The sequence below is a fragment of the Candidatus Soleaferrea massiliensis AP7 genome, assembly GCF_000820765.1.
In the GTDB taxonomy this organism is placed as follows: Bacteria; Bacillota; Clostridia; order Oscillospirales; family Ruminococcaceae; genus Soleaferrea; species Soleaferrea massiliensis.
This window is the reverse complement of record NZ_CCYH01000012.1, coordinates 1-94958: the sequence shown is the minus strand read 5'-3', so window position 1 is coordinate 94958 and position 94958 is coordinate 1. Positions and strand designations below refer to the sequence as shown.

Below are 94958 nucleotides of genomic sequence, written 5' to 3'. Positions count from 1 at the left end.
AAAATCCCCTCTGATATCCCTTTTTCCGCTTCGGCCGCCTGCGGGCGGCGTTTTGCTTTTGGCTGGGTGGTTGGGCATACCTAGCAGCGCACGCTTCCCCGGTTACAGGTTGCTTTCATGGTACCCCAATAACTTGGCTGGTACGTAGACTGACATTGACTCTTGCGGATTTACATCGATCACGAATATATCACGATTTTTCGATCAAGCATCTTACTGATAATTCTACAGGGACTCAAGATTCTTAGACAGGCACGTCGGGCAACCACCCTGTTTATTTAGAGTACAAAACGAAACCTTTACCACACAGCATAGTGCAGATCAATTGTTCCTATGGATTCGGAATACAGGGCGAGCAGAGATATAAATATACCTGTCGATACAGCGGGCGTTCGAACCCAGCGAACGCTGTGCTTCCTTGCCCCGCTGAGAAGCGGACGGGCAGAGGGGGTTTCCAAAGGGGGAATGACGTCCATTCTCACTGTACCGAAGCGGCATGCCCCCTTTGGCGGCCTTTCTTGGTTACTTCTTTGGCCCGAACAAAGAAGTAACTGCCACTTTGCCAAGTGGTTCTTGGCAAACAAAAGAAGACCGCTGAGACACAGCGAAATAATATTCATTCAACACAAATAAACTTAATTCTCTGCATTTTTCTCTTTTGGCATGTGTTCCAGTGCAAAATTAATGCATTGATTGATAAATTCACTACGACTCATATCATACTCATTTGCTAATTGCTCAACTCTCCTTAATTTCTCTATATCTATACGAAAGGTTATCGGTTCTTTTTTATATGGTTTTGGTATAAACTGTGCCATTTTTTATCACCTCTTGTATAAGTGTAATTGATATTGTATTCTATATATAGATTCTATTTTGTATTTTATTATATATACTTTTTAGAATACTTATTCACATACAAAAGGTGGTAATAACATGAACGAAAAAGTATGCTGTTTTACAGGACACAGAGAACTTCCAGATGATCAGACCGACTATATTAAAAAACGCTTGGAGACGGAAATCTTAGTTCTGGCCAAACAGGGCGTGACCTGTTTTCTGTCCGGCGGCGCGCTGGGCTTTGATCTGCTGGCCGCACAGACCGTTATAAGCCTGCGCCGCGGCCATCCCAAGCTTCGGTTGATTTTGGTGCTCCCCTGCCCGCAGCAGGCAGAATATTGGAACGCATCCGACAGGCAGGTCTATGAGGATATCAAAGCGCAGGCTGATTGGGTGCATTACGTCTCCCAACGCTATTTCAAAGGCTGTATGCATAAGCGCAACCGCTATCTTGCTGATCACAGCGGATACTGTATCTGTTATCTGACCCGACTGAACAGCGGCACCGGCTACACCGTAGCCCTATGCCGCACAAGAAATATACCTGTGGTTAACCTTGCAGACTCAACGAAATAAAAGCATAAAAAAGGATTGTGCGGTCCGGCTGCCGGCATCGCACAATCCTTGCTAAACTTATTCCTCTGTATGAACCGTGAGAACCGTCTTGTTCGGCATGCAGACCGCCGTCTGCATATCCGACCCGATAAAGCCGGTGTTCTCACAGATTTTATCCGGACACTGTACCTCGATGAACCGGATTTTGTGATCTTTCACCTCAAATTTGACCGGTACGCCTTCGTCATACAGGCTGAGCGTATATGGCTGGCGTTCCTCAGACAGATTCACCCGCAGCGCCTCTTCCCCATCGACGGTTACAACCGCGTAGGTCTGCCCGCTTCCTCTTCCGGTCAAGGAAAAGATCAGGATGCCCGCAAGGCCGGCGATCAGAAACGCCGCAATGATCAGGATATCCGTGCGCTTAAAAAAACCGCGTTTCTGCATCTCAGCGCTTGGAACCCAGGAAGAAGATCGCGACGGTGCCTGGGCCGGAATGGGAGCCGATGGCCGGACCGATGAAGTGGATGGTGAAGTCGCTGATGCCGAACCGTTCTTTCACCTGTGACGCGACATACTCGGCATCCTTGATGCAGTCCCCGTGGCTGATGAATACCGGCTGCTTGCCGTATGCCTCGTACCGCTCACCCATATAGTCGACCAACGCGTTCAGCGACTGCCTGCGGCCGCGCACCTTGGAGATCGGAACCAGCCTGCCCTCGTCGTCGACATGTAGGATCGGCTTGATGCCCAGCACCGAACCGACAATGGCCGACGCCTTGGACACCCTGCCGCCGCGGTGCAGGTATTTGAGGTCCTCCACGGTGAATCCATGGCAGAGATGCAGCCGGATTTCCTTCAGGTAATCGGCCGTCTCATCGATGGACAGGCCTTCCTTGCGCTTCCATGCCGCATAGCAGACGAACAGCGCCTCTCCCATCGAAGCGCACAGGGAATCGATCACGATGATCTTCTGTTCCGGATATTTTTCCCGCAGCTCCTCGGCAGCCATCTTCATGCTGTTGTAGGTGCCGCTGAGCGCGGAGGAAAAGGTCAGGTGCAGGATATCCCTGCCCTCTTTGAGCAGCTCCTCAAAGAAATTCAGCGCCTGCTCCGGCGTGACCTGCGAAGTCTGCGGCGTACTGCCCTCACGCATCTTTTGATAAAACTCCGGATCGGTCAGTTTTTTATGGTCAGCGCCCAGATAGTTCACATCATCTACCCGATAGGTGATGTTTGCCACGGCGATTTGATGTTCCTTCAAAAGATGATCGGGGATGTCCGCCGTACTGTCGGTACTCAGTATAAATTCATTCATGATGGTCCACACTTCCTAACAGTTTTCGTGAAAGACTGACTTCACGTTTTATTCATTATAATATATATATCCGCACAAAGCAATGCGATATACCGCTTTTTTCTCCCAGGATTTAAATTCTTTTTTCATCGGCCGCTATCCTGCTTGGAGAGATTCTGTCTCTGCAGACATCCTGTACCCTTTTGCAAAAGAGAATTCCCTGAAAACGCTTACCGCTTTCATCATGGTTCGTCTCCCCCATTGGATTTGCTGCACCTGCATATGGATATATCCCGCCCGCTTCCGGGTATGCCCGCCAGCATGCAAATTTTCTCCGCCAACCTGCCCATATACATTTCCAACTTCCGGATACGCTCCGCTACTCCCAAACACACTCCGCCACTTTCGAATACGCTTTGCCACTCCCGAATACGCTCTGCCATTCCCAAATACGCTTCGCCAACCCCGGATATATCCCGCCAGCCTGCACATCAGATGCAGTTTTTTGTCTTTACCTGCAAGAAATCCACGGTACGATCGTCTGAATGGTTGAATTTCCGACAAAAATATGGTATGCTAAGTCAGTACAACAATTGTAAACGGCGAACGGTATCTGTCCGGCGCCGGTTCAAGGATTTTCCTGCATCCCATGGGATGGGCGGGAGAATTTTTTATTCTATAAACTCATATAAAAGGATGAAGCTTCATGGATACTAACAGGCTGGCCGAGCTGTTGTTCGGCGACATCACCGAAACCCCGCAGCAGATCGAGGAACGATACCCGCCCCGGCAGCTTCCTGAAGGCGCACGGGTCACCCGTATGGCCCCCAGCCCGACCGGATTCATGCATCTGGGCAACCTGTTCGGCGCAATTGTGGACGAGCGGCTGGCTCATCAAAGCGGCGGCGTGTTCTATCTGCGCATCGAGGACACCGATTTAAAACGCGCGGTCGAAGGCGGCGTGGAGATGATCATCGATGTGTTCCAGCGGTTTGGCCTGGACTTCGACGAGGGTGCGACGGTCGAAGGCGACAACGGAAATTACGGCCCGTACCGGCAGCGGGAGCGCGCAGACATCTACAAGGTGTTCGCCAAAAAGCTTGTGCAGGACGGCCGCGCTTACCCGTGCTTCTGCACTGAAGAGGATCTGGAGGAGATGCGCCGCCAGCAGGAGGCACAGAAGGAAAACTTCGGCTATTACGGCAGATGGGCTGTCCACCGCGACGCGGCGCTCGAGGAGATCGAGCAGAATCTCCGGGAAGGAAAGCCCTATGTACTGCGTCTTCGTTCCGAAGGGGACGGCCAGCGGCGGTTCCAGCTCAAGGATGCGGTCAAGGGAAAGCTCGACATGCCGTGGAACGACCAGGATGTGGTGCTGCTCAAATCCGACGGCATCCCGACCTATCACTTCGCGCATGTCGTGGACGACCATTTAATGCGCACGACCCATGTTGTGCGCGGCGAGGAATGGCTTGCAACCCTGCCGATCCATGTCGAGCTGTTCAAGGCGCTCGGATGGAAAGCGCCGAACTATGTGCACACCGCCCAGCTTATGAAGATGGACGGCAGCTCCAAACGCAAGCTTTCGAAGCGCAAAGATCCGGAGCTGGCGCTGGACTTCTACCACAAAGAGGGCTATCCGGTCGAATGCCTGATGGAATATCTGATGACGCTGCTGAACTCGAACTACGAGGAATGGCGGATGCAGAATCCGGATAAAGACTATAAGGAATTTGCGTTCACGACGAACAAGATGAGTACCTCCGGCGCGCTGTTCGATCTCGACAAGCTGCAGGATGTCAGCAAAAACACGATGAGCCGCATGCCGGCCGCGCAGGTCTATGAACTGGCGCTTGACTGGTCGAAGCAGTACGACGCCGAGCTGCACGCACTGCTCAGCGGCGACCGCGATTACGCGGTATCGATCCTGAACATCGGACGCGGCGGCAAAAAGCCGCGCAAGGACTTCGCGGTACTCGGCGATGTGAAGGGATATCTCGACTTCTTCTACGACGAGCTGTTCCAGCCGGTCTATGAATACCCGGAGAATGTATCGAAGGAAGACTGCATCGAAATCCTCACGCGGTACCAGGATATCTACAATGAGGACGACGACCAGAACGACTGGTTCAATAAAATCACAGAGCTTGGCGTTTCGCTTGGATATGCGGCGAAGCCGAAGGAATACAAGAACAACCCGGACCAGTACAAGGGACATGTCGGCGATATCAGCATGGTGCTGCGCGTCGCGGTATCCGGCCGGCAGAATTCCCCGGACATGTACGAGGTCATGAAAATCATTGGAAAAGAGCGGGTCCTCAGCAGGCTGAGGGACGCCGCAGCAAGGATAGAAGGAGCGAATGAGTAAATGGCGGAAGGCAATGCGAACTTTATACACGATATCATCGACCGGGATTTGGAGAACGGGTTTTCGGACAGAATCCACACCCGTTTCCCGCCCGAACCGAACGGCTACCTGCACATCGGCAGCGCCAAGGCGATTCTGATCAACTACATGGCCGCGCAGAAGTACGGCGGCCTGTTCAACCTGCGGTACGACGACACCAACCCGGCCAAAGAGGACGACGAGTACGTCAAGTCGATCTATGAGGACATCTGCTGGCTGGGCGCCGAACCGAACGGCGGCATCTTCTACGGTTCGGACTACTTTGATCAGTGCTACGAATACGCGGTCAAGCTGATCAAAGACGGCAAGGCATACGTCTGCGACCTGAACCAGGAGGAGATGCGCGCATACCGCGGCACGCTGACCACGCCGGGCAAAAACAGCCCGTACCGCGACCGCAGCATCGAGGAGAACCTCGAGCTGTTCGAACGCATGAAGAACGGCGCGTTCCCGGACGGCTTCTGCACCCTGCGCGCAAAGATCGACATGGCGTCGCCGAACATGAACATGCGCGATCCGGCGATCTACCGCATTTCCCGCAAGGAGCACCACCGGCAGGGAAACAAGTGGTGCATCTATCCGCTGTATGACTTCGCGCATCCGATCCAGGACGCGATCGAGGGCATCACCCATTCCTGCTGTTCGCTGGAATTTGAGAATCACCGCCCGCTTTATGACTGGGTGGTAAACAATATCGATTTTGAGAAGAAGCCGCATCAGTATGAATTCGCGCGGCTCAACATGTCCTATACCGTCATGAGCAAGCGCTATCTCCGCCAGCTGGTCGAAACAAACATCGTCGACGGCTGGGACGACCCGCGCATGCCGACATTGAGCGGCCTTCGCCGCCGCGGCTACACGCCGTCTTCCATCCGCAATTTCGTCACCATGGCCGGCATCTCGAAGGCCTACAACCTTGTGGACATCGGCCTGCTCGAGCACTGCATCCGCGACGAGCTGAACACAGCCGCGCCGCGCCGCATCGCGGTCATGGACCCTTTGAAGGTGACCATCACGAACTATCCGGAAGGCAAGGTCGAGTACTTTACGCTGCCAAACCATCCGAACGACGAATCGATGGGCAGCCGCGAGGTTCCGTTCTCCCGCGAAATCTACATTGAGAAGACCGACTTCTTGGAAAACCCGCCCTCCAAGTTCTTCCGGCTCAAGCCCGGCGGCGAGGTGCGGCTGATGGGAAGCTACGTCGTCAAATGCGAGGATTTCGTCAAGGATGAAAACGGCGAGGTCATCGAAGTGAAATGCACCTATGATCCCGAAACGAAGGGCCAGAATCCGCCGGACGGCCGCAAGATCAAGGGAACCATCCACTGGGTCAGCGCCGCGCAGGCGTTCGATGCCACCATCCACATGTACGACAAGCTGTTTACCATTGAGAATGTGAACGCCATCCCGGAAGACAAGACCTACGACGACTATCTGAATCCGGAATCCAAAAAGGTCTATGCGAACTGCAAGATGGAACCGTCGCTGAAGGACGCAAAGCCGGGAGAACGCTTCCAGTTTGTACGCATCGGCTACTTCTGCAAGGATACTAAATATGACAACGTCTTCGGCAGCATCGTCAACCTGAAAGACAGCTACGCGAAGAAAAAATAAGATCAAAAGGCCCGACACATCTTCGATGACGGAGATGTGCCGGGCCTTTTGTAATGCTCTGTTGAGCATATGCGCACAACAGAGCATCTGTCAAGATGGCCCTTCCAATAGCACATGCTATGTTCTGAACAGAGTGAATGAGCTGGACTAACATATCTGTCTTTCTGTCAAACCGCAAAAGATACAGAAACGCTGCATCAAACACGATGCAGCGTTCTTTCTTCAAACGTATTATTTTGTCCCCGTCTTGTTGCCGTGCAGCACCTGGCGGGTGTGTTTGACCTGGTTGTAAGATGTGGACAGCACCTCTTCGGTATCGCGCAGCACCTGCTGGGCATATTCATTGGCGCCCTGGCGCACCTCGCGCGCCTTCACAGCGGCCTGATTGAGTAGCTCGTTCGCCTTGGTGTTGGCCTGCTTGAGGATATCCTCCTGGTTGACCAGCTTGGCCGCCTTGTCCTTCGCGCGGGAGACGATGCCCTGCGCTTCCTCCCTTGCCATCTCCACAATCTCATTGCGGTCCTTGACAATCGCCTTCGCCTGCTTGACCTCCAGCGGCAGGTTCAGCCGGATTTCCTCCAGCAGGTTTCTGGCCTCCTCCACATCGACCGCGCACTTTCCGCCGGTCAGCGGCAGGTTCCACGCTTTGTCGAACAGATCATCCATTGCGTCCAGTAAATCATCGATCTTTGTCAATATTGGCATCTCCCTTCTCTATCACATACAGAAACATCAAATATCCGTTTCCGCATCCCCACACTTCATGTTATTTCTCAGCCGGAAACAGGCGGTCTTCAACATCCTTCAAAATGGCGGGCGGAATGAAATCTGAGATATCCGCCCGGAAGGATGCAAGCTGCTTAACCAGGCTGGAGCTCAAAAACATATTTTCCGCCGAACAGGTCAGGAATACCGTTTCCAGCTCGTCGTCTATCTTTTTATTGGCAAGCGCCATCTGGAATTCATACTCGAAATCCGACACCGCGCGCAGTCCCTTGACAATCGCCCGGATGCCGTGCTGTTTTGCGTAATCCGCCAACAGCCCGTCCGATGAATCCACCACGATGTTCCCGATGCCTTCCACCGACCGCCGGATCAGATCAACCCGCTCATCCGTTGTAAAGGATACCTGTTTGCTTGGATTCGTCGAAACCAGCACCACCACCCGGTCAAACAGCTTGGCTGTGCGGCGGATGATGTTCAGATGTCCGTTTGTGATCGGATCAAAGCTGCCGGGACAGACCGCAATCACAACACTTCCCCTTTTCGGTAAGAGGTCAGCTTAATTTTTCCGTGGCGGCGTTCGCGGAACTTTACAAAATCGCCGGCCGTCTCAGGAAGGTCCTCACGCCTGTCGGTTTCACAGAAGATCACGCCGCCGTCGTTCATCTTCTGGGCCACCAGCGGCAGCGCCTTAACCACCAGGCCCTGTTCATACGGCGGGTCGAGCAGAACAATGTCGAACTGTTCGTTGGTGGACTGCAGGAATGCGAAGGCATCCATCGCGGCGATGCGCGCTTTCTGCGCCAATCCGGTCGCGGCCACATTCTGCTTGATGATGTTCTGGCACTCGCGGCTGCTGTCCACAAAGATGCAGAACGCCGCGCCGCGGCTGAGCGCCTCGATGCCCAGCTGGCCGGAACCCGCAAACAGATCCAGCACCCGCGCCTGCTCGGTTTCAAACTGGATACTGTTAAAGATCGCCTCTTTGATCATATCAGCGGTCGGCCGGGTGGAAAGCCCCTGCGGAGCCGTCAGCTTCCTGCCTCTTGCTGATCCTGTAATCACTCTCATGATGTTTCCCCTTTATTTCGTAATCATGTTATCCCTATTATTCTATACAAAAGGGCGATTGTCAATACAATTGCCCGAAAAAATGTCGATTGTGTCAATTTGGAAAGAAACCTTGCAGATTCTTCATCCTGTTTTCCGGAAGCACCCGGCATAGGACGTTCGTGAAGGTTGCATCTTTGTGAAAGGTCGGTTGCCCTGCTTCACCGTTTCCAGCTGTCTTGCTGAATCCTGTCCATATTGTCAATACCATTACCCGAAAAGATGCCCAATTGTTTCAATTTGGAAAGGAATCTTACAGTTGCTGCATTCTGTTTACCGGAAGCACCCAGCATCCAGATGTGCAGTGCGTGAAGGTCACGGCTCTATTGCAAACTGATATCCCCCGCTTTTTGCGGGTTTGGGCTGTTTGTGGCCGTGCTGCTGCCCGTCCTGTATGACACCGAAACCTCCGTTCCTGCGGTCTGCCGGCCCGCAGAGACTTTCAAATCCATCCACCCTGATCTTTTTGCCTATTGATCGTCTTCTTCATGGTAATGCCGGTACACCGCTTCGGCTGCGGTTTTGCTGATGGATGGCGCTTCCTGCAGCGCCGCGACATCCGCCTCCCGGATCGCCTTGAGGGTTTTAAACTGCTTCAGCAGCGCCTTGGCGCGCGCAGGACCGATGCCCTCAATCTGCGTCAGGGAGGATTCCAAAGAGCTTTTGGTGTGCTTTTTGCTGCTGTACGCAAAGGTGTAACGGTGCACCTCGTCCTGAATCTGGCTGACCAGCGTAAAGGCGCGGCGGTGGGAATTGATCGCGATCTCCCCGCCGTCCACCGCAATGGCGCGGGTGCGGTGCTTGTCGTCCTTGACCATGCCGTACACGGGAATCGAAAGCCCGCTTTGCTGTATCACCGGCAGAATGGTCGATACATGTCCCTTTCCGCCATCCAGCAGAATGAGGTCGGGCAGCCGCGAAAAAGCCGCGTCATGGTCGTTTTCATCGAGATAACGCGCAATCCGGCGCTGGATGGTTTCCCGCATGGCGCTGTAGTCGTCCGGCTGGGAAAGCGACTTGATGTTGAACTTGCGGTAATTGGACTTGAGCGGGCGCGCGTCCTCAAACACCACCATGCCGGACACGATGACCGACGAACCGATGTTTGAAATGTCGTAGGCCTCTATGTAAGCGGGCGGCTCCTTGAGTCCCAGCAGGCGGGCAAGCTCATCGAGCGCGGACAGCTCCTTGCCGGTCCGCGCGCTGCCCAGGGACAGCATCTCGGCCGCGTTGGTCTTTGCCATCTCGGTCAGCTTATGCTGCTCGCCGCGCTGCGGCACCGTGATGTACACCTTTCTGCCGGCCTTCTCTCGGATATACTGCAGGATCAATTCGGCGTCCTCATATTCCCCGTCGATCATGATCTGGCGCGGAATGTCGGATTCATTCATATAATAACGGCTTAAAAACGCGCTGCGGGCGGATTCCAGGCTTTCGATCTCGCCGATCATGAAATCCTTCTTGTCCACCAGGCGCCCCTCCCGGAATTTGAACAGCACAATACAGGCTTTCTTGCCGTTCTGCGCGACCGCGATGACATCCTGCTCCTTCAGCTTGGAGTTGATGACCTTCTGATGCTGCGTAATCTTCTGGATGGACCTGATGCGGTCGCGGTATCTGGCGGCTTTCTCAAAGTCCAGCGCCTCGGCCGCCTCATTCATCTGCGCGGTCAGCTGCGTCACGGTGGACTGGCTTCCCTTTTTGAGGAACCGGATGGCCTCCTCCTTGATTTCCTCATACTGCGCCGGGGTGATCCTGCCGCGGCAGGGCGCGATGCACTGCTTGATGTGAAAATTCAGGCACGGCCTTCCCTTCCCAATGTCCTGCGGGAACCTGCGGCTGCAGGTCGGCAGCATAAAGACCTTGTTCGCCTCCTCGACCGCGTTCCGGACGGCATAGGAGCTGGTGTAGGGGCCCAGATAATCCGCGCCGTCGCTGAGCTTCTGCTTGACCCACTGGATCTTGCCGAATTCCCCGGTCTCAATGCGGATGTAGTGGTATCCCTTGTCATCCTTCAACAGGATGTTGTATTTTGGGCAGTGGCGCTTGATCAGGCTGCATTCCAGCACCAGCGCCTCGAACTCACTGTCGGTCACAATGTAGTCGAAGTCGTGCACATGCATGACCATCCGGTACACCTTTTCGGTATGCTTGTCGATCGACCGGAAATAGCTGCTGACGCGGTTCTTGAGCGCCTTCGCCTTGCCGATGTAGATGATCTCGCCGGACTTGTCCTTCATGATGTACACGCCGGGCGAAAACGGCAGCTGCAGCACCTTCTGCCGCAGATAATCCAAACGATTGTTTTCCATAGATAAAACTTCCCCTAAATAGTAAAACAGCGCCGCCAATCACAACGTGTGGCGACGCATCATTCACTGCTCGGATATCTCCGATTACTGTTCCGTAAATCCGCTCTCAACAAGCTTTACCAATCCGTCTACCGCCTGCTCCTCATCGGCGCCGTCAGCGATAATCCTGATGGAGGTACCTCCTACAATTCCCAAAGACAGAACACCCAACAGGCTCTTTGCATTGACGCGGCGCTCTTCTTTCTCGATCCAGATAGAAGATTTGTATTCATTGGCCTTTTGGATAAAAAATGTTGCCGGACGGGCATGCAGTCCCACTTGGTTTTGTACTGTAACATCTTTCACAAACATAATCCAAACTCTCCTAAAATTAAGATTTAATGATGTCGATCGGCTGTCAGCCGAAAAGGTTTCCTCCGCAGCTCTGCAGAGAACTTGTTTACAGACAGAAAATCTGCCTTTTCTCATCAATATCCATCCGATAAAAAAACCGCTATCCGCTTTCTCGGCAGGGATAACAGAACGGAGGACATTCCACTTACCATAAGAAACGACTTTGAACTTTATATTACTTCAAACACATAACATACAAATACAGTCGTCAACAGACACGTTTGTCCATAGATTTAATTATACCACATCATCGAATTTCGTCAACTCAAAACCGGACAACTTTTCGATAAATCCGATAAATTCTCCCAGATTTCTAATCTGCCAGCATTTCGCAGATTATTATTTAGACATTATTACTAGATCGCTTTCAACATATCCGGCAGAATGTATATAAATGGAAGGACACATCCGGATAATCTTTTCGTTCCTTCCAATCTGAGAAACTCTGTATGCGGCTGTCACTGCCAGGAAAAATGCGCTGTCAAGTGGGGGAATCTACCTATAGTTTCAATCGATTTCCTGAAAATATGCGGATGATCCGTCAATTTAAACAATTCAGCCAAATTTGCCATGTCAAATCCGGCCTGCTTCTGCCATGTTAACAAAAATAAAGGGTTACGGTTTCTCCGATCACGTCAACATGGATCGATTCAAAAACAGTCCGGCGCTGCCGGCTGTGCTTTCGATTTTATGAACGCGGCAGTATCGATTTCATCCATTGTCTGTTATGCCGGTTGGCAGGACAGAACAGGGGCCTGCCAACCGGCAATTTATGATATGTTCTCCGTTTCCGATATTTATGATGTATATCTACTGATAATAAAAAAACAGATCAGATTTCAATTGTCTTCCGCTCACTCATTGAGATCGGTTCCTCATCCGCCGTTTCATTCATGATCCCGCGAAAACAAACATCCCGCCTGGTTATGATGCTAAAGCCCTGCATCGCGGACACCGGGCCCGCCGCTTTATGTGCGCGCTGGAACACCTCGTGAGTCTCTTCAGCCGGGTTCGCCCTCTTCCTCCCGGATGCTTTCGGCCCGCTCCATCTCTTTCTGCCTGAGATGTTCCAGAAAACAGCTTTCCTCATCGGTCAGCAGAAGCTGCTCCAGCAGGTCCCTGCGCTTATAAAATGTACGTTTTAACGCCTGTTCGTGCCGCCAGGCCTCTATATTGGCATGATGTCCGGACAATAACACTTCCGGCGCCTTTTTTCCGTTCCATTCGGCGGGACGGGTATACTGCGGGAATTCCAGCAGCCCGTTATAATGGCTATCCGATGTGAAGCACTCCTCATCCGAGAGGACGCCCTCGCACAGCCGCGCAATCGTGTCGATGGTCACCAGCGCCGGCAGCTCGCCGCCGGTCAGCACATAGTCCCCGATGGACAGCTCCTCATCCACGATCTCTTCGATAATCCGCTCATCCACGCCTTCATAATGTCCGCACAACATCATTATATGCTTTTTTTTCGAAAGTTCCACTGCCCGCTGCTGGGTCAGCACCTTTCCCTGCGGGGACATGTAGACGACATACGGCCGGCTCCGGGACATTTCGCAGATTGCCTGCCAGCACCGATAGATCGGGTCGGCCTGCATCACCACGCCTTTTCCGCCGCCATACGGGTAATCGTCCACCCGCTTCTGCTTATCCAGGGTGTAGTCGCGGATGTTGTGGGAATGGATATCCAGGAACCCGGCTGTTCTGGCCCGGCCAATGATGCTTTCTCCCAGATACGCTTCGCACATCTCGGGGAACAGCGTCGCAAGATCAATCCGCATCGTCAAACAACCCCCTGAGCGGCCGGATCAGCATCCGGTTTTCTTCGATGTCGATCTCCTTTACAACATCCTTGATGGCGGGGATCAGCTTGACACAGCCGTCCTCAAACCGGATGTGGTAGACGTCGTTCGCCCCGGTCTCGGTGACATCGCAGATTTCGCCGTACCGCCTGCCGTCGTCGGCGTCCAGCACCTCGACGCCGATCAGGTCCTGCATGAAGAAGCCGCCTTCCTCCAGTTCCACGTCGTCCCGGTTGAGATACAGCACCTGTCCGCGCAGCTTGACGGCGTCCTCAACGGTGTCGCAGCCGCGAATTTTTAAGAGCACCATATTTTTTTGTATGCGGGCGTTTTCTATTTCAATCGGCTTTTGACCCTTCTGCAGATACAGCGTGTCAAAATCGAGCAAAAATTCAGGGGTATCACACCAGGGCATCACCTTGAGCTCTCCCTTGATGCCGTGAGTGGTCACAATCTTTCCGGTTTCCAAAAACTGTTTTTTCATGGTACCTTCCTTTTTATATTCCTCTATCCCGTACAAGGATATGAAATTTTTACAGCAATCATGATTGGTTCGGCCTTTTTCCCTGACCGAAAAAGATGGGGCGGACCATAATAAAAATAAGCGTTACTTTTATTATGGTGCAGCCCCATCCTTAAAAAACCTGCCATTAGTCGATTTCCACAGAAATCTTCTGTTCCGCCTTGCTGGCCGCAGCGCGCATCACCGTGCGGATGGCCTTGGCAATCCGGCCCTGTTTGCCGATTACCCTGCCCATATCCTCGCTGGCGACATGAAGATGGTAGACAATGATGCCCTCTTCATTCGGCTCGTCCACCGTCACGCTGACCGACGACTTGTCGTCGACCAGGCCGGAGGCGATCACTTTTAATAATTGTTCCATCTCTGAAACCATCCTTTCCCCGGAAAGGTGCCCGTCTTACAGGATGCTCTTCTTTTTCAGAAGGGCTTTCACTGTATCGGTCGGCTGTGCACCGTTGGCGATCCATGCTTTCACCTTATCGGCATCCACGTTGAAGACGGTCGGGTTCTTGGTCGGATCATAGACACCGATCTCCTCGATGAATCTTCCGTCACGCGGATATCTGGAATCAGCAACTACTATACGATAGAACGGCGCTTTCTTGGCACCCATACGACGTAATCTAATTTTGACAGCCATTGTACTGTCACCTCCCATTATCAATTAAATATATATTTCATCCCCAAGGGGTAGAAATCCTCAGTTCATCGGCGGCATCATCGGGGGCATCAGGCTGCGTTTCCGCTTGCCCTTCTTGCCGAATGCGCCGAGCTGCTTCATCATCTTCTGCATCTGCTCGAACTGCCTCAGCAGCCGGTTGACATCCTCAACCCTGGTGCCGGAGCCTGCCGCGATGCGTTTCTTGCGGCTCGGATTGATGATCGACGGCTTCGCGCGCTCCGCGGCGGTCATGGAATTGATCATCGATTCGATCTTCTGCAGTTCCTTTTCGCCCTTTTCGGCGTCGTCCTCTTTGAGCTTGCCGCCCATGCCGGGCATCATATTGACGATCTGCTGCAGCGGGCCCATCTTGCGGATCTGCCGCATCTGATCGAGCAGGTCGTTGAGGTCGAAGGCGTTTTCCTGCATCTTCTTCATCATTTCCTTGGTCTGCTTCTCGTCAATCTGAACCTGCGCCTTCTCAATCAGCGTCAGCACATCGCCCATGCCAAGGATACGGGACGCCATACGGTCCGGATAAAACGCTTCAAGGTCCCCGATCTTCTCACCGACGCCGGTGAACTTGATCGGCTTGCCGGTCACCGCGCGGACCGAGAGCGCCGCGCCGCCGCGGGTGTCGCCGTCCAGCTTGGTCAGCAGCACGCCGTCGATGCCCAGGTTCTCGTTGAAGGAGGAAGCCACATTGACCGCGTCCTGACCGGTCATCGCGTCGATGACAAGCAGGATTTCGTTCGGCTCGACCTCTTTCTTGATATCCCGCAGCTCGCCCATCAGGGTTTCATCGATGTGCAGGCGTCCGGCGGTATCCAGAATCACCAGGTCATGGCCATAGTCCTTCGCGTGGGCCAGCGCCTTCTTCGCGATCTTGACCGGATTGCCCTGTCCCATCTCGAAAACCGGCACATGCGCCTTTTCACCGACCACCTGCAGCTGTGTGATCGCCGCCGGGCGGTAGACGTCCAGCGCGACGAGTAGCGGACGTTTGCCCATCCCCTTAAAATAGTGCGCCAGCTTGGCACAATGGGTGGTTTTACCGCTTCCCTGCAGGCCGCACATCATGATGACGCAGGGGCCTTTGGACGGGAAATTGACCCGCGCCTGCTTCTCGCCCATCAGGTTTATCAATTCCTCATGCACGATCTTGATGACGTTCTGCGCAGGCGTCAGACTGTCCAGAACCTGCGAACCGACGCAGCGTTCGGTGAGGCTCTTGACGAAATCCTTTGCAACCTTGTAGTTGACGTCCGCCTCAAGAAGCGCAAGACGCACCTCGCGCATCGCTTCCTTGACATCCTTCTCGGACAGCTTGCCGCGGTTTTTCAGCCGCTTAAAGGTGGCGGACAGTTTATCGGAAAGGCTTTCAAATGCCATGTAACGTTCAACTCTTTTCTTTATCGAAGTCATCTATAAAAACGCTTACCAGTTCCTGATCCCCTCGGCGACGCCGGTTATTCGTCCGATCAGCGTTTTCGCCTCCTCAGACGCCAGAACTTCCGGCAGCTTTGCGAGCGCATCCAGATCGGAAAGCAGCAGGTCGATCTGCGCCTGATGCCCTTTATCCCGCTCAATCAGTCCAAGCTTCTCCTCCATCCCGGCCAAAAGATGCTCGGCGCGCTTTAAGTTGTCGCGCACGCCCTGCCGGGTCATGCCGTGTGTCTCGGCGATCTCAGACAGCGACAGATCATCGCAGTAATAGAGCTCCATGATGTTCTTCTGCTTCTCGCTGAGCATTTCGCCGTAGAAGTCCAGCAGATAGGACATCTGCAGATTTTTTTCCAAGTTCCTCATCCTCTGCTGTAAAGCAACCCGCTTTACAGTTACTTGTTCCAGTATATCCATTAACCGCCCATTTGTCAAGCAAATTGCTTTACAGCCCTGTAAAATTTAAGAATCGTTCAAAAACAATGATTTTCCTTTGAAAAACCGCGATTACATAGATGCCTTTATATAGAAATATGGACTCTGGTATTCATGCTTGGAACCGTGTACTCTATATATGTAGATGTATCCCAAAAGCCGTATCAGCATACACGCACGGTACCGCATATGGAAGGATGCGGCGGAGAACCTTCCGACTGCCAAAATTATGCCTTCCATATTGCAGCCAATTCACTGGTATGATATACTAAAGCGAATGGACAATCATAGGAGGGAGTTTGATGTCTGAAAAGAAAAAGGCCCTGAAAGCGGCGTTTCCGCACACGATACCGGTGCTGACCGGCTACCTGTTCATCGGCATCGCATTCGGCGTGCTGCTGCAGGACAAGGGCTATCACTTCGGCTGGGCCATTTTGATGAGCGCCTGCATCTTCGCGGGTTCGATGCAGTTTGTGGCAATCAGCCTGCTGACCGGCGGCTTCAACCTGCTGAACACCGTCGTCATGACACTGATGGTCAACGCGCGGCATATCTTCTACGGACTGGCCATGCTGGACAAGTTCAAAGGCATGGGCAAGAAGAAGCCGTATATGATCTTCTCTTTGTCCGACGAAACCTTTTCCCTGCTGTGCAGCGCAAAACCGCCGGAAGGCGTGCATGAAAAGTGGTTCCAGTTCTTCATCGCGCTGCTCGACCAGCTTTACTGGATCGCCGGTTCCGCGCTTGGCGGACTGCTCGGAGCCGCCATGCATTTCAACACCAAGGGAATCGATTTTGTCATGACCGCACTGTTCGTCGTCATCTTCCTCGACCAGTGGAAGGCGGCGGACAACCATCTTCCCGCGCTGGTCGGTTTTTTTGGCTCCGCTCTCTGCCTGCTTCTCTTCGGCCCGCAGAATTTCATCATTCCATCGATGATTCTGATCGTCCTGATCCTGACGGTCTTTCGCAGACCGATGGAAAAGGAGGAACGGCCATGACTCTGACCGCTTCGGAATCGATGATCATCATCCTGACAATCGCCGCAGTCACCTTTCTGACCAGGGCGCTGCCGTTCCTGCTGTTTCCGGATCATCGGGAAACGCCCAAATATATCGCCTATCTGGGCAAAGTCCTGCCATATGCCATCATCGGCATGCTGGTCGTCTACTGTTTGAAGGAGACGACACTGACCGTCATGCCGTTCGGCATCCCGGAGCTGATTGCCGTCACCGCCGTGGTGCTGCTGCACACCTGGAAGCACAACACGCTCTTGAGCATTGCAGGCGGCACCCTACTGTATATGCTGATGGTGCAGTTTGTCTTTGTATGACCTCATTTTAATGCATAGGTTCCATATATCATTTTCATCAGCAAACAGCCCGGCCATACCAGGAATGGTATGGCCGGGCTGTTTTTGCAGGAAAGGAACTATCTACATATTGTATGCTATGCTTTAGAGCATCAATACCAGGCTAAGGCGCCCCATACCTTATAGCTCAAATTCGTCGAGCGTGTCAGCTTTACTCTATAGGTCCCATATGTATTTGGAATGAAATGGAGAAGCTCTGCTGAGCTGGTCGGGATGGCTGATCGCCCTTGTTCTGAGCCATTGGGTTTGTAAACATACATGTTGACATCAATGTAGGGGGCAACCACCGTTCCAATGACATTATGGCTGTTTTTTGGATAGTTGGTTCTTGTCCATGCGTAGGCGATGCGTATCACCTCATCTGCTGATGTGATGTTGATATTCTTCGTGATCTCCCTGACATTGGGTTCGAAATGGAACGCCGCATACCGGCCCGCCGTAAGTACTGTCATCGACTTTCTGGCATTGATGACGCCAGCACCCTGTATCGCTGTCAGACCGCCCATAGATTCGCCCGGCACCTTGCGGTCACAGCCTGCGGTCAGCACCGCTTTCACAATTCTAGTGTTTGATTTGAGCGCGGGCCTGCACTCCTGCATCTGCGCAATGACACCAGTCACCACAGGCGCAGCATAACTGGTTCCAGAATCTCCATAAACATTACCGGGAGCCATGACGTCAGGTTTCGCGCAACCGGCTGTTCCGCCATTGTTATAGCTTGAACCTGGATCAAGGAAATCATCCGAAGAAACATTTCCCGTATCATTATCATTGATAGCACCTACTGTGATAACATTGTATGCCAGACCAATCACATCGATGTTACTATGCGTATAACCTGCATTTCCAGCTGCAACAACAACCGTCACTTCATGTACTGAACAGATATGGTCAAGCCACTCTTCCAATGCCGCATACCAGCTAGTTGTTCCACTCTTTCGTTGCAATCCCCAGCTAATATTGATGATCGATACATCATAGGCCAGTAATACCTCTATTTTTTCTATGATCTGCGTGATGGAACTATCTTTTATGCCCGTTGCATAGATATGGGCACCAGGCGCGGTATTCAAAATGGTACAGGCCACATTAAGCGCGTGATGGCTGCTGGATTCTCGTCCACCCGCCACATGTGTCACCTTACCGCTCGTGATGTGGTAGTTTTTTGAAGGAAGGTATTCTTCAACCATACCGATTTTAACACCTGAACCGTCATATCCCATCGTGTTTTTGGTATAATCCGCTTCCACCGATTGGACTACAGACCCACTGCTGGAATCACTCCCCTCCTGTTCCACATAAAGACGGACCCTTTCCACACCGCGATTTTTACATATCGCTTCAATCTGGCCTTTCTTTAAACGAACAATTATCATGGGAGAATATTTGCTGGCATATAGAATATCTTCCTGTGGAAAGGCTAGTTTTTTAACCATATTGTTATTTTTTTCCGCATACTTGTTTTGCGCAATATCTCTTCTGTTGGTGATATATCGGTCCATTCGTTCCTGTTCCTTGAAACGTTGTGCTTTTGTATCTTTGCTGTTCTGAACAAGCATTGCATCCATTTCCTGTTCATCATCCAGTTGTCGTATTTTATCCGAAATTGGCTGATACTCTTCCTGCAAGGCCGCGCGGGATAAACCAGTTTCTTCCTCAACCTCCCGTTCAACCTGATCATAGTCTATATCTGTCGTCCACACATAGACTGGAATTTTCTCGTCCTCTTCTGCTGTTTCCATCACCTGCAGAAGGTCTTCAGAAATTTTGTCCCGCCAGTTTACATCTTCCCCCATTACACTTCCTGCCCCTTGAACCAACAAGCAGGTGGATAACAGCGCTATGATCAACAACAAAGAAACCCCTATCTTTGTGTATTTCCATTTAATCATCATTCATTCTCCTTTTCTGCTTCATGCGATAGAGTCGCTTCCCTGTAATCCTCCCTCTCTGTGTCGTCCGATATATTCACTTCCCTCTGGTCTACCTGGAATGACTGGACGCCCTTTACATCCTCCTGATCCAACTCCAACGCGATCGAATAGCACGAGTTGCCTATATCCCTTCCCTTATGGACATATCCCAGATCAATATCCAAGTTCAATACACCGTTTTGCACATTTACATTTGTCACCGTGTGCCATTTATACTCTGGTACAGCATAGTCTCTATCAAAGTGCAAAAGCACCGCTTTTTCCTCGAAGAATTCCTTACTCTTCTGGGGATATTTTGTCTGTCTGCTTCGAGCCTTGATCGCTTCCAGCGCTTTTTGGTAATCCTCGTAGTTGTCTATGAGGATGTTCGCGCTCTGCTCATCCTCAGCATACTGTAAACCTTCTACCTCCGGAATATAGCTGGTGTTGAGCAGCAGATCACTGAAGTATTCCTCATATGGGATGCCGTTATCCGCTTCCCTGACCGACTTGGTACCGATGCACACCTCCACCTCTGTGTCCTCGTCGAAGTAACCCTTCTCCACCTCCGCGAAAATCAGGACAATCCGGTCCGCTTTGACATCATCCTCCCGTTCCTCATAGATTTTGGCGACGATATCCCCGTATTCCTTCTTCTCCAGTGTTTCCAGGTGCACCGGGTTCATCCCGCTGTAGATGCTCAGCACCAGCAGGGATTGTTCCGCAAAGAACGCTTCGTCATACCGCGCTGTGTCCAGCTGGCCCTTCGTAAAATTATCCCCATAGCTGTCATATTTCTCCCATTTCTCCCCCATTGCCGCTTCCAATTCCGCTGTGCTTGTGATCTTGACCGCGTACTGCCAGAAGTCTCCGTGCTCCTCAAAATCGTATTTGTTGTCGTAGGCATTGTCTCCCTCCACCTTGCGCAGATAATTCAGATCGCCGTTCTGCTCCTTGCTGTACAACACCATGCTTTCCAGACCGCTTTCTTCCTGCCGCACCGTACTGCTGTCCGGATTCTCTGAATTTCCGGCCACGCTGTTGCTGCATCCGGACAGTGTCAGCGGCACGCACAGCAATAGGGATGCCAATGTAAGGCCCTCCTGTTTCTTCCATTCTTTTTTCATGATAGTACCTCCTTCAATATATTTTAATTGAATAATTTTCATCCTGTTTATCTATATTTTACCTGATATCGCACACCGTGTCAACACTATTTTCAAATTATAACCGCAAATATATTAAAGTTTATTCATTTTAATTAAATAAAGACGGCGCACAGAGAATTACCTCCATGCGCCGTAAAATTGTTTTTTCTATCAATATGCCTTATCAGGAAATCTGCTCGAGCAGGGCGATCTGGTCAGCGATCTCCTTAAAAACCGGCCCGCTGATATCCCCGCCTGACTGGCCGTTTTCGGCCAGCACGACAATCGCATACTTTGGATTCTGCGCCGGATAGAAGCCGGTAAACCAGGCGTGTACAATCTCCACATCGTCTTCATTGTAAACGCCGGTCTGCGCAGAGCCTGTCTTGCCGCCGGCCGAACCGACCTTGGGTTTCGCTTCCTTGCCCGACCCGTTCTCGACGACATTGATCATGAATTCCTTGATCATATCGGCCGTCTTTGTGCTGATGATCTGCTGCGGGGCAATCTGGTCGGTTGCGGACGCGATCGTTTTTCCCGTATCGTCGGTTGTGCCCGCGACCAGGCGCGGCGTCACGGCATATCCGCCGTTTGCAAACAGGCTGACCAGCTGCGCCAGCTGTACCGGCGTCGCCAGCAGCTTGCCCTGTCCGAAACCGAAGTTCGCGACATCCCCGGGATTCTGCAAATCCTCCATATCCGGCAGATAGCCCGCCGCACTGACAAGCGAATCGGCCAGCTCGGTTTCCCTGCCGAAACCCAATTTATCCGCCAGCTCGACGACCGGATAGGCGCCGAGCTTTGCGATCAGCTGCATAAAATATGGGTTGCAGGATATCTGGATGGCGCCCTTCATATCCAGCACACCGTGACCCTCCCGCTTGTGGCAGTGGAACTCGATGTCCCCGATCTTTACACTGCCGGTGCATTCGAAGGTCTGGGATGCCGGGATGCCGCTTTCCAGCGCTGCCGCGGCAATCAGCAGCTTGAACGGGGAACCGACGTTATAGGCGGACAGCGCACGGTTGACCAGCGGGCCGTTTGCATCCTGCAGGCTGTCCGCCACATTGTTCGGATTGAAGGATGGACAGCTGACCGCCGCCTTGATGTCCCCGTTTGAAACATCCATGACGACAACCGCGCCTTCCTTGATATATTTTTTGGCCGCATTCTGCGCAATCTGCTGGATTTGACGGTCGAGCGTCAGCACAACGCCTTTCTTATCCTGATAGTTCTCTTGTGTCACCTCAGGCTGCTTCTGCGTCAGGATGCTTCCGGTCGCATCGATGGAATAGGAGATCTGCAGCTTTCCCGCGCCTTCCTTCAGCAGCTCATTGAAGCTCTTCTCAATACCGGAAACACCGTTTTCCTTGGTTGCGTCCAGGTATCCGATCAGGTGCTCCGCCAACGGATCATCACCGTACCGCAGGTCGGTTTTGAACAGACGGACGCCCTTTCCATAGACATTTTCAGCCGACAGGTTCTGCAGAAACGGCTTGTTCTGCGCATTGAGCGTCAAAAAGTTGTTCCGCTCGCTGCCCTCCAGCAGCGGCGCGATCGTGCTGAGCGCATCGTTGGACGGCAGCACGGCCGCTTTATACTGCGGCTGCAGATAGACCAGCGGCTGCATTGAACAGTCGTAGATATATCCGCGCGTCTGGTCGACGGTCAGCGTGTAGGAGGACTGCTTTTGAGCCGCGCTGGCCAGCTCTTCCCCGGTGGAGAGAAAATACAGCCTTACAAACAGCCCGCCCATCAGCAGCAGGAACAGACAGAAAATCGAAACCACCCGTTTTGTGGACAACATGCATTCACCCGCTTTTTTCAAATCTTTTTTCTATTCTGCCCGAAAGGAAAATGATTCATACAGACAAACGCAAGAGAAGCGCCGCTTTGAAACGGCGCTTCTTTGAAAGAGATTAAGACTTTATTAAATTGATGCAAATATCAGTTGTCAGGATTTTAAAATCGTCGTTGTATCCTGTCCTTTCCGTTTGACATACCACACAATGGACATTCGTATAAGCTACGCGCGGTCTCCAGAGAAAAAGTGCTGCCGCCTGATGATACCCGAACGTTTTGACTTTTGAAGCTTTTGTGATGTAAACGGTACAGCAGCACCGTCATTCAGATGCCCCATCATATATTTGCTCATTTCAATCTCCCCTGCGGCTCATGCATCTGTACAACAAACAGGGGAAGCGCCGTATGAATACGACGCTTCCCCCGGAGTTGTATAGGATTCTATAAAAAAGATGTGGATATCGTTTAGGAATTCAGAATCATAAACTTCACAGCAACGAGGTCAAAGATGTTGACAATGCCGTCGCCGTTGACATCCGCCGCATACTGCTGTGCTTTGCCGAATTCAACGCGGGTCAGGATGTAGGACTTCATCTGCAGAAGATCCATAACGCCCAGCGCGCCGTCGCAGTCGGTATCGCCCATGACGGCGATCTCGGTTTCATTTGCAAAGATGCCCTGTGTGAAGAGCTGAATCCTGTCGCCGGTCTTGACGATGCTGTCGTCGCTGAGTTCCGCGCCGTTTGCATCCACGAATTTGAGATCGCCTGCATCGTTCTGCAGCTTCTCTTTGATCGAGGCAACGGTTTCGCCGACGTTGATACCGGTCAGGACGCCGTCCTTGACTTCGCCTTCGGTCGGCAGAAGCTTCACATTTTCGTCCAGAGTCGGATCATACAAGGTGGCTGCGACCCAGGAGACATTTCCGCCGTTCGCTTTCTCCAGAGAGTAGCGCACACGCAGGTTGCATTCCTCTTCCGCTTTCAGCTTGATCGTAACGGTGCGGTAGAAGTTGGTATTCAGATTTCCAAATTCATAGACCTGATTTTCGGTCACGCCGGACTCATCATAGACGGTCAGCTTGCCTTCGCCCTTCCAGCCGCCGAGATAGAGCGTCAGGATCCTCTCCTGCGGTCCCGCCTTGACGGTTGTGGTGAAGTCGCTTCCCACCTTGCTCTGCTGCAGGCCGGTGGTCAGGTTGCTGGCGGACTTATCCGGGGAACCGTCGTTCCAGCTGAACGCGGTGCGGTGGTCGCCGAAGCCAACCAGATTGGAGGTATAGGTGAGATTCATTGCCTCATCCACATTGCCCTTGCGGTTGATGTTGGAAATCTGCGCCTGTCCCAGATGGATCCAGTCCACATTTCCTTCTTCGGTCAGGTTGCGTTTTTCGGGATACCAGTCGGTGACGTTCACCTCACGGGTGACGACGCCCTTGGCTTCTTCCTGGATGCTCGGGTCGCGCAGCGCAGCCGCCGCGAAGGTGATGTTGCTGCCGCTGACCTTGGTGTACTTGACCACCAGGTCGGTGCCGGTAGCGGAACTCAGGTCAATCGTGACCTTGCGGTAGTAGGATTTATCCGCGTCGCCGAAGGTGTAGGTGTCGATTTTGGTATCCGCCGATTTGTCGAAGATCTCAAGCTTGCCTTCACTCTTCCAGCCGCCGATAAACAGGACCAACTGCTTGGTCTGTTCAGATGCCGGTACCGAGAAGATAAAGCCGGCGTTGTTCTCATAGACCACCGCTCCATTCCTGGTCTCGGTCGCGTTCTTCAGCGGCAGACCGTCGTTGTAGGAGAAGCTGGTCGTATAGTCATAAAACGCGCCACAGGAACGCGCATAGTCTTTCAGGTAGGTGATCTGCGGATGTGCGGTATTCTTTCTGGTCAGGTTGCGGCTGTCGGTCAATGCCGGATGTACCCAGTCGAGGTTGCCCAGCGAGCTCAGGTTGACGACATACGGCAGTTCTTCGCTGACGTCGATGGTGCGTTCCACCGGCTCCCTGTAATCCTCATTGACGATTTTCTCATCATAATTGTCTTCCGGAACAGACGGGTCTGCCGGATTCTCAAACTCCGCAATCAGCTGAACAGCGTTGTAGACGTTGCCGGAAACGGTCACTTCGTAGACCGTGCCGTCAGCCGCGCCGCCGGAAATGGCGAACGGCATGGCGTTTTCGTCCTGGTCAACCGCTGTGAACGCCAGCGTCTGTCCATCGGCGGTGGTCACGCTCTGCAGCGCGCCCCAGCCCTCAGGCTGATGGATGCGGACGGTCCATTCACGGTCGGTGAATGCGCGCTCGCCCTCAAAGCTGCCGTTTGCCGCACCGATATCGATGATGGTCTTTCCATGATCAAAACGGGTGGAGAGTTCGGTTGTGCGGAACTGGCCTTCCTTGTACTTGACCGACTCGGTGTCGTCTTCATACAGGGTGGTGCTGTCGCTGTAACGGGTGGACGGATAGACATCCAGTGTCAGATGGCTCCAGTCCTTCTCCTTGGTGGTCAGCATCTCGTCTGCCAGCGGCAGGATGGCGCCCTTCTTGACAAAGATCGGGGTTTCGCGGACCGGTACGGATACTTCGATCGTCTGCGGTCCATAGATGGTTTCGCCGCTGAAGGTGTCGATCCATTCGCCTTCCGGAATCCAGACGAATCTGGTGTTGAGCTTGTCTTGGTCTGTGACATAACGGAGTCCGCAGATGGCGTCGTTTTCCCCGTCATAATATTCAAACCGGATGTCGTAGGTTTCGCCGGCTTTCAGCGTGCCTTCCGACGTCACAGCGGTTGCTTCCTGTGGTCTCCAGGAATCGATGAACAGCTCGTCGTTGATGTAGACGCGCGCGCCGTCGTCGCTGTAGGTCTGAAGCTTGACGTCCTCGTCCCCGATGGTGATGGTGCCGGTGAACCGGACGCTGAAGTTATCCTTGTTGACGCCGCTGGTCGGCTCGTTTCTGCCCCAGTCGAAGTCGATGTTGGAGACAGTCTTGGTGACAACCGGTTCGCCTTCCAGGTTGACATTGTTGAAGAACTCCGCCTTGAGTCCGTTTCCGCCGTACGGCGTGTTCAGCCATGCGGATGGAACCGCGGTGTCGCCGTTGTCCGTGATGGTCGGCGCGATCAGGATGTCGTCGCCCAGCAGGTATTCGTCATTGCGTGCCGCGCCCGCATAATCCGGATAGTAGAAGTCGAGCCTGCGAAGCAGCGGCATGCCGGTTTCGTAATTTTCATGAGAAAGATTATAATAAGTAGGAAGCAGGCGGTAACGGAGATTCACATAGTCGCGGATGATGTTCAGGGCTTCTTCACCCTTCATCCACGGCATACGGCCGTTTTCACTGCCAAACTTGGTGTTGTGCGGACGGTAGATCGGAGAAAGCGTTCCGAACTGCATCCATTTGACATACTCATCCGCGGAAAGCGCGCTGGTCGGCGTCTGATGGCTGCCGACGTCGGTGCTGATATACGGAAGTCCCGCGTTTGCGCCATACTGCACGGCAAATTCCACCTCGCGCTGCAGGGTTTCCTGACGGCCGCCGGTATCGCCGGTCCAGGTGATGCCGTAGCGGTGCTGCGCCAGGTCCGGCGCACCAATGTCGCCGCCATTCGAGCTTCCGTCGACGTTGCTCATCATGACAAGGCGTCTGTCCGGATATACGGCCCTCTGTGCATCCGCATAGATAGCGCCGCCGATTGCTTCATGGGTGAAGCCTTCCGGCGCGAGAATCGTTGTGGACCAGTTGCGGTCATACCACCAGGAATCCACGCCCAGTTCCAGAATGCCGGTCAGCTTCTCAAAGCGGTAATTGACCTCGGTTGGATTTATAGCGCTCAGCTGTTTGCCGTTTTCATCTTTTCTCGGTTCCGGATGGTCATTGAAGATGATGTTGACATTCTGTTCATGCGCGTCCTCCAAAAAGCCCTTCATATCCGGGAACAGCTTGGTGTTGACGTCATAGCCGATTCCGCCGGTGCCGGCGCTTCTCCAGTCGGTGTCGATGACCAGGTTGTCCAGCGGCACGTTGTAGGTTTCATGATAATCCTTGATCTGCTGCATCGCAGTTTCATCGCTGTATTCGTGATAGCGGCTGTCCCATGCGCCGAAGGTGGCGAGGGAAAGCATGTCGGTCTGACCGGTCAGCTTGACCAGATCACGGCGCAGCTGTACGCTGTCGCCCGCCGGCAGGAAGACAAACATATCCGGCGCGTCGTTGCTCTGGTCAAATCCGTTGGTATCGCGGTTCTCGGTGTTCTCATCCGGCTGCGGCGCAAAGCCCCAGTCCGGCATGGTCATACGCGGGGAATCGCTGATCTCCCAGGCGTTCACCTTTTCGCCCGGATCCGGCAGATAAACCTTGCTGCCCGGAAGTCCTTTGTATTTCCAGATCATTCTGCCCTGGTTGTCGTTGATGATGATGCCGGTGATGTCGGAAGCCCCTGCCGGTACGATGACCTGGTAGGTGCTGGTGGTCAGGATGACCGTCCCGTCCCCTTCGGTGCGGAAAACTTCGGTGCCTTCCCAATCGTCGCGGTTCGAGATGTGGAAGGTCTTGCGGTCCTCAAATCCCTTCGGGCCCCTCTGCTCCAAACGCACAAGCGTCGGGGACAGGATCTGGACGCGGACGTCGCCGATCTCTTCGGAGACGAAACCGTTCGCATTTTTTTCGACGATAACGGGTTCGCTTTTGCCCTCATTCGCCGACGCGAAGGTTGCCGGCGCAAGGGTGGATACCACACAGGCCGCGCACAGGACCAGGCTTAGAATCCTATTCTTAGTCTTCATTTTTCGATTTTCCTCCTCTTTGTCAATAGAGAACGCTAAAACTAGAAACGTTTTCACATAATATTGCGGTACTCTTTTTCTCTTTTTTAACGCGGGATATTGATTCTTTTCTCTTTTTTGGCACTGCGCCCGGACAAAGCGCCGCGCCGCTTTTCTGCAAGGTGGCAAGGCTTTGGGTACGGGCAGCTTATCCGCCCGAATATCAACCTCCTTTATCTATGGAACGCGGAAAGAAACGTTTTCATATCCTTATAAACAAAAACGCGGACATCCTTTCCTTATTTCTGCTGGATTCATCCGTTCTTCCGGCCCGCCCTATTCTCCCGGCGCAATCACAAAGAAACACCGGGGATCGATTTGTGGATCTGTGAATGAAGTGATAACGAAATTGAAATCAATTCAAGTATATCCGACAACATTCACAGTGTCAATACAAAATGAGGGATCCCATAAATATTTGGTCATATATCCAATTCTCGATCTGCATATTTGTACAGTTTCACCTAAAATTTGGACACTTTTACAACTCCACTGTTATCATGACAGCGTTTTTATAAAAAATTTCACCTCAGCGTTCCGCTATCCATTTGAATCCTTACTATCGTCTGCATCACGCTGATTCCTTTCCGCCTTCGTGAAGCTGCCGGGTGAGACGATTTAAACCTATATTGAAAAAAGGAAGCAAACCGGCTGATTCCCACGTACTGTACATGAATATCACATGATCCACTATCGGGCGGAACATCCTTTGCATGCAATGAAAAAGCTGCACATTCCAGGAATGAAATGTGCAGCGCTATTGTTGAGCTATTCAGGTTGGTTACGGCGCAGTAAAATAAAGGCTGCCGGTCTCCGCGTCTATGCGGCAGCTCTGTCCTCCCAGAAGCGCCGCGAATTCATCGATATCCACATTTGCTGTGACAAACTCTCCCTGATCCAGGATTTCAAGTTCATCCACCTGCACGCCGTCCCGGTAAAGCAGCAGCGCCGTCCGCTGTGTATTCGGCCGGACGCAGTATTCCGCGGAATCCAATGTCCAGTGCAGGAACCCATCCTTATCATAAGAATGGGAACAGCCCAGCTGATCCAGAATGGGAACAAAATTTGTATGCCCCATCACCGACACAGATGTGCGGAGAAGGTCGTCGATCTGGATATCATAACGGCCGTCTTCAGGATTTCTAAAAAATTGGGCCCTTTCGTTGATAGAATTATGGACAAGCGTTTCATTCACATAAACATTGCGGTAGGATTCGGGCGTGACCGATTCCAGCGCGCCATCCGGAAGATCATTGGGGAACTTTGAATCTCTTACCATATCGGTATACGCGGTATTCACCGCTTCGTAGATTTCATCATAGGTCTGCTCATTGTGGTTTTTCTGGATTGGAAAATCCACCCGCAGCAATGACCATCCACCACACTTCACCTCAATCGCCGGTTCGGCAAGACGCACCTGACCGTCCCTTCGAATTGGGATGACGCCGACCACATCAAACAAATTGACAATCAGCTCTGAAACAGGTTTAACATCGTCATAACTGTCAATCAGCAGGAGAACCGGCGTACGCGAATCGTCAAAGGCCAGATGGTACTCCAAACCGCTGGCTTCACAAAGGATGGACATCCCGGCGGCATTGTGCTTCAAAAATGCTTCTGTATAATTACAGGAATTGCTTGGAGCGGATCCAAATTTTGCTCCGTCTATATTGATGTCATGATATTCAGAAATCAGCTGGAATTCCACACCGTTTTCATCCACAAAGTTGTAGACCTTCCTGTCGTCCGACAGCCGGTGTCCCTGAGGGCCATCCTTGACTCCGACCGACAATGAATTTCTGAGGTCCGTCAGCGCAGCTCCGTGTGACATCAGGCAGCCTGAACAAAACAGCAGCATGACTGCACATACTATGACCATGCATCTTCTTTGTTTCATGATAACCCTCTTCTTTCAAATCAGAAAGCGGCTGTTTTTTATTCCATTCTATCATTTCTATGTGTTACTTTGACATCAAAATACTGCTGACCGTTCTTGTATCCAACCGATTCATCCATCATCTTGTTTGATAATGAACCTGTTCCTTTATGGTACAGGCTCGATTCCCAGCAGTACGGGAACAAAACCGCCGCGGCCATCGATTACAGCCGCGCCGTTTCCCATTCATGCACAAGTTCTTTCAGTCCCAGTCAATCCTTCAAACCGGATGCCGTTTCGTTCTTCTGTTTTCTCCCGTTCAAAATTCTCCACCAGACAGCAAGCTTGAATGACAAAATCCCGATGAAAACAAGCAGGCGCAGCACCTTCCTGCCCCTGCTCTCAGAATTCGGCCTGCTTGCCACAAAGATGGCGGTCGGACCGTCCGCGCCGCCGATGATGCAGACATTTCTGTCCTTACACATGCTCATTCCTCCTCTTCAGTCAAGTACCATCTTATCAGTATCTGTATTTATTTTTTACCCGTATAATAATGAAATATTGCTAAGTCTGTAAACGAATTTGGCGCCATACAAGAACTCGGCAGATATCCGTGGCATCCTCTCAGTATGATTCCAGTACCGTTACCGTTTATTGATAAACACAAGGCCTGCGATACACAGCAGAATGCCGATGCACTGGTTGAGCGTGATGCTTTCCTTATACAGAAGCAGCCCGACCGGCACCAGGATGACCGCCAGCAGGATGTTCGCAACCAGGCTGCCGACGCTGATATTCCAGCCCGCTCGATAGGCCGTGATGTAGCCGAACTCCAGCCCGACGATGGTCAGCCCGAGCACCGCGCCGGTCCAGTTGACACCGTGGAACATCGAGGACAGGCTCTTGTGCGGGCTTTGGAAGAACATCAGGATGCCGGCGACCAGCGCGGCGGAAAGATAGGTCAAAAACAGGCTTGCAAACGGGTTTGCATCCGACGGGGTCGACTTGGTTACAATATTATAGAAGACGTTTGATACGACGATGATCACAATGGGAAGCACGTAGCCCAGCATGGCATTCCATCCTTGTCCGTTTATTTTGATTGGCCGTTTTTATTTATCATAGTACATCCCCGCCGGTTTGTCAATGCGGGGCGGATTTTATTCAAAACCGGTGCAAAGTGAAGAATGGCCGCGAAAACATCCGGATTTCGAAGCAAAACCGGGAACAAACCGGTCTGAATACAGAAAATCGGACACATTTTGCTAAAAAGCTTGACTTTTTCCTGAAAAAACACTATAGTTAAACTTGTCTTTTTATGCATCTGGCCGTGTACGCATATCCCTGCCCGCCTAAAGACGTTGGCTGCTTTGAAGAAAAGCCTTTTGCGGGGGCGGCAAACCGGATATGTGGCCTTTTGTCCCGTTTTCCTGCCAAAATAGAATGTCTTCACCCCACGCCCGGTCTCCCGGACGGCGGGGTCTTCTTGAGTGCATGGAAAAAATGGGCTTCCGAAAGGACAGAATAACAATCCGCAAAGGGGGATGCAGGATGGAAAACATCATCCGTTTAAGAAATCTGGTCGCGGAGTACGACGGGGAACGTGTACTGAACGACATCAGTCTGGATATCCGGGACAAGGAATTCGTCACGCTGCTTGGCCCGTCCGGCTGCGGCAAAACGACGACGCTGCGCATCATCGGCGGCTTTCTGCAGCCGAAACAGGGGGATGTGCTGTTCGAGGGCAAGCGCATCAACGCGCTGCCGCCCTATAAACGGCAGGTCAACACGGTGTTCCAGCGGTACGCGCTGTTCCCGCACCTGAACGTGTTCGAAAACATCGCGTTCGGGCTGCGCATCAAGAAGCTGCCTGAAAAGGAAATCATCCGGCTCGTCGGCGAGATGCTCGCACTTGTGGGCCTGAATGGATATGAAAAGCGGAACGTGGGACATCTGTCCGGCGGGCAGCAGCAGCGCGTCGCGATCGCCCGCGCGCTGGTCAACCATCCGAAGGTGCTGCTGCTGGACGAGCCGCTCGGCGCTTTGGACCTCAAGCTGCGCAAAGGGATGCAGGTGGAGCTCAAGCGCATTCAGCAGAGCATGGAGATCACCTTCATCTACGTCACGCACGACCAGGAGGAGGCGCTCACCATGTCGGACACCGTCGTGGTCATGAAGGACGGCAACATCCAGCAGATCGGCACGCCGCAGGACATCTACAACGAGCCGACCAACGCGTTTGTCGCCGATTTCATCGGCGAAAGCAACATCATCGACGGCATCATGCACGAGGATTTCCTCGTCGAGTTCGCCGGTCAGAAGTTCGAATGCGTCGACAAGGGCTTCGGTAAGATGCAGCTGGTCGACGTGGTCATCCGGCCGGAGGATATCCGGCTGCTGCCGCCACAGGAGGGCGACATCTCGGGCGTTGTGGAATCGGTCATCTTCAAGGGCGTGCACTACGAGATGATCATCGACGCCTGCGGCTACAAGTGGACCGTGCATTCCACGCTGTGCGAGGAGCCGGGCGCGATTGTCGGCATGCATGTCAAGCCGTTCGACATCCACATCATGCACAGGATGGAGGAGGAATGATATGAAATCCAAGATGATCTCCCTGCCCTACCTGATCTGGATGCTGGTCTTCACGATTGTGCCGCTCGGCCTTGTCGTGTTCTTCGCGTTCACGACGCCGGAAGGCCAGTTCACACTGGACAACCTGACGAACGCCGGCCAGTACATTTCGGTGCTGCTGCGCTCGATCTGGCTGGCGCTGATCGCCACGGCTATCTGCCTGCTGATCGCCTACCCGCTTTCCTACATCCTGTCGCGGATGCATGTGAACCGGCAGCGCACCTTCATCATGCTGGTCATGCTGCCGATGTGGATCAACTTTCTGCTGCGCACCTATGCGTGGATGACACTGCTCGAAAACAATGGACTCATCAACCGGTTCTTCGGCCTGTTCGGGCTAGGTCCGTTCAACCTGATCAACACCGAGGGCGCGGTCGTGCTGGGCATGGTGTACAACTACCTGCCGTTCATGATCCTGCCGCTCTACTCGATCCTTACCAAGATCGACAACAGCCTGATTGAGGCCGCGCAGGACCTCGGCGCGCCGTCGCGGAAGGTGTTCGCGAAGGTGGTCATCCCGATGAGCATGCCGGGCATCACAACCGGCATCACGATGGTGTTTGTGCCGGCCATCAGCACCTTCATCATCTCGCGGATGCTCGGCGGCGGCTCGAACCTGCTGATCGGCGACCTGATCGACCTGCAGTTTTTGGGCAACGCGTACAATCCGAACCTCGGCGCGGCCATCTCCCTGGTGCTGATGGTGCTGATTTTATTGTTTATGAGCATCGTCAACCAGTTCGACGATGAGAGAACGGAGGGGATGCTGTTATGAGGAAAAGAAAACATCTCTCCCGCGCCTATGTGGGGCTGGTCATGGCGTTCCTGTACCTGCCGATCGTTATCCTGATCGTCTATTCGTTCAACGCCTCCAAAAGCCGCAGCCTGTGGACCGGCTTTACGCTGGACTGGTATAAAAAACTGTTTTCAAATGAAATGATTGTGGGCTCCCTGCTGGTCACGCTGGCCGTCGCAGTCATCGCCTCGGTGGTGGCCACGGTCATCGGCACATTGGCCGCCATCGGCATCAGCAATATGAAGAAGCGCACCCGCTCGGTGGTCATGAACATGACCTATGTGCCGATCCTGAACCCGGAGATCGTGACCGGCGTCGCGCTGATGCTGCTGTTCGTCTTCTTTAAAAACTTTCTGCACTTCGAATTCGGCCTGGTCACGCTCGCGCTCGCGCACATCACCTTCTGTACGCCGTATGTGATCCTGAATGTGATGCCGAAGCTGCGGCAGATGGACAAATACCAGCTCGAAGCGGCCGCGGACCTCGGCTGCAATCCCCGGCAGACCTTCTTCAAGGTGGTCATTCCAGAGATCATGCCGGGCATCATCGCGGGTTTTCTGATGGCGTTCACCTATTCGCTGGACGACTTCATCATCAGCTATTTCACAAGCGGCCCGACCACCCAGCCCTTAAGCGTCACGATTTTCTCGATGACCCGCCGAAAGGTCAGCCCGGAGATCAACGCGCTTTCAACCATCATCTTTGTTGTGGTGCTGCTGGTGCTTCTCATCATGAACATCCGCGACGCCCGCAAGGAGCAGCAGGAAAAGAAGAAGCGGAGGGAACTGAAATGCGAAGATTTCTGAGTCTGTTCCTGGCATTCCTCTGCCTGTTTTCTTTCCTGCCGCTGACGCTCGGTTCGGCCGAAATCCCGGTGGACGACGCCGGCTACTACCAGAAATTCAAGGGGCAGAACGTCTCGATCAACGTCTACAACTGGGGAGAATACATGTCGGTCAACGACCCGGATGTGCTCGACGTCAAGAAGGAATTTGAAGCCCTGACCGGCATCCAGGTCAACTATTCGACCTTCGCGTCGAACGAGGAGCTGTACGCCAAGATGAAGAGCGGCGCGGCCGACTACGACATCATCATCCCATCCGACTACATGATCGCGCGCATGATTGAGGAGGATATGATCGAGCCGCTGGACTTCTCTCTGATCCCGAACACCAAATACATTGACGAAGATTTTCTCAACATGGATTATGACCCGGACAACGCCTACAGCGTGCCGTACACCTGGGGTGTCGTCGGCATCGTGTACAACAGGACGATGGTGGACGAAAACGACCCCATCGACAGCTGGGAGATCCTCTGGGATGAAAAATATCTCGGACAGATCCTGATGTTCGACAACTCCCGCGACGCGTTCGCCATCGCGATGAAGAAGCTCGGCTATTCCCTGAACACCACCGATGAAAAGGAGATCCGCGAAGCGACCGAGGAGCTCAAGAAGCAGAAGCCGGTCGTACAGGCCTATGTCATGGATGAAATCTTTGACAAGATGGGCGGCGGAGAGGCCGTGTTCGCCCCGTACTATGCGGGCGACGCCCTGACCATGATGTCAGAGAACGAGGATCTCGCGTTCTCGATCCCAAAGGAGGGCACCAACCGGTTTGTGGACGCGATCTGCATCCCGAAGGGAGCCAAGAACCGGGAAGCCGCGCACATGTTCATCAATTTCCTGCAGGAGCCGCAAATCGCGCTCGCGAACTGCGAATACATCGGCTATTCGACGCCGAACACCGGCGCGTTCGCGCTGCTCGACGATGAGACAAGGAACAACCCGGTCGCCTATCCGCCGGCCGATGTCCTTGCCAAGACCGAAAGCTTCAAGAATCTGCCGAAGGCCGCCAACAAGCTGATGGACGAATGCTGGACGCAGATCAAATCGGTCGGCGCGCAGGTCAACCCATGGATGATGCCGGCCCTGCTGCTCGGATGCATCGCGCTGTCAGCCGCCATCACGATTTACCGGCGCATCCGGCGGGGGCGTGACGGGATGTTTTAATCCATGGGAATTTAAAGACTGAACACTGCCCCAGACAGTAAGCTCCGCACCGATCTGCTGTGATCTGCCGCGCAAGGCCATATCGTTCAAATATAGGGACAAGAGCCGCTTCGACAGGGTGATCGAAGCGGCTCTTGTCTTTTTTGGGGCTCTTGCTGTGGGTAAAAAGGCAGGTACTGTTGCAGGCTGCATCGGAGAGTATTGGTGCCGCCTGCCTATAGGATATATCAGCTTTTGGGATGCTGACAATTAGAACGCAACATTCGCTTTATACGCTTCTCTCAAAAAGTCAGCGGACAGTCTTTTATCCATGATATTGTTGAAATGTTATCGAGCTGTACAAAAGCTCCTCTACATTGGTATCCACTGAAATATGCTCCGGTATGTAGACAATCATGTCTGGATAATACTGCATCTCTTTTAGAATACTGCGCATAATCTTCTTTCTGTCCAGAGAGAAAATCCCAAAGGTGCGCTGAACCCAGACACTTGCCTCACCTGATTTCGGGTAAGTGATATCCAGGTTGGTTTCATTGAAGGTATCATCGGTATAGATATCAATATAGATGTTATCGCTTCCCTCTGCCTGCCGATAGAGAATATCCGCTCCACAGCCATCTTCTACATTGAAATGGAGCGTGTAAACCGAATCCAATGTAATACGGCGCGGCAGGATGCGGTCACTCTCAAACGCTGTGCTAAATTCCTGAACCGTATCGTTGATTCCCAGCGGCAGACAGATCAGAAGACCCAGAAAACTGATGGCCAGCGTGATGGAGAGAACCATGCTGAGTTTTTTAATCATCGCGTATACACCTCTTTTGCAACTGTTTTCTGAAAGTGATTTTTATACTGCGCCTTGCCGAACCGAATCAAACGGCGGGAGCAGCAGTATATAAAAATACCAAGCAGTCCGCCCAGGCAGATCAACGCAATGCACAGGAAAAAGACTGCGAAGGAAAAGTACAGGGATACAAATCCAAGGGTTGCCGCAGCCGCAATCATGCCGCCAAGTCCGCCGAGTATAAATGCCGCCGCCGTAACTGCAAGAAATCCAAACAGGCAGACAAGAAAAAATGTCAGGATAGCCAGCAGCCCAATCAGCAGCACATATCCACATGCTTTCAGCAGGGATTTCAGAATCCGTTTGAGCCGCTGGATCGGATGGAACTTCCACTCCTTCTTCTTCAGGGCATCCACGCCCTCGGAGATTCCATGAATCCCCCTGCCGATGCCGTCCGCGGCGGCATGCGCGCCCTTTGCCACCGTCTTGGCTCCCTTTTGGGCTGTTCGTTTGACTGCCTCGATTTCCATGGTGTTGCGAAAGGCCTTTGTCTTCTTCTCTTCCCGGTATTCCTCAAGGAACTGTTCGGCAATGACCTGCGGGTCCCCCAGCTTCGCCGAGATCTCCAGATCCGTTTTATTCCGGCGCCTGCCATCCTCAAAATACTCACCGTAATCCCGCAGGATGTCGTCCACCTCTTCGCGGGAGAGCTGTTTTTTCAGATAAGCTTCCAGCTTCAGCAGATACTCTTCTTTATTCATTCCGCTCTTCCTTTCTCTTCATGTTCCCCATTCAGAATATCGTTGACCATCATCGAGAACGCCTTCCAGTCCTCTTTGAGCGATCCCAGATAGCCCTGTCCCCTTTCGGTGATGTGATAATATTTGCGGGCCGGGCCGATGGTGCTTTCCTTCAAATAGGTGACAACATATTCCTCCTTGGTCAGCCTTCTCAGAATCGGGTAGACCGTCCCCTCATTGATGTCGGTATAGGAGGCGATATTCTGTACGATCTCATATCCATACATATCCTGACGGGAGATCAGCGCCAGGACGCACATCTCAATGACGCCTTTCCGAAATTGTGTGTTCATGCCATCCCTCCTTGATGTATCTATTATAGCACACTATTATGCATTGCACAATACCTAATATAAAATAATACTGTTTTTTATTTGCATCTGGATTGTTCTTTCTTGATCATTTTAATTATATAAGCAAAGTGCCGTACCGCGACATTCCATGTGGTACAGCACTTTTTTATTTCTATCTGTTCTTTTCCCATTCTGTATATGTTTCCTCATATCGTTTCAGGACCTTCTGCCGCGCCTTTTGGAGCACCGCTTCGTCAATGTCCAGATAAATGCAGGTCTGACAACGCCCCTGAACATCCAACAGGACTTCATCTAAGGTACAGCTCTTTTCTAATGTCCAATAAACGCAAACATGATTTTCACACTGTATATAGATTGTCCTCTCGCTTCAGTCATCTTTGGGATAATATTGCCCTGCACTATATGCTATTATAAAAAAGCATACTGATCTCTGAACGAAAGGGCAATCGTATGAAGCTTTATGATTATCATGGTGTATTCAATCGTTCTGGAAAACGCATTCGTCTTGCAAGAAAAAGGCTGAATTGGTCACAGGAACTGCTGGCCGCAAGAATACAATTAAATGGTCTGAATATCGATCAAAATGCCGTCAGCCGTGCTGAAAACGGTAAGCGTTGCATTCCCGACTTTGAGCTGCCGTTCTATGCGGATGCACTGGGTGTCAGCATTCTGTGGCTGCTTGACTTGGAAGACTGACTCCATCATGCGGATGCAAGACCGATGTTATCCAATGAGAACAGCCGACAAAAAGGCACAGAGCAATCTGCTCTGTGCCTTTTGAAACGTATGGTTTTATTTACTGCTGAGCGCCGCCGGCGTTTCTGCCGCAGCACTGTTTGTACTTCTTGCCGCTGCCGCACGGGCACGGATCGTTGCGTCCGATCTTTTTGCCCTTCTTGACCGTCTTGTTTTCCGGCTCCGCATCGTCGCCGTGGGACGCCACGGTCGGCTTCGCAACCTGTTCGCGCTGCGGCTCCTCTTCCTTGCGGAGCTGTACGGTCAGCAGCATCTTGACGGTGTCCTCGCGGATCGACGCAACCATCTGGTCGAACATCTCGAAGCCTTCGAGACGGTACTCAACCACCGGGTCGCGCTGTGCATAGGAGCGCAGGTAGATGCCCTTGCGCAGCTCATCCATGGCGTCGATGTGGTCCATCCACTTGGAATCGACGTTCCGAAGCAGGATGACACGCTCAAGCTCGCGCATGACCTGAGCGCCGAAGCTCTCTTCCCGCGTCTCATAAAGCTCCATCGCGCGGTCAAGCAGCATCTGCTTGATGTCGTCCTTCGACGCGTCGGCAAGCTCCTGTGTGGTGTAGACAAGATCCTCGTCGGTGGTCAGCCAGCCCAGGAAATGCGCCTTGAGTCCGGCCAGGTTCCAGTCGTCGTGGATCTCGGTATCCGCGACATACTGGTCCACCGTAGCGGTGATGTACTCCTTGATCATCTGGACGATGTTGTCCTTGATGTCGTCGCCGTCCAGCACCTTGCCGCGCTGTCCGTAGATGATCTCACGCTGGCGGTTCATGACGTCGTCGAACTGCAGGACATTTTTACGGATGCCGAAGTTGCGGCCCTCGACCTTGCGCTGCGCGCTTTCGATCGAATTGGACAGCATCTTGTTTTCAATCGGGGTATCCTCTTCGACGCCCAGCGTTTCCATCATGTTCTGCAGGCGTTCGCCGCCGAACAGGCGCATCAGGTCGTCTTCGAGCGAGAGGTAGAAACGGGTTGCACCCGGGTCTCCCTGACGGCCGGCACGTCCGCGCAGCTGGTTGTCGATACGGCGGGACTCATGCCGCTCGGTGCCCAGGATAAACAGTCCGCCCGCTTCCCGGACCTTTTCGGCCTCATCCTTGATCTCTTCTTTATATTCATCGTTGTATTTCTTGAAGGTTTCACGCGCATTCAGGATCTCCTCATCGTCGGTCTCGGAGAAGCCGGTCGCCTCGCCGATCAGATAATCCTCAAAGCCCTCCTTGCGCATCCGGGCCTTTGCCAAAAATTCCGCGTTTCCGCCGAGCATGATGTCAGTACCGCGTCCGGCCATATTCGTCGCGATGGTGACCGCGCCGAATTTACCTGCCTGCGCGATGATCTCGGCCTCTTTTTCATGGTACTTCGCGTTCAGGATTTCATGCCTGATGCCGCGTTTCTTGAGCATTGAGCCGAGCAGCTCGGACTTCTCAATCGAAATCGTACCGACCAGAACCGGCTGGCCCTTTTCATGGCACTCCTCAATCTGCTCGATGACGTTCAAGAATTTGCCCTTCTCGGATTTAAAGACGGCATCCGGATAGTCCGCCCTCTGAATCGGCCGGTTGGTCGGAATCTCAATGACATCCAGTTTATAGATTTCACGGAACTCGCCCTCCTCGGTCAATGCCGTACCGGTCATACCGGAGAGCTTGTCGTACATTCTGAAGTAGTTCTGGAAGGTGATGGTCGCCAGCGTTTTGGATTCGCGCTCGACCTTGACGTTCTCCTTCGCCTCGATGGCCTGATGCAGGCCCTCGTTGTAGCGGCGGCCGAGCATCAGTCGTCCGGTGAACTCATCGACGATGATGACCTCGCCGTCCTTGACGACATAGTCGATATCCTTCTTCATGATGCCGTGCGCCTTGATCGCCTGGTTGATGTGGTGCTGTAAGGTGATGTTGTCCGCATCGGACAGGTTTTCAACGCCGAAGTATTCCTCAGCCTTCTTGACGCCGGCCTTGGTCAGCGTTGCGGTTTTGGCCTTCTCATCGACGATGTAGTCGCCCTCGTACTGCTCGTCGTTGTCCTCCTTGTCGTTGAGCTCCTTGACCTTGACGAGCTTCAGGGTAGACGCGAAATGGTCCGCAACTTTGTAGAGGTCGGTGGACTTGTCGCCCTGTCCGGAGATGATCAGCGGAGTTCTGGCCTCGTCGACCAGAATCGAGTCAACCTCGTCGACGATGGCGTAACGGAAGCCGCGCTGCACTTTGTCCTTTTTATAGATGACCATGTTGTCTCTCAGATAATCGAAGCCAAATTCGTTGTTGGTGCCGTAGGTGATGTCCGCGTTGTAGCTTTCACGGCGCTGGTTGTTGTCAAGGCCGTGGACGATCAGTCCGACATTCAGTCCCAGATAGCGGTAGACCTTGCCCATCCATTCGGAGTCGCGGCGGGCCAGATAGTCGTTGACCGTGACGATATGTACGCCGCGGCCCTCCAATGCGTTCAGGTAGGCCGGCAGGGTCGCCACGAGGGTTTTACCTTCACCGGTTTTCATCTCTGCGATACGTCCCTGATGCAGGACGATGCCGCCGATGATCTGAACCGGGAAGTGCTTCATGCCCAGCACCCTCCATGCTGCCTCACGGCAGGTGGCGAACGCATCGGGCAGGATGTCATCCAGCGTTTCTCCGTTTGCGAGCCGCTCCTTGAGCTTTGCGGTCATCGAACGCAGCTCGCTTTCGGACATCTTATCGTATTCGGCCTCTTTATCCAGCACCTTCTGCACGATGGGCTGGATTCTCTTCAGTTCCTTTTTGGAATAGGAGCCGAATATCTTTTCTAACATTCCCATTTGTAGTCACCTCAAGAAAATTCAAGATTTATGTTAAATATCCTCTGTACTTAATTGCGCCGCTAGTTTTCATTGGCACAGCCCAAAGCTGAACCCGCAAGTGGATACGCAATCGCTTTTCAACAGCACGCCGCAGATTGGGGCGAACCGTTTTCGCTACAAGCAATATTTCGCATGCTACTATTCTACTAGAAACACAGAAACTTGTCAAACAATTGCGCCAACTTTATTGGATTTTTTTTATGAATTCTGGAAATCCCCCCTGTCTTGAGTTTGGTTACAACGCACAAAAACATTGGGACAGGACGGCACACCGTCATTTCATTTTCATCCCTTCCGCCGGATTTCATCCGCACTGCCGCTTTCGAAGTGTCATTCTCCTGAGGTGCCGAAAATCATTCCCATCAACACGCATCCGTTTTCAAAGCACAGTCATTCCAAGTACAGAGCATCATTTTTAATCACCACGTATCCACCTTCGAAGCACTGTCATTTCAGGCGCTGAGCATGATTCCAATCGCCGTGCCCGCTTTCGAATCACAGTCATTCCAAGTACAGAGCATCATTTTAATCACCATGTATCCGCCTTCGAAGCACGCCATTTCAGGAGCTGGGCATGATTCCAATCGCCGCGCCCGCTTTCGAATCACAGTCACCCCAGGAGCCAAGCATTAACCTGAGCACCGTGCGCCCGCTTTCAAAACATAACCCTCTTAGGAAATCAGGAATTATTTTAATTACGATGCTTCCAATTCTCTGTCTCCGAAGGCTTGGTACACCGGCTAACTCCGTCCGTACTTGTTGGTGAACGCTTTATCGAAGAACGTGACCTCCTTCCAAAACTGAGACACAAAACAGCCCGGGCGGCAGCAATACCGCCCGGGGCCGTTTAACCATCCATCAGATCGTTTGATTTTTATATATCGTTTTCACGCGGGATTCATACGCTTGACCGTTCCATGACTCTCTACCGCTCGTAGAGGGTGCGTCCCTCTTTATCGGTCCTGAGAATCTTGATCTGCCTGATCTCATCGGGATGCACCTTGAGCGGATTGCGGTCCAGAAATACAAGATCCGCGAGCTTACCCGCTTTCAGGGAGCCTTTGCGGCCCTCCTCAAAATACTGGTATGCCGCGTTGATCGTGACGGCTTTCAGCGCTTCCAATGGCGAAATCTTCTCCTGCTCTCCCAGAATCACGCCGCCCCGGGTTACGCGGTTGACCGCACACCAGATGGTCATCAGCATATCCGGCGGCAGAACCGGGGAATCCTGATGGAAGGTGAAAAGCTCGCCGTCCCTGACGGCGCTTGCGGCCGGACTGATCTTCGACGCGCGCTTCAGGCCGAAATTCTTGATGTGGACATCTCCCCAGTAGTAGACGTGCGCGACAAAAAAGGATGCGATGATCTTCAGCCGGCGCATTTCGGGCAGCTGATCCGGCTGTGCAAGCTGCGCATGGATCATCACCGGACGGATATCCTTCTGTTCCCCGCTTTCCTCCATTGCGGCGCGGTAGGAATCGATCATCTGTGCGGCTGCCGCGTCGCCGTTGCAGTGTACGAGGATCTGTTTGCCCTCGCTCAGCGCGGTCTTCATGAAATCTCTGACCTGCGCGTCCTGATGCACCGGGTAGCCCTTGTAATCCCCTTCCCCCAGATACGGCGTCTGCATCCATGCGGTGCAGCCCTGCGGTGAACCGTCCAGGAAGATCTTATACCCGCCGATCCGCAGATGGTTTCGATAATTCCGATAGTCCGGATGATCCTCCACCACCTGCCGGCTGTCCACAAGGTCTGCGTAACAGACCGTGTCCAGCACCAAATCTCCTTCGTCGGACATCCGTTTGAGCATCTCCCAGTTATGCGTTTTGGTCAATCCATCCTGCACGGTTGCAATGCCGTAGCTCAGATAGATCTCCTGCGCCTCCTTCAGCTGTTTGACGGCCTGTTCATCGGGACAGGGCGGTATTTTCGCCACACAGGAGGTAAACGCGTTTTCCTCCAGATATCCGTTCGGCTCATCCGAGCCTTCACACCGGCCGATCACGCCGCCCTGCGGATCCTCTGTTTCGGCGGTGACGTCCAGCTTCTCGAGCGCCTTGGAATTCGCAACCCCCATATGCCCTGAAGCATGCGTGACGACAAGCGGATGATCCGGGCAGGCTTCATCCAGCAAGGCCTTGGTCGGATGTTCGCGCTCCTCCAAAAATTCCGGATCATATCCAAACGCCGTGATCCACTGCCCCTCGGGGATCTTGTGCTCCTCTTTGAACTGCTGCACACGCTCCTTGATCTCATCGAAGCTGCCGGCTCCGTTCAGGTTGACCGAACCGAGCGTGCTCGCCATCCCGGTGAGATGGCTGTGCGCATCGATAAACGCGGGAAGCAGGGTTTTGCCTTTCAGGTCGACCGTCTTGGCATAAGGGCCTGCGGCCCTCTGCACCTCTTCGAGCGTGCCGGTCCGCTTGATGACGGAACCCTCCACCAGCATCGCTTCCGCATAGAGCGGCTCCTCCATTGTGATGATATCTCCGCCATAATAAATGGTAGACGACAAAGTAATCTCCTCCTTTTGAGATGATCTCCTATCCTTATTATATTGTGATTTCAGCGGAAATAACAGCCCGTGTGTAAAATAGGATTGGATTTTTTCTCAAAATGGTGTAAACTGAAAGAAAAAACAAACGGAGGTATTCATTTGCGTAAGACCATCGGGATTCTGGCCCATGTGGACGCGGGCAAAACCACCCTGTCCGAACAGGTCCTGTTCCATGCTCATGCGATCCGCACGCGAGGCCGCGTGGACCATCAGGACGCGTTTCTGGATACGGACGGCATTGAAAAGCGCCGCGGCATCACCATCTTCTCGAATCAGGCGGTGTTTACCCGCGGCGGCGATACCTTTTACTGGGTGGATACGCCGGGCCACGTCGATTTCAGCGCCGAGATGGAACGCGCCGTCGGCATCATGGACGCGGCCGTGCTGGTCGTCAGCAGCGTCGAGGGCATTCAGGGCCACACCGCGGCGGTCTGGAAGCTGCTGCTCGAGCATCGGGTTCCTACCTTTCTGTTCCTCAACAAAACCGACCGTGCCGGCGCCGCCCCCGAACGGGTCCTCAGCGATCTGCAAACCCGCTTTTCCGCTGAGGTCGTACCGTTCTCACCGCTCGACCAGCCGGACTCCATAACAACGGCGCTTGCCGAATCGATTGCCGAACGCGACGAGAGGCTGTTTGAGCTTTATTTAAAGGAAGGCTACCGCCCGGACATCTGGCTTGAAACCGCGCGGGAGATGGTTCGGGAGGGCCGCCTGTTCCCGTGCTTCTCCGGCTCGGCCCTGAACGACGAAGGCGTCCGGGAATTTCTGGACTGGCTGTGCGCGCTCACCACATGGGAAGCCCATGCGGAATCCGAAGGCGTACCGTTCGCCGGGCAGGTTTACAAAATCCGGCACGACAGGCAGGGCAGCCGGCTGACCTTTCTCAAGGTGCTGCGCGGCGGATTCCGAGTAAAGGACACCCTGCGCGTGTCGGGCAGGGATGGCGGCGAAACGGCGGAGAAGGTCAACGAAATCCGCATCTACAACGGGGCGCAGTATACACAGACCGATAGGGCCATGCCCGGAGACCTGTGCGCGGTGACCGGCCTGTCACATCCATTGCCCGGAGATTTTATCGGGGAAACCCTGTCGCGCGGCAGTTTTGCGTGCCATCCGGCCCTGACGGCGCGGGTCCTCTTCCCCGAAGATGTTCCGGCCCGCACGGTGCTCGGTTATTTCCGCATCTTGGAGGATGAGGACCCGATGCTGCATGTGGGCTTCGAGGAAGCGCTCTCTCAGATCACCATACAGGTTATGGGGGACATCCAGCTTGAGGTGCTCGCGGAGATCGTCCGCGAGCGGTTCGGCCTGCCCGTCTCGTTTGGTGAATGTGAGATCTTATATAAAGAAACCATCGCGGCCCCGGTCGTCGGCTACGGCCACTTCGAACCGCTGCGCCATTACGCCGAGGCGCATCTGCTGCTGGAACCGGCCCAGCGCGGCAGCGGCGTCACCTTCGCGTCCGCCTGTCCGACCGACCTGCTGGACCGGCAGTACCAAAACCTGATACGAACCCATGTGCTGGAGAAGGAACACAAAGGCGTGCTGACCGGGTCGGCGCTGACCGATGTGAAGATCACCCTGCTGACCGGGCGGGCGCATCTCAAGCACACCGAGGGCGGGGATTTCCGGCAGGCGGTTTACCGCGCCGTCCGCCAGGGGCTGATGCGCGCCCAGAGCCTGCTGCTCGAACCGTACTACGCATTCCGCATCGAAGCCGAAAGCGGGCATGCCGGCCGCATCCTGTCGGATATCCAGCAGCTGCACGGCAGCTTCGACCCGCCTCAAATCCTGGAGGACCGCGCCGTGATCTGCGGACGCGCGCCGGCCTCGACCATGATGAGCTACAGCCGGACCTTCAGCGCGTTCACGCGTGGAAAGGGCGTGCTGAACCTCAGCTTCGACGGCTACGAGCCCTGCCACAACCAGAACGAGGTTGTCTCGATGACCGGCTACGACTGCCTGGGCGACACGGAGAACACGCCGGATTCGGTCTTCTGCGCCAAGGGCGCCGGCTATCTTGTCAAATGGGACGAGGTGGAAAAGCACGTGCACTGCGACAAGGTATATCCGGGATAAAAAGGGAAGCTGCGATACATCGTCCGGCAAACAAGCTTGACAGCTGCTGCGGTTCTTCCCGCGCGCCGTGCGGCTGCATATATTTCAGAAACGCCAAAAAACAAAGAACCCCCGCCCGTATCCCTGTATACAGGAATACGGGCGGGGGTTTCCCGATGGTAGTCGGATATACTTCTTACAGAGCGGTTACGATGCCGGCAGTTCCAGATCTTCCAACAACGTGATGGATGGAAAATCGTACGCTTCACCGTCTTCGGTTGGAATCCACAGAATCTGATAAACCAGCAGACGGCTGCCGCATACGGAGAAGCACAGCTGATCGATTTTGCCCATTATCCGTCCATCCAGATTTACCAGAACCTCAGGTTCGCTGTCATCCTGACGGTCAAGCAGAACCTCCTGGCTGTCCCCGTCATAGATCAGCACCCTTCCTTCATGAACGCCGACGATTCTCTGGCGCGGGGCGGTGATGCGGATTCTGTTTTCCAGCACCTGATCCTGCATAAGCAGTTCGGTCAGGCAGTCCCCCGCATGCTGTCCCATCGGAAGTGATGACGTCCAGCTGCAGGAATTGTAGACCCAGTTCGACTGCAGCAGAAGGCCGCCCTCCAGCGATAGAAAGGTCGGATACCGGTCCTCTTCAAAGTCCACGGAGAAGTTTTCCAGCGCCTTGCCGTCCGGCGGCAGGGCCATGATCTTCATGTCGTCCTCCAGCGTCAGGAAGTAAACCGTATCGTCTTTCACGTCCAGGATGCGGTCGTATTCGCGGTATTCATAGAAACAGGGAACCTTCCATTCGCTGTTGTAAACATCGACAAAATATTCATATGGATCTTCTCCATCCGAAACGGATAATGCTTCAAACAAGCTGCCGGGTTCTTCCTCCCAGTCGTCCTCTTTCGGCGAGCGGGAGAATAAAAACGCCCAGTCACCGTCGGAAACCAGCGCATACTCCTGCGGCACATAATCCCAATCCCCGGCAAAGGACGACAGGTTTTTCTGATACTTGAGCTTTTGCGCCATCTCTCTGGCAGAATAAAACCTGTTATCGGACAGCTTGTTCAGATAAAGCTGCGGATAATCCGAATCCCTGTAGCTTTCCTCATAGACCAGCAGATAGTCGTCGTCCGCTTTCATGCAGGTCACATCGGGAATGGGATAGACGTCGGAGGGCTTGCCATCCTTGTCAAACCGCGCGACATCCGATTGGGTGGCGACAAAGATGGAATCCGAATTTACCGCAATCGCGTAGATCTGTTCATGCAGCTCCCGGATGACCTCGCCATTCCGATAAATCGCGCCCGGGCATCCATAATTGTTGATATAGTAAACGTCCTTGCCGTCATAGGCGCTGAGATGGTCGGTGATCTCGACATGCAGACCATCGCCGGCGGCCTCCTCGATGGGAACACAGCCGGTCAGGCCCAGCAGCAGCACCGCCGACAGCAGAACGGGCAGTATCTGTTTGTACAATGGAACCTCCTCCTCATCTCTGCAGAGCAAAGGAAACAACCTTTCCATCGGATGCACGGATGCGAAGCTGAGGGCCGCCGCCCGCAGTATCCTCGGAAAGGGAATAGGACACGATCCACTCGTCCCCCTCCTGCAAAGCCGTCACCTGATAGCCTTCAAAGGTGCTCTTGCAGTTTTCCAGCACATAGGCATGTGCAATTTCCAATGCCTGTTCTTTATTTTCAACCGGTTCGGCAGCACTGGCCGCAGATGCAGTCTGAGACTGCCCGTCTGTTTCCGGCCGGGAGCTCGTCTCGCCTTCGCTGCATCCGGACAGCGGCAGGCAAACGCTGAGCAGCACCGCACACAGGAAGAACGATTTCTTATGATCTTTCATAGAACATATCCCCTTTCTGTACCGCATGATCGTCACATGGCAGGTTCTTCACATCAATCCTTTGCTCTTTACAATATGAACGATGTTAAACCAATTTTACTACAATATTTGAAGGATTGCAATGGAAACTTCGGTTTTCCACGGATTATAAAGAGAACATAGGGGAAACACCATTCATCTTCCATTGCGTGACCGCAACCACAGCAGGGCGCACACGTACTACCTCATATTGAGAAATAACGGTTCCGTTATCTATATTTTAAAAAGACCAGATTTTTTGATGATCCGCAGACATGATCAGAAAACGGTGCAGGGTAAATTGTAAACCATATTTTTATAAATGGGTTGACAATACGCTTTTTCATCCTGTATAATGGAAACAAGAAATAGGAGGGGAAATTGCCATGAAAACGAGAAATTTGATTCTGATCGCGCTGTTTGCGGCCATCACAGCGGTTTTTGCCCAGATTGTCATCCCATTGCCGTTCACGCCGGTTCCGTTCACAATGTCGTTGTTTGCGGTCTTCCTGACCGGCGTGGTACTCGAAAAGAAAGCGGCGTTTGCCGTTCAGGCTGTTTATCTGCTGCTGGGACTTGTCGGCGTGCCTGTCTTCGGTGGATTTACCGGCGGTCCCGGCATCCTGTTCGGCGTCACCGGCGGATATCTGATCGCTTATCCGCTGATGTCCTTTTTGACCGCCTGGATTCCAGAGCTGCTGCACCGCAAAAACTTCGGCACCTACATCCTCGGCATGCTCGCGGGACTACTGGTCTGCTATGTACTGGGCACCATCTGGCTGGCAGTCGCTGCAAAAACAGGACTGTGGCAGGCGGTGCTGACCGGTGTGGCGCCGTTTGTGCTGTTAGATCTGGTCAAGGTCGCGTGCAGCGCGGGGCTTGGGCTTGCTTTGCAGAAGGCGCTGAAGGCGGCGAAGCTGGCATGATCCGTCTGCGCCACCACCATCTGATGTGTATGCACACCTATTCCGGCACCGGCTACAGCGGGGAATTCTGCCGCAACATGGAACGCATCCTGCAAACGCTCCGGCAGAATCCGGATACGGCGGTCATGCTGTCGGCAGCGTGCGACGACATCTGCGGCGCCTGCCCGAACCGCATCGGCGGCCGGTGTAGGGAGGAAGCGTCCATCCAAAAACGGGATGCGAAGGTTGCCGCCTTTTTTAACTGCGGCGGCGATATCCAAACGACCTATCGCCAGCTGCTGGATAAAATCGGCCCTGCATTTTCGAAGCTGACCGATGTGTCACAGGTCTGTCATCGATGTGAATTTTATGAGCTCTGCAACGCGGTTCTGCCAAAAAAGCTTCTGTAACTCGCACGGCGGAATGGGAAGCCGGAACCGTTCAAGCTTCAAAATTCTGATAAAAAACGCGTCTCCATAAAACATCAAATTGATCCGTTGAAATTGTTACGATATTCAACATTGTTTTTGTCAAAAGTTCTTCCACAGAATTTCGATGGCCGCACAAATTGGCTGTATAAACGTCCACCATTTTACAGATACTACAGTTAGAGAAAAATGAACTCTAAATATATCAATCTTCAAATTCTGTAAATATGGAGGAACTCGAAATATGAAGGCCACAGGAATAGTCAGACGCATCGATGATCTGGGCCGCGTTGTGATTCCGAAAGAGATCCGGCGTACCATGAGAATCCGAGAAGGCGACCCATTGGAGATATATACCGACAACGACGGCGAAGTGATTTTTAAAAAGTATTCCCCGATTGGGGAGCTTGCATCCTTCGCCTCCCTTTATGCCGATGTGCTTTACAAGACCGGCGGGCATCCGGTGGTTGTCTGCGACAACGACAATGTCATATCGGTCGCCGGACTGCCGAAAAAAGAACTGATCGAACGCAGGGTATCCACCCATCTCGAAGAGCTGATGGAATCCCGGCGCAACTACATCTACACCGCCGAAGAGCAGGTTCGCCTGCAGCCGGTGGAGGGTGTCGAGCGGTACGCGACCGTGGCCGTCCCGATTGTGGCGGCCGGCGATGTCTGCGGCTCCGTCATGTTCCTGGAAAGCGAATCCGGCGGCTACGCGGCCGAAAGCGAAATCAAGCTGATTCAGGCCGCGGCCGCGTTTCTCGGCAAACAGATGGAGGAGTAATCCTCCCTGTGATATGCGGTATCCATGCAAAATGCCTCCTGACAGCGAATCTAAAAGACTCGTGTTCAGAAGGCATTTTTGCATGAAAAAAAATTTATAATTTGTTGAGTTGTCTATATTTACAAGCTGCATCGTTTATGCTATACTAACAACTGTGCGTTGACCATATACCTGGCCTGGGGTTTAAGCCCGGTTCCCTTTTTAGGGGAACAAACGGGAGTTTTGCCTGTCCCCTTGCTAAGTTTACGGACATCCATCAATTTTTTAAAGAGGTGAAGGCATTATGATGCTGAAAGAACAGAAGACAGCTGTTATCGAAAACAACAGACTGCATGAGAACGACACAGGTTCTCCGGAAGTACAGATCGCAATCCTGACCAAAAGAATCAATGATCTGACCGAGCATCTGAAGGTTCACAAGAAGGACCATCATTCCAGACGCGGACTGCTTAAAATGGTTGGCCGCAGAAGAAACCTGCTCAACTATGTCGCGAAGAATGACATCGAGCGCTATCGTGCGATCATTGCAAAGTTAGGACTGCGTAAATAATTCAAGTCGGAAAAGCTGTGTCGAAGAGAACTTGACAGGAGTACCCGGTTCTTTTTGATACAGCTCTTTGCACATCATACAGTAATTGTGGTGTTTAGCAGTGAATCGGGCGCTGGAAGCTCCAGCATCGGATTCATCGCTAAACCGCAACTACTGATATGGTAAACAAAGAGTGAAATCAATCTTTTACCAAATTATCAGGAGGTAGCATACCAATATGTTTGAGAACTTCAAAACCTTTGAAACAACCTATGCAGGAAAAAAGCTGGTCATCGAGACCGGCAAGATGTGTGAACTCGCAGGCGGTTCCTGCCTGGTCCGTTATGGAGAAACCACCGTGCTGTGCAACGCGACCGCATCCGCGAAGCCGCGTGACGGCATCGACTTCTTCCCACTCTCAGTCGACTACGAAGAGAAGCTCTATGCGGTCGGCAAGATTCCGGGATCCTTCTTAAAAAGAGAAGGCCGCCCGAGCGAAAAGGCCGTCCTGACCTCGCGTCTCGTCGACCGTCCGATCCGCCCGCTGTTCCCGAAGGATATGCGCAACGACGTTTCGGTCGTCATGACCGTCATGGCTGTTGACCCGGATCATTCGCCGGAAATCACCGGCATGATCGGCGCGTCGATCGCCCTGTCCATCTCCGATATTCCGTGGAGCGGACCGATCGGCGGCATCAACGTGGGCTATGTCGATGGACAAATTGTCTTCAACCCGGACGCCGAACAGCGCGAGAAATCCCGCATGACCGTGACCGTAGCGGCCACCAAGCAGAAGATCGTCATGGTGGAAGCCGGCGCGGATGAGATCCCGGAAGACGTGATGCTCAACGCGATCGTCAAAGCACACGAGGAGATCAAGCCGCTCATCACCTTCATCGAGGGCATCCAGAAGGAGATCGGCAAAGAGAAGTTCACCTTCGAATCCGTGGTCGTCAGCGACGAGATGTTCGAGGCGGTCAAGGAATTCGCCATTGATAAAGTCAAATACGCATTGGACACCAACGATAAAAACGAGCGCGACGCACGCCTGCAGCCGATCTATGAGGAGGTCTATGCGCACTTCGCAGAGACCTATCCGGAGCAGACCGCCCAGCTCGACGAATGCATGTACAAGCTGCAGAAGTTCATCGTCCGCCGCTGGCTGCTCGACGAGGGCAAGCGCGTTGACGGCAGACAGATGGATGAAATCCGCCCGCTCGACGCTGAGGTCGGCATTCTGCCGCGCGTACACGGCAGCGGCATGTTCACCCGCGGACAGACGCAGGTTCTGACCGTCGCAACGCTGGGTGCCATCCGCGACGCGCAGATCCTCGACGGCATCGACAACGAGGATTCCAAGCGCTATATGCATCATTACAACTTCCCATCCTATTCGGTCGGTGAAACCCGTCCGAGCCGCGGCCCTGGCCGCCGTGAAATCGGTCACGGCGCGCTGGCGGAGCGTGCGCTTGAGCCGGTCATCCCCTCCGAGGAGGAATTCCCGTATGCACTCCGTCTCGTTTCCGAGGTGCTTTCCTCGAACGGTTCAACCTCGCAGGCATCCATCTGCGGTTCCACGCTGGCACTGATGGACGCGGGCGTTCCGATCAAAGCGCCGGTTGCAGGCATCTCCTGCGGACTCATCACCGAGGGCGAGCGCTGGATGACCATGGTGGACATCCAGGGACTCGAGGACTTCTTCGGCGACATGGACTTCAAGGTCGGCGGAACCCACAAAGGCATTACCGCTATCCAGGTCGATATCAAGAACGACGGCCTGACCCCGGAGATCATCAAGGAAGCGTTTGAGAAAACCCGCAAGGCAAGACTCCATATCCTGGACGACATTATGCTGAAAGCCATCGCCAAGCCGCGTGAGGAGCTTTCCAAGTACGCGCCGAAGATGCTGATCACCCAGGTTCCTGTCGACAAGATCCGTGAGGTCATCGGTTCCGGCGGCAAGGTCGTACAGAAGATCTGTGCGGAATGCGACGTCAAGGTTGACATCGAGGAGGATGGAAAGGTCTATGTTTCCGCCGTCGATATCGACAACGCAAGACGCGCGCTGATGATGATCGAGACCATCGCGAAGGATCCGGAGGTCGGCGCGATCTACAAGGGCAAGGTCACCAGAATCATGGCGTTCGGCGCATTTGTCGAAATCGCACCGGGCAAGGAAGGTCTTGTGCACATTTCCAAGCTGGATAACCACCGTGTCGGCAAGGTTGAAGACGTCGTTTCCATCGGTGATGAAATCGTCGTCAAGGTCACGGAGATTGACAGCCAGGGAAGAATCAATCTTTCCAGAAAAGACGCCATCGCCGCGATGCAGGCGAAGAAAAACTAATTTTTGTTTGTGATCAAAGCCCGGCAGTCAAATTTGACTGCCGGGCTTTTTAGTTTGCCAAAAAGCCACTGAATAACAAGCGGGCAGCCTTTGTTTTGTCCGATGAATATTAGCTCCACAGTTATTGTTTCGCTGCAGCGCAGCGGCATTCTTATGTTTGCCAAGAACCACTTGGCAAAGTGGTAGTTACTTCTTTGTTCGGGCCAAAGAAGTAACCAAGAAAGGCCGCCAAAGGGGGAATGCCGCTTCGGTACAGTCAGTATGGACGTCATTCCCCCTTTGGAAACCCCCTCTGCCCGTCCGCTTCTCAGCGGGGCAAGGAAGCTCAGCGTTCGCTGGGTTCGAACGTCCGCTATATAAGCGATTGTATCTATATCTCTGCTCGCTCTATATTCCGAATCCATCAGCATAGTGATCTTATCCTATACTGTTGTGGCAAAGGTTTTGTTTTGTGCTCTAAATAAACAGGGTGGTTACCCGACGTGCCTGTCTTAGAAACTTGAATCCCTGTGGAATTATTCGTGAGGTGCTTTTTCGAAGCTTGCGGGGTATTATCAGTGATTGATGGCTCACCACACAGACTCATATCAGACTACGAACCAGCTGAGGTATTGGGGTACCATATACACAACTTGTAACCGGGGATGCGTCCGCTGCTAGCTATGCCCAACCACCCTGCCAAAAGCAATACGCCGCCCGCAAGCGGCCGAAATAGATATCCTTATATCAGAGGGGATTTTCAAGGGGGCCATCTGGCCCTAAGCGGCACTCTGTATGGCCCCCTTGAACGGCCTTTCTTGGTTACTTCTTTGGCCGCGCAAAGAAGTAACTACCACCTTGCCAAGATACCTTGGCAAGCAAAGAAAAGCCGCTGTGCCACAGCGGAGTAACGACCAGATTGCCAAGATCACTTGGCAAACCAAGTGATACCGCTGTACCACAGCGTCACATAGCTACTTTTCCAAATATCACTTGGTATGCACGGCAAAACCGCTGTGCCGCAGCGGAGCAGCGACCACATTGCCAAGGTCACTTGGCAGACTGAACAAAGGCGGCTCCAAAAAGGAAGCCGCCTTTGCATATCGGGTGGTGTATCAAATGACCGTGTTATTCTTCATCCTGTAAAGCGTCGTAGCCCTCTTCCCCGGTACGAACCTTGATGACGTTCTCGATATCGTAGACAAAGATCTTGCCATCTCCGTAGCTGCCGGTGTACAGGACCTTCTTGGCCGCTTCGACGACCGTCTTAACCGGCACCTTGCAGACCACAAGCTCCACCTTGACCTTCGGCAGAAGCGTCACATCGACCGGAACGCCGCGGTAATAGTCGGTACTGCCCTTCTGCATGCCGAAGCCGAGGACGTTGGTCACCGTCATGCCGGTGATGCCGATTTCGGTCATCGCCGTCTTGAGCTCCTCAAACTTGCTCTGCTTGATGACCATGACAATCTTGGTCATCTTGACGTCGGACGCCGCCGATTCGCCGGCCCTGTGCTCGACCGTCACAGCCTCGTGAACCGGAACGGTGCCGGTGGAAGGCTGACCCGCATCCGACGCTTTGGATGCCTCGCCCAGCGATTTATGCGGCATGATCATGAAGTCCGCATAGCTGCTCTTGAGTCCATGCTCTTCGATATCCAGACCGGCGATCTCCTCTTCCTTGGAGACACGCAGGCCAATGGTATGCTTGATGATCAGGAATACGATGCTGATGGTCACGGCCACCCAGGCGATGACCGAAACGACGCCGAGCGCCTGCACGCCGAGGAATCTCAATCCGCCGCCGTACGCGAGACCGCCGTCCAGCGCCAGAACGCCGGTCATGATGGTGCCCGTCGCGCCGCACATGCCGTGGACGCCGACCGCGCCGACCGGATCGTCAATCCTGCAGACCTTGTCGATGAACTCGATGCCGAAGACGATGACAAACGCCGCGATGACGCCGATGATCGCCGCGCCGAGCGGGGAAACCATGTCACATCCGGCTGTGATGGCCACAAGTCCGCCCAAAGCGCCGTTGAGCGTCATTGAAACGTCCGGTTTCTTGTACTTGATCCAGGTGATGATCATCGTGACAACCGCCGCGACCGCCGCCGCCAGGTTGGTGTTGACAAAGATGGTGCCCATCGAGGTCAGCGTTCTGTCGCCGGTTGCGCCGAGCGTCGAGCATCCGTTGAAGCCGAACCAGCAGAACCACAGGATGAAGACGCCGAGTGCGCCGAGGGTCAGGGAATGTCCAAGGATGGCTCTTGGACGGCCGTCCTTATGATACTTTCCGATACGCGGGCCTAAAAACTTCGCGCCGATGAGCGCCGCAACGCCGCCGACCATATGTACCGCCGTGGAACCGGCGAAATCGTGGAAGCCCATCTGTGCAAGCCATCCGCCGCCCCAGATCCAGTGTCCGGAGATCGGATAGATAAACGCGCTGATCGCGATGCTGTAGATACAATATGCCGAGAATTTCGTTCTCTCTGCCATGGCGCCGGATACAATGGTTGCTGCCGTCGCACAGAAAACGGTCTGAAAGATCAGGAACACCGGGGTCGGAACCGTCAGTCCCAGGAAGGAATAGTCCGCTTGGACCATCGGGTCCAATCCGCCGATCAGGCCGTTCGTTCCATAGAACATCAATCCGAAGCCCAAAAGCCAGAACACCGGCGTGCCCAACGCAAAGTCCATCAGGTTTTTCATGACGATGTTTCCGGCGTTCTTCGCCCTCGTAAAGCCGGATTCCACCATTGCGAAGCCCGCCTGCATAAAGAACACCAAGGCCGCGCCCAACAGTACCCATATGGTGTCAACGGATGAAAATACTTGTGCTGTCATATGTTTCTTCCTCCTGACATGAAATGTGGCGTGCACTTCGGAAGGATGACATCTTCCGAAATACACGCCGTTGTGTATGGTCTATATGAAGTGTAAGGGGTTAAACACTGTAAAGCAGTTCTCCGTAGGTGGGATACGGCCAGTACTTCTCTCCCACCAGCATCTCGATCTCATCGGCGACCGCGCGCAGCTCCTGCATGGCGACGAAGACCACATCATCGTAGAAATTCGCCTGTTCGCGGACATCGCCGATGTCCCTGATTTCGAACATCTTGGCTTCCAGATGCTCCATCTTCCTGTAAAGGCAGTCCGACAGTGCGGACAGCTTGGTCAGCAGCTTCTCCTCCATCTCGGCCCGGATGCCGGCATCAAGCTGCTTTTTCGCCAGCGCCGTACCGCTTAAATCCTTCATGTAGGAACTCACGGCCGGGATGATCTCCTTTTTGGTCATCTCCAGCATGGTCAGCGCTTCGATCGACAGCGTCTTGCAGTAGTTCTCGAGCATGATATCGCATCTGGAGGTGATTTCGGACGCTGTGAAAATCCTGTGCTTTGTGAACAACGCGATGTTTTTGTCAGCGGTAAAATACGGCAGGGCTTCGGCGGTGGATTTGAGGTTTAAAAGTCCCCGCTTCTCCGCTTCCCGGACCCATTCCCCTGTGTAGTTGTTGCCGTTGAAGATAATGCGCTTGTGCTGCTTAACCGTCCGTCTGATCAGTTCTTGCAGCGCGCAGGAGAAATCGTCGGCCTCCTCCAGCTCGGTCGCGAACTGATCGAGTTCTTCGGCCACAATCGTGTTCAGCACGATGTTCGGGCCGGAGATCGACAGGCTCGAGCCCAGCATCCGGAACTCAAACTTGTTGCCGGTGAAGGCGAACGGGGAGGTCCGGTTCCGGTCGGTGGTGTCCTTGATAAACCGTGGCAGCACATGCACGCCGACCTTCATCTCCTCCTTCTGCCTGCCGCCATACTCGCTGTCATACTCGATGGCCTCGAGTACCTCGGTCAGCTCATCCCCCAAAAAGATCGAGATGATCGCCGGCGGCGCCTCGTTCGCACCCAGGCGGTGGTCGTTTCCTGCCGTCGCGACCGACAGCCTGAGCAGGTCCTGATAATCGTCCACCGCTTTGATGACCGCGCTCAGGAACAGCAGGAACTGCGCGTTCTCCTTTGGGGAATCGCCCGGCTCCAGCAGATTGACGCCGTCGTCGGTGTTGATCGACCAGTTGTTGTGCTTGCCGCTCCCGTTGATGCCGGCAAACGGCTTCTCATGCAGCAGGCAGGCAAGGCCGTGCCGCTGGGCGACCTTCTTCATCAGCTCCATGGTGAGCTGGTTGTGGTCGGTCGCCGTGTTGGTATTGCAGTAGACCGGCGCCAGCTCGTGCTGAGCGGGCGCGACCTCGTTGTGTTCGGTTCTGGCCAGGATGCCAAGCTTCCAAAGCTCCTCGTCGAGATCCCGCATGTATGCCTTGACCCGTGTCTTGATCGTGCCGAAGTAGTGGTCCTCCAGCTCCTGTCCCTTCGGCGGCTTTGCGCCGAACAGCGTCCTGCCGCAGTACATCAGGTCCCTGCGCCGGTCATACTGTTCACGGTCGATCAGGAAATATTCCTGCTCCGGCCCGACGCTGGTCTCCACACGGGCGGCCGTCGTATTTCCGAACAGTCTCAGGATTCGCATCGCCTGCCGGTTGATCGCCTCCGACGAGCGCATCAGCGGGGTCTTTTCGTCGAGCACCTCGCCGCTGTAGGAATAAAACACGGTCGGGATGCAGAGTGTCTCGTCCTTGATAAAGGCGTAGGCCGTCGGGTCCCAGGCCGTGTAGCCGCGCGCCTCAAAGGTCGCGCGAAGCCCGCCGGATGGGAAGCTGGACGCGTCCGGCTCCCCCTTGATCAGTTCTTTGCCGGAGAACTCCATGATCACGCCGCCGTCGTCGGTCGGGGTGATAAAGCTGTCGTGCTTCTCGGCCGTGATGCCGGTCATCGGCTGGAACCAGTGCGTGAAATGGGTGACCCCCTTTTCAATCGCCCAGTCCTTCATGGCGTTGGCCACGACGTCCGCGATCGACGGGTCCAGCTTTCTGCCGTTCTCCATCGTTCTCTTCAACGCTTTGTAGGTCTCCTTCGGCAGGCGTTCCTTCATGACATGATCGCCAAACACCATACTGCCGAACAATTCCGGTACATGTCTCATATGCATTCTCCCCTCTTACCAAGTCCTGTTCCTTTACAGCAGTTCCACGCCGGCCTTTTCACAGGCCGCGATGGTATCCTGATCCCAGATGGACACCTGAACCTCGCCGATATGTGCCTTTCCCAGCAGCAGCATGCAGATTCTGGACTGTCCGATTCCGCCGCCCATTGTCAGCGGCAAGCTTCCCTCCAGCAGCAGCTTGTGGAACGGCAATTTCCGGCGCTCGTCACAGCCCGCTTTGGCCAGCTGCTCATCCAGCGCCTTCGAGTCGACCCGGATGCCCATCGAGGACACCTCGAACGCACAGCCAAGCACATCGTTCCAGAACACGATGTCGCCGTTCAGCGACCAGTCGTCGTAGTCCGGCGCGCGGCCGTCGTGCCGAAGCCCCGATTGCAGCTTATCGCCGATCTGCATGATGAAGCAGGTCCGGTGCTCCTTCACAAACAACTGCTCACGCTCCTTCGGCGCAAGGTGTGGATACAGATCCTCCAGCTCCTGCGTGGTCACGAAGGTGATATCCCTGGACAGTGAAACCGGCAGTTCGGGGTGCTGTTCCCTGATCCTGTCCAGGGTGTCGCAGATAGCGTCCACAATGCGCTGCACGGTTTCCTTTAAATAGGTGCGCGTGCGGTCCTGTTTTGTGATGACCTTCTCCCAGTCCCACTGGTCGACGTAGATCGAGTGGAGATTATCCATCTCCTCGTCGCGGCGGATTGCGTTCATGTCGGTGATAAGCCCCTCGCCGGGCTGAAAGCCGTAGCGGTACAGCGCCATCCGCTTCCATTTGGCCAGGGAATGCACCACCTGCGCGTCGGTTCCGGTCTCCTTGATGTCAAAGCTGACCGCCCGTTCCACACCGTTCAGATCGTCGTTGAGCCCGGTCTTCGGATCGACGAACAGCGGCGCGGACACCCTTTTGAGATTCAGCGCCTGTTCCAGCGCCTGTTCAAACGCCCTGTGAATGAAGCCGATGGCCGTCTGCGTTTCATAAAGATCTAAATACGAATGGTAATCCTTTGGCAATAAGGTCCTGCTCATAAGATACATCCCTTTCCAAATCAGTTTATAAAGGCACAAAAAAAGACGCCGCAGGTCTTACAACCTACAGCGCCTTTGCTGTCTGTGCCCCTATTATAGCCCGTCACGCGTCAGATGTCAACCCCTTTTTTCACATTTCCCCGCATGTTGTCAGGTCCGCTCCAAGCCGCCGCGGGGAGTTGATATTTTTTGTAAATTTTGTTCAATCTGCAGGATGTATAAAAAATCCTGCAAAACGGTTGACAAACCGCGTTGAAGCGTCTATAATATTTGGTACTGAACAACGGCGTTCATGAAACATCCGGCAGCTGACTGGGCGTTTCATGAACGCCGTTTTCTTTATTTTATAGACCGTACAATCAGGTACATCGTCTAAAGGAGGTCATCATCATGCTCAGAGAGGGACAGGTGAGAATCCCATCGGGATGCGCGATCTCCGGGCTGTTCTCCCGCTCCGGCAGAAAGCTGCGCGGCGGCACGATCGTCAAATCCATCGCCGCCATGCACGACCGCAGCAATGGATTGGGCGGCGGTTTTGCCGGTTACGGCATCTACCCGGAATACAGGGACCTGTACGCATTTCACATCTTTTACGACAGCGCCGAGGCGCGGGAAGCCTGCGAACGGTTTCTCGACCGGCATTTCGACGTTGTGAACCTTTCCAAGATTCCGACGAAAAAGACGCCGAAGATCACCGGCGAACCGCTGATCTGGCGCTACTTCGTCAATCCGCTGCCGACAAAGCTGGCGGACAGCCAGCTCGATGAGGACGAGTACACAGCCCGCTGCGTGATCCGCATCAATACCCGGATCGAGGGCGCGTACATCTTCTCGAGCGGCAAAAATATGGGGGTGTTCAAGGCGGTCGGCTTCCCCGAGGATGTCGGCGAATTTTACCGTCTGGACGAATATGAGGGTTACTGCTGGACCGCGCACGGCCGCTATCCGACCAACACGCCGGGATGGTGGGGCGGCGCGCATCCGTTCGCGATGCTCGGCTATTCGGTCGTCCACAACGGCGAGATTTCCTCCTACGACGCGAACCGTCGCCACATTGAGATGTTCGGCTACCAGTGCAGCCTTCTGACCGATACCGAGGTCATCACCTACATTATCGACTATTTGAACCGCAGGCAGGGGCTTACACTCGAGGAGACCGCTTCGGTCATCGCCGCGCCGTTCTGGTCGACCATCGACGGGATGGAACCTGAAGAGCGCAAGCGGTACACCTATCTGCGCCATGCGTTCGCAAGCCTTTTGATCACCGGCCCGTTTTCGATCCTGCTGGGCTTTGAGGGCGGCATGATGGCGCTCAACGACCGGCTGAAGCTGCGTTCGATGGTCGCCGCCGAGAAGGGCGACATGCTCTATGCCGCCAGCGAGGAATGCGCCATCCGCGTCATCGAGCCGAATCCCGACCGGATCTGGACGCCGAAGGGCGGAGAACCGGTCATCGTGACCCTGGATGGAGGTGAAAAATAATGCCGGTCACCTACTTATATCCCGAATATGAGGTGGTGCGGAACCCGAACCGCTGCATTGCCTGCCGCGTCTGTGAACGGCAGTGCGCGAACGAGGTGCACCGCTGTGACTGTGAAACCGGCCTGATGACGGCGGACGAGTCGAAGTGCGTCAACTGCCACCGCTGCGTCTCGCTCTGCCCGACGAGGGCGCTCAAGATTGTAAAGACCGATCACACCTTTAAAACCAACGCAAACTGGACCGGTGAGGTCATAAACGAGGTCTACCGGCAGGCGGGTTCGGGCGGCGTGCTGCTCTCTTCAATGGGCAATCCGCAGGACTATCCGGTCTACTTTGATAAAATCCTTATCAATGCATCGCAGGTCACCAATCCGTCGATCGACCCGCTGCGCGAACCGATGGAAACCCGGACCTGCCTCGGCAAAAAGCCCGGCCGCATTGAACGCCGCGAGGACGGCGGCATCATCGATAACATGGAGCCAAATCTGGAACTCGAAGTGCCGATCATGTTTTCGGCGATGTCCTACGGCTCGATCAGCTACAACGCGCACGAAAGCCTTGCCAGGGCCGCGACAAAGCTCGGCATCCTCTACAACACCGGCGAAGGCGGCCTGCATCGGGATTTCTACCAATACGGCGCACACACGATTGTGCAGGTGGCGTCCGGCCGCTTCGGCGTCCATAAGGACTATCTGCAGGCGGGCGCGGCGATCGAGATCAAGATCGGACAGGGCGCGAAGCCGGGCATCGGCGGGCATCTGCCGGGTGAAAAGATTGTCGGCGACATCTCCCACACCCGGATGATCCCCGAGGGAAGCGACGCGATCTCCCCCGCCCCGCATCACGACATCTACTCGATCGAGGATTTAAGGCAGCTGGTCTATTCCTTAAAGGAGGCAACCGGCTATCAGAAGCCAGTCATCGTCAAGATCGCGGCCGTGCACAACGTCGCGGCGATTGCCAGCGGCATTGCCCGCAGCGGCGCGGATATCATCGCCATCGACGGCTTCCGCGGCGGCACCGGCGCGGCGCCGACCAGAATCCGCAACAACGTCGGCATCCCGATCGAGCTCGCGCTTGCGAGCGTCGACAGCAGGCTGCGCGAGGAGGGCATCCGCGGCAATGTCTCGGTCGTGGCGGGCGGCTCGATCCGTTCGAGCGCGGACGTCGTCAAGGCCATCGCGCTCGGCGCGGACGCGGTCTACATCGCGACCAGCGCGCTACTGGCGCTCGGCTGCCATCTCTGCCGAAGCTGCCAGACCGGCAGATGCAACTGGGGCATCGCGACCCAGCGGCCCGACCTCGTCAAACGGCTCAATCCGGACGTCGGCTGCGAGCGGCTGGTGAATCTCGTAACCGCCTGGAAGCATGAGATCAAGGAGATGATGGGCGGCATGGGCATCAATTCGATTGAGGCGCTCCGGGGCAACCGGCTGATGCTGCGCGGCGTCGGACTGAATGAAAAGGAGCTGGAGATTCTGGGCATCAAGCACGCAGGCGAATAGACGAAAGGATGGGGAAGCCATGAAACGGATCTATGTGAATGAAAAATGGTGCCTGGGCTGTCACCTGTGCGAATACTATTGCGCGTTTGCGAATTCCGGCCGGGATGACATGGCAAAGGCCTTAAAGGATATCGACCTGATCCCCCGCATTCAGGTGAATGAGCTGGGCGGCGTAAGCTTTGCGGCCTCGCGACGCCACTATGAGAAACCGCTCTGCGTCAAAGGCCGCATCACCGGCGCGCTGACCATCGAGGATGGCGTGAGCCGCATCGACCGGGACAGATGCGCAGGATGCTGCACCTGTATTTTTTGCCGCCCATACGGCTGTGTGATCCGGGAACAGACGCCGCGTCGCGATATCGATTTCAGACTGATCAAAGAAAGGCCGCAGCTGACGGCCTTCTCAAAAAAGGAACGCGCAGAGCTGCCGGGAGGTGCTGTACAATGAAGATCACAGCGGGAAATATGCATTTTCAGAAACTGAATGAACAGATCCGTTCCTGTGCGGATGCAAGCATCGAGATCGAAAACTGCTTGGGACAGCGGTACATCGGCTCCGGACTTTCGGGAAAGAAGATCACGATCAGCGGCACGCCCGGCAATGCGCTGGGCGCCTATCTGGACGGCAGCGTCATCGAGGTACACGGCAACGCACAGGAGGCGACCGGCGACACGATGAACGCGGGGGCCATCTATATCCACGGTTCTTCAGGCGACGCGACCGGCTATGCGATGCGCGGCGGAAAAATCTATGTGGCGGGAAACACCGGCTACCGCGCCGGCATCCATATGAAGGCTTACCGGGATAAAAAGCCGGTGCTGGTGGTCGGCGGCGCCGCCGGCAGCTTTTTGGGCGAATATCAGGCGGGAGGCATCATCGTTGTGCTGGGGCTTACCCTGCACGGCGAACCGCCGGTCGGCTTTTTCTGCGGCACCGGCATGCACGGCGGCAAAATCTATCTGCGGTGCCACACGCCGCCGAAGGACCTGCCGAAGCAGGTGGTCTGCAGAAAAGCTGCCCAGGACGACAAAAAAGAGATTCTTCCCTATCTGACTGAGTTCTGCGATAAATTCGGCAAGGATCTTCAAAAGCTGATGTCAGACATCTTTTACGTTTGTACGCCGGATACAAAAAATCCTTACAAACAGCTGTACACAGCCAACTAAATGGGCTATACTAAACATGGCAGCAATCACTGGTACATAGCCGGCTGAATCTATTGAACGAAACACACCGACATTCATTGTGACATTCCATGAAGCACAGGCATCAAGCGTTGCAAAATGCCGCCGCGCATGGCATTTTGCATGTTTGACAGAAAAATGCGCTATACAAAACAAATCTGAGTCTGCCGCACCTATAACCGTCTGATAGGCGGGCATATTCTTTGTCATCGAAACGACGGAGGTTATCATCATGAAATACACCATGTCCGAGGTTCTGCAGTTTGTGGAGGAAAACGACGTCAAATTCGTGCGTCTGGCCTTCTGTGACATCTTCGGCAACCAGAAGAATATCTCTGTGATGCCAGGCGAACTGCCGCGCGCGTTTGACAGCGGCATCTCGTTCGACGCGTCGGCGATTCCCGGCTTCATGAACGTCGAACAGTCCGACCTGTTTCTGGTCCCGGATGCGTCCACGCTGTCCATCCTGCCCTGGCGGCCTTCGCACGGACGGGTCGTCCGCTTCTTCTGCGACATCCGCTATCCGGATGCGTCGCCGTTCGAGGGCGACGCGCGGGGCATCCTGAAAAATGCCGTCGAGGCCGCTATGCAGCTGGGGCTTGTCTGCAAGATCGGTTCGGAATGTGAATTCTATCTGTTCAAGACCGATGAGGATGGAAATCCCACAAAGGACCCGCACGATCAGGCCGGCTACTTCGACATCGCGCCGCGTGACTGCGGTGAGAATGTGCGCCGTGAAATCTGCCTGACATTGGAGCAGATGGGCATCATCCCGGAAAGCTCCCACCATGAGCAGGGGCCCGGCCAGAACGAGATCGACTTCAAGTACAGCGACGCGCTGACCGCCGCCGACCACCTGATCACCTTTAAATCGGTCGTCAAAACCATTGCGGCGCAGAACGGTCTGTACGCCTCGTTCATGCCGAAGCCGTTCAAACATCAAAGCGGCAACGGCCTGCACGTCAACCTGTCGCTGTTTAAAAACGGGCTGAATATCTTCCGCACCGACCGCGGGAGCCACTCCCCGGTTGCTGAGAGCTTCATTGCGGGCGTGCTTGCCAGGGTTCCGGAGATGACCGCCTTCTTAAACCCGCTGACCAACTCCTATGTGCGGTTCGGCTCGTTCGAAGCGCCGAAATATGTGACCTGGTCGCATCAGAACCGTTCGCAGCTCATCCGTATCCCGGCGGCGACCGGCGTCTGCAGCCGCATGGAGCTGCGCTCCCCCGATCCGGCCTGCAATCCGTACCTCGCCTTCGCGCTGCTGATTTACGCGGGGCTGGACGGCATGAAACGAGAACTCCAGCTTCCGGAACCGTCGGACTTCAACGTCTACGAAGCCGATGAGAAGCAGTTAGAAAATTTGACCCGCCTTCCGGCCAATTTGGGGGAAGCGATCGGGCTGGCTCAGAACAGCGCCTTCCTTTCAGATGTGCTCCCCTCCAAGATCATCGAGCATTACTGCAGCGCAAAATTCTCTGAGCAGGAGGAGCTTTCCCATGCCAAGAATGAGGAGAAATTCGAACAGAAGAGCTACTTTTTCAACATCTAAGCCATCCCGCTCTCTTCACACAGGAGGCTGAACAACTATGGATCATGTGTTGATTGTCGCAAGCTCCGACAAGGGTATCGGCATCTTCACCGACCTGCTGAACGCGCAGGTCCGCCCGCAGATCAGGGCGGCCTATAACGGCGGCGAAGCACGGCGCCTGCTGGTCGACGGCGCTTTTGACCTGGTGATTGTGAATACCCCGCTGCAGGACGAATTCGGCCACGAGCTGGCCGTCAAGATCACCTCTTCCACGACAGCCAGCTGTGTTCTGGTCGTCAAAAACGAGATCGCGGACGACGTCAGCGCAAAGGTGGAGGACTACGGCGTCTTCGTCGTCGCCAAGCCGATCAGCAAGGTGCTGTTTTTTCAGGCACTCAAGCTGATCACGGCTTCCCGCAACCGGATGATGGGACTGCAGAACCAGAACATCAAGCTGCATCAGAAAATCGAGGAAATCCGGCTGGTCGACCGCGCCAAGTGTGCGCTGATACAGTACCTGAACCTGACCGAGCAGCAGGCGCACAAGCACATCGAGAAGCAGGCGATGGACATGCGGGTTTCCCGCAGGGAGATTGCCGAAGGCATATTGAAAACCTATGAGGGATGACCCTTATCCGCATAAAAAGGCAGCATACAGACGAGCTTGTCCGTATGCTGCCTTTTCATTATGGCAGCTGACCGTTCAGCCTTTTGTGTCAAACACGGGGAATCTCAGAATCATTGGAAGATTCCCGTCAAGATGCGGGTGCATTGTGCCGCGGAACAATCTGTGTTATAATGATCTTCAGATAACAGGATGGTACCTTGTACAATCCGTCTGCAAACGCATGGAGGGCATGAGATGAAAATCACCGTCATAAACGGGACACAGGTGAAGGGCTGTACCCACCACATCAAGGAAATCTTTCTGGACGTTCTGCGAAAGGACCATGAAATCACGGAATACTTTCTGCCGAAGGACTGCGAGCATTTCTGCTGTGGCTGCAAGAGCTGCTTTTTAAAGAGCGAGACGCTGTGCCCGCACGCCGCCAGCACCATGCCAATCTGGAATTCGATGCTGGAATCCGACCTGCTTGTGTTTGTATATCCGGTGTATGCGCTCAGAACAACCGGACAGATGAAAGCGCTGCTGGACCATCTCTGCTGCCACTGGATGGTGCACCGGCCCGACAGGGCGATGTTCAGCAAACGGGCGGTGATCCTGACGCAGAGCATCGGCGCGCCGAACACAGCCGCGCAGAAGGATGTCAAAACCAGCCTGAAATGGATGGGCGTTTCATCGGTCAAATGCCTTGGCTTCGGTTTGATGGAGGGCATCGACTGGGATAAGCTTTCCGCGGGCAGAAGGGTCAAAATCGAACGCAGGACCGCCGCCTTCGCCGAAAAGTTCCGCCGCATCAAACCGGCCTCCATGGGTCTTAAGGTGCGCGTGTATTTCATGATGTGCAAAATCCTTCACAAACAAACCCTGAAGCATGAAGCGACGCCGTCCGCCGATAACCAGCATTACATCGACAATGGATGGATCAAGCCGAAACGGCCATAACGCGCTGACAGGCGGCATGGCACGTGTTTTACTGATCCGAATAAAATCGTTGTCACAACATAAAAACAAAAAAAGCTGACAGAACGGTTCTGTCAGCTTTTTTATCTTATTTTGGGATAGCCACTGTGCCGCTTATAAGCATCACGCGATGCGCATCGAGATATCGAAGCACTGCACACTGTGGGTCAGCGCACCCAGCGAGATGATATCCACGCCGGTCTGCGCAACTTCGCGGATATTCTCCAGCGTGACGTTGCCGCTTGCCTCCAGCTTTGCGCGCCCCGCGGTGATTTTGACCGCCTCAGCCATCGCCGCACAGTCCATGTTGTCCAGCATGATGATGTCCGCGCCGGCTTCCAGCGCTTCCCTTAGCTCATCCAGGCTGCGGGTCTCCACCTCGATGTTGACCATGTGGCCGATCTTATCGCGCAGCGCACGGATCGAAGCGGTGATGCCGCCGTAAGCGTCGACATGGTTGTCCTTGAGCATCGCCGCGTCGGACAGGTTGAACCGGTGGTTCCTGCCGCCGCCGGTGACGACCGCATACTTCTGCAGCGCACGCAGGCCCGGCAGCGTCTTGCGGGTTTCGGTGATGCAGGCATTTGTGCCCTCCACCAGGTCGACACAGCGCCTTGTCGCGGTCGCGATGCCCGACATGTGCTGGATCAGGTTCAGCGCCGTGCGTTCGCCCTTGAGCAGGCAGCGGGTATAACCCTCCATTTCGGCAATGACGTCGCCCCTCTCCACACGCTCGCCGTCCTGCTTATAGATTGTGAACTGTGTGGTGCCGTCGAGCAGTGTGAACACCCGCATCGCGATGTCGATTCCGCAGACCACGCCGGTATCCTTCGCGAAGAATTTCGCGGTGGTGCGGTCGTTTTCACCGATCAGATAATCGGTTGTGACATCGATGTAATTGATGTCCTCCTTCAGCGCGGCTTTGATGATGTCGTCTATGTAAAAATCGGGCAGTTTCATCTTGAGATGACCTCCTTTAATATCAATGCGGCCACAGTGACCAGGTTGAGCGTTTCACAGTATTCAAAGCTTTTGCGGTAATTCCCGTTTTCCAGCGACTCCCTGATCTCGCAGATGCGCTCATAGCCCTTCTTTGCGGCTTCCTTGTTCGGGATGACGAAATGCGCATGCTGCATGATCTCCCGCACCTCGGTGCGCATGCCGTGCGGCAGCGGTTCGGTTCCGGCATCCGGTTCAAATTCATAGTAGTTTTCAAACCGGCAGGTGTGGTCGATCGCCTTGTTGCCGATGTTCTCGGCCGCACGCTGGGAAAATACCAGCGCTTCCAGCAGCGAGTTGCTTGCAAGGCGGTTTCCGCCATGCACGCCGGTATGCGAGCATTCGCCGCAGGCATACAGATTGTGGACACTGGTCCGCGCGCTGGTGTCGACGTCGACGCCGCCCATCAGATAGTGCTGGCAGGGATAGATCGGGACGCGTTCTCGTGTCAGGTCGTAGCCCTGTTCCAGCAGGTTGCGGTAGATCATCGGAAAGCGGTTCTTCAGGAATTCGCTGTCCTTGTGCGAGATGTCGAGATAGAACCGTTTGCTGCCGGTCCGCGCAGATTCCAAGATGATCGAGGTCGAGACGACGTCGCGCGGCGCAAGCTCACAGCGCTCGTCGTAGTTCTGCATAAACCGCTCGCCATAACAGTTCAGCAGATAGGCCCCTTCCCCGCGCACCGCTTCGGAGATTAAGAAGCTCTCGCGCTCCTTGTCGGCAAACGCGGTGGGATGGAACTGCACCAGGCTGATGTTTTTGATCTTGGCGCCCAGCCTGTAGGCCAGCGCAATGCCGTCGCCGGTTGCAATGGCGGAGTTGGTGGTGTATTCATAAGCCCGGCCGATGCCGCCGGTCGCAAGGATACAGAATGGCGCGACCGCGTAGGTATGCTCGTCTCCCATCAGGATATCCGCGCTGAACAGATGGTTCTGCCTTCTCAGATCGGCCACCAGCGCGCGCTCCAGAATTTCCACATTCGGCAGCTTTTTGACGGCCGCAATCAGCTTATCGACGATCTCTTTGCCGGTCGCGTCCTTGTGGTGCAGGATGCGGTGGTGGGAATGCCCTCCTTCCAATGTCAGATGCAGGCTTCCATCCTCATTCCGGTCGAAATCCACATCGAAATCCATCAGCCGCCGAACCTCATGGGGACCCTGTGTGACCAGAATTTCGGTGGAATCCGGGTTGTTTTTATAACCGCCTGCAATCAGGGTATCTTCATAGTGTGATTGGATGGTATCGTGCGTCCTGTCCATCACCGACGCGACGCCGCCCTGCGCCAGAGAACTGTTGCTGAGCGACAGCTCCCGTTTGGAAAGCAGCAGGATGCGCAGGCTGCTGTCCAGATTCAGTGCGGCATACAGCCCGGCGACGCCGGCGCCCACAATGATGACGTCGTATTCTTTATAGTTCCCCATAAACACCGATCCCTTTCGTCTGTTCTTGGTTGGCTGTCCCAGCCCGGACGGCATTCCGCCGGAACGGCCGGCCTGTCCGCAGCTGGATTCCCTGTGTCACAGATCATCCGCAGCCACTCACGGAATCAAAAGCTCATGCCCTGACAGGACGTTTCAGACCGTCTTCAAACCGCACAGAAAGCTTCTGCCGAATTGCCCACAGTCCACACCGCCCGATCAACGCAGATGTATGAAAAAAGCTATACTTATTTTATTATAACATATCTTTTTAACGATATCACTTCTTTTTTTGAATTTATTTCTCCATTTTTTCGACATCAGGCTTGTCGGCTGCATAAGAATTCCCTTGCTTCCAAAAAAATGCTGTCTTTGCTGAGGCGAGCGATTATGAACCAATTGTAAATTTCACAGCAAAATCTTCTTTGGCTTGCATTCCATATGGGAACGTAGTATAATGTGGTCACGAGAATAGGACCTGTATGGTGATGTGACATAGGCAGAATATTGTTTATTTCTGTTTTTCTGATAAGAAAAGGAAAAAAGCGGCTGTATAGCGGCTTTCTTTTGTGGGAATAAAATAGTAATCTGGTTTTTTTGTTGCATTGCCTTAAATTTTGCATATAGGTACAAAGGAAAGGGTTATCATGATAGATTTACATTCACATATTTTGCCTGGCATCGATACCGGCGCAAAAACCGTTGAGGAATCGGTTGCAATGCTCAAATTATGTGTTGAAAATGGAATCACGACTGTTTTGGCAACGCCGCATTTCCGTCCCGACCGCATGTCGGTTTCTGAATTTATTGAAAAGCGGGACAGGGCGTACAATAAGTTGGTTGGAAACCTCGATGTCATCAAGAATTACCCGAACATCATCAAAGGTGCGGAGGTTCTTTGGAACGAGGATCTTGCCGATCTGGAAGGGCTGGAAAAGCTGTGCATTGAACGCACCCGCTTTATCCTTCTGGAACTCCCCTGCAGCTGCTGGAGCAAAGAGGTCTATGAAAGCCTGCACAGGATCATCCATGAACGGAAGATCATTCCGATCATCTCCCATATTGAACGCTACATGACCATTATGAAGAATCCAAACCGCATACTGGACCTGCTGGATCTCGGATGCTACACGCAGATGAACACCCATTCCCTGACCGACGAGACCACCGTCCGCACGGCGATCAAGCTGATCAAGCACCATATGGTGCAGCTTCTGGGATCGGATTTTCACAATCTGATGAAACGCATCCCGGAATTCCATGAGGCCTTCGATGTCGTGCTCAACGACGCCGGTCAGGAATATGTGGAGATGTTCGAGAAGAACGCGCGCAGCCTCCTGAAGAACGAAACGCTGAAGGTTCCGGTTGCGGTGGGCATCAACTTCTCAATAGCAATCTGAATTCGTTTTACAGTGCTGAATTTAAAAGGGATAAGCCGAAGCCGGGAACATCATGTTCCTGGCTTTTTAGTTTGTTTAAAACTGGGTTGACCTATCTATGTTTGCTAACATATGACCGCAGGGTTGCTGCACGGCTATAAGACAGCAGCTTTATCGCCAATTGTTTCTTGGCTGTATAGCCTTTATTTCGCTGTATTTCAGCGGTCTCGCTTTGTTTGTAATCCATCTTGTCAAGGTGTGGTGCCCTCCTTGCCATGGTAAATTATCATAATAAGGTCCCTCATCCAGACCAAACGCAAAAAGCCGTACCGAACCAGTTTCGGACGGCTTCTTTTATGAAAATCTAAAAAACTTATGCGTTGTCAACTTTGTTCATGTGCTTGATCAGCTCAAGAACTTTGTTGGAATAACCCCACTCGTTGTCATACCAGGAAACCAGTTTGACAAAGGTGTCATTCAGCATGATGCCCGCTTTTGCATCAAAGATGGAGGTTCTGGCGTCAGAATAGAAGTCAGAGGAAACAACCATCTCTTCGGTGTAACCGAGGATGCCGGCCATAGCGCCTTCAGAAGCTTCTTTGATCTTTGCGCAGATTTCATCATAGGAAGTGGATTTTTCCAGCTTGACGGTCAGGTCAACAACAGAGACATCCAGAGTCGGTACGCGGAACGCCATACCGGTCAGTTTGCCCTGCAGTTCCGGAATAACCAGTGCAACTGCTTTTGCAGCGCCGGTGGAGGAAGGAATGATGTTGCCGGCAGCAGCACGTCCGCCTCTCCAGTCCTTCTTGGACGGACCGTCAACGGTCTTCTGGGTAGCGGTGGTGGAGTGAACGGTGGTCATCAGGCCTTCTGCGATGCCGAAGTTGTCGTTGATGACTTTGGCAAGCGGAGCCAGGCAGTTGGTGGTGCAGGACGCGTTGGAAACAACGGTCATGTCCTTGGTATATTTCTCAAGGTTGACGCCGCAGACAAAGGTCGGAGTCTCTTTATCCTTTGCAGGAGCGGAGATGACTACCTTCTTGGCGCCAGCTTTGATGTGCAGGGATGCTTTTTCAGTGGAGGTGAATACGCCGGTGGATTCAACGACATACTCAGCGCCGCATGCGCCCCAAGGAATCTCTTCCGGGTTCATGCTGGCATAGATGTTGATCTCTTTGCCGTTGACAACGAGCTTGTCGCCCTTGATTTCGACAGTACCGTCGAATCTGCCGTGGATGGTATCATATTTGATCATGTATACCATATAGTCCAGATCGATAAACGGATCGTTGACGCCTACAACATCAAAAATTTCCGGCTGGGCCATTGCCGCACGGAAAACCAGTCTGCCGATACGGCCGAAACCGTTAATACCTACTTTAATTCCCATTAGAATTACCTCCTGATTGTTATCACTGTCTTGCTGTTTGACATAAAATTAACTATTCTCATTTTATATGATCGGGCACAAAAAATCAATAGATTTCATGACAAAATCAGTAAATAAACGATATATAAAATATGAAGAATTTATCGTGCAGTTTTTCTCAAGAAAAATTTGTCATTTGATGAAATTAGATGTATAATAGAGGTGTAATGTCGAAATTAGTCGAATAATAGTGTTTTTTAAGATATTCAACATACAATTCATCAAAAAATATTGATCTGCCACACTAACGCTTCAGAAAAACAGAAAAGCAAAATCCAGAAGAAAATTCAGGTGAGAAGGGTATTCCTGCCGTTTAGGTGTGAATACTACTATTGCTATCTGCCAGAAGAGGGTGTTTTTTTTGAAAGAAGGTTTAGAAGCGGCATTGAAGATGATTCGGACGGTTTACGGCGAAATGGCCGAACCGGTCTGTGTCACCGATGCAAAGCTGAATATTGTCTGGGTGAACCGCGTTGGGACCGAAGAACATCCGGTCCTGCAAAAGCAGCAGTTTTTTAAAATCACATTGGGATTTTTCAATTATCAGAACATCTACCGCAAGCTGGAAGCCGGAAAAACACTGATCCTGCCGCTTTCCATTGAGCGTCTAAAACGGCATCAGCTCTTTTTTACGCCGCTGATGTCCCGGGAAGGCACTTTTACGGGCTGTCTCGTGCAGTTTTTTCCGGGTATACAGCAGTCGTATGAACAGATTTCAGAAACGGATGACACACAGTCGGCTGTCAACAAGCTGGAATACAACTACCGCTCCCCGTTTGCAGTCATTTTATCCGGGCTGAAGGCTCTCCAGACGAAGACCAAGGGAATGGAAAAGGAAACCCGGCAGTATTTTCAGGCTGTTTACCGCAATCTCTATATCCTTTACGGACACAACTACACATTGGCCGAATCGGCAAAACTCAAATACAGCGAACAGCCCTTGCAGACCAAGCAGACCGATTTAAACCGGTTTCTCTCCTATCTGTGCGAAGTTGTCAGCGAGCTGGGCCTTAAGGACGGTATCAAGATTGCTTATCATGGTTCTCAGCCGTTGGTCACCATGTTCGATCCGGAGAGAATGACCACAGCTGTGCTGTGCATCCTCTCCAACGCCATCGCTTCCTGCAAACGGAAACACGCGGAGCATCCGGAGAATATTTGCATCGAGGTCACATTGACAGTGGAAAAGCAGGATGCCGTCATCACCTTTGCGGACAACGGAGAGGGCATCGCCTCCAACCGTATTGAGCATGTGGCAGATCCCTACTTCTCCTATATCCCGCATGCCAGCGCGGATAACAGGCTGGGGCTGGGATTGTATCTGACCGAACAGATCATCCACAAGCACTGGGGCAAGCTGTCTGTCTCCTCCGAGGAAGGGCAGTCCACCACTGTGTCTGTGCGGCTGCCGGTCACGCGGGACGACCGTCCGCTGTTTATCTCGGCGAACCCCAAAGAATATCTGACCAACCATTTTTCCACCTTCTATGCCATGCTTTCCGATGTGCTGAACATCGATTATCTGTAACAGATATTTTTATCGATCCATAGATGTGTATACGTCTTGAGGAAGTGTTTAAAGAGATTCATCGTGTTATTTTCCAGTCTGACTTGTGACTTTCATAATGGCGGAAATCGTCCGCATGCCGGTGAAGCTGCCCTCATCTGTTCTCGCTTCAGCATGGATCAAGCCAAGGGACAATAAGAACGTTTCCCTACGGTTGAATGAATACCATAACTGCCGCCATGCAGCCGTGCGTTTCATGCAACTGACGGCTTGTTCCCTGTCTCTAAAGAAGCGGTCCGGTATCCAGCCCATTTGGGGCTGGTGCACGCCGCCCATTCACCGGTGATTTCGATTTGTTGTGCCGCTGTTAAAAAGATGCTCGGTTTCTCCCTTTTAAGGCGGTTGCACGCCATTTGTTCACCAGTGGTTTTGATTGATGGTGCCGCTCTTGAGACTGCACGCAGCGGTTTCTCCGTAAAAACTTTCAGAAAGAACGCTCCATTCATTTTCCAAGGCACAGCCATGAAGGCGGATAACCGGCAGGCGTTCTGTCCGATATCCGTCTTTTTGTGCGTTCAGGCGGTTTTTTTTCGCGAACTTTGCCAAAGTTAATAGTATTTTCACTTGACCTGTTCGGGCAAAAATAGTACAATAAATAAAGTATTGAATCGAATATGGCGGCGGCACAGGGTGCGGCGGCCATCCCCCGGTCACCGGGCAAGTTCGGATGTATGCAGGCCTTCTGAGAAGGGCTGCAATTTGTCTGCGTTTAGAAAATAGATTAATGGAGGATTTTAAAACATGGCAGTGAAGTATATATTTGTAACCGGCGGCGTGGTGTCCGGACTTGGAAAGGGCATTACGGCGGCTTCCTTGGGACGGCTGCTGAAGGAATGCGGTTACCGGGTAACGTTGCAGAAGTTCGACCCGTATATCAATGTGGACCCGGGTACAATGAGCCCGTATCAGCACGGCGAGGTATTTGTCACCGACGACGGCGCGGAGACCGATCTGGACCTCGGACACTATGAGCGTTTTGTCGATGAAAACCTCTCCATCAACTCCAATGTCACGACCGGCAAGATCTACTGGACGGTGCTCAACAAGGAGCGCCGCGGCGATTACCTCGGAACCACCGTACAGGTCATCCCGCACATCACCAATGAGATCAAGGAACGCATCTACCGCGTGGGCCACAACGGCAACACCGACATCGTAATCACCGAAATCGGCGGCACGGTCGGCGACATCGAAAGCCTGCCGTTCCTGGAGGCGATCCGTCAGGTCGGCAAGGAGGTCGGCCGTCAGAACGCCTGTTATATCCACGTCACACTGGTCCCCTACATTGCCGGTTCCCATGAATTAAAATCCAAACCGACCCAGCACAGCGTCAAAGAGCTGCTTTCGCTGGGCATTCAGCCGAATATCGTGGTCTGCCGCAGCGAATCCGATCTGCCGGAAGAGATGGTCAACAAGCTTTCGCTGTTCTGTAACGTCCGGCCGGAGGATGTCATCCCGAACCTCACCGTGCCGACCCTCTATGAGGTGCCGCTGCTGCTCGAAAAGGAAGGCCTTGCCCGCGCGGTCGCATTCCATCTCGGACTGGAAAATCAGACGCCGGACCTCAGCAGCTGGACCGATATGGTAGACCGCACCAAAAGCGCGAACAGGCAGGTCAAAATCGCGATTGTCGGCAAATATGTCGAGCTTCCGGACGCCTATCTCTCGATCGCTGAGGCGCTGCGCCACGGCGGTGTCGAGAATCAGGCGCAGGTGGAAATCGCCTGGGTCAGCTCCGAAGACATCACCGGCGAGAACGCACGGGAGAAGCTCGGCTCCTGCGACGGCATCCTGGTTCCCGGCGGCTTCGGCGACCGCGGCATTGAAGGAAAGATCGCCGCGATCAAATACGCAAGGGAAAACAATATTCCGTTCTTCGGCATCTGCCTCGGCATGCAGATGGCGGTTGTGGAATTCTCGCGCGACGTGCTCGGCTTTGAGGGCGCCAATTCCGGTGAATTCGACACCGAAACGCCGTATCCTGTCATCGACATCATGCCGGAACAGCGGGATGTCACCGAGAAGGGCGGCACCATGCGTCTGGGACTCTATCCCTGCAAGCTCAAGGAGGGCTCGCGCTGCCGTGCGCTTTACAACGATGAGCTGATCTACGAGCGCCACCGCCATCGGTATGAGTTCAACAACGAGTACCGCAAGCAGATTGAGGCGGCCGGCATGGAGGTCACCGGACGTTCGCCGGATGAAAAGCTCGTGGAGATCGTCGAGATCCCCCAGCACAAATGGTTTGTGGGTGTACAGTTCCATCCCGAGTTCAAATCCCGTCCGAACCGTCCGCATCCGCTGTTTGCGGATTTCATCCGCGCCGCATTGGAAAAATAACGGCTTTTCCTGGAACGTTGCTATGCGGAAGCTCCAAGCGCTTCCCGAATTCCCTGACATGTTTATCAAACAGAATGAACCGGACACAGGGAAACCTGTGTCCGTTGCCTTTTTATAAAGGAAACCAACGGCTATGCGACTCAGGTACCCTGTCAGCCGTCACTTCCAGCATGGAGCGAAACGAACGTCCATCACAATCGTTCGCTGCGGCTGAAAAGGAATCATACAGGCGCTGTCTGAGCAGCTGCCGTGCGTATGATGCGGCTGACACATTGTTGGATACCTCCTCATGGAAGAAGATAACATTCCCTTTCAGGGGACTGGTACAACCCACTCGTTCTGCCTGTGGTTTTGATGATACACTTATTTGGTGCGAATACCCCTGACAACAATGGGCAGGATGACAACAGACGGTGTCTATTCCCGCCGCAAACAACCATGAAAGAATGTGATGAAATGTCTGAACGCATCATCCAGCCGCAGTACCTGCGTATTGCGCTGGACATCGCCTCCCGGGTCACCCGCGGAGAGCTTCAGGAGAACAGCAAGGTCTACGGCCGCAGCGTGATGGCTTCGGAATACGGCGTATCCCCCGAAACCATCCGGCGCGCGCTCAAACTGCTGTCCGATATGCAGGTCGTGGAGATCAAGCCGCAGAGCGGCGTTTACATCCTGTCCGCGGACAACGCACAGAAATATATTGAACGGTTCGGTAAGCGCGTGGACCTCGGCCAGCTGCAGAACCAGCTCAAAAATATGATTGCACAGCACAATGAGCTCAGCCGAAAAATCTCCGATACTGCAGCCGTCATCTCCAAAATTGAGGAATCCGCGTCGATCGCGGCGCCATTCACAAACTATGAGGTCAAAATCGAAGAAAACAGCCGGGTGTGCGGCAAAAACATTGGGGAACTGCAGTTCTGGCAGGCCACCGGCGCCACCATCATCGCGATCCGGCGGGAAGACAACATCATCCTGTCTCCGGGTCCGTATGCGCAGCTTTTGGCCGGAGACACCGTCGTCTTTGTCGGTGACCTCGCCGCCGCCGAAGCCGCGGAAAAGTACATCCGGGAGACGGAGTAGCCGTCGTCCGCCGATAAAGGCTTCTGAACGGCTGCGTGCATATGTATCGCCGCCATGACGAGGCATGCATCCTGCGGGATGTACTTTGGAAGCCCGGCGGCAAATAGGGCTTGAATCAATACCGTCATACAGGGCCGCCGGTGCTTGCGGCCCTGTATGAACAGGAACACCCGATTGCATTTAGCTATTTTTTTACATTCCTGGCGTGTATGCGTGTAAAAGTATAAATTATTCTTCATAATAAACTTGGAATCGAAACAACATAAAAATTTATTCCTTATAAAGTGAAAATCCACAAGATCTTTAAAACTCATTCTATAAAAGCGCAATGCCGCCTGACAGGCGGGACCGTGCTTTTATAGAAAAAGATATCTTTCATTGCGGCCATTTCAGAAAGTTCGTCAAAACACCTGCCGGCGATTTGACTTTAGCGGCAAAATCCATTATAATAAATCTAACAACTTCAAATATTTACAAGGTTGTTAGACCGTCCCGAGAGGAGAGGAACCGATTGATTCGTTTTGAACATGTCAAGAAGACCTATGGCAAAACCACCGTGCTCAACGATCTGAGCTTCGAGATTCCCGAGGGGGAATTTACCGTTCTGATCGGCCCCAGCGGATGCGGCAAAACCACAACGCTGAAGATGATCAACCGTCTGATCCAGCCGGATGAAGGACGGATTATTGTAAACGGCAAGGATACTGCGACGGTCAACCGCGTGGAGCTTCGGCGCTCCATCGGATACGTGATACAGCAGATCGGACTGTTTCCGAATATGACGGTGGCACAGAACATCTGTGTGGTGCCGAAACTGTTAAAATATAAAAAAGAGGACTGCGATAAGATTGTGCACGACCTGCTCGAGATGGTGAACCTGCCTTATGACCAGTACGCGCACAAATATCCTTCCGAGCTGTCTGGCGGACAGCAGCAGCGCATCGGCGTGCTGCGCGCGCTTGCCGCCTCCCCGCCGATCGTACTGATGGACGAGCCGTTTGGCGCGCTCGACCCGATGACCCGTTCGGTCCTGCAGGAGGAGGTCCGCAAGCTGCAGAAGAAGCTGGGCAAAACCATCGTGTTTGTCACGCATGATATGGATGAGGCGCTCAACCTCGCGGACCGCATCATCTTCATGGAACAGGGCCACATCGCACAGATGGCCTCGCCGGAAGAGATGCTTGAGAATCCGGCGGACGATTTGATCCGCTCCTTCATGGGCAAACGCATCCAGGATTCCGAACCCATCGAGCTGACCGCGGCGGACTTCATGCGCACCAGCGTCTACAGCGTGCCGCTCAGCAAGGGCGTGCGGGCCTGTACCGAGCGTATGGCGCGCCATCATGTGGACAGCCTGCTGGTCGTCCGGGCGGACGACACCTACGCGGGCACCATCTCGGTTGCGGACATCAAGAAATACGGCAAGCCGGGCGGCAGCATCGACGACATCATGTCGACCACCAACACGGTTTCCTATGTCGACGAGGATGCGCGGGAATGCTTTGACAAGCTGGTATCCTCCGGCGACAGCTATGTCGTCGTGCTCAATAAGGACGATACGGTCGCCGGTATTGTGACAAAAACCAGTATGGCAAAGGCCATGGCGGACGCATTGTGGGGTGAGACGAGTGCTTGATTTCTTCGATCTCTACGGACAGAAGCTGATGACCGCCATCGGCGTCCATCTGATGTATGTGTTCATCTCGGTGGCAATCGCGTTTGTGATCGCGCTTGTGCTGGGCGTCCTGCTGTCCAGGGTTCCGCGCTTTGCCAAGGTGATCCTGCCGGTCATCTCCGTCTTCCAGACCATCCCGGGCATCGTGTTCATCGGCATGCTGTTCCTTGTCTTCGGCATGGTGCCGCAGACGGTCATCACAGCGCTGGCGATCTACGCGATCTTCCCGATATTAAAGAACACCTATGTCGGCATCATCGAGGTGCCGGCCCAATATAAGGATGCGGCCAGGGGCTGCGGCATGTCCAGCTTGCAGCGGCTGCTGAAGGTGGAAATCCCGCTGGCACTGCCGAACATCATCGGCGGACTGCGCATGTCGACCGTCTACACGGTCAGCTGGGCGGTGCTTGCCTCGATGATCGGGCTCGGCGGGCTCGGCGATTTCATCTATATCGGCGTCAGCACCAACAACAATATGCTGATTATCGCCGGTGCGATCCCCGCCGCCATCATTGCGGTGGTTTTAAGCCTGCTGATTGACTCCCTGCAGAAGCTGCTGACACCGAAGGCATTGAGGAGGGGCAGAAGATGAATATCACCATGGTTTTGGAACATCTCTATATCGTCCTGCTCGCGGTCGTCTTCACGATTGCGGTCGGCCTTCCGCTGGGCGTGCTGGCCTATTACTTCAAAAAGGTGCGGCAGGTCATCCTGTGGATGGTGGACATCCTGCAGACCGTGCCGGCACTGGCGCTGCTGGGCATCATCATGGTGTTCCTGGGCGCGGGCAAACTGACCGTTATCATCGGTCTTGTGCTCTACTCGCTGCTGCCGGTGGTGCACAACACCTATCTGGGCCTGAGCGGCGTTGAACCCGCCATCAAGGAGGCTGCGCGCGGCATGGGCATGACCAAGATGTACCGGCTGATCCATGTCGAGCTGCCGATTGCGTTCCCGATGGTCTTCACCGGCATCCGCATTGCGACGGTGACGGCGGTCGGTGTCGCGGTCTTCGCCACCTTTGTCGGCGGCGGCGGACTCGGATCGGTCATCTACAACGGCATCCGCATTCAAAATACCATGCAGATCCTGACCGGCACGCTGACCCTTGTGGTGATGGCTGTGGCCATCGACTTTGTCATGGCGTACATTGAAAAACGCCTTTACCGCCGGTCATCCACAAAATAGATGTACACACGAAAGACGAATGGAAGGTGAAACTATGAAAAAATTCGCAGCCATCCTGCTGAGCGCCGCGCTGGCGCTGTCCTTCACCGGATGCAGTTCCGGAGACGACAAAAGCACCCTGAAAATCTATGACGGGCTGTACTCCGAGATGAAGATCATCCATCAGATGGTCAAGCAGCTGGTGGAGCAAGACACCGATCTGAAGGTCAAAATCATGGACGAGATGTCCCCGGTCAACGAGTTCAACGAGCTGATCAAGGGCAATTCCGACCTGCTGAACTGCTATGACGGCACACTGCTGACCACCTACCTGAAATATGACCCGACCGACGTACCGGAAGGCACATCGCTGTACGATTTTGTCAATGAGAAGGCCACCGCTGAAAAGCAGGTTCACCTGCTGGACAAGCTCGGCATCAACAACACCTATGCAATCGCCGTTCCGCAGGAGATCGCGGACAAATACAATCTGAACACCATCAGCGATCTCGTACCGGTTGCTGGAGAGCTCACCTTCGGCGCGGAGCATGATTTCTTCAGTGAAGAAGGAAGCGCCAAATACAACCCGATGATCGAATTTTACGGACTCAAGTTCAAGGCGGGCAATCCGGTCGATATCGGACTCAAATATTCCGCAGTGGAAAGCGGCAACATCGACGTCGTGATCGTCTATTCGACCGATGGGCTCAACAAAAAAGCAAACCTGAAGATTCTGGAGGACGACAAGCATTTCTTCCCGGAATACAACGGCGCGCTGCTGGTCCGCGATGATATTTTTGAAAAGTTTAAGGAAGCCGCTCCAAACCTTGAAGAGGTGCTGAACAAGCTCAGCGGCATCTTCACCGATGAGGATATGGTAAATCTCACCTACGCATGCGACGTAGAGGGCAAATCGCCGCAGGACGTGGCGAAAGAATTTCTACAGTCCAAGGGACTGCTCAAATAAGCTCTCCCCCCGTAAAGTGGTATACAGAAAAGGCGGACCGGAATCATCCGGTCCGCCTTTTCACGCTACGGCCATTTTATGCGGTATCACTCCTGTAATACAAAGGGGACCCGTTCAATATCCAAACCGACGGAGTGATTGTCCAATATACAGGATAAAGAAAAATATATCCCGAAAATTCACGTACCGGCCAAAGTATTGAGGTACCATAAGGACAGCCTATAACCAGAAAATCGTACGCTACTAGCCATGCCCAACCACTCAGCCCAAAACAAAACGCCGCCCGCAGGCGGTCGAATCAGAAAACGAGATATCATAGGGGGATTTTCAAGGGGGGCCATCTGGCTCTAAGCGGCACTGTGCATGGCCCCTCTTGAACGGCCTTTCTTGGTTACTTCTTTGGCCGGCAAAGAAGTAACGACCACCTTGCCAAGACACCTTGGCAAACATAGTAAAGCCGCTACACCACAGCGGAATAACGGCCAACTTTGCCAAGCGCCACTTGGTAAACAGCGGGAGACCGCTGTACCTCAGCACAATCAAATATTATGACAAGAAGGGCGGGACGCAAAAACGTCCTGCCCTTCTCTTATACAGTCATCCCGGAAAAACAAAGGAGAGAAGCCTTCCCGGAATCCGGAAATGATCACTGATACTGTTTGACGCGCATCGCACGCAGCGCGTTGAGGATCGCCAGCACCGACACGCCGACATCCGCGAAGACGCCTTCCCACATTGTTGCGAAGCCGAAAGCGGCCAGAACCAGAATGGCGGCCTTGACTGCCAGCGCGAACACGATGTTCTGCTTGACAATCCGCAGCGCTTTGCGGGACACCTTCATCACCGAAGCGATCTTCGAAGGCTCATCGGTCATGATCACGACATCCGCCGCCTCAATCGCAGCATCCGAACCGAGCGCGCCCATCGCGATGCCGACGTCCGCCCGCGCCAGGACCGGCGCGTCGTTGATGCCGTCGCCGACAAACACCAGGCTCGATTTCGGGGATTTCTCGAGCAGAAGCTTTTCCACCCGCTCCACCTTGCCGTCTGGCAGCAGCTGCGTGTAGGCTTCATCGATGCCGAGCTTCTCAGCCACCGCTTCGCCGACCGTCCTGTTGTCGCCGGTCAGCATGACCGTCTTCTTCACGCCGCTCTTCCGAAGCTCCCGGATGGCCTTCTCCGCATCCTCCTTGACCTCATCCGAGATCAGGATGTAACCGGCGTATCTGCCGTCCAAAGCGAGATGCACCACAGTTCCGGTCTGCTCGGTGCGGTCGTATGCGATGTTTTCAAGCTCCATCAGCCTGGCGTTGCCGGCAAAAACCTGCCTTCCATCCACAACCGCTTTGACGCCGTGTCCGGATATCTCCTCCACACCGCTGATGGGAAGCTCGTCGAGCTTCTGCCCATAGGCCTTCCTGATCGACACTGAAATCGGATGGCTCGAGTGCTGTTCGGCCAGCGCGGCAAAGCGCAGAAGCTCCTCAGCGCTCACATCCTTCGGGCGAACCTCGGTGACCGAAAAGGTTCCCTTGGTCAGCGTACCGGTCTTGTCAAACACGACAACCTCGGCCTTGGACAGCGCCTCCAGATAGTTGCTGCCCTTCACCAGCACACCGCAGCGCGACGCGCCGCCGATGCCGCCGAAGAAGCTCAGCGGGATCGAGATGACCAGCGCGCACGGACAGGAAACCACCAGGAAGATCAGCGCACGGTAAATCCAGTCGCTGAACGCCTCGCTCAGAATGAGCGGCGGCAGAACCGCCAGCGCCAGCGCCACAAGGACAACCACCGGGGTATAGTATCTTGCAAATTTCGTGATAAATTTTTCAGCATGGGCCTTCTTGCTGCTGGCGTTCTCCACAAGGTTCAGAATCCTGCTGACCGTGGACTCGCCGAACATCTTTTCGACCTCGATGGTCAGAAGGCCGTTCTGGTTGATAAAACCGCTGAGGATCTCGCTGCCCTCATGCACCTCGCGCGGGACCGATTCGCCGGTCAGCGCGGAGGTGTCCACCAGAGAGGACCCGGACAGCACCTTTCCATCCAGCGGCACCTTTTCGCCGGGACGGACTACAATGATATCGCCAACCTGCACCTCATCGGGAGAAACCCTTTTGATCTCCCCGCCCTGCTTGAGGTTGGCATAATCGGGACGGATATCCATCAGATCGGCAATCGACGCCCTGGATTTGTTGACCGCGTAGGACTGAAACAGCTCTCCGACCTGATAGAACAGCATGACCGCAACGCCTTCCGGATATTCTCCGACAATAAACGCGCCGATGGTCGCAAGACTCATCAGGAAATTCTCATCGAACACCTGCCCATGCAGGATGTTGACGACCGCTTTCCAAACCACATCCCCGCCGGTGATCAGATAACTTGCCAAAAAGATGACCAGCCTCCAAATGCCCGAAACCGGAACCAACATGCCAACCGCAAAAATCACCGCTCCTGTGATGATGCGTATGAGCGTCCGCTTCTCTTTCATAACCTATCCCCCGTCCTTCCTAAACTGCGGCCCTTCCGATAGGATATTCCCATGCGCAAGGACCTGTTACTTTTCTACCTTTAACACTACCGTGGAATCGATTCTGTGGATGACCTCATCCAGCTCCTTCATAACCTGCTCCAGCTTGCCGTCTTCGACTTCCATAAACAGCTTGCGGGTCATAAAGGTGACGTTTGCGTTGTCCACGCCGCGGATTCTGGATGCGGCGCGCTCCACCTTGGCAGCACAGTTTGCACAATCAAGCCCCTCTAAGATGATTACCTTTTCCAACATAAATAACTCCTCCAATTGTAATTTTATTCTTCTATATGCTCCAGCCCCTGCCCGAGGATGGTCTGGATATGGCCGTCGGACAGGGAATAGAACACGGTCTTTCCCTCCCGGCGGAACTTTACCAGCTGCGACTGCTTGAGCACGCGCAGCTGATGGGAAATCGCCGACTGGCTCATTCCCAGAAGCTGCGCAATGTCGCACACACACATCTCGGACTGAGACAACACATAGAGTATCTTAATTCTGGTCGAATCTCCAAATACTTTGAAAAGCTCCGCCAGATCATAAAGAACCTCGTCATCCGGCACCTTTTGGTTGACCGCCAACACGATTTTTTCGTGTACTTCGAGCTGTTCACAGCTGTCAATCATTTCATCGGTCTTCATCGGTTCACCTTCTCATATGAATAATTGTTCATATGTTTATTATAGCAAACAATTTTCCGTTGTCAATAGCTTCTCCGCTATTTTTTAAATTTTTATTTGTCGGAATGCGGCACTTTTTCCGGATGTGCCAACCATTTGAACAGCATGCGGGGATGCGGCATTGCCTGCACGCGCTTCTGCACCCTATAACAGCGTGAAGAGCGGGATACAACAGCCTGTCGCCTTCACTTCAACAGCCGCCGGAATACTTTTGGAAAGCGAATATCTTTTACTTAAGAAACATTAGCGCACAAAAAGCTCCCATCTGTGACGATGATACAGTCACAGATGGGAGCTTTCTCTTCTATGATAAAAGCCTTGCCATATCAAAATTGTCTCTATGGAAAAGCTCTGCGCCGTCCTTCAAGCGAATCCCTGCGCGGTTTTATGCCATCACGGTGTCTGAATCTGTCCATCCGGTGTGATGGTGACACAGCCGTTCAGCAGGATGCTTCCATCCCCGCACAGCACGATGGACGCGCCGCCGGCGGACTCCAGTCTCAATTCTCCCGGACGCAGGCTGCCCGGATCGTTTTTGACGCCCAGACAGACCACCTGCCCGTCGTCCTGCAGCAGCAGCGGCTCCTGTCCCGCCGGCATCCTGTAGGAAAGCCCGTACGGCGTGAAGAACGGAACCGTGTTCTGTTCAAGCACCTGCCCCGGCGTCACCGCAATCCTTCCGGCTGCATCCACGCCCGCAGCCATCATGCTCTGCCGCGGCAACGCGGTCCGGTAAGGCTTCGCAAGCTCCGATATCCACATATCAGTTCCTCCTCATGTCATCAGTTTGAATGCCCCCAAAACCGTATCAGCAGGCGGTGAGATACCCGTGATACAGCAGCGCTCTGTTTCCTCCGGCTGATCCGAAAGGCTTTACAGATAATCCGGTTCCAGCAGCGTCAGCGATGTCCAGAAGCCGGATGCATCCGCTTTCAGGTTGACACCGCCCACAAACAGGCCCGCTTTCACCAGCATGCTGTCGTTGAGATTGACGCGGTCCCCGATCTGCATCGGATAAATTCCCGATAGCGCGCACCGCACCACCTTCTTCTTGAGCATTCCTTCCTTGATCATCTCTTCGGGTCCGGTCCTGTAAGAACTCTGCCAGTCGCCGCCCTCCCGCAGCACCCGCACGCGCGGCGGCTGAAAGCCCGGCAGATGCTCGTTCACCACCACGCCGTAGCGGTTATCCCGGTCGATCAGCCACACCCGTGTGATGACCTCCTCCGCATGATCCTCTATTTCCAGCGTGGTGTAGCGCAGCGCATCCGGCAGCGCATTGGACACTGTATAGGTCTGCCCTTGGTATTCCTGCCGCACATCGATCGATCCATCGGCCAGCAGCCGCGGCGCTGTGCCGAGCGCCAGCCTGCAGAACTGCGTCAGCACCCCCCATTCACTGGTTCCCTTTGGAATCGTGAACGCGCTGAGCATGGCGTTCCGGTCATAATGGATTCCAGAAAAGCAGCCGAACACGCCGATGTGCTCCTCGTACAGCTGCTGCAGCGAGAGGTTTTGGCAGACCATCGGCAGCGCCTCATTGTCGATCAGCACCGAAACGAGACTGCGCGCCGCAAACTCGATGAACCGCCCCTTCGGGGTCCTCGTGCAGGATACATGGTCGACAAAGCCCGCAAAGATCTGTTCGCCTTCACAGGAAACCGTCAGCCTTGCATAGGTCTTGGCAAAACTGTTCCCCTCCGCCGAAAACTGCACGCGCACGCTGTGCGCCGGCGCAAAGAAATCCATATCCAGCTCCACATACAACAGGTTTGCAACCGCCGTCTCTTCGCCGTCCTGATCGTACAGTCTGACTGTCAGCATCAGATCACCTCCCCGCCCGACGCGCTTGTCAGCAAACCAATATCCTCCAGAAAGGTGAACCGGTAGGAAAGCACCTGCGGCCCGGATTCACACAGCAGCTCCAGCTCGATGAAAAAGGCGCTGAACGGCCTAAGCCCCGGCAGCTGCAGGCTGCCGGGGGTCTGTTCGGCATACACCGCATACAGGCCGTCGAACTGTTCCTGCCGGTCTTTCCCGAAAAACACGCCCTCCCCCTTCACGGTCCGCGCCCGTCTGCCCAGCACCCGCACAACATCCCCGAGAATCGGGGAAAAGGTGTTCTGCACCTGCTTGCCGCAGTACAGCTGAATCCGATGCGGATTATGCGGAAACTGATAGTCCTTATACTGCATGCCTGTCCCATCCCTTCCTTCCAATGCGTACCGGTATATCCGGCCGGTCCCGATGAAACATTCCGTGATCCAAAGCAAACCGGAACCGGCGTCTGCACGGGTACCGATGAGTCATTTGGGGTATCTTCATACGCATACGCCTCCTTACAGGCGGCAGATCTTTTCTGGACCTGCCGTCAAAATGGTATGCACCGTTCCCCATTTCCGATGCGGATTTGGTTCTGTTCTAATACTGCGTATCCAGACGTCTGACCTGTCTGGATAAGAATCTCTGCCATCCGCCGTACCCGTCCGGCTCCTGCGGTTGAACGGAATGGATGGTTCGGCTGTCGATACCGATCTTCGACATATCCTCAAAACGGCCCGCGGTCGGCCGGGAAAAAGACTGCGTCCCTGTCCCGTTTATTCTTTGTCCTCTGTGTTCCACCCTGTTTTCACCCCTTCCATGTGGGAAACCGTCCTGCTGAACGCCATGATTTCGGCCTTTTCCAACAGCAGGCCGTTTCCCCTGGCCGACCGCTCCAGCCTTGTCCAGACACATCCGCCGTAGCGAACCTCACAGCCCGGCCGCCGCACCGTCAGCGTAAAGCTGTCCAGCGATTCCAAATCCTCCGCCATAGGCAAAGCCCACACGCGGTCCAGCACAATCTTATAAACGGGTTCTCCCGAAACAAACCCAACCGGCGAAGCTTCCTCACAGGCTTCGATCAGATGCAGCGCGCGGTCGGCGACGACCTGATATCCCTCCACCTGCGCCAGCTTATGCTCCCCCGCCCAAATGGAAACATCCTCCCCGGATGCTATGGGCAGGACGCGCAGCGTATTCCCAGGCTCCGACAGGGATGCTTCGCTCCATCCAGTGCCGTGGATTCCCGGCATATCCGCCGGGGATACCGCCGCAGGCCCGTTTTCCGTACTCTCATCGGCAGCGCCATCCGACGCCAGTACCGCGTCCAACGAAAATACCGCTTCGATCCGGAACGCTTCCAGCGCCTTTTCATAGGTCTGCTTGGATATGATTGCCGTGTGGATGCAGAAGGGGTTCTGTGTGAGCAGCAGCACACTGCAAAGCCGGTCAAACAGCGCCTGCGCCGCCGTGCCATCCTGTCCTGCAGGCACATAGATTTCGGCACAGCATTCGATCTGCGCCATCCTGCCGCGGACGGACGACGCCCCTTCTTCCCCGTAATCATCTGAGAACACCGTGCGTTTGACTGCCGCCGATTTTGGCCGCAGCGCCAGCATCGGCCGCGTGATCGGATACGGCCCTGTGCCCGGCAGGAAGGCCTGCAGAAGCTTGACGTCCTCGAATTTCCCTGTACCCGCCAGATAATCCAGCACCGCGCCGGTCAGCTGACTCAAGCCGTTCATACCGATTCCTCCCCATAAACCCTTCTGAGCGACGCGGTCAGGAAACAGGTTTCGCAGCCCGCCATGACGGTATCGGTGTGCAGCACCAGATAGCGTTCGCCCCGGTCCTCCACGATGCAGCGCTTCTCCAGCGCCTTTCCGCCCTCGCACGGCGGACAGATCAGATGAAAACGCTCCTCATCCGTCTCGCCGAGCGCCGAATATCCACCGATCAGGCTGGAAAAATGCTTCTGCCCGGCCCTCCACAGCAGCGCATACTGCCGCCGTACGGTCTTATCCGGGAACCGAATGGTCATGCGGCGTCCATACCGCCTGAGATTGGATTTAATCACATTGGAAAAGGTCATATCATCCCACACTTTCAAAGATGAAGCCGTCATACCGCATGCAGTCCTGCGCCGCCAGCAGGAAGCTGTCCCGGTATTCCTTCGCAACCGCCAGCAGCTGTTCCAGATTCCGGCTTGCGGAAATCTCTCCGGCCTGAAAGGATGTCTGCGGATCCTTCACGATCTGGTCAAGCACATAGTCGTAGAAGCACAGCGCCGCCGCGGCCATGGCCAGTTTCACGCGGTTCTCTGCGGCATCCGCGCCGGGCTTGAGCCTTGCGCGCAGCGTCCCGATATTTTTATGAATCAGTTCGTCGTACTCCAGCGCCTCATCCTGCGTAATTCCCGCCATACTGCTGAACAGCGGCAGGATATCCCCGAGCTCCAACAAACCTCCCGCCTCCTTTGTATTTTTCTGCCGGGGGCAAATCCCCCGCCCGGTATCGGTTTGATTCTGCGGTCATCGCCTGCCGTCCTTCGGCATGCGGCTGTGACTTCCGCTGTCCTCAGACGGTCCCATCTTTTTACCGGACGGGGTTCTTGATCCCCTGTGAATATCGTTCGTACCTTACTTAGATTCGCCGCCCTGCGTCAGCTGGATCATCTTAACCGCCTGCGGGCAGATCTTCGCAAAGCCGGTGATGGTGGAAACCGCGGTGCGGTCAAGCTGTCGGTCGATCAGCTTGTCATTCTCCACCAGCACGTCGCCGGCGGCGACCATCTCCAACGCAAAGCGTTTGTCAAGCCCGATCAGCGTACCCTGCGGCACCGCGTCGCTGCGGATCAGGCTGGCGCCCATCGGCGTGCTCAGACGGCCACTGCCCTGAAAGTTGAGCCCCGTGCGCGGGTCCTTGAATTCCTCGATGCTCAGAAGCTTCAGCATCATGTCCGGCGACGCGAGCAGCACATTCATCTCGTAATCCCCAAGCGCATCCCACAGCGTGAGCAGGTCCGCATAGCAAAGCGCGCCGCCGCTCTGCGTCTCGATCGCTTGGGCCGCCGTATCCACGTCATGACCGTTGATCAGCACATCCACGGCATCCTTGAGCTGGGATTTGCAGATATAGTTGCCGATCTGACGCAGGGACACCGTGAACAAATCCAGCCGCTGGTACTTCACCGCCTCATAGGATGCCACCAGCATCCTGCCATGCTTGTTCATGCGAATCAGATGGTCGGTCAGGCTGATATAGGTCGCCGGGATCGCCGCACCCTCGGCGACAATCTTGAGCTCCTTCTCATCCTCATCCGGATCCACCAGAATGGAGCGGTAGTCCAGAGAATCGGTCATGGTCCTGGTCGCCGTGATTTCGGACAGATAGTCGGTCTGCTCGATGCCCTGCCGGACCGCGCGCGCGATGTATTCCGGAAACAGCACGGCGGCCGAGGAGGTGGAGAAGAATTTTTCCACCTTGTCGGACTGCGAACTGCCCACGCGGATGTCAAACCGCTTCAGCTGCCGCTGGAATGCGTCCAGCCCCGCAAGCGGTGTGCCCTTGTACCGGTCCGAAGGGTCCTGCTCCTCGAGCACCTGGGAAAAGGATTTTCCTGCAATGTGATACATCGACCGCTCCAGCGGAATATTCTGATACTGTTCCATCCTGTACCTCCTATAATAAGATGCCCGCGGTCTGTGCCGCAGCGTCGAACTCCACAATCAGGCACGGCCTGCTTTTCGCGCCGGCTGAAGAATCCGCGGCCGCCTTGATGCCGCCGGTCCCATTCGCCGCAATGTGCTGCCAGCCGTAGCTCAGTGAGCCCGAATAGCTGACGCGCAGATATCCCGCCAGCTGTACGCCCAGATATCCGCCGTTTTTAGAGACGCAGATCCCCGTAACCGCGTCGCCGTCGCCGCAGGCGGCGACCGTCCGGTCCGCGCTCAGCTTGACCGGCTGTCCCAGCGCCACGGCGCCGGATGCCTTCAGCGTGACGACCATCTCGCCCGCGCCCAGCAAAGAAACCTTGTTCATATGGTTCTCTCCTTTACTTTCCGCCGCCAAACGGCGGCTCTTTTCATCTGTCAATCTTCCCCGCAATCCATACGGATGCCGTGCTGCGTCCCGCCAGCAGATATTTTTCAATCTGCGGTGTACGGCTTCTCGCTTGACCACGATACATTCCGCAGGCCGGATACCCCATTCTGCACCTTTCAATCTTCACCATCTCAAATCAGAAAGGACCGGTCCGTTTCATCATCCTTTTCATCCTGAAAGCCGCCCAGCTGGCATGCGCCCGGCAGATCGGTCTTCAAAAGGTCATCCCGCAGGGTTTTCAATTCCGGCACGCTCATTTTTTCCACCATTGACTGCAGCAGTTGTGGAGAAATCGGCAGGTCATCCAGCGCGGACAGCCGCACAATCTCCCCGGTCAGCGACCGGCGGTACGCCTTTGCCGTTTGGGCGTCCATCTCCAGGCCCTGTATGTACGCATGCACCCGGCCCGCCTCCTCGGCGGACAGGCTGACCGGCCGCCCGGCTGAAAACCGCTTCATCAGCTCCATATCCTTCATCCCTCCCTCAAACCGTTTGACGACCCCTGCGCCAACCTGCGAAGGCACCGCGACAAACGAAAACTCATATGCGTCGGTCGGCTCATCCAGCAGGATGTAGCACAGCTTTCCGTCATAGCGCGTTCCAGGACGGTGTTCACAGCTGTCGATCCGATGGTCTTTTCCGCAGATGCTGCACACTGAGGATGCCACGCTGCAGCCGACACTGACCTCCTTCTTGATGCCGGCGTCGATTTCCAGCATCAGTTCTTTATTCTTCTCGCCGCGCACCATATAGGCCTTCGCCTTCAGGCAGTGGTAGATGTCGCCGGTTTTGGTCCTGCGGGTCTCATCCCGAAGGACCGACGTCTCGAAGACCCTTGCCGACTGGTTCTCCCCCTTCGGGTTGTGGTCGAAGATGCCGGTCTTTCCCAAAAACAGCGTTTGGAGTTTCCGGAGCGCGTCCACGGTGAAACACTCATAATCCCGGTCCACTTCGTTGTCGCACAGGATCAGCGAAAAGGCATACACCTCATCGGCGTCCAGCTCACGACGGGTATAGCGGTTCACGTTCCGCAGCTCCTCGGGCGTTATCTTCGTTTCGGCGCGCCCCTTGACGATCGTCTGGGTCAATGCTGTCCCCTCCTTCCAGAAATGTCCGCTCAAGCTGTTCGGCCTGCGCGTTCAGCAGCCTCGCGCGCGCCAGCTCGACCTCATCCGCGAGCTTGACGGTGTTCCACTTCACGCTGAGCCTGCCGGTATGCCCGTGCAGACGCATCCACAGGTTGCAGACCTGCAGGATGACCGGATCGAGCAGGGACCGGTAGCTGTCCAGCTCGCTGGTCAGGATATCCGCCTGCTGCTGGCTCATGCGCTCGGTTGTGGACCAGTTGATGCCCAGCATGAACGGCGGGATGCCGGTTTTGGAGATGATCTGTTCACAGATATGCCGCAGCGGCACATCGATGTCGATCATCCGCACATCCGAGCCGATCACCCGGATGTCCACGTCGCCGACGGCCACAAAATCCTTCACCTGCCCGTATTTCGCGCTGTTCATCACGTCGCTCCACTGGTTTGCCATATTGGATGCGATCTGGCGCGCATATGCCTGATCCACCGCGCTTCCATTCGGCTTGTAGGTCACCGCGAAACGCAGGTCTCCAAGCCGTTCGAAGTTTTTGTCCACACAGTGGTAGATCTGCATCAGAATCGAGCTGACAAACGGCAGCCCCTTCAACAATGAATTGCCCAGCAGCTTCCCGGAATCCGGGTTCAGCGCTGAAAACAGGATGTACTGCGGATACCGTACACGCTCATACCCGGACGCATCCCGCTGCACCAGATAGACCGGCTGCAGGCGCTTTTCATCCTTTTCGATCTTCATGTTCCGAAGCGGCGCATTGACAAGCGCCGCGATGTTTTTGCGGTCCCTTGTCAGCACCATCTCGCCGACGGCGTTTCCATAGGTCAGCAGGTCATCCAGATAACCTTCGATGAACCGCTGTATCCCGATGCCGTTGTAACCCACCCGCAGATACCGGAGGAATTCCGCCATCTGCCGGTCGGTTTGGGTGTGCCCGCTCTCCACCCTGAAGGTCCCGAGCAGGCGGATCAGCTTTGTGACCGCCGCGTCGATGATCGGGATATTTTCCCGCAGCCCTTCATACAGGGAAAGCCCCATCTGTCCAAAGCTCTCTGTTTCAAGCGGCGACAGCCCGTTTCTCCGGGATGCCGCCGTCTGGCAGAGCACCGCGCCAGCGGTCGGTTTCTTTGTCTTTTTAAACCAGGTCACCGCGCCCTCCTTTCCATCATTTGCAGCAGAAACATGTGTGTTGCTCCATACCGGATTCTCCGGGCCATACGGCTCATTCCATACTGAACCCTTTGAGCCTTCCGGCTACAGTCCAGTCCGGACCCTTCGAACCTTCCGGCTACAGTCCATACCGAAAATTCTTCGAGTCTTTCAGCCGATGCTGGATATGATCTGCCTCCATGTTAGACTGGCTGGAAGAAACACCATCATCCGCTGCATTCCGCATCAAATTTTCTATGCTTTTTTCTGCGGCCGAATGTGTGAATTGTTTCATAATGCCCCTTTAACCTGCAGAACATTATTTAGATTTCTATCCTGCTCTTCGAATCCGTATCCATTTTTGCACATAATCCCTTCCGGACAATCCCGCCCATCTTCCCATCCCCAACAACTCAACACATGTCTACCGCATAGCTTGAACCTATCCGCCGTCCGGACGGCCGCGCTCGGATGACAGCGCGCAGAATCCTGCGTTCTGCGGCCGGTGCAGCGCGTACATCGCGAAGTACCGGATGTCATCCATGGCGTGGTCGTTCTCCTTGCGCGGGCAGTCCTTCTGCCGGTTCTCCTCCCAGCGGTACAGCGAAAATTCGCGGATGGTATCCCGGCAGCGCTCCGAGAACAGCAGTTCGCCGTTCTGCAGCGCCGCGGATACCAGCCCGATGCCGGTCAGCACATCGTTGACAGCCGGCCGCACCTGAAACCGCGCATGCCTGCGGACGCATTCGATAAAGCTGGAGGCCGACGGGTCCACAATCACCGCTTCTATCGGATATCCTCCCGCCAGCTCCTGCAGCGACGCATAGTACTCCTCATCGGTCCTGCAGCCGCCGCGCACCCTGGAATCGTAGTAGTATTCGTCCAGCCGGTACCATCTCCCGCCGCTCAGTCCCCACAGCCCGAAGGATGCCGGGTTGACAATGCCGTAATCGCAGGATATCAGATAGCGTTCACAGCCTGCGGGCAGGCTCTTTGCAAGATGCTTCTCCGGCGAGAACATCGGATAGATCAGCCCGGTCGACGCCACCCATCTTCCCAGGATAAACCGGTCGTAGAACGCGCCGGCATACAGCGTCCGATACCGCCGGATCATCGATTCGGTGAGAGACGGGTTGTCGCGCATGGTGAAATGCAGATACAGCGCGTTCTTCGTCTTTGCCTTCTGAATCCACTCCCGATAGAACCAGTGGTAGGGATGCTCCGGATTGCAGTTGAACCAGAATTTCGACCCCTCCACCGAGCAGCGCGCCAGCGCCTGCTCGACGAACGACCGCGGCATCAGCGCAACCTCGTCGAACAGTACCCCGGCCAGCGTGATGCCCTGGATCAGCGCGGCCGAGGACTCATCCTTGCCGGAAAACAGATAAAACCGGTTGCACCGCCCCTGGAACCGGATCTCAATGTACTTCTGCGTCAGCTTTTCAGTACAGGCAAATCCCATCCCCGCCAAAACCTGCAGCAAGGCCGTGGTGACATTGCGCCGCACCGACCCGACGCTTCTGCCGCAGATGGCAAAGCTCTGGTTGTCAAAGCGGTAGAACGCCCAGCACACAAAGGAGATCGACATACACAGCGTCTTGCCGCTTCGCACCGCGCCGTCGCAGATGATGGCATCCCGTCCCGCGTCCCGGCTGTTTTTGCACCACCAGTTCAATACCCGAAGCTGTTTGGGAGAAAACCTGCGAAACTCAATCATCCGCACACGCCCGTTCCCCGTTTAAAGCCTGCGCCGACCGCTCCAGCGCCTCATACAGCGGACCCGCTTCATTCTGCTGCCGGCTCTGCTCCAGATTCGACAGCATCTCAAGCGCCTTCATCCGGTCAAAGAACCGGATTTCCAGCCCCTTTCCGCTGTCCTTGATTTCCGAGACGTTGTACAGGTCCAATCCGTCCAGATCGACCGGCGTTTCGCCCTGATAGGCGCAGACCAGCTTGAACGCGTCGGTCACACAGCCGAACGCGATGCGTCTGAGCCCCGCCTCCACCTGCTGCCTGACCGGATCCCCCTTGTCGGAGAACTGGTCGATCTGCCGGCGGATATCCCTTCTCTGCAGCAACCGCGCCGCCGTCCGGCTGCACTGTTCCGGCGTATACCCGGCTTTCAGCAGCGCTTCCCGATGGTTTTGCAGCCGGCTGAAATAATAACAGAACAGCCGCTCCTTTGCCGAAATCGTGGTCTTTGGCATAATTTTTTCACCCCTTTCACCTATTGCCTGCCAAAACGGGAAAAGTTGCATACAAGTATGCAACTTTTCCCCATTATTTTTTTATTTTCGAAGCGCCATCCTGCAAATTTTCTTACATGGCATCATTTATAGGTCATACCGCTGACCCGCCTAAATAATTTGATTAACCGGCACAATCCATAAAGCGTTCCCATGCACCAGTCTGTTCTGCCACCGACGCTTCCAGACCTCAGTGCTTGCCGATACGCTGAGCTGCCCCAAAATCACATTTTGCGCAGAAAATGAAGTCTTTGTGCCAATAAACGTTGACTTTTGTTATAACACCTAATATAATGTAAATAGGCTGTTAAAGCATCCCAGCTTTTACAGCCAGTTCATTCCATCAATCGAATGGTCAACCATAATCCACAATGCAGGAGGAGAAAAAACATGGAGAAAAAGAACACAAGAAGATCGCTTTGGGCCTGCGGGCTGTCCATCATCCTGTGCTTTGCAATGCTGATCGGCACAACCCTTGCATGGTTCAGCGATACGGTTTCCAACAAGGGCAACCGCATCCAGGCGGGTAATTTAAACGTCCAGTTCTACAAGTACACGGGCGAAGGCACGCCCGGCACGCTGAACACCAGCTGGAGCGAAATCGACAACGAAACCGAAAAGGACTTCATCTTCGGCGAAGACTTCAAAAACTGGGAGCCGGGAGCCGAAAAGACCATCTACCTGGCTGTCAAGAACGCGGGTACCCTGAACCTCAAATACAACATGGACCTCGTGATGCAGGACAACGCTCTGGCCGATACGCTGTTGTACGGCGCGGCGAGCAACAAGACGAGCCCTCAAGCGCAGGTCACAGCGGACGGATCGATTGCGGCGCTGATTAAGAACGGCGTCATCGCGGCCGCGCCGAACGGCAGGCTGGATGCCGGCGAGGTGGAATACATCACATTGACGATCAAGATGATGGAATCCGCAGGAAACAGCTACCAGAACGACGGCTTCGAAGCGGACATCGTCCTGACGGCGACACAGACGAACGGATCGATCAAGAAGGCGTACAGCGTCGCGGACATCAACGCGGCGGCGGCAAACGACACAATCGTGCTGATGAAGGACATCAACGAACCGACAGAAAGCGTCAATCTCAACGATTTTGCGAACATCGACCTCAATGGCTATACGCTGACCTGCCAGGATTTCTCGCTTGTCAAGGACGATGCATACGGCACTGTCGATATAGCAGGCGGCGCCATCTACACCGACACCTATCATGTCAGCGTCGAGCAGGGCACCGTGAATCAAAGCGCGGACATCTATACCGGAAATGCCACCCTTACCGCTTCCAGCAATACCTACAACCTGTACGGCCTCCTGCATGTCCAGTCCACGCTGACCCTGCAGGGAGAAACCCGCTTTGTCAAGCGTGATGAAGGTGTCGTCGCCGCCCAGACTGTAAACGCGGACGCTTCCGTCAAGGTGGAGAACAGCGCGGGCGAAGACATCACGGTCACCAAGCCGGCGGAGCTGCCTGAATCCCAGTCGATCATGGAAGCTGTCAGAAACGCGGGCACCACTCCGACCACCATTCTGCTGGGCGCGAAAACCTATGCCGAAAATGTCGTGCTTTCAGCTGGACAGGATATCACGCTGGTGGGCGCAGGCGCCGACCAGACGGCCATCATGCCGGACAGCGGCGTTCCGGTCACCATCGATCAGGACAACGTGAAGCTCACCCTCAAGAACTGCACCGTTCGAACCCGTGTCAAACAGGACAACATCAAGTCGGTCAGTATCTCCAGCTGCGCCAATACGCAGCTGACCGTTTCGAACAGCCATATCAACACCGACTCCGCCGCCAACTATACCCGGGGCATCTCGATTTACGATACACAGAACGCAAAGCTCACCCTGGCTGACAGCCAGATCACCGCTTCTTATTATGCTTTGAATCTGGCATCCCTGAACGAAGGCCTTACCTGCCGCATCGACCGCAGTGAACTCAGCGGATGGGCCGCCATCAATTCCTATGCCAACAATTCCAGCGTCAATGTCAGCAAAAGCACGCTGATTGGAACCAACCGACATTCCGGAATCTCCAACAACTTTTCTACAATCGTACTGGATGGCAACGGACTCAACGAAAATCCGCAGTTCTCGGTCAACAACAACTTCCGGTTTACCGATTGCAAAATCTACAGCTATGAACTGACCGAAACTGCTCAGTACGGCGTTTCATTCCAGTACGGCTCGAAAAACAACACGATGGAATTCCAGAATACACAGATTCTCCGCTTCAAGGGCAATGGAGCAGACGCAACCTCGCTAGAAGCGGCAATCAACCACAATTCCGATGCTTCGGGGAACACCATGGTTCTTGACGGTAAATCCTTCCCGATGGACGGCGAGGGCATCTATATCATCAAGGACGGCGTTCTGACGAAATAAACCGTCGCTTATGACCTCCGGTACCCAAAAACACAAAAAAGCTCGTATCCATTAATGG

General features: G+C 54.2%; 82 protein-coding genes. 32 read left to right on the top strand and 50 right to left on the bottom strand.

From position 1 onward, the window contains the following. Positions 1-635 precede the first annotated feature (635 nt). Positions 636-818, bottom strand: a complete 183-nt coding sequence (locus BN348_RS02620) for a ribbon-helix-helix domain-containing protein (protein WP_040195989.1) — start codon at positions 816-818, stop codon at positions 636-638. Positions 819-936: 118 nt separating this feature from the next. Here BN348_RS02620 and BN348_RS02615 point away from each other — a divergent pair, with 118 nt between their 5' ends. Beyond that, complete coding sequence (locus BN348_RS02615) at positions 937-1416, top strand: SLOG family protein (RefSeq protein ID WP_040195988.1); 480 nt, start codon at positions 937-939, stop codon at positions 1414-1416. A gap of 57 nt (positions 1417-1473) precedes the next feature. Here the strand turns inward: BN348_RS02615 and BN348_RS02610 are convergent, their stop codons facing one another. Both BN348_RS02610 and BN348_RS02605 read right to left on the bottom strand, forming a co-directional pair. Continuing rightward, the gene (locus tag BN348_RS02610; protein ID WP_040195987.1) at positions 1474-1842 is read right to left on the bottom strand and encodes a NusG domain II-containing protein; all 369 of its coding nucleotides are present in this window, start codon (positions 1840-1842) and stop codon (positions 1474-1476) included. A 1-nt stretch (position 1843) separates the two neighbouring features. Next, on the bottom strand, positions 1844-2713 hold the full coding sequence (locus tag BN348_RS02605; RefSeq protein ID WP_040195986.1) for a DegV family protein: 870 nt from the start codon (positions 2711-2713) through the stop codon (positions 1844-1846). Positions 2714-3398: 685 nt separating this feature from the next. Between BN348_RS02605 and gltX the strand changes: the two genes are divergently transcribed. Together gltX and BN348_RS13805 are read left to right on the top strand one after the other, a co-directional pair. Then, complete coding sequence (gltX, locus tag BN348_RS13810; RefSeq protein WP_040195984.1) at positions 3399-5060, top strand: glutamate--tRNA ligase; 1662 nt, start codon at positions 3399-3401, stop codon at positions 5058-5060. Then, on the top strand, positions 5061-6716 hold the full coding sequence (locus BN348_RS13805; protein WP_040195983.1) for a glutamine--tRNA ligase/YqeY domain fusion protein: 1656 nt from the start codon (positions 5061-5063) through the stop codon (positions 6714-6716). A 231-nt stretch (positions 6717-6947) separates the two neighbouring features. Here BN348_RS13805 and BN348_RS02590 read toward each other — a convergent pair whose 3' ends face one another. The 11 genes from BN348_RS02590 to ylxM form a co-directional block, all read right to left on the bottom strand. Continuing rightward, positions 6948-7412 (bottom strand): ATP synthase subunit B family protein, encoded by a 465-nt coding sequence (locus BN348_RS02590; RefSeq protein ID WP_242844292.1) that lies wholly within the window; start codon positions 7410-7412, stop codon positions 6948-6950. Between the two features lie 70 nt (positions 7413-7482). Then, on the bottom strand, positions 7483-7968 hold the full coding sequence (gene coaD / locus BN348_RS02585; RefSeq protein ID WP_040195981.1) for a pantetheine-phosphate adenylyltransferase: 486 nt from the start codon (positions 7966-7968) through the stop codon (positions 7483-7485). Beyond that, positions 7965-8510, bottom strand: coding sequence for a 16S rRNA (guanine(966)-N(2))-methyltransferase RsmD (gene rsmD / locus BN348_RS02580; RefSeq protein ID WP_040195980.1), 546 nt, complete (start codon positions 8508-8510; stop codon positions 7965-7967). Before rsmD ends, coaD begins: the two co-directional genes overlap by 4 nt. Before the next feature lie 509 nt (positions 8511-9019). Continuing rightward, entirely contained in the window at positions 9020-10861 is a 1842-nt protein-coding gene (uvrC, locus tag BN348_RS02575; RefSeq protein WP_040195979.1) for an excinuclease ABC subunit UvrC, read from the bottom strand. A gap of 84 nt (positions 10862-10945) precedes the next feature. Then, positions 10946-11212 (bottom strand): HPr family phosphocarrier protein, encoded by a 267-nt coding sequence (locus BN348_RS02570; RefSeq protein WP_040195978.1) that lies wholly within the window; start codon positions 11210-11212, stop codon positions 10946-10948. A gap of 1043 nt (positions 11213-12255) precedes the next feature. After that, positions 12256-13035, bottom strand: coding sequence for a tRNA (guanosine(37)-N1)-methyltransferase TrmD (gene trmD / locus BN348_RS02565; RefSeq protein WP_040195977.1), 780 nt, complete (start codon positions 13033-13035; stop codon positions 12256-12258). Next, positions 13025-13540 carry a ribosome maturation factor RimM gene (gene rimM, locus BN348_RS02560; protein WP_040195976.1) on the bottom strand — a complete coding sequence of 172 codons (516 nt, stop codon included), beginning with the start codon at positions 13538-13540 and terminating at the stop codon, positions 13025-13027. The genes trmD and rimM overlap by 11 nt, the downstream gene beginning before the upstream one ends. 166 nt (positions 13541-13706) lie before the next feature. Beyond that, entirely contained in the window at positions 13707-13940 is a 234-nt protein-coding gene (locus BN348_RS02555; protein WP_040195975.1) for a KH domain-containing protein, read from the bottom strand. Between the two features lie 36 nt (positions 13941-13976). Then, positions 13977-14219 (bottom strand): 30S ribosomal protein S16, encoded by a 243-nt coding sequence (gene rpsP, locus BN348_RS02550; RefSeq protein WP_040195974.1) that lies wholly within the window; start codon positions 14217-14219, stop codon positions 13977-13979. Positions 14220-14279: 60 nt separating this feature from the next. Continuing rightward, positions 14280-15632, bottom strand: a complete 1353-nt coding sequence (gene ffh / locus BN348_RS02545; protein ID WP_040195973.1) for a signal recognition particle protein — start codon at positions 15630-15632, stop codon at positions 14280-14282. 45 nt (positions 15633-15677) lie between these two features. Next, a complete protein-coding gene (gene ylxM / locus BN348_RS02540; RefSeq protein ID WP_052446650.1) occupies positions 15678-16040 on the bottom strand; it encodes a YlxM family DNA-binding protein in 363 nt (120 codons plus the stop codon). Between the two features lie 380 nt (positions 16041-16420). Between ylxM and BN348_RS02535 the strand changes: the two genes are divergently transcribed. Together BN348_RS02535 and BN348_RS02530 are read left to right on the top strand one after the other, a co-directional pair. Next, positions 16421-17119, top strand: coding sequence for an AzlC family ABC transporter permease (locus tag BN348_RS02535; protein WP_040195971.1), 699 nt, complete (start codon positions 16421-16423; stop codon positions 17117-17119). After that, on the top strand, positions 17116-17451 hold the full coding sequence (locus tag BN348_RS02530) for a branched-chain amino acid transporter permease (RefSeq protein WP_040195970.1): 336 nt from the start codon (positions 17116-17118) through the stop codon (positions 17449-17451). Before BN348_RS02535 ends, BN348_RS02530 begins: the two co-directional genes overlap by 4 nt. A gap of 131 nt (positions 17452-17582) precedes the next feature. On the opposite strand, the gene BN348_RS02525 is transcribed toward BN348_RS02530, so the two are convergent. From BN348_RS02525 to BN348_RS02495, 7 genes are all read right to left on the bottom strand, one after another. Beyond that, the gene (locus BN348_RS02525; protein ID WP_197068266.1) at positions 17583-19382 is read right to left on the bottom strand and encodes a S8 family peptidase; all 1800 of its coding nucleotides are present in this window, start codon (positions 19380-19382) and stop codon (positions 17583-17585) included. Next, on the bottom strand, positions 19382-20530 hold the full coding sequence (locus tag BN348_RS02520; RefSeq protein ID WP_040195968.1) for a hypothetical protein: 1149 nt from the start codon (positions 20528-20530) through the stop codon (positions 19382-19384). The genes BN348_RS02525 and BN348_RS02520 overlap by 1 nt, the downstream gene beginning before the upstream one ends. A 205-nt stretch (positions 20531-20735) precedes the next feature. Beyond that, the gene (locus BN348_RS02515) at positions 20736-22358 is read right to left on the bottom strand and encodes a peptidoglycan D,D-transpeptidase FtsI family protein (RefSeq protein WP_040195967.1); all 1623 of its coding nucleotides are present in this window, start codon (positions 22356-22358) and stop codon (positions 20736-20738) included. 461 nt (positions 22359-22819) lie between these two features. After that, positions 22820-27136: a TIM-barrel domain-containing protein gene (locus BN348_RS02510; RefSeq protein WP_040195965.1), complete on the bottom strand. Its 4317-nt coding sequence runs from the start codon at positions 27134-27136 to the stop codon at positions 22820-22822. Between the two features lie 820 nt (positions 27137-27956). Continuing rightward, positions 27957-29072, bottom strand: a complete 1116-nt coding sequence (locus tag BN348_RS02505; protein ID WP_156136392.1) for a hypothetical protein — start codon at positions 29070-29072, stop codon at positions 27957-27959. 251 nt (positions 29073-29323) lie between these two features. After that, the gene (locus tag BN348_RS02500; protein ID WP_040195963.1) at positions 29324-29536 is read right to left on the bottom strand and encodes a hypothetical protein; all 213 of its coding nucleotides are present in this window, start codon (positions 29534-29536) and stop codon (positions 29324-29326) included. A 159-nt stretch (positions 29537-29695) separates the two neighbouring features. Beyond that, complete coding sequence (locus BN348_RS02495; RefSeq protein ID WP_040195962.1) at positions 29696-30124, bottom strand: EamA family transporter; 429 nt, start codon at positions 30122-30124, stop codon at positions 29696-29698. Between the two features lie 478 nt (positions 30125-30602). On the opposite strand from BN348_RS02495, the gene potA reads away from it, so the two are divergent. The 4 genes from potA to BN348_RS02470 are packed head-to-tail and all read left to right on the top strand — an operon-like array spanning position 30603 to position 34495. After that, complete coding sequence (gene potA, locus BN348_RS02485; protein ID WP_040195960.1) at positions 30603-31646, top strand: spermidine/putrescine ABC transporter ATP-binding protein; 1044 nt, start codon at positions 30603-30605, stop codon at positions 31644-31646. A 1-nt stretch (position 31647) separates the two neighbouring features. Next, a complete protein-coding gene (locus BN348_RS02480) occupies positions 31648-32460 on the top strand; it encodes an ABC transporter permease (RefSeq protein WP_040195958.1) in 813 nt (270 codons plus the stop codon). After that, positions 32457-33287, top strand: coding sequence for an ABC transporter permease (locus BN348_RS02475; RefSeq protein ID WP_040195956.1), 831 nt, complete (start codon positions 32457-32459; stop codon positions 33285-33287). Before BN348_RS02480 ends, BN348_RS02475 begins: the two co-directional genes overlap by 4 nt. Next, the gene (locus BN348_RS02470) at positions 33272-34495 is read left to right on the top strand and encodes an ABC transporter substrate-binding protein (protein ID WP_040195955.1); all 1224 of its coding nucleotides are present in this window, start codon (positions 33272-33274) and stop codon (positions 34493-34495) included. The genes BN348_RS02475 and BN348_RS02470 overlap by 16 nt, the downstream gene beginning before the upstream one ends. A gap of 304 nt (positions 34496-34799) precedes the next feature. Here the strand turns inward: BN348_RS02470 and BN348_RS02465 are convergent, their stop codons facing one another. The 3 genes from BN348_RS02465 to BN348_RS02455 are packed head-to-tail and all read right to left on the bottom strand — an operon-like array spanning position 34800 to position 36372. Next, positions 34800-35300, bottom strand: coding sequence for a hypothetical protein (locus BN348_RS02465; RefSeq protein WP_040195953.1), 501 nt, complete (start codon positions 35298-35300; stop codon positions 34800-34802). After that, positions 35297-36040, bottom strand: a complete 744-nt coding sequence (locus BN348_RS12890; RefSeq protein WP_052446649.1) for a DUF1700 domain-containing protein — start codon at positions 36038-36040, stop codon at positions 35297-35299. The genes BN348_RS02465 and BN348_RS12890 overlap by 4 nt, the downstream gene beginning before the upstream one ends. Beyond that, a complete protein-coding gene (locus BN348_RS02455; RefSeq protein ID WP_040195952.1) occupies positions 36037-36372 on the bottom strand; it encodes a PadR family transcriptional regulator in 336 nt (111 codons plus the stop codon). Before BN348_RS02455 ends, BN348_RS12890 begins: the two co-directional genes overlap by 4 nt. Before the next feature lie 471 nt (positions 36373-36843). On the opposite strand from BN348_RS02455, the gene BN348_RS02450 reads away from it, so the two are divergent. After that, positions 36844-37089 carry a helix-turn-helix domain-containing protein gene (locus tag BN348_RS02450; RefSeq protein ID WP_040195951.1) on the top strand — a complete coding sequence of 82 codons (246 nt, stop codon included), beginning with the start codon at positions 36844-36846 and terminating at the stop codon, positions 37087-37089. A gap of 100 nt (positions 37090-37189) precedes the next feature. Here BN348_RS02450 and secA read toward each other — a convergent pair whose 3' ends face one another. Together secA and BN348_RS02440 are read right to left on the bottom strand one after the other, a co-directional pair. Beyond that, positions 37190-39946 carry a preprotein translocase subunit SecA gene (gene secA / locus BN348_RS02445; protein WP_040195949.1) on the bottom strand — a complete coding sequence of 919 codons (2757 nt, stop codon included), beginning with the start codon at positions 39944-39946 and terminating at the stop codon, positions 37190-37192. Between the two features lie 967 nt (positions 39947-40913). Next, positions 40914-42503, bottom strand: coding sequence for an amidohydrolase (locus BN348_RS02440; protein ID WP_040195947.1), 1590 nt, complete (start codon positions 42501-42503; stop codon positions 40914-40916). A 141-nt stretch (positions 42504-42644) separates the two neighbouring features. Between BN348_RS02440 and BN348_RS02435 the strand changes: the two genes are divergently transcribed. After that, positions 42645-44624, top strand: coding sequence for an elongation factor G (locus BN348_RS02435; protein ID WP_040195945.1), 1980 nt, complete (start codon positions 42645-42647; stop codon positions 44622-44624). Between the two features lie 186 nt (positions 44625-44810). Here the strand turns inward: BN348_RS02435 and BN348_RS02430 are convergent, their stop codons facing one another. Together BN348_RS02430 and BN348_RS02425 are read right to left on the bottom strand one after the other, a co-directional pair. After that, positions 44811-46097: a hypothetical protein gene (locus BN348_RS02430; RefSeq protein ID WP_040195944.1), complete on the bottom strand. Its 1287-nt coding sequence runs from the start codon at positions 46095-46097 to the stop codon at positions 44811-44813. A 13-nt stretch (positions 46098-46110) separates the two neighbouring features. Further along, positions 46111-46473 (bottom strand): hypothetical protein, encoded by a 363-nt coding sequence (locus tag BN348_RS02425; RefSeq protein WP_040195942.1) that lies wholly within the window; start codon positions 46471-46473, stop codon positions 46111-46113. Positions 46474-46877: 404 nt separating this feature from the next. Between BN348_RS02425 and BN348_RS02420 the strand changes: the two genes are divergently transcribed. From BN348_RS02420 to BN348_RS02400, 5 genes are all read left to right on the top strand, one after another. Further along, positions 46878-47417 carry a biotin transporter BioY gene (locus tag BN348_RS02420; protein ID WP_040195941.1) on the top strand — a complete coding sequence of 180 codons (540 nt, stop codon included), beginning with the start codon at positions 46878-46880 and terminating at the stop codon, positions 47415-47417. Next, complete coding sequence (locus tag BN348_RS12885) at positions 47414-47806, top strand: DUF1284 domain-containing protein (RefSeq protein ID WP_052446648.1); 393 nt, start codon at positions 47414-47416, stop codon at positions 47804-47806. Before BN348_RS02420 ends, BN348_RS12885 begins: the two co-directional genes overlap by 4 nt. Before the next feature lie 262 nt (positions 47807-48068). Beyond that, the gene (locus BN348_RS02410; RefSeq protein ID WP_040195940.1) at positions 48069-48611 is read left to right on the top strand and encodes a stage V sporulation T C-terminal domain-containing protein; all 543 of its coding nucleotides are present in this window, start codon (positions 48069-48071) and stop codon (positions 48609-48611) included. Positions 48612-48894: 283 nt separating this feature from the next. Beyond that, positions 48895-49161, top strand: a complete 267-nt coding sequence (gene rpsO, locus BN348_RS02405; protein ID WP_052446647.1) for a 30S ribosomal protein S15 — start codon at positions 48895-48897, stop codon at positions 49159-49161. A 217-nt stretch (positions 49162-49378) separates the two neighbouring features. Further along, the gene (locus BN348_RS02400; protein ID WP_040195938.1) at positions 49379-51487 is read left to right on the top strand and encodes a polyribonucleotide nucleotidyltransferase; all 2109 of its coding nucleotides are present in this window, start codon (positions 49379-49381) and stop codon (positions 51485-51487) included. Here the strand turns inward: BN348_RS02400 and BN348_RS02395 are convergent. The 4 genes from BN348_RS02395 to asnA all read right to left on the bottom strand — a co-directional run bounded on the left by BN348_RS02395 (position 51484) and on the right by asnA (position 57548). Further along, positions 51484-51897, bottom strand: coding sequence for a hypothetical protein (locus tag BN348_RS02395; protein ID WP_040195937.1), 414 nt, complete (start codon positions 51895-51897; stop codon positions 51484-51486). The two genes, BN348_RS02400 and BN348_RS02395, sit on opposite strands and share 4 nt — an antisense overlap. 697 nt (positions 51898-52594) lie before the next feature. Next, complete coding sequence (locus BN348_RS02390) at positions 52595-54316, bottom strand: ammonium transporter (RefSeq protein ID WP_040195936.1); 1722 nt, start codon at positions 54314-54316, stop codon at positions 52595-52597. A gap of 100 nt (positions 54317-54416) precedes the next feature. Beyond that, positions 54417-56507, bottom strand: a complete 2091-nt coding sequence (locus tag BN348_RS02385; RefSeq protein WP_197068265.1) for a glutamine synthetase III family protein — start codon at positions 56505-56507, stop codon at positions 54417-54419. A gap of 33 nt (positions 56508-56540) precedes the next feature. Beyond that, positions 56541-57548, bottom strand: a complete 1008-nt coding sequence (gene asnA, locus BN348_RS02380) for an aspartate--ammonia ligase (RefSeq protein WP_040195934.1) — start codon at positions 57546-57548, stop codon at positions 56541-56543. A gap of 387 nt (positions 57549-57935) precedes the next feature. Between asnA and BN348_RS02375 the strand changes: the two genes are divergently transcribed. From BN348_RS02375 to BN348_RS02345, 7 genes are all read left to right on the top strand, one after another. Beyond that, positions 57936-59030 carry a class II glutamine amidotransferase gene (locus tag BN348_RS02375; protein WP_040195933.1) on the top strand — a complete coding sequence of 365 codons (1095 nt, stop codon included), beginning with the start codon at positions 57936-57938 and terminating at the stop codon, positions 59028-59030. Next, positions 59030-60535 (top strand): glutamate synthase-related protein, encoded by a 1506-nt coding sequence (locus BN348_RS02370; protein ID WP_040195932.1) that lies wholly within the window; start codon positions 59030-59032, stop codon positions 60533-60535. Before BN348_RS02375 ends, BN348_RS02370 begins: the two co-directional genes overlap by 1 nt. 19 nt (positions 60536-60554) lie before the next feature. After that, entirely contained in the window at positions 60555-60983 is a 429-nt protein-coding gene (locus tag BN348_RS02365) for a 4Fe-4S dicluster domain-containing protein (RefSeq protein WP_052446646.1), read from the top strand. Beyond that, positions 60980-61702 (top strand): GltB/FmdC/FwdC-like GXGXG domain-containing protein, encoded by a 723-nt coding sequence (locus tag BN348_RS02360; protein ID WP_040195930.1) that lies wholly within the window; start codon positions 60980-60982, stop codon positions 61700-61702. Before BN348_RS02365 ends, BN348_RS02360 begins: the two co-directional genes overlap by 4 nt. 250 nt (positions 61703-61952) lie before the next feature. Next, positions 61953-63272, top strand: a complete 1320-nt coding sequence (locus tag BN348_RS02355; RefSeq protein ID WP_040195929.1) for a glutamine synthetase family protein — start codon at positions 61953-61955, stop codon at positions 63270-63272. Positions 63273-63309: 37 nt separating this feature from the next. Beyond that, positions 63310-63879 carry an ANTAR domain-containing response regulator gene (locus BN348_RS02350; RefSeq protein WP_040195928.1) on the top strand — a complete coding sequence of 190 codons (570 nt, stop codon included), beginning with the start codon at positions 63310-63312 and terminating at the stop codon, positions 63877-63879. A gap of 234 nt (positions 63880-64113) precedes the next feature. Continuing rightward, complete coding sequence (locus tag BN348_RS02345; RefSeq protein ID WP_040195927.1) at positions 64114-64818, top strand: flavodoxin family protein; 705 nt, start codon at positions 64114-64116, stop codon at positions 64816-64818. Positions 64819-64959: 141 nt separating this feature from the next. Here BN348_RS02345 and nadC read toward each other — a convergent pair whose 3' ends face one another. Together nadC and nadB are read right to left on the bottom strand one after the other, a co-directional pair. Continuing rightward, positions 64960-65796 (bottom strand): carboxylating nicotinate-nucleotide diphosphorylase, encoded by an 837-nt coding sequence (gene nadC / locus BN348_RS02340; protein WP_040195926.1) that lies wholly within the window; start codon positions 65794-65796, stop codon positions 64960-64962. Then, positions 65793-67256: an L-aspartate oxidase gene (gene nadB / locus BN348_RS02335; protein ID WP_040195925.1), complete on the bottom strand. Its 1464-nt coding sequence runs from the start codon at positions 67254-67256 to the stop codon at positions 65793-65795. Before nadB ends, nadC begins: the two co-directional genes overlap by 4 nt. A gap of 644 nt (positions 67257-67900) precedes the next feature. On the opposite strand from nadB, the gene BN348_RS02330 reads away from it, so the two are divergent. Next, positions 67901-68653 carry a tyrosine-protein phosphatase gene (locus tag BN348_RS02330; RefSeq protein ID WP_156136390.1) on the top strand — a complete coding sequence of 251 codons (753 nt, stop codon included), beginning with the start codon at positions 67901-67903 and terminating at the stop codon, positions 68651-68653. A gap of 352 nt (positions 68654-69005) precedes the next feature. Here BN348_RS02330 and gap read toward each other — a convergent pair whose 3' ends face one another. Beyond that, positions 69006-70025: a type I glyceraldehyde-3-phosphate dehydrogenase gene (gap, locus tag BN348_RS02325; protein WP_040195923.1), complete on the bottom strand. Its 1020-nt coding sequence runs from the start codon at positions 70023-70025 to the stop codon at positions 69006-69008. 400 nt (positions 70026-70425) lie between these two features. Between gap and BN348_RS02320 the strand changes: the two genes are divergently transcribed. The 7 genes from BN348_RS02320 to BN348_RS02280 all read left to right on the top strand — a co-directional run bounded on the left by BN348_RS02320 (position 70426) and on the right by BN348_RS02280 (position 78863). Continuing rightward, positions 70426-71592, top strand: coding sequence for a sensor histidine kinase (locus BN348_RS02320; protein WP_040195922.1), 1167 nt, complete (start codon positions 70426-70428; stop codon positions 71590-71592). Positions 71593-72372: 780 nt separating this feature from the next. Then, the gene (locus tag BN348_RS02305) at positions 72373-73971 is read left to right on the top strand and encodes a CTP synthase (protein WP_040195919.1); all 1599 of its coding nucleotides are present in this window, start codon (positions 72373-72375) and stop codon (positions 73969-73971) included. A 456-nt stretch (positions 73972-74427) separates the two neighbouring features. After that, positions 74428-75054 carry a GntR family transcriptional regulator gene (locus BN348_RS02300; protein ID WP_040195918.1) on the top strand — a complete coding sequence of 209 codons (627 nt, stop codon included), beginning with the start codon at positions 74428-74430 and terminating at the stop codon, positions 75052-75054. Positions 75055-75565: 511 nt separating this feature from the next. After that, a complete protein-coding gene (locus BN348_RS02295) occupies positions 75566-76690 on the top strand; it encodes a betaine/proline/choline family ABC transporter ATP-binding protein (protein ID WP_040195917.1) in 1125 nt (374 codons plus the stop codon). Beyond that, on the top strand, positions 76674-77321 hold the full coding sequence (locus BN348_RS02290) for an ABC transporter permease (protein ID WP_242844291.1): 648 nt from the start codon (positions 76674-76676) through the stop codon (positions 77319-77321). Before BN348_RS02295 ends, BN348_RS02290 begins: the two co-directional genes overlap by 17 nt. Next, the gene (locus BN348_RS02285; RefSeq protein WP_040195916.1) at positions 77318-77917 is read left to right on the top strand and encodes an ABC transporter permease; all 600 of its coding nucleotides are present in this window, start codon (positions 77318-77320) and stop codon (positions 77915-77917) included. The genes BN348_RS02290 and BN348_RS02285 overlap by 4 nt, the downstream gene beginning before the upstream one ends. Positions 77918-77951: 34 nt before the next feature. Continuing rightward, on the top strand, positions 77952-78863 hold the full coding sequence (locus BN348_RS02280) for a glycine betaine ABC transporter substrate-binding protein (RefSeq protein ID WP_040195915.1): 912 nt from the start codon (positions 77952-77954) through the stop codon (positions 78861-78863). Between the two features lie 646 nt (positions 78864-79509). On the opposite strand, the gene BN348_RS02275 is transcribed toward BN348_RS02280, so the two are convergent. From BN348_RS02275 to BN348_RS12875, 15 genes are all read right to left on the bottom strand, one after another. After that, on the bottom strand, positions 79510-81357 hold the full coding sequence (locus BN348_RS02275) for a heavy metal translocating P-type ATPase (RefSeq protein WP_040195914.1): 1848 nt from the start codon (positions 81355-81357) through the stop codon (positions 79510-79512). Between the two features lie 66 nt (positions 81358-81423). Beyond that, on the bottom strand, positions 81424-81651 hold the full coding sequence (locus BN348_RS02270; protein WP_052446644.1) for a cation transporter: 228 nt from the start codon (positions 81649-81651) through the stop codon (positions 81424-81426). 23 nt (positions 81652-81674) lie between these two features. Beyond that, positions 81675-82037: an ArsR/SmtB family transcription factor gene (locus tag BN348_RS02265; RefSeq protein ID WP_040195913.1), complete on the bottom strand. Its 363-nt coding sequence runs from the start codon at positions 82035-82037 to the stop codon at positions 81675-81677. 432 nt (positions 82038-82469) lie between these two features. Further along, a complete protein-coding gene (locus tag BN348_RS12880; RefSeq protein WP_052446643.1) occupies positions 82470-82838 on the bottom strand; it encodes a hypothetical protein in 369 nt (122 codons plus the stop codon). A gap of 111 nt (positions 82839-82949) precedes the next feature. After that, a complete protein-coding gene (locus tag BN348_RS02255) occupies positions 82950-83900 on the bottom strand; it encodes a hypothetical protein (protein WP_040195912.1) in 951 nt (316 codons plus the stop codon). Further along, positions 83900-84271 carry a hypothetical protein gene (locus BN348_RS02250; RefSeq protein WP_040195911.1) on the bottom strand — a complete coding sequence of 124 codons (372 nt, stop codon included), beginning with the start codon at positions 84269-84271 and terminating at the stop codon, positions 83900-83902. The genes BN348_RS02255 and BN348_RS02250 overlap by 1 nt, the downstream gene beginning before the upstream one ends. Positions 84272-84673: 402 nt before the next feature. Further along, the gene (locus tag BN348_RS02245; protein WP_040195910.1) at positions 84674-85642 is read right to left on the bottom strand and encodes a hypothetical protein; all 969 of its coding nucleotides are present in this window, start codon (positions 85640-85642) and stop codon (positions 84674-84676) included. Then, on the bottom strand, positions 85639-85989 hold the full coding sequence (locus BN348_RS02240) for a hypothetical protein (protein ID WP_040195909.1): 351 nt from the start codon (positions 85987-85989) through the stop codon (positions 85639-85641). The genes BN348_RS02245 and BN348_RS02240 overlap by 4 nt, the downstream gene beginning before the upstream one ends. A gap of 1 nt (position 85990) precedes the next feature. Next, positions 85991-86359, bottom strand: coding sequence for a hypothetical protein (locus tag BN348_RS02235; RefSeq protein ID WP_156136389.1), 369 nt, complete (start codon positions 86357-86359; stop codon positions 85991-85993). A 177-nt stretch (positions 86360-86536) separates the two neighbouring features. Beyond that, the gene (locus BN348_RS02230) at positions 86537-87568 is read right to left on the bottom strand and encodes a phage major capsid protein (protein ID WP_040195907.1); all 1032 of its coding nucleotides are present in this window, start codon (positions 87566-87568) and stop codon (positions 86537-86539) included. 10 nt (positions 87569-87578) lie between these two features. Then, a complete protein-coding gene (locus BN348_RS02225) occupies positions 87579-87938 on the bottom strand; it encodes a hypothetical protein (RefSeq protein WP_040195906.1) in 360 nt (119 codons plus the stop codon). Positions 87939-88132: 194 nt separating this feature from the next. Continuing rightward, entirely contained in the window at positions 88133-89089 is a 957-nt protein-coding gene (locus tag BN348_RS02220; protein WP_052446642.1) for a hypothetical protein, read from the bottom strand. After that, positions 89004-90251 (bottom strand): hypothetical protein, encoded by a 1248-nt coding sequence (locus BN348_RS02215; protein WP_040195905.1) that lies wholly within the window; start codon positions 90249-90251, stop codon positions 89004-89006. The genes BN348_RS02220 and BN348_RS02215 overlap by 86 nt, the downstream gene beginning before the upstream one ends. A gap of 442 nt (positions 90252-90693) precedes the next feature. Beyond that, complete coding sequence (locus BN348_RS02210; RefSeq protein ID WP_040195991.1) at positions 90694-91965, bottom strand: PBSX family phage terminase large subunit; 1272 nt, start codon at positions 91963-91965, stop codon at positions 90694-90696. Next, positions 91961-92458 carry a terminase small subunit gene (locus BN348_RS12875; RefSeq protein WP_052446640.1) on the bottom strand — a complete coding sequence of 166 codons (498 nt, stop codon included), beginning with the start codon at positions 92456-92458 and terminating at the stop codon, positions 91961-91963. The genes BN348_RS02210 and BN348_RS12875 overlap by 5 nt, the downstream gene beginning before the upstream one ends. Positions 92459-92887: 429 nt before the next feature. Here BN348_RS12875 and BN348_RS02200 point away from each other — a divergent pair, with 429 nt between their 5' ends. Further along, positions 92888-94900 carry a right-handed parallel beta-helix repeat-containing protein gene (locus BN348_RS02200; protein ID WP_040195904.1) on the top strand — a complete coding sequence of 671 codons (2013 nt, stop codon included), beginning with the start codon at positions 92888-92890 and terminating at the stop codon, positions 94898-94900. Positions 94901-94958 lie beyond the last annotated feature (58 nt).

Bases quoted from the DNA above. Each gene is read 5' to 3' on its own strand.
- BN348_RS02620 (WP_040195989.1), bottom strand. From the start codon at position 818: ATGGCACAGTTTATACCAAAACCATATAAAAAAGAACCGATAACCTTT.
- BN348_RS02615 (WP_040195988.1), top strand. From the start codon at position 937: ATGAACGAAAAAGTATGCTGTTTTACAGGACACAGAGAACTTCCAGAT.
- BN348_RS02610 (WP_040195987.1), bottom strand. From the start codon at position 1,842: ATGCAGAAACGCGGTTTTTTTAAGCGCACGGATATCCTGATCATTGCG.
- BN348_RS02605 (WP_040195986.1), bottom strand. From the start codon at position 2,713: ATGAATGAATTTATACTGAGTACCGACAGTACGGCGGACATCCCCGAT.
- gltX (WP_040195984.1), top strand. From the start codon at position 3,399: ATGGATACTAACAGGCTGGCCGAGCTGTTGTTCGGCGACATCACCGAA.
- BN348_RS13805 (WP_040195983.1), top strand. From the start codon at position 5,061: ATGGCGGAAGGCAATGCGAACTTTATACACGATATCATCGACCGGGAT.
- rsmD (WP_040195980.1), bottom strand. From the start codon at position 8,510: ATGAGAGTGATTACAGGATCAGCAAGAGGCAGGAAGCTGACGGCTCCG.
- uvrC (WP_040195979.1), bottom strand. From the start codon at position 10,861: ATGGAAAACAATCGTTTGGATTATCTGCGGCAGAAGGTGCTGCAGCTG.
- BN348_RS02570 (WP_040195978.1), bottom strand. From the start codon at position 11,212: ATGTTTGTGAAAGATGTTACAGTACAAAACCAAGTGGGACTGCATGCC.
- trmD (WP_040195977.1), bottom strand. From the start codon at position 13,035: ATGCGGATTGATCTTGCGACGCTGTTCCCCGAGATGTGCGAAGCGTAT.
- rimM (WP_040195976.1), bottom strand. From the start codon at position 13,540: ATGAAAAAACAGTTTTTGGAAACCGGAAAGATTGTGACCACTCACGGC.
- BN348_RS02555 (WP_040195975.1), bottom strand. From the start codon at position 13,940: ATGGAACAATTATTAAAAGTGATCGCCTCCGGCCTGGTCGACGACAAG.
- rpsP (WP_040195974.1), bottom strand. From the start codon at position 14,219: ATGGCTGTCAAAATTAGATTACGTCGTATGGGTGCCAAGAAAGCGCCG.
- ffh (WP_040195973.1), bottom strand. From the start codon at position 15,632: ATGGCATTTGAAAGCCTTTCCGATAAACTGTCCGCCACCTTTAAGCGG.
- BN348_RS02535 (WP_040195971.1), top strand. From the start codon at position 16,421: ATGTCTGAAAAGAAAAAGGCCCTGAAAGCGGCGTTTCCGCACACGATA.
- BN348_RS02530 (WP_040195970.1), top strand. From the start codon at position 17,116: ATGACTCTGACCGCTTCGGAATCGATGATCATCATCCTGACAATCGCC.
- BN348_RS02525 (WP_197068266.1), bottom strand. From the start codon at position 19,382: ATGATTAAATGGAAATACACAAAGATAGGGGTTTCTTTGTTGTTGATC.
- BN348_RS02520 (WP_040195968.1), bottom strand. From the start codon at position 20,530: ATGAAAAAAGAATGGAAGAAACAGGAGGGCCTTACATTGGCATCCCTA.
- BN348_RS02515 (WP_040195967.1), bottom strand. From the start codon at position 22,358: ATGTTGTCCACAAAACGGGTGGTTTCGATTTTCTGTCTGTTCCTGCTG.
- BN348_RS02510 (WP_040195965.1), bottom strand. From the start codon at position 27,136: ATGAAGACTAAGAATAGGATTCTAAGCCTGGTCCTGTGCGCGGCCTGT.
- BN348_RS02505 (WP_156136392.1), bottom strand. From the start codon at position 29,072: ATGAAACAAAGAAGATGCATGGTCATAGTATGTGCAGTCATGCTGCTG.
- BN348_RS02500 (WP_040195963.1), bottom strand. From the start codon at position 29,536: ATGTGTAAGGACAGAAATGTCTGCATCATCGGCGGCGCGGACGGTCCG.
- BN348_RS02495 (WP_040195962.1), bottom strand. From the start codon at position 30,124: ATGCTGGGCTACGTGCTTCCCATTGTGATCATCGTCGTATCAAACGTC.
- potA (WP_040195960.1), top strand. From the start codon at position 30,603: ATGGAAAACATCATCCGTTTAAGAAATCTGGTCGCGGAGTACGACGGG.
- BN348_RS02480 (WP_040195958.1), top strand. From the start codon at position 31,648: ATGAAATCCAAGATGATCTCCCTGCCCTACCTGATCTGGATGCTGGTC.
- BN348_RS02475 (WP_040195956.1), top strand. From the start codon at position 32,457: ATGAGGAAAAGAAAACATCTCTCCCGCGCCTATGTGGGGCTGGTCATG.
- BN348_RS02470 (WP_040195955.1), top strand. From the start codon at position 33,272: ATGCGAAGATTTCTGAGTCTGTTCCTGGCATTCCTCTGCCTGTTTTCT.
- BN348_RS02465 (WP_040195953.1), bottom strand. From the start codon at position 35,300: ATGATTAAAAAACTCAGCATGGTTCTCTCCATCACGCTGGCCATCAGT.
- BN348_RS12890 (WP_052446649.1), bottom strand. From the start codon at position 36,040: ATGAATAAAGAAGAGTATCTGCTGAAGCTGGAAGCTTATCTGAAAAAA.
- BN348_RS02455 (WP_040195952.1), bottom strand. From the start codon at position 36,372: ATGAACACACAATTTCGGAAAGGCGTCATTGAGATGTGCGTCCTGGCG.
- BN348_RS02450 (WP_040195951.1), top strand. From the start codon at position 36,844: ATGAAGCTTTATGATTATCATGGTGTATTCAATCGTTCTGGAAAACGC.
- secA (WP_040195949.1), bottom strand. From the start codon at position 39,946: ATGGGAATGTTAGAAAAGATATTCGGCTCCTATTCCAAAAAGGAACTG.
- BN348_RS02425 (WP_040195942.1), bottom strand. From the start codon at position 46,473: ATGAAAGATCATAAGAAATCGTTCTTCCTGTGTGCGGTGCTGCTCAGC.
- BN348_RS02420 (WP_040195941.1), top strand. From the start codon at position 46,878: ATGAAAACGAGAAATTTGATTCTGATCGCGCTGTTTGCGGCCATCACA.
- BN348_RS12885 (WP_052446648.1), top strand. From the start codon at position 47,414: ATGATCCGTCTGCGCCACCACCATCTGATGTGTATGCACACCTATTCC.
- BN348_RS02410 (WP_040195940.1), top strand. From the start codon at position 48,069: ATGAAGGCCACAGGAATAGTCAGACGCATCGATGATCTGGGCCGCGTT.
- rpsO (WP_052446647.1), top strand. From the start codon at position 48,895: ATGATGCTGAAAGAACAGAAGACAGCTGTTATCGAAAACAACAGACTG.
- BN348_RS02400 (WP_040195938.1), top strand. From the start codon at position 49,379: ATGTTTGAGAACTTCAAAACCTTTGAAACAACCTATGCAGGAAAAAAG.
- BN348_RS02395 (WP_040195937.1), bottom strand. From the start codon at position 51,897: ATGCTGATGGATTCGGAATATAGAGCGAGCAGAGATATAGATACAATC.
- BN348_RS02390 (WP_040195936.1), bottom strand. From the start codon at position 54,316: ATGACAGCACAAGTATTTTCATCCGTTGACACCATATGGGTACTGTTG.
- BN348_RS02385 (WP_197068265.1), bottom strand. From the start codon at position 56,507: ATGAGACATGTACCGGAATTGTTCGGCAGTATGGTGTTTGGCGATCAT.
- asnA (WP_040195934.1), bottom strand. From the start codon at position 57,548: ATGAGCAGGACCTTATTGCCAAAGGATTACCATTCGTATTTAGATCTT.
- BN348_RS02370 (WP_040195932.1), top strand. From the start codon at position 59,030: ATGCCGGTCACCTACTTATATCCCGAATATGAGGTGGTGCGGAACCCG.
- BN348_RS02365 (WP_052446646.1), top strand. From the start codon at position 60,555: ATGAAACGGATCTATGTGAATGAAAAATGGTGCCTGGGCTGTCACCTG.
- BN348_RS02360 (WP_040195930.1), top strand. From the start codon at position 60,980: ATGAAGATCACAGCGGGAAATATGCATTTTCAGAAACTGAATGAACAG.
- BN348_RS02355 (WP_040195929.1), top strand. From the start codon at position 61,953: ATGAAATACACCATGTCCGAGGTTCTGCAGTTTGTGGAGGAAAACGAC.
- BN348_RS02350 (WP_040195928.1), top strand. From the start codon at position 63,310: ATGGATCATGTGTTGATTGTCGCAAGCTCCGACAAGGGTATCGGCATC.
- BN348_RS02345 (WP_040195927.1), top strand. From the start codon at position 64,114: ATGAAAATCACCGTCATAAACGGGACACAGGTGAAGGGCTGTACCCAC.
- nadC (WP_040195926.1), bottom strand. From the start codon at position 65,796: ATGAAACTGCCCGATTTTTACATAGACGACATCATCAAAGCCGCGCTG.
- nadB (WP_040195925.1), bottom strand. From the start codon at position 67,256: ATGGGGAACTATAAAGAATACGACGTCATCATTGTGGGCGCCGGCGTC.
- BN348_RS02330 (WP_156136390.1), top strand. From the start codon at position 67,901: ATGATAGATTTACATTCACATATTTTGCCTGGCATCGATACCGGCGCA.
- gap (WP_040195923.1), bottom strand. From the start codon at position 70,025: ATGGGAATTAAAGTAGGTATTAACGGTTTCGGCCGTATCGGCAGACTG.
- BN348_RS02305 (WP_040195919.1), top strand. From the start codon at position 72,373: ATGGCAGTGAAGTATATATTTGTAACCGGCGGCGTGGTGTCCGGACTT.
- BN348_RS02300 (WP_040195918.1), top strand. From the start codon at position 74,428: ATGTCTGAACGCATCATCCAGCCGCAGTACCTGCGTATTGCGCTGGAC.
- BN348_RS02285 (WP_040195916.1), top strand. From the start codon at position 77,318: ATGAATATCACCATGGTTTTGGAACATCTCTATATCGTCCTGCTCGCG.
- BN348_RS02280 (WP_040195915.1), top strand. From the start codon at position 77,952: ATGAAAAAATTCGCAGCCATCCTGCTGAGCGCCGCGCTGGCGCTGTCC.
- BN348_RS02275 (WP_040195914.1), bottom strand. From the start codon at position 81,357: ATGAAAGAGAAGCGGACGCTCATACGCATCATCACAGGAGCGGTGATT.
- BN348_RS02270 (WP_052446644.1), bottom strand. From the start codon at position 81,651: ATGTTGGAAAAGGTAATCATCTTAGAGGGGCTTGATTGTGCAAACTGT.
- BN348_RS02265 (WP_040195913.1), bottom strand. From the start codon at position 82,037: ATGAAGACCGATGAAATGATTGACAGCTGTGAACAGCTCGAAGTACAC.
- BN348_RS12880 (WP_052446643.1), bottom strand. From the start codon at position 82,838: ATGTGGATATCGGAGCTTGCGAAGCCTTACCGGACCGCGTTGCCGCGG.
- BN348_RS02255 (WP_040195912.1), bottom strand. From the start codon at position 83,900: ATGCTGACAGTCAGACTGTACGATCAGGACGGCGAAGAGACGGCGGTT.
- BN348_RS02250 (WP_040195911.1), bottom strand. From the start codon at position 84,271: ATGCAGTATAAGGACTATCAGTTTCCGCATAATCCGCATCGGATTCAG.
- BN348_RS02245 (WP_040195910.1), bottom strand. From the start codon at position 85,642: ATGAACGGCTTGAGTCAGCTGACCGGCGCGGTGCTGGATTATCTGGCG.
- BN348_RS02240 (WP_040195909.1), bottom strand. From the start codon at position 85,989: ATGACCTTTTCCAATGTGATTAAATCCAATCTCAGGCGGTATGGACGC.
- BN348_RS02230 (WP_040195907.1), bottom strand. From the start codon at position 87,568: ATGGAACAGTATCAGAATATTCCGCTGGAGCGGTCGATGTATCACATT.
- BN348_RS02225 (WP_040195906.1), bottom strand. From the start codon at position 87,938: ATGAACAAGGTTTCTTTGCTGGGCGCGGGCGAGATGGTCGTCACGCTG.
- BN348_RS12875 (WP_052446640.1), bottom strand. From the start codon at position 92,458: ATGCCAAAGACCACGATTTCGGCAAAGGAGCGGCTGTTCTGTTATTAT.
- BN348_RS02200 (WP_040195904.1), top strand. From the start codon at position 92,888: ATGGAGAAAAAGAACACAAGAAGATCGCTTTGGGCCTGCGGGCTGTCC.